This is a genomic window from Exiguobacterium sp. s91, from assembly GCF_018618915.1.
Lineage (GTDB): Bacteria > Bacillota > Bacilli > Exiguobacteriales > Exiguobacteriaceae > Exiguobacterium_A > Exiguobacterium_A abrahamii.
The window spans coordinates 1-112,370 of record NZ_JACSMZ010000001.1 but is presented as its reverse complement, the minus strand read 5'-3'; the positions used below and the strand labels follow the sequence as shown (position 1 = coordinate 112,370).

The window sequence follows — 112,370 nt, the reverse complement described above, 5'->3', positions numbered from 1 at the left end:
TCGTCTTCGCAACGACCATACGGATATCGCCATCATACACTTCGCCATCCGGGGTGACGATATTGACATGAAGTGTGTTCATCTCAAGTCCCCCTTATGCTTTGTCACTTAGACAAGCGCCTTCGCTTTTTCAATCGCATCTTCGATCGGACCAACGAGACGGAATGCTTCTTCCGTTAAGTCATCGTGTTTACCTTCGAGGATTTCTTTGAAGCCGCGGATCGTGTCCTTAACTGGGACGTACGATCCTTTTTGTCCTGTGAACTGCTCAGCTACGTGGAAGTTCTGCGACAAGAAGAACTGGATACGACGCGCACGGTGTACAGTCAATTTGTCGTCTTCTGACAACTCGTCCATACCGAGGATCGCGATGATATCTTGAAGTTCTTTATAACGCTGAAGTGTTTCCTGAACTTGACGTGCAACACCGTAGTGCTCTTCGCCGACGATTTCCGGTGAAAGGGCGCGTGATGTCGAAGCAAGTGGATCCACGGCAGGATAGATCCCCATCTCAGAGAGACGGCGCTCAAGGTTCGTCGTTGCATCTAAGTGAGCAAACGTCGTCGCAGGAGCCGGGTCAGTATAGTCATCGGCTGGTACATAAACCGCTTGGATCGATGTAACCGAACCTTTGTTTGTTGATGTGATTCGCTCTTGGAGCATACCCATCTCTGTTGCGAGTGTCGGCTGGTAACCAACGGCAGATGGCATACGACCGAGAAGGGCCGATACCTCAGAACCTGCTTGTGTGTAACGGAAGATGTTATCAACGAAGAGAAGAACGTCTTGTCCTTGCTCATCACGGAAGTATTCTGCCATTGTCAAACCAGTCAAGGCAACACGAAGACGTGCACCCGGTGGTTCGTTCATCTGACCGAAGACCATCGCTGTTTGTTTGATAACGCCTGAATCCGTCATCTCGTGGAACAAGTCATTTCCTTCACGAGTTCGCTCACCAACACCTGCGAATACCGAGATACCGCTGTGCTCTTGGGCGATGTTGTTGATCAATTCCTGGATGAGGACGGTCTTACCTACACCGGCACCACCGAAGAGACCGATCTTACCACCCTTGATGTAAGGAGCGAGCAAGTCGACGACTTTAATTCCAGTCTCGAGGATTTCAACTTTCGTTGAAAGGTTATCGAAAGTCGGTGCTTTTTTGTGGATCGGAAGACGTTCCACGTCAGCAGCGATTTCTTTTTCATCAATTGGGTTACCGAGTACGTTGAAGACGCGACCAAGTGTCGCTTCTCCGACGGGTACCGAGATTGGAGCATTCGTATCGAGTACTTCCATTCCACGGCGTACTCCATCCGTAGAGTCCATCGCAATGGTACGGACGACGTCGTCACCAAGGTGCAGGGCGACCTCAAGCGTCAAGTCGATAGCCACTTCTTCTACAGTTTGCGGCGTATATTGAATACGAAGCGCGTTGTAGATGTTCGGTAAGTGTCCTTCGAACTTAACGTCGATGACAGGTCCCATGACCGCGACGACGCGGCCTTTTAAACCGAGTTCGTTCATCGTGTTTCCTCCTACCTATCGTTACGCCAGTCGGGATTACTGCTGCGCAGCAGCCCCACTGACGATCTCTGTGATTTCTTGCGTGATCGCAGCTTGTCGAGCTCGGTTGTAGACGAGAGTCAATCGACCGATCAAGTCATCTGCGTTATCTGTCGCACTTTGCATTGCTGTCATACGTGACGCATGTTCTGCTACTTTCGCGTCAAGAAGCGCACCGAAGATCAAGCTCTCCGCATAACGCGGGAGGAGTTCCGCAAGGATTTGTTCCTCGCTTGGCTCGTACTCATAAGTCGTCGAAGACGAAGCTTCGATTTCTCCGAGTGGGAGAAGGGTTTCGACTTTCACTTCTTGGCTGATGACAGATAAGAAGTGGTTGTAGCACAGCTTGAGCTCGTCGATTTCGCCGATCGTGAACGCACTCACTGTGCGCTTCACGATTTCAGCGACGTCGACATACGAAGGAGAATCGTTCAAGCCTGTGATCGCATCCGTGACCGTGATTCCGCGTGAACGGAAGAACTGGACACCGACTTTACCGACCACGAAGAGAACGTAACTGTCCGTAGTATGCTTTTCTTTGATTTCCCGGTAGACTTCACGCAGCACGTTGGCGTTATATGCACCAGCTAAGCCGCGATCCGATGTGATGACGATGTAGCCCGTCTTTTGGACGGGACGTTTCTCGAGCATCGGATGGCTCGCACCTGTCGTGCCATTCGCAATGGTTCCGAGTACCTCTTGCATTTTCAGCATGTAAGGTTGGAACTTCGCGCTATGTGCTTGAGCGCGGTTCAGTTTCGACGCCGAAACCATGTTCATCGCTTTCGTGATCTGTTTCGTACTTTTCGTCGAGTTGATCCGCGTTTGTATCTCGCGCAACGATGCCATTTCGATTCACCACCTTGTTAGTATCAAGAGCGTTCCGCCGGATTAAACCGTCGCTTGGAACGTTTTCTTAAATTCTGAGATTGCTGCTACGAGCTCTTCGTCTGCTGGAAGGTTACCTGTCTTACGGATCTCATCGCAAAGTTGTTTGCTGTTTTGATCGAGCCAGAGGTTGAGTTCCTTTTCAAAACGACGAATATCCGTTACAGCAACATCATCAAGGTGACCACGAGTCAAGGCATAGATGATGATGACTTGCTTATCGACAGTAAGTGGTTGGTTCAAGTCTTGTTTCAAGACTTCAACTGTCCGCTCACCACGGTTAAGCTTCGATTGAGTCGCTTTATCAAGGTCAGATCCGAACTGTGCGAATGCTTCAAGCTCACGGTAAGATGCGAGGTCAAGACGGAGCGTACCCGCTACCTTCTTCATCGCTTTTACTTGAGCCGAACCACCTACACGCGATACCGAGAGACCCGGGTTGATCGCGGGACGGACACCTGAGAAGAAGAGATCCGATTGAAGGAAGATTTGACCATCCGTGATCGAGATAACGTTCGTCGGGATGTAAGCTGAGATATCCGACGCTTGTGTTTCGATGAACGGAAGGGCAGTCAAACTACCTGCGCCAAGCTCGTCGTTCAACTTCGCCGCACGCTCAAGAAGGCGTGAGTGGAGGTAGAAGACATCCCCTGGGTAAGCTTCGCGGCCTGGTGGGCGTTTCAAGAGAAGTGAAAGCTCACGGTAAGCAGCTGCTTGTTTTGAAAGATCATCATAGATGACAAGAACGTGTTTGCCTTGGTCCATGAAGTGTTCACCCATCGCGACACCTGCGAATGGTGCGAGGTAAAGAAGTGGAGCTGGCTGTGAAGCCGCTGCCGAAACGACGATCGTGTAATCGAGGGCACCGTTTTTACGGAGCGTCTCGACGACGCCACGGACTGTTGATTCTTTTTGTCCGATTGCGACGTAGATACAGATCATGTTTTCTTCTTTTTGGTTGATGATCGTATCGATCGCGATCGACGTTTTACCCGTCTGACGGTCACCGATGATCAACTCACGCTGTCCACGACCGATTGGAACGAGGGCATCGATCGCCTTGATTCCCGTCTGAAGTGGTTCGTGTACCGATTTACGCGCCATGACGCCAGACGCCTTACGCTCGATCGGGTTGTAGTGTTCTGTTTCGATTGGACCAAGACCATCGATTGGCATACCGAGTGGGTTAACGACACGTCCGAGGAGTGCGTCTCCTGTTGGTACTTCCATGATGCGACCCGTACGGCGAACAGAGTCGCCTTCTTTGATTTCAAGGTAGTCACCGAGGATGATGATACCGACGTTGCCTTCTTCTAAGTTTTGCGCCAAGCCCATTGTGCCGTTAGCGAATTCTACGAGCTCTCCCGACATGACGTTGTCGAGTCCGTGTGCACGAGCGATACCATCACCGATTTGGATGACCGTACCTGTCTCGTTCACTTCCATCGTAGAACCGTACTGCGCGATACGCGCTTTAAGCAGGGCGCTGATTTCTTCAGCTCTAATGCTCATGCGTTTCACCCCTATTTTCTTACGCTTTTAACAGCTCACGCTCAAGGCGCGTTAGTTTAGTTTCGATCGTACCGTCATATGTCGTGTAACCGATTTGAACGCGAAGTCCTCCGATGACACGCGTGTCGACGACGTTCTCGACTTCAAGCGTTTTACCTGATTTTTGGCCAAACGTCTCTTTCACTTTCGTGAGTTCCTCGTCTGACAATTTGTATGCACTCGTGACGATTGCCGTCGCGACATTGCGGTGTTCATTCAACAATGCAATGAAGTGTTCCGGTAATGTAACGATCTCTGCTGCCCGGTCGTTTTCGACCATGACGAGCAATGTGTTCAAGACGATCGAGTTGAAGCCAGTGAAGCTTGTTTGAAGAACTTGCTTGAGCTCTTCAGCAGAAATCGATGGGTTATCTAAAACCGAAGCGAGCTCTGGTGTTGCGTGGAGCACTTCGCCGAGCGTCCGCACATCAGCTTCTGCTTGCTCGAGCACATGGTGCTCAAGCGCAAGATCGAAGAGCGCTTTTGCGTAGCGTCCCGCTACGTGATCACGCATTAGTTCGTGCCCTTAGTATCAGCAAGGAATTGATCGACGAGTGCTTTTTGAGCCGCTTCGTCCGTCGCAAGCTGTGTTTTCATGACGTGGCGTGCTGCAGCGATTGCTTGAAGAGCGACATCGTTCTTCAAAGCAGCTTGTGCTTCAGCGCGTTCACGTTCGATCGCACGGCGAGCTTCTTCCTTACTCATTTCGGATTCAAGACGTGCCTGCTCCATCGCACGTGCTTGCTCTGCTTCTGCCTGACGGCGTGATGCTTCTAAAAGGTCGCGTGCTTCCGTACGCGCCTTGTTTAATTCTTCGCGTTGTTGTTCTACGTAGACTTCAGCGTCTTTACGGCTCTTTTCAGCCGAGTTGATCTCGCTAGCCACATGCTCTTCCCGCGCTTTCATCATGTTGACGAGCGGGCCCCATGCGAATTTCTTCAAGAGGATGAGGAGCAAGAGGAAAACGACGATCGTGACGATCATGTTGGCTAGTAAGAGTTGGTTGCCTTCGCCGCCAGCCTCTGCCGCAAGATACGTTAGATTCATTCGATTACACTCCCCTCGTGGTTGGTTCGACTTCAATATCTACATAAGGGAGCCTAAGCTCCCGTGACGGTTCACTCAAACGTTGAACGAATAGCGCCCTATGTAGTCCGTTCTCGTTAATCGTGGATTAAGAGTTGAGAAGAAGGAAACCGACCGCTACACCGATGATTGGAAGTGCCTCGACGAGACCGATACCGATGAACATTGTTTGACGAAGTTCGTTTTTGAGTTCTGGCTGACGTGCTTGACCTAATACTGTACCGTTTACGATAAGACCGTTACCGATACCTGCGCCGAGTGCGCCGAGTCCGATGATGATCGCTGTTGCAATAAGATTCATGATAAATTGCCTCCCTAGAGTATGTTCATTGATTTGTCGTGCTGTTATCGGAAAAGCGGATGCTTTACCTTCGAATTAATGGTCGTGCGCTGCCTTATGTCCGATGTAAACCATCGTCAAGATAAGGAAGATATACGCTTGGATACCACCGATGAAGAGTGAGAATCCTTGCCAGATCAACATCGGGATACCCGAGATGATCGCGCCGACTGGTCCGAGGAATTGGAAATCGTTCGTACCAGAGACGATACCGATCGAAAGAATGATTCCGATCATGATTTCACCAGCGAAGATGTTTCCGTAAAGACGAAGACCGAGCGTCAACGTGTTTGCAAACTCCTCGATGATGGTAATGATAAACATCGGCGTCATGAATGTTTTCGCATAAGCGCCGAAGCCTCGCATCTTCACACCGTAGTAATGACTTAAGACTACTACGAGAGATGAAAGTGCCAGTGTCACGTAAGGATCTGCAGTTGGTGAGTTGAACCAAATGTAGTGTCCCGTCACGACGTTGAATGGGAGACCCATGATGTTGGACACAAGGATGAACAGGAATAATGTCATTCCGAACGTAAGGAAGCGACCCCCTGTTTTCCAGTCCATCGTGCTGCTGATGATGCCGCGAACGAATTCGAGGAACATCTCCATCACGTTTTGAGCACCGGTTGGCTTCATCACAAGACGTCGCGTACCGGCCACGGCAATCAAGAAGACGAGAGCAGCAGCAATCAATACTGTGATCAAGTTCGTCCAGCTACCGTACAGAACGAAGTCACCCCAGAGTGGGATTTCGTAAAGTGGCATTTCGTGGTTCATTTGACTATTCACCTCTTTTCCCGCTTGAGTTCGTGAGTCAAGAACTCACAAAATTGTATGACGTGGCCGGCGAGAAGGCCTATTACCACCGCAGTTAATGACAATTCAGTTTGATACTTCAAACCGATCATCACACAAAGTACCGCGACCGCCATGCGTGAAACGGTCCCTCGAGACACTGGCTTGCGCCCCGTCTCGATTACACGATACATCCGATCGACGCTCAGTCGTTGAAGCGTCAAGATCAGAAAGCTGCCAGTTCCACCAAGTGCTAGTCCATAGATGACTGGGTCACTCGGGCGTCCGATGAGCAGCAGGACAGCAAGGATTCCATAAAAGAGTCCAAACCATCGTAAGTACGCACGATACAACGCATCTTGAAGGATGATGTTCATGTCTTCTCCCCTAACAAGTGCCTGATCATGGCGATCATGCAAAGAATGCCGATGAAAATCCCGATGAACACGGCGAATGTCGCACCCATTTTTTCCCACCATTGTTGTTGTTCCCCATAGTTCCCAACCAAAAAGCCAATGACGATCGGTGCAGCCAGTGCCGTCGAAATTTGCGAGGCCATGACCATACTCTTCGCGAGCCCGTTTTGGCGCACTAGAGACGACCCCCTTTTTTCCCAATTGTGAGTTCTTTTTCTTTCCCACAATTTGCGGATTTTCATACTAGTCAAGAATACAATGAAGCAGCTTTCATAGTCAAATGAATTCACAATAAAAACAGAGCCGAAAAACCTATACATATCAACGATTGATAAGGTTTTCACAGATGTCATCCATGCAAGTCATTTCACGAAGATGTGAAGAAAATATGTAGTACTATCAACGGTTAAAGAGATTGTTCATATGGTGAACAAAACCGTTGAATAGTAACGTTATATCGTGCCCGTTAAAGCGAAACAAGACCTTTAAAATTGATTTGTGTCGATTTTGTGAAAAAACATTTTTTGTTCACAATTGAAAACGCTTCCGAATCGGGACATAAAAACAGCTCTGACATCTGTTTGTAACAATACATTTCAGCGATTTCCATTTTTTCAATCGTGCGGTACGTCACAGCTTGAATCGTCATCGTTTCCTTTCCAGTTTCAAGGTCATCTGGTTTTACATTTTCTAAACAAATGAGCTGATTTTAGCGGAAATGACAAAAATAATATAGCTCCTTCGTGTAAGAAGCTACATATACTAGTATTTTATCTTGCTTTGAATTTTCCACGCTTCCTTCACCCGCTTTCCTCAGGCGAGACACAAGCCAGGATTCACGTTCCTTCCGGTCCGTGAATTCGGGTCTTGTTCGTCTCTGACAGCGCGACTTGTCGCGCTTTCTCCTGTAGGAGTCGGGTGATGACGCGTGTTGTCCTACTTCATTGCGTGAGTAACGGTGCCGGAGCTTCCCCTTGACCGAAGTGATGCAAGATCGCTTGGACGATGCGTTCGGACGCATGACCATCGCCATACGGGTTCGAGGCATGCGCCATCTCGTGATAAAGTGTTTCGTTCGTCAAAAGTTCCGTTGCCATCTGATAAATCGTCTCTTCTTCCGTACCGGCAAGTTTCAACGTTCCTGCAGCAATCCCTTCCGGGCGCTCTGTCGTGTCGCGTAAGACAAGCACAGGTACACCAAGTGATGGCGCTTCTTCCTGTACGCCACCCGAGTCAGTCAGGATTAAATGCGCACGGCTCGCGAAGTTGTGGAAGTCGAACACATCGAGTGGGGCGATCAGAGAAATTCGATCATGCCCTTCAAAGACGGTCTTCGCAGCTTCTTGAACGACTGGGTTGAGGTGGACCGGATAGACGACGTGTGTATCCGTGAACGCATCGACGAGACGGCGAATCGCTCGGAACATCTGATGCATCTTCTCGCCTTGGTTCTCACGACGATGTGCCGTCATCAGGATCAGCTTCCGGTCCCCGACCGTCTCAAGCATCGGATGGACATAATCGGTTTGAACGGTCGTCTGCAGAGCATCGATTGCCGTATTCCCCGTGATGTAGACACCAGCGTGACGGTTCTCGGATGCGAGATTCGCTGCAGCTTGTGCTGTCGGAGCAAAGTGTAAGTCCGCGAGCGTCGACGTCAACTGACGATTGACCTCTTCCGGGAACGGCGAGTATTTATTATATGTCCGCAGTCCCGCCTCGACGTGACCGACTGCGATCTGATTGTAATAGGCAGCCAGGCTTCCGACGAACGTCGTCGTCGTATCCCCATGAACGAGGACAAGATCCGGCTTGATCTCCTTCATAATCGCATCGAGTCCCTCGAGACCACGCGTCGTAATATCAACAAGTGTCTGACGTTGCTTCATGATATTTAAATCATGATCGGGTTCAATCTCGAACAGTTCGAGCACTTGATCGAGCATCTCGCGGTGCTGGGCAGTGATCGTAACATGAACATCAAAAGCAGGGTGTTGCTTCAGGGCATTGACGAGCGGTGCCATCTTGATGGCTTCCGGTCGTGTCCCGAAAATCGGCATGACTGTAATCGGCATGGTGACTTCCTCCTTTTTTCCTTTTTTCATTAAAGCATATTTCAGCAGTCTTGCGCAGTTTACGAAATAGCAACGAAAAGACCGCAGATCATCGTCTGCGGTCTTTTTGTGTATCTTGCTGTTTTTTACTTCGTTCCGAAGAGACGGTCTCCTGCATCACCGAGTCCTGGGACGATATATCCGTGGTCGTCCAACTTCTCGTCGAGTGCCGCGAGGTAGATGTCGACATCCGGGTGTTCTTCTTGAACGCGTTTGACGCCTTCAGGTGCTGCACAGAGACATGCGAGCTTGATGCTCTTTGCCCCTTGTTTCTTTAAGGAGGAGATGGCGTCTGCCGCCGAACCACCTGTCGCAAGCATCGGGTCAACGACGACGAAATCACGTTCTGCGACGTCTGTTGGGAGCTTGAGGTAGTATTCCGTTGGCTCGAGTGTCTCTGGGTCACGGTACAAACCGATGTGACCGACTTTGACGTTCGGCATCATGCGGAGCATGCCGTCGACCATACCGAGACCGGCGCGGAGAATCGGGACGATCCCGAGTTTCTTGCCTTCGATCATCTTTTGCGTCGTCTTCGTGACCGGTGTCTCGATCGCGACATCTGTGAGTGGAAGGTCACGTGTGATTTCATATGCCATCAATGAAGCCACCTCGTCGACAAGTTCCCGGAATTGTTTCGTTCCTGTTTCGACTTTACGCATGATCGTCATCTTGTGCTGAATCAATGGGTGATCAAATACATGTACTTTACTCATTGTTTGCATCTCCTCTCCATTCTCTTTTCGCATTGTACTCTAAAAACGTACTGCTTGGGAACTGTTTTTTCGTCAGTTCCCGAGCGTACTCTTCCCTGATAGAATTGCTTTTGCGGCGTAAGACCATTCATTGTCCGGTTGTTTCGCGAGTTCTTGCAGGGTCGCACGATAATCACCTTTTTTATATTTTTGTTCATAGACCGCTTGCATCCAGAGGACGTCACTCATGTATCCGGACTTCGGGAAATCTTTCCGATAGGCAATATAATCCGCCTGTGTCGTCTGCTTGAGCTTTCCGGCAGCGATCAACTTATAGAAGCGTGCCATACCTGCTGTCTCTTTGTTCGTCAAGACGGATCCGGTCAAGACACTGTCTGCTCGTTTGTAGTCTTTCGCCTGAACAGCAGCAACCCCTTGCTCGAGCGCGTCTTTCGCAGACACTTTTGGCTCCTGCGTTTCCGTTTTTGTTTCCTTCTTCTCTGGCTTGATCGCTTTCGCCTTCTCTTGCTCACTTGCCAACTGTTCGTTTTTTTCTTTTAACTGTTCGACTTCCGTTTGCAACGCTGCGAGTTGTTGCTCGACCTCTGTTTGTTTCGTTGCGACCGGTGTTGCGGGTTCGCTATCCAACTGTGTCCAGACGAGAATGAGAGAGACGACAGCAACGGCTCCACCAATCCACCACTGGTTCATTTTTCCGAGTCTCTTCCAGTCTTTCAATTGTGGATGATTCTGAACCGTCATCGGAAACGATGACAGTCGTTTCTGCACAATGCGTTTTCCGCCTGCTTTTCCTGCAATCGCCAGGCGATAACGATAGACTTCTGCTGGCATCGGTAAGGTCTTCCACTGTTCGAAACGAGCATCCGCTTGCTCATAAAATCCTGCCTGTTGCATGATGACGATTGCTTTGAAATCTTCGAGCATCCGTTGATATTCCCGGCGCTCGCGGCTTTTATGTGTAAACCATTCCGTCAATCGTTCGGTCTGGATGGCTTGTAATTCACTTTGAATCAAGGCTGTCAAATTCACATTTATTTCCACCCTTATCTTTTTTTACTATGGTTAAGTATAACAAAGATAACGCTTCCGCAAATGGTCCGTTTCCCCTATCTTGTGGACAAATCATCAAAAAAAACCTTTTGCTTTTACATGCACTGACGCACGAAAGCAAAAGGAAAAGTCGTTCAGCTATGAGAATAGGATCGGGATGCTGTTGCTTCCGTGATCCGCCCATCTTCAATCCGCCAAATCCGGTCACAGACGTCAAGCATCCGTTCGTCATGCGTGATGACGATGACGGTCTTGTTAGAAACATGCGCTTGTTGTTGTAACAACTCCATCACCCGGCGACCATTCGGATAATCGAGACTTGCCGTCGGTTCATCCGCGAGTACAAGTCGTGGTTCATTGACGAAGGCCCGGGCAATCGCGACACGTTGTCGTTCGCCACCTGATAAGGCGTGCGGCAAATGGTCTTTCCGGTGCTCGAGTCCGAACACGGCGAGCGCCGCCGTCGCGTCAACCGTCCGTCCAGCCTCCTTTGCGACCAATTCGAGTTGCTCTCCTGCTGTCAAAAATGGTACGAGATGCGATTCTTGAAAGATGAACCCGACTTCCTCGAGACGCAAACGACGACGTTCTTCGTCCGCTGCTTCACTGACGCACGTATCATCAAAGTAGACGGCACCGTTCGTTGGTGTCTGTAACAATCCAAGCAACTGGAGCAATGTACTTTTCCCGCTACCACTTGGTCCGACGAGGGCAATCAACTCACCCGCTTCTGCTTGTAAGTTGATGTCATGTAGAACCGTCATCTCACCATAACTTTGCTCAATCTGATTTAATCGAATCATCCGTTCATTCCTCCCATCGCATCTGCCGCTTCGAGTTTCTTGACCATCCGTAACGGAACGAGCGCACCGAGGATTGCCGTTACGAGTAAAATGCCGCCGTACATCAGACTAGTCGACCATTCAAAACGGAATGGAAGATCCGCCGGTAAGAAACGACTTGTTAAATAGGTGATGGCGACGCTGACAGCAAAGGCGAGGCTCGTCAAGAGGATGACTTGTACGAGTAGACTCGCACCCATCGTCCGGGTCCGGATGCCGATTGCCTTCAAGACACCGAGCTGTTTCATCTTTTGCATCGTCAAAATATAGAAGAAGGCAGTCAGAATCAATGCCCCGATGACGACGAGTGCGACCCGCATCATCTGGAAGGAGTTTTGCTCCGCTGCATAGCCTGGTACGTTCTCAACGACTGCTTGTTTTGAGAAGACGGCTTGATCCGTTTGCAACGACTGACCGATATACGCTGAGACGTATGATGCCCCCATCTTCGATTGCCATGCTTGCCACGATTCATCCGTCATCCAAAGGACCGGTGCGTGACTATAACGTCCGTCCGTTACTGTACCGGCAATTCGGAACGTCTCTTTCGTCCGAAAATCCGTAATCGTATCGCCAACACGGGTTCCGCGTTGCTCCGCGTACGCAGCATCAACGAGAACTTCACCTTTTTGCAATGATTGCAACTGTTTTGGACCATAATTCGTCGTCTCTGGTAACGCAAAGACCGTCACATCATCCTTCGTTCCATTCTTCTTCTCAAGCACCATGTTCTGGACACCGAGTGCTTCCGCGCCCTTTGGTGTCTCGTCCGCCTGTAAGAACGAACGCGTCAGCTGTCCTTCTGCGTCTTTACTCAGCGCAAACTGCTCGACCGGCAGATTCCGAACGGCAGCCCCATTGTCATAGGCCAGTCCATCCGCAAGACCGGTGATCATCAAAATCAATAAGACGATCAACATCGTCACGATCGTCATCCAACTGAATCGTCCTTTCATCCGGACGAGTTCTTTCCATCCTAATTTCATTGCGTGATCCCTCCTGTATGTTCGCTACAGGATTGATGATACGACTGCAATATGAACGGAACATGAACGCACGTGTCAAATGCGTAAAAAAGTCAATGTCACAGTCAAACCAGATGAATCAGACGACAAGTTCGCGTCCCCACCAAGTTGGCGCATCGTCTCTTTAACGATCGCAAGCCCGAGTCCCGTCCCGCGCGACGTTCGGGATGCATCGCCTTGATAAAAGCGTTCAAAGGCATGTTCCATCTGTTGTTCGGTCATCCCTGGTCCTTCGTCCTTGATTCGGACGATGACCTGATTCACTTGTTCTTCCGCCTGAATATGAATCGTCGCTCCTTCGGCTGAGACTGAGACGGCATTTCGAATGACATTTTGGAAGACATGTTCGAGCGCACTGGCATCTGCTTGAATCTGTAGTGCTGGCGATACATCGAGTGCGACAGCGATGCCTTGCTCATCCAGCTGAAATGCAAGTGTTGTGAGTGTCGTCTCTAGACTCGTTCGTAGATCGAGTGCTTGTCGCTTGAAGCGCCGTCCTTCATCGAGCTTTGCTAAGATCAATAATTGACGCGTCAGCTCCGACATTCGCGCTGCCTCTTGTTGAATGATCGCCCGTCTCCTGACGTCTTCTCCCGTCACGTCGAGTTGTCCCGCGTACCCCGAGATCGTCGTCAGCGGTGACTGGAATTCATGCGAGACGTTTGCGACGAACCGACGTCGTTCCGTATCGGACGCTTCAATCGCCATCGCCATCTCGTCAAAGCGTCGGGACAGTTCACCAATCTCATCGCGCGCCTTCGTTCCGACTCGAATTCCATAGTCGCCGTCTGCCATCTGTTCCGTTGCTTTTGTCAGGCGCCGGATCGGACGCACGAGATACCGGATCGAGAAGACGAGCAAGAGAAAGCTGATCACGACAAGCAGTCCGAGGAACAGACCAACGAACAGGTGTAACTCGCGAATCTGCCGACTCAAGTCCGGACGGACGAAGATTGCATCCGTTCCTTGTGCCGTCTTGACCGACGTCCCGTACGTGTTGATGACTTCGTTATCGAATAGTCCAAGCAGGAAGAGATGAAACGGATACTCACGCATCCCGTAGTACGGTTGACCATTTTTCACTTGCTCGATGACTTGACTCGAGAGCGTTTCATTGCGAAATGTGTTTCCGTAACGCTCCGTTCCGTCATCTGTTCGAACATACAGTTGAAAGCCAGTTGCTTGTAACATCCGGTAAAACGATTCTGTCTTTCCGTCACCATGCGTCTCGTAGTAATCAATCGCTGTCTCGACCGCTTCCTCGACTTTTTGGCTATAGCTGTCCTGCCAAAACGAATAGTAGGCAATGTTACTGATTAAAAGAGCGAGTAGTGCGGACACGAGTAGGACGACACAGACGAGTCCGACGATTTTCGTATAGAGGCTTCTCATGCTTCGACCTCCAACCGGTAGCCGAGTCCGCGGACGGTCTCGATCTTCACGTGATTCGTCTCCTTCAGGCGTCCACGAAGTCGTTTGATGTGGACGTCAATCGTCCGGTCATCCCCCATGAAATCAAGTCCCCAGACGTGTTCGATCAATTCCTCGCGGCTGAAGACCCGTCCCGGGAAACTTGCCAGCTGATGTAATAATTCGAACTCGCGCCGCGGGAGTGTCCACTCGGTCGACTGGATCGTTACGAGCTGACTGCGTTTATCAATCGTGACATCCCCGAGATGTAAGACGGGTTGCGCCGCTTTTTGATAGCGCCGAGCCACGGCGTGAAGCCGAAACACTAATTCTTCCGGATCGAACGGCTTTGTGATGTAATCATCAGCACCTGCTGCAAAGCCGTCTCGCTTATCCGTCAGTTCACCGAGCGCCGTCAGCATCAAGATTGGGATGTCCCCGTTTTGCCGTAATCGCTCACATAGGACGAGACCGGTCTGCCCGGGGAGCAGGACATCGAGCACGGCTGCTTCGAACGTCATCGTCTCAATCCAAGCGAGCGCTTCGTTTCCGTCTGCTGTCGCTCGGACGGAGTGCCCGTCGGCCTGTAACGTCGATACGACAAGTGCTTGAATATGTGGATCATCTTCAACGACTAGAATATACATCGTACGCCTCCTTTTTTAGACAAACAAAAATCCCCTTCCCCTTCTCATAACGAAAAGGACGAAGGGGATGACGGTCATCCGCGCTCTGGGTAGAGTGGGAAACGACCTGTCAAAGCAACGACACGCTCGCGTGCTTGTGCGAGAACGTCTGCTTCTTCTGGGTGGTTCAAGACGAGTTCGATCAACTCGGCGATTTCTTTCATTTCAGCTTCCTTGAAGCCACGTGATGTCATGGCTGCCGTTCCGATCCGGATACCACTCGTGACGAACGGGCTCGCTGGGTCGAACGGAATCGTGTTCTTGTTGACCGTGATGCCGGCTTCGTCAAGTGCATGCTCAGCGAGTTTCCCTGTGATCCCGAGCGGTTGCAAGTCGACGAGGAGCAAGTGATTATCCGTTCCGCCTGAGACGATCCGGAGTCCACGCTTCGTCAATTCCTCACCGAGGACTTTGGCGTTCGTGACGACTTGACCGATATAGTCCTTGAACTCTGGTGCAAGCGCTTCACCGAACGCGACAGCTTTCGCGGCGATGACGTGCATGAGTGGACCACCTTGGATCCCTGGGAAAATCGCTTTATCGATTGCTTTCGCATGCTCTTCTTTACAGAGGATCATCCCACCACGTGGACCACGCAACGTCTTATGCGTCGTCGTCGTGACGAAGTGTGCATGCTCAACCGGGTTCGGGTGCTGACCTGCTGCGACGAGTCCGGCGATGTGTGCCATGTCGACCATCAAGTAAGCGCCGACGCTGTCTGCGATTTCACGGAAACGTTTGAAGTCGATGACGCGCGGATACGCCGATGCGCCCGCGACGATTAATTTTGGTTTATGCTCTTCTGCTAATTTCGCGACGACGTCATAATCAATCATCTCTGTCTCTTGATCGACACCGTATTCCACGAAGTTGTACTGGACACCGGAGAAATTGACGGGGCTACCGTGCGTCAGATGGCCACCGTGCGAGAGGTTCATCCCGAGGACCGTATCGCCTTGCTCGAGAATCGTGAAGTAGACCGCCATGTTCGCTTGTGCGCCCGAGTGTGGTTGCACGTTCGCGTGCTCCGCTCCGAAGATTTCCTTCGCGCGGTCGCGTGCTAAATTCTCAGCGAGATCGACATACTCACAGCCACCATAATAACGACGACCTGGGTAACCTTCTGCGTACTTGTTCGTCAAGACGCTGCCTTGTGCTTCCATGACAGCTTGCGAGACGAAGTTCTCGGATGCGATCAATTCGATGTTATCCCGTTGACGACCTAGTTCCTGGCGCATTGCCGAAAAGAGTGCCTCATCTTGTTGTTTCAGATACGTAAGCGGTGTTTGTTCCATCTGAATTCCCCCATTTCATTTCGATAGACCTATCTTAACACGAATGTTTCGTTCCCGGCATCCCTAAAAACAACATCAAAAAAGCAAGGGGTGCGCAACCCCTTGCATCAATCATTCGTATTTAGCACGTGCTCCACCGATTAATTTCGGTCGTGTCACGGCTGCCGTCACGTGTGCCTCACCGATTTCCTTGTGCGGCAAGCGCACAGGAATCGCAACAGCTTTCAAGTGCATCCCGATGAACGTATCACCGATATCAATCCCGGCGTCTGCCTGAATCGCTTCGACGACGACCGGTGCCGAGAAGCGTTGATAGGCAGCACTCGCCATCGATCCACCGGCTTCCGGAACAGGAACGACTGTTACCGGATCGAGCCCGAGTCGTTCTGCCGTTTGCCGCTCAAGCGTCAGCGCCCGGTTGATATGCTCACAGCCTTGGAAGGCAAGATCGACTTGGTGCGACCGACGAAAGGCATCGAAAACGTCAAACAACGCGTCTGCGACTTCCGGTGAACCGGCCTTGCCGATTTGTTTGCCGATGACTTCACTCGTCGAACAGCCGATCACGAGCAATTTTCCTTTTAAGGAAAATCGTTCATCCAGAGCGTTCAGTGCTTCTTCTAAATCGTGCTGGATGCGTGTCAAGTCCATTACTTCACCTCATAATCTGAGATTTTGCAAACGCGGTTCTCATGACGTCCGCCTTCGAATTCCGTTTCAAGCCAAAGCTGTGCGATCTCACGAGCCAGTCCTGGACCGATGACGCGTTCGCCCATCGTTAAGATGTTCGAATCGTTGTGCTGACGCGTCGCTTTCGCGCTGAACGTATCATGGACGAGTGCTGCTCGGATGCCCTTGACTTTGTTCGCTGCGATTCCGATCCCGATACCTGTTCCACAAATCAAGATGCCACGATCAAACTCTCCGCTTGCGACTGCCTCAGCGACTGGAATCGCGACATCCGGATAATCGATCGAGTCGGCTGAATGCGTACCGAAGTCCGTATAGTCGATGCCGAGCTCTTGTAAGAGGTCGTTGATTTCTGCCTTTAACTTAAAACCGCCATGATCCGCGCCGATTGCTACTTTCATCTTTACTATTCCCCCGTTTGTTTAGGTTGTTTTTTCGGAAGTTTCCGTGTATCCGGAGCTTTTCTTCCGTTTCCGTTCTGCGTCAATTTTAACACAAGACGGTTGACGAGGGGTTCGAGTTCATTACGTACTTGCCGGTAGACGTTCATTGATCCGCCGTACGGATCGTTGATGTCCCGTTCAAGCCCTGTCACATATTCATATAAGGTAAACGTCCGTTCCTTCAGTTCCGGATAGCGTTCACCGACTTCCTGCTTGTGCTGACGCGTCATCGTCAAGATGATGTCAGACCAACGCCCGAGTACATCATCAAAGACTTGCGTATAGTGTTCGAGTTCGATCCCGCGCTCACGTAACACTTGTAAGGCGTTCTCGGACGCATCAAATCCTTGCATCGAACGTAGTCCTGCTGAACGGACGTCGAATTCCTGATCAGCGACTTTCGAGCGTAGTAACGCCATCGCCATCGGGCTACGGCATGTATTTCCTGTACAGATGAATAAAACGCGACGTGTGCTCATCTCCGTATCCTCCTTCTTCAAGGGCGAATGACCCGACCACCTGCTGCTTTATGGAGGCGGTTGCGGACCGCAAGCCCCACCCCTTCTTCTGATAGGTCTCGTACAAAAATCTGATCCACCGTCGTCTGATCAAATCGCCGTAAACAATCGTAAAGACGTTGTGCCGCCGTTTCCATCGAATTACCAAGGGAGCAGCGAACATCTGCGTCGACTTCCTCCCCGTCAAACAGGAGGACGCCCGTCTTGTGTCCGGTTTGTCGTGCATCATCGATGAGTTGCTGTAAGAATGAAAGATCTCCCTCCACTACGGAAAGTGTTGCTTCCGGTGCGTAGTGGGTATATTTCATCCCGGGTGCCTTCGGTGTAACATCTTTCATCGATAAGGCAGGATCGAGTGTGACAGGACCGATGACCGACTCGATTTGTTCGCGTGTCACGCCGCCCGGTCGTAAAATCGCCGGTGGCGTCATCGTACAATCGATGACAGTCGATTCGACCCCGATGCCCGTTTCCCCTCCATCGACGATCGCAGCGATGCGTCCCGAGAGGTCATGTGCGACGTGCGCAGATGACGTCGGTGAAGGTTTTCCGGAACGGTTGGCACTCGGTGCTGCGAGACCCAACCCTGTCGCCTCGATCAATCGAAGCGCGAGCGGATGGTCTGGCATCCGTAATCCGATCGTATCTAGTCCTGCTGTGACGAGTGTGGATGCGGTGCCGTTCGATTCGAGGATGATCGTCAAGGCTCCTGGCCAGAACGCCTCCATCAAACGAGCCGCGACATCTGGGATGTGCGTGACGAACTGATGTGCCTGTTCTACGGATGCGACATGGACAATCAGCGGATTGTCAGAAGGTCGACCCTTCGCGGCGAAGATTCGCCGAACAGCCGCTTCGTTCGTTGCGTCCCCTGCGAGACCATAGACGGTCTCGGTCGGCATCGCCACGACCTCTCCTTCCTGCAATAACCGAACTGCTTCATCCATCGTCTGTAAGTCAATCATTTCCGTCTTCACGCTGTACAATCCTTTCGTTCCGCATACACGATACGGTCTTTACCGTTTATATCTTTTAAAATACCCGTTTCCGCATTTGGATAACGTTCTTTTAACATCATTTGCACTTCTGGTCCTTGATTGTGTCCAATTTCAAACGCAATCAGTCGGAAATCGTCGCGTAGGACCCGTCCACTCTCCTCGACGAGACGTCGGTAAAAGACGAGACCGTCTTTTCCGCCAAACAGGGCGAGATGCGGTTCGTGGTCGAACACGACTTCACTGAGTAATTCCTCTTCCTCGATATAAGGAGGATTCGAAACAAGCACCCGCACGGAATCATCCGCAAGTGGCGCTAGTAAATCTCCTTCAAGGAACGTCACGTCTCCACCAAGCTTCGCTTGATTTTGCTTCGCGACTGCAATCGCGGCCGGTGAAATATCGACGGTCGTGACCGGTTGCTCGAGTTCGAGGGCGAGCGTGATTCCAATCGCTCCGCTACCAGTTCCGATGTCGACGATCTGTCCCGCGGTGAACGACTCACGTTTGAGACGCTCCGTGACGAAGACGATCAACTCTTCCGTTTCCGGTCGTGGAATCAAGACATCCGGTGTGACACGGAAATCCCGTCCATAAAACGGCTGATAGCCGATTAAATGCTGAACGGGTACGCCGTGAACATGAGCAAGCAAGTATTCACTGAATCGTAAATCTTGCTCCGGCGTCAATTCATCGGACAAGCGGACAAGGAGTCCGGTCCGGTCGACATCCAAGACGTGCATGAGTAACCATTCGGCACTTGAACCCTCGCGTCCTGCTTGTTCCATCATCGTTTTTGCATCATTTAGACGTTTTGCGATCCGCATCAGTTCGCCGCCTCCGATGCCCGCGCCTGATATTCCATGACAAGCGTATCGATGACTTCATCCATCTCGCCTTGTAAGATTCGATCAAGCTTCTGGATCGTTAATCCGATCCGGTGATCCGTCACCCGGTTTTGAGCGAAATTATACGTCCGAATCCGCTCTGAACGGTCACCCGTACCGACAGCCGACTTCCGTTTTTCATCATATTCCGCTTGCTGTTCGCGTTGAATCTTATCGTAGACACGCGCACGCAAGACCTTCATCGCTTTTTCCTTATTCTTGATTTGCGACTTCTCATCTTGACAGCTGGCGACGATTCCTGTCGGCACGTGCGTGACACGGACAGCGGACTGTGTCGTATTGACGGACTGGCCACCCGGTCCACTCGACGTGAACGTATCGACTCGGACATCCTTGTCATGGATCTCGACTTCGACGTCTTCTGCTTCCGGTAGCACGGCGACAGTCGCTGTTGATGTATGAATCCGCCCGCCGGATTCCGTTGACGGAACGCGTTGGACGCGGTGTGCCCCGTTCTCGTATTTCAACTTCGAATAAGCACCTGTTCCTTTGACAATGAAGATGATTTCTTTGTAGCCACCGAGTTCCGTGTAGCTCGCATCGATGATCTCAATCTTCCAGTTCTGTTTCTCAGCAAACTTCGAGTACATCTTGAACAGGTCACCCGCAAATAAGGCTGCCTCGTCTCCCCCTGCTGCACCACGAATCTCGACGATGACGTTCTTATCGTCATTCGGATCCTTCGGTAATAATAAAGCCTTCAGCTTCGCTTCGAGCTCTTTGATCTCCGGTTCAAGCATCGCGACTTCTTCCTTCGCAAGGTCGCGCATCTCCGGATCCGTCAACATTTGACGTGCCTCTTGATAAGCTTCCATCTTCTCGCGGTAGACACGGTACGTCTCGACAGTCGGCGCAAGTTGTGACTGCTCTTTTGAGACCTCTCGCAATTGATTCGTATCATTAATGATGGCTGGATCAGCCAACATATCATTCAGTTTTTCATAACGGTCCTCTAACGCACTCAATCGATCCAACATCTCGGTCATCCTTCCTGGCGATTCTTCTGTCGTCAGTATAGCAAATATTGCGATCGATGGCGTCATCGTCTTCTTGAAAAGAAACGTTGACAGACGGGTTTTAAATTCCTATAATTGGTGTATTAATTGAATTAGTACACTTAAGGAGGTGAAGAAATGTTCACCGTTGATCCGAAAAGTCCGTTACCGATCTATGAACAGTTGGTCGCTCAAATCATCCGCTCGATTGCCCGTGGTCTACTCCGCTCCGGCGAACAGATGCCATCCGTCCGTGAACTTGCCGGTACACTCCTTGTCAATCCGAACACTGTCTCCCGCGCCTATCAGGAACTCGAGAGCCGCAACTTCATCGTCACGATGCGCGGTAAAGGCTCCTTCATCTCAGACATCCCACTTCATGAAGTCAAACAAGCAGCCATCCAAGATCCACTCATCCGCCTTTGTGCCATCGCCGACGAATTATCCATCTCAAACGAAGAACTTTATCAACATATCTTACACATAAGGGAGGATTCCTCATGTTGACCGTTTCTCATCTGACGAAACAAATTGACCGTACCATGATTTATGAAAATGCATCCTTCACCCTGCCGGCAGGAACGATTACTGCCTTGATTGGTCGTAATGGTGCCGGAAAAACGACATTACTGAAAACACTCGTTGGAGCGCTCGAGCCGACCCGCGGGAAAGTCGAATGGAATGGTGAGTCGATCCATCACGTTCCGAAGACGCGGGAGCACCTTTTCCTCGTTCCGGATTCTGTCTCCGTCTACCGCCAGATGACGCTCGGTGAACTGATCAACTTCTATCACGTCTTTTATCCAAACTTCGAGAAGACGTATATCGAAAACTACTGCCGCTCGTCGAATCTCGATCGCGGACGTCGCGTCACTTCTTTATCGAAGGGACAAGCGCAATTGTTCCTTCTCCAACTCGCGTTCGCAACGAATGCCCCGGTTCTGTTACTCGATGAACCAACCGATGGACTTGACCGAATCAACAAACGTGATTATCTGAAACAACTCGTCTCATTACTTGCGGAGCGCCAGACAGCCGTTCTGATTGCTTCGCATCAACTCGAAGAACTCGATTCCCTTGCCGACCGTGTCATGACGATCGAAAAACACCTCGTCCGCGAACCGAAGGCACTCGATGATGCCAAAGCTAGCATGCAGAAATGGCAGGTCGTCTATGAAGATGTTCCAGAGCTCAGTCATGCCGATCTCCACGTCTTATCCCAAACGGGTCGAGTCGTGACGTTACTCGTCTTATCCGATGCAGGCGCGCAGTATCTCGAAACGACGCGTCCTCTCTTAAAGGATGCTTTGCCGGTGCAGATGGAAGATTACTTCTTAGGGACATTTGGAGGGAAACGACATGGTTAAGCAATTGATCCGCTATCACATCAAGCAAGGCATCTGGCCACTCGCTTGTTTTATTCTACTGGCGATCTTCAGTTATGGTTTTGGTAGTTATACCATCATCAATGACTTTGAAACATATGAAGTATCTTATCAAACCGAAACGATTCAAGCTGTCCTCGTCAGTCCGTTCTTCGCTGGATTCGCTGCGATTCTCATTGCCGTCTTTGCGATCCTGATGCTCGGTTCAGAGCGCGGAAGTGGTCGTAGTTTGATCTTACATGCGTTGCCGTTCCCGAAGGTCTGGCTGTTTTGGATCAAATGGGCGATCGGCACTGTGACGTTGATCGTATTCCCGATCATCGGTTTTTTCGCCAGTTGGTCATTACTGCAAGCATTCGGTATCAATCCGTTTGATTACGTCACGTGGTCGTCACTCCTTCAAGATTTTGGTCTATTCCTTCTATTTGATGTGACGATTTTGACGATCTTCTTATTCGCCGGAACGATTGCTGGTGATATCATCGGACAACTGTTACTCGGAACGTTCTTCTTGTTCTTGAATTACTTCACGTATTTCAGTATCTATGCTATCGGTCAACTGGGTTTTGGCGTGGGCTACGAAGAGTTAGACAAACCAACAAGCTTCCTGATGACGATCACGACGCCGTTTGCGCTCTTTTTCGAGTACAATACCGATTTCAACATCGCTTATGCTGTATTGTTCAGCTTAGCCTTGACGGTCGTCTTACTGATTTTCGGTAGTCGTCTCTATGTCAAAGGTGCGAACGAACGTCTCGGGAGTTTCACGATTTTCCCGAAATTACATCCAGCACTCATCATCACCTTCTCGATCTATACGACAATCCTACTCGCGGGAATCATCGGTCTGATTTCGTCCGAGAATCAGTTCCTGTACTGGCTCGCAATCGCGATTCTCGCCTGGCCGACGTTCAGCTCTTATCGTCGGATGATTGGGTGGAGTCGCTAATGCAACGAATGGATCTTCTGAAATGACTTTTCAGAAGATCCATTTTTTGTCATCGATTCTTCACAAAGCTTTACAAACGATAAACATGGATTTCACATTCTATCCGTAAGGTGGAGTTTGTAGGTCGTATCGATCATCAAACCCCAGCACCTTTCGAGGAGGAACCCTTATGAAATTAAAACGTATCATTCCGATTTTTGCCTTATCAACCCTTTCCCTTAGTACGATGCTCTCGATGCCTGAAGCAGAAGCAAAGACGAAACCGGTTAAATCACCGGAAATCCGGAACGTCATCTTCTTGATTGGCGACGGGATGGGTGTCTCCTATACATCAGCACATCGTTACTTAAAGAACGATCCATCGACACCGGTTGCTGAAAAAACAGCGTTTGACCAATACCTCGTTGGTCAACAGATGACTTATCCGGAAGATCCGAAGGAAAACGTCACCGATTCCGCTTCCGCAGCAACAGCGATGTCATCCGGCGTCAAGACGTATAATGCAGCGATTGCTGTCGATAACGATAAATCGGAAGTCAAGACCGTCCTTGAAGCAGCGAAAGCACGTGGTAAGTCAACAGGACTCGTTGCGACATCGGAAATCACGCATGCGACACCTGCTTCGTTCGGTGCTCATGATGAGAGCCGAAAGAACATGAACGCGATCGCAGACGATTACTTCAAGGAACGCGTCAATGGGAAACATAAAATTGACGTCATGCTCGGTGGCGGTAAGTCGAACTTCGTCCGTCCGGATGTTGATTTGACGAAAGCATTCAAAAAAGACGGTTACAGTTACGTCACGGATCTGGATCAATTGCAAGGTGATAAAAACAAACAAGTCCTCGGTCTGTTCGCAGATGGTGGATTACCAAAACGGATTGACCGCGAAAACTCGGTCCCATCGCTTGAACAAATGACGAACTCTGCCATTAAGCGACTCGACTCGAATAAAAAAGGATTCTTCCTGATGGTCGAAGGTAGCCAAGTCGACTGGGCCGGTCATGACAATGATATCGTCGGTGCCATGAGTGAGATGGAAGACTTCGAGCGGGCATTCAAAGCCGCGATCGCATTTGCAAAGAAGGATAAACATACACTCGTCGTCGCGACAGCTGACCACTCAACGGGTGGATATTCAATCGGTGCAGATGGCATCTATAACTGGTTCGCTGAACCGATCAAAGCGGCAAAGAAAACACCTGACTTCATGGCGCAAAAAATCGTCGATGGTGCGGACGTCCGCAAGACGTTGACGACGTATATCGATCAGGACAAACTCGCCTTGACGGACAAAGAAATCGATAGCGTCTCCCGCGCTGCTGAATCGAAGAAATTACTCGAGATCGATAATGCGGTTGAAGAAATCTTCAACGAACGCTCGCATACAGGCTGGACGACAGGTGGACATACAGGTGAAGACGTACCGGTCTATGCGTTCGGTCCTGCTAAAGAACGTTTCGCGGGACAAGTCGACAACACGGATCACGCGAAAATCATCTTCGATCTCTTGAAATCGAAGAAATAAGGAGAATGTTCATGAGACAGATACTTGCTACTTTGATGCTCGGGACGGTGCTCGCTGGTTGTGGCACTTCAGCATCACAAGACACACCAAAAGAACCAGCGTCTGCGAAACAGGAGCAGCCGGTATCGCTTGAAAAAACAAGCGCCTACGTTCCAAACCCACAAATTCCAGACGATCGCGATTTGACAAAAATCGATCAGACCGTCACGGATGATAAGGGCGACCTGACGCTTAAACAATTCAAACGAGTGAACGAAACACGGAAGATTGGTCCGATCGAGATGACGATCGAAGAGATCAAAGTATTCCATGCTCGTCCAAGCTATGGCATGATTGATTTCTTCCATGGCTTTACGCACGATGAATCCTTTGATTTGATCAAGACACGGGTCACGATCAAGAACACAAGTAATGAACCGGTCACGTTCAATCCTGTCGCCCACTTCAAACTCGATGCTGCGACAGAAAAGACGCTCGAGGACGACGTCTATTTGGAGTCGCTTGCGAAGACTTACGCCCCGTCCGAGTCACGGAGTGGTAACTTCGGCTTCATCTTGGAACATCCGGTTGACTCGATTGAACTCTTGACGAGTGATGTTCTCGATGAAAAACAAGATGTCCTCAAAAAAGGAACGACGTTTTCGACGTCTCTTCGTTGACTGACATTCACACTTCTATGCTCTATCTATTTTCCGGTCATGTCCGGATCATAGGTGGAGCTATTTTGATGCCTGTAATCGTTCCGTGCTACACTAAAGGCATTATTTGAGTGTAAAGGACGGATCATATGCCGAAGTATTTAAACATCTATCACGAGCTCGCACAGCGGATTCAGGAAGGAACGCTCCCGGCTGAAACGAAATTACCTTCTGAGACGGAATTGATGCACGAATTCGAGGCGAGCCGCGGAACGGTCCGAAAAGCGATCGATGCCCTGCAAGAAAAAGGCTTCGTCCGTAAACACCAAGGGAAAGGTGTCTTCGTCCTGTCGCAAGAAGCGATCGAATTCCAATTCAATGGGATCGTCAGCTTCTCGGAAGCACATCGCCGGATGGGGCGACATGCCGTCGAAACGGATGTAGTGTCTTGCGAAGTCCTCTCCGCCTCTGCTGAGCTCGCTTCGTTATTGCATGTGGCACAAGGAACGAACGTGACACGCGTCGAGCGCATTCGTCAAATTGATGGTGAACGTGTCATCCGTGACATCAATCATTTCGTGACAGCACTCGTGCCTGGACTGACTACTGACATCGCTAAAGGTTCGATCTATCAGTACATCGAAGAGACACTCGGACGTCAGATCAGCTACGCGAAACGTAAAATCGAAGCTCGCCCTGCGACAACTGAAGACCAAGAACGACTCGACCTTCACGATATGACGCATGTCATCGTCGTCACGAACGATACGTATTTCTATGAAGGACAACATTTCGAACGGACGGAATCGCGTCACCGGCTCGATAAGTTTCAGTTCACTGATATTGCCCGTCGTTGAATATACGCTACTAGATGAGGGAATCCGTAGATGACGGATTCTCTCTTTTTTATTCTTCTTAACTTATCTATATAAGTTCTTGACCAACTTATATAGATAAGTTAAGATAAGTGTGCGCAGATAAGAAAACGTTTTCATTTCAAAAGTGGTCGAGTATGTCACTTCCAAAAAGGAGCATCGAGATGAAACCAAACTATCGTCAGATTGCAGAGCAAATCATTGAGAACATCGGAGGTAAGGAGAACGTTGAGCAGGCAGCTCACTGTGTCACCCGTCTTCGTTTAACGCTTAAGAATCAAGAGCTTGTCGATCAAGAAGCCTTACTTGAAGTTCCGCTCGTCAAAGGCGCGTTCTTGAACGCAGGTGTCTATCAAATCGTCATTGGTGCCGGAGACGTCGACCGGGTCTATGCAGAATTCATTCAATTAACCGGTTTACAGGCAACAACGATCGCGGATGTCAAATCGTCTGGCGCTGCTAAGATGAATCCGTTCCAAAAGTTGATCAAAGTCTTTTCTGATGTCTTCATGCCTATCATCCCGGCAATCATCGTTGCTGGTCTCTTAATGGGAATCAATAATCTATTCGGTATCGAGTTCGGTGGCAAGACGATGATCGATCGTTATCCGAACTTACAAGGACTTTGGGATCTCATCAATATGATGGCCAATACGGCCTTCGTCTTCCTCCCGGCACTCGTCGGTTGGTCAGCGACGAAACGCTTTGGTGGTAGTGAGATTCTTGGGATCGTCATGGGTCTGATGCTTGTTCACCCAGATCTCTTAAACGCTTGGAACTACGGACAAAGTGCTCTAAAAGGTGAAATCCCGACGTTCAACATTCTCGGTCTCTTTGAAATTGAAAAAGTCGGCTATCAGGGACAAATCCTCCCTGTACTCGCTGCCGCTTACGTCCTCAGTACGATCGAACGTTGGCTCAAAAAACGAGTACCGAATGCGATTCAATTACTCGTCGTACCGATTACGACGATTACATTGACCGGATTCCTCGCCCTTGCCGTCATCGGACCGGTCACGCGTCAAGTCGGTGACTGGATTACGATCGGTGTCGTCAATACGTTCGAAGCTGTTCCATTACTCGGTGCCCTACTCTTTGGTGCACTCTATGCGCCGCTCGTCATTACCGGCATGCACCACATGTTCATCGCTGTTGATCTACAGTTGATCGGACAAAGTGGAACGACGTTCATCTGGCCGATGATCGCGATTTCGAACATCGCTCAAGGTTCAGCAACACTCGCGATGCTTTTCCTCGCGAAAAACGTTAACGATAAAAACATGGCATCAACGTCCGCTTTATCCGCCTACTTCGGAATCACGGAACCGGCCATGTTCGGGGTCAATCTCCGGTTCAAATATCCGTTTTACGCAGCACTCGTCGGTTCAGCGATCGCGTCAGCTTTCATCGCTGTCAGTGGCGTTCTTGCTCCTGCGATCGGTGTCGGCGGATTACCTGCTTTCATTTCGATCGTACCAGGCTCGATTCTGTCGTTCATCGTCGGCATGGTGATCGCGATCATCGTCCCTGTCGCCTGTACGTTCCTGTTCCACTATGTCTCGACGAAACGCGCAAAAAAAGCTGCCCTGAAAAAAGCAGCGTAATTTTAGAAAGGTGTGTATCTCATGATCACGACAACCGATTGGCGCAAATCCGCCGTTTATCAAATCTATCCGAAGAGTTTTTATAGTCCGGAGGGCAAAGCGACCGGTACGTTACGAGGCGTCACTGCCAAACTCGATTATCTGGCGGATCTTGGTGTCGATTATCTCTGGTTGACGCCGGTCTATGCCTCACCGCAAAACGACAATGGTTATGATGTCAGTGATTATTACGCGATTGATCCATCCTACGGAACAATGGACGATTTCGAGACGTTACTTGCAGAAGCAAAACAACGCGGTCTGTCTGTCATGATGGATATCGTCGTCAACCATTGCTCGACGTCGCACTCTTGGTTCGAAGAAGGACGTCACCCGGACAGCCCGTATCACGACTATTTTATCTGGCGCGATACACCGAACGACTGGGTATCGAAATTCGGCGGTCCCGCTTGGTCATTTGATGAGGTAGCTGGCAAGTATTACTTGCACCTGTTCGACAAGACGCAAGCGGATCTGAACTGGGAAAATCCACGCTTACGAGAAGATGTTTACAACATGATGCGCTTTTGGCGGGATAAAGGGGTCAGCGGCTTCCGACTTGATGTCATCAATTTGATCTCAAAGACGCCAGGTCTTCCGAACGATCCAGCAGGGGACGGACGTGCGTATTATACGGACGGACCGAACGTCCATGACTACTTGCAAGAGATGAACGCAGAAGTCTTTGCTGGACACGATCTCATGACGGTCGGCGAGATGTCGTCGACGTCACTTGAACACTGCCTCCGTTATTCATCGCTTAATGAACAAGAACTGAAGATGACGTTCAATTTTCATCACTTGAAGGTCGATTATCCGAACGGTGAAAAATGGACGGCAGCACCGTTTGATTTCAAGCAACTGAAACAGATTTTCTCCGACTGGCAATCCGGCATGAACGGACAAGCCTGGAACGCTATCTTTTGGTGCAACCATGACCAGCCACGCGTCGTCAGCCGGTTTGGTGACGACGTCACGTATCGCGTCGAAAGTGCGAAGATGCTCGCGACGACGCTTCACGGTTTACAAGGTACACCGTATATCTATCAAGGAGAAGAGATCGGCATGCCGAATCCGGACTTCACGGATCTGTCCGACTACCGCGATGTCGAGACGTTGAACGCCTATCAGGAAGCTCGGGACAACGGCGTAACGGAAGAAGCGATTCTCGCTGCGATTCGTCAAAAGTCGCGTGACAATGCGCGGACGCCGATGCCGTGGTCGGATGCTGTCAACGGTGGCTTTAGTTCAAGCGAGCCGTGGATACCGGTCTCACCAACGTATGATCACATCAATGTCGAGTCGGCTGTCGCAGACACAAACTCGGTCTATCATCATTACAAACAGTTGATTCAACTCCGCAAACAGTATGACGTGCTGACGGACGGTTCGTACCGTCTGTTGACACCAGACGATCCGTCACTCTGGGCGTACGAACGTGCCACAAGCGAGGAAGAGTTGCTTGTCGTTTCGAACTTCTACGGAACAGAGACGACGTTCACGTTACCTCGTGACGGATCGGATTATACGGTGTTGCTTCACAACTATCAGAAGATGCAGACAGAGGGTCAGACTTTGACGTTACGTCCTTATGAATCCCTGATGCTTTATCGTCAAAAGTGATGTATCTCTCGTTTTTCTCTTGATTACCATCTCTAACAACGAATGTTTCATCCTCGCTTTCCACAGGCGGGAGGTAAGCCGCGGCCACCCGCATTCACTGCGGTCTGCCGGGTCTTACCTATCCCTGCCGAAAGCACTGTCTGTGCTTTCTTCTCCTGTAGGAGTCGAGGATGCGCATTCTTAATTTCTTTCGATCAAATAAAAAGGGAGATCACCATCCGAGTTCATGACCCGGAACGTGATCTCCTTTTTTCATACTTCATCATACACGAACTCGTTATTAGAGCATGTATCCTACGAAACCTTCCGATTCGCTTCTTCTCGTTTCAACTGTTCGCGGAACAGTCGTGTCTCGGCAATGACGACGCCGGACAGTCCAATCAAACCGATTAAGTTCGGAATCGCCATCAATCCGTTGAAGACATCAGAAATCGCCCACACCATGTTCAAGTTCGTCGTCATTGCACCTGCTCCAGCGACTAAGACGAACAGGATGCGGTACGGTAGGATTGATTTTTGACCAAACAGATAATAGATCGATTTTTCACCGTAGTACGACCAGCCAAGAACGGTCGAGTACGCGAACATGACGAGACCGATCGTAACGATGTATTTCCCGGCAGGACCGAGGAAGACTTCGAAGCTCGCCGTCGTCAGTTCAACGCCTTGCAAGTCCGTATCGAGTTGTCCCCCCATGACGAGTGTCAGACCCGTGATCGAACAGACGACCAATGTATCGAGGAAGACTTGCGTCATCGAGACGAGCGCTTGACGGCCCGGGAAGTCCGTCTTCGCAGCAGCAGCTGCGATCGGTGCTGAACCGAGTCCTGCTTCATTTGAGAACACACCACGCGCGACACCATAACGAATCGCCGCTCCGATTGCCCCACCCGTGATGGCCTCGTTTGAGAATGTACTACTGAAGATCGTTGAAATCGCACCTGGAATCAGATCATAGTTCATGATGAGAATTAGTAAACCACTTCCGACATAGAAGAAAATCATGAACGGAACGAACAGACTGACGACTTTCCCGATTGACTTGACCCCACCAAGAATGACGACACCCGTCAATACCATCAACGCGATCCCCGTCACGTAAAGTGGCACATCGAACGTCGATTTCATCGCGAGGGCGACCGAGTTCGTCTGGACCCCGTTTCCGATCCCAAACGCAGCGATCGAAGCGAATGCAGCAAACAAGACACCGAGCCATTTTTGCTTCAGTCCCCGCTCAAGGTAATACATCGGTCCTCCTGCCATCTGTCCTTTCTCATCGACGACACGATATTTGACGGCAAGGATCGCTTCCGCGTATTTCGTCGCCATCCCGAACAGACCGGACAGCCACATCCAGACGATCGCGCCTGGTCCCCCGAGGACGACGGCGGTTGCGACACCGACGATATTCCCCGTACCGACGGTCGCAGCCAGTGCCGTCATCAACGCTTGAAAGTGACTGATGTCACCTTCTGACTTATCGTCCTGATGCTTTGAAAACGCAAGCTTCAGCGCATACGGCAGTTTGGTAATTTGAATGAATCCTAAGCGAATCGTCAAGTAAATCCCCGTACCGACCAACAGAATGAGTAACGGTGGTCCCCATACGATATCGGACACCGCACTAATCCACTCACTAAATGAATTTCCCATTCGTCTTACCTCCCTTTATGAGATATGTAGTTCCTTACCATCTTTTCAGAATTTACTGATAATTGTCAAACTATTTTTTCATGGAACTATTTTACGTTTTAATTTTTTTGATAATAAGTAAATTTTTTACTTGTGAAGGTATAATCAAGAAAATAAATAGTTCATCTTGCAAAAAAGGAGCGAATCATATGAAGATTAAAACAAAGCTTATCTTATTGTCCTCCATACTTTTGCTTAGCTTGATCGGTGTCGGTTTATACGGCGCATCTTCTCTCAATCGTGTTGACCAAGAGAGTCAAACGATCACCTCGTCTTGGATTCCTGGTCTGAACTTATCCCATGAAACGAACACGGCACTGTCTGATTTACGACGTGTTGAATTATTACACATTCAAGAAAATGATCCAGAAATTAAAGCCGGTTATGATAAGCGTGTCAAAGACGGTTTAGCGACCGTTGACGCGAATCTCGCGAAATACGAGAAAACGATTTATTTAGAAAGCGATCGCGCACTGTTCAATGATCTCACGAAAAAATGGCAAACTTTCAATGAGACGACTGATCGCCTTCTCGCCCTTAGTACGCCGGAAACCCAAAAAGAAGCGGTCACCTATTATGAAGGTGAGAGTCGTGATTCATACTTCGCCGTTTCTGATCAATTAACGAAAATCGTGAAATACAATAATCAACAAGCGAAAATAAATGGTGATGCCATCACAAGTTCTGCCAATACAGCTCACATCCTTCTCTTCACGATCATCGGTGTCGTCGGATTACTCGGTGTCATCTTCACCGTCTTGATTTTACGCTCGATCTTCGGTCCACTCCGCCAACTACAGGCGAAAACGTATGAACTAGCAACACAAGGTGGCGACTTGACGGCACAACTCGACGTCGTACGTGATGACGAGATTGGACAAATCGCCCAGTCGATGAATCAATTCATCGCCCACTTACGGACGATCATCATTCAAGTCGATGATACAGCAACCCACGTCGTATCGACTTCACGTCACGTCTCCGGTCGAATCAGCGAACTCGATCAGGATATGGCGTCGACTTCCCATACGATTGAAAACTTATCAGCCGGGATGCAGGAGACAGCTGCTTCTGCCGAAGAGATGAACTCGTCTGCTGTCGATATGGAAGCGACGATTCATGATATCGTCGCTGGTGCAGAAGCGAATGGAAAACGGGCACAAGAAGTGGGTGGACGTGCTGAATCGCTTCAAGTCGTCGCAACCGAAGCGAAACAGACCGCGAATCACATTCTCGCTGAAACGAAAAGTAAACTCGAGGACGCAATGGCTCGCGCAAAGGCTGTCAAGGAAATTTCCGTCTTATCGGACGCGATCCTCTCGATCGCGGCGCAAACGAATCTATTGTCCCTTAACGCTTCAATTGAAGCAGCACGCGCTGGTGAAGTCGGTCGCGGCTTTGCCGTCGTCGCCGATGAAATTCGCAAACTTGCTGAAAGTAGCCGGGATACCGTCGAACAAATCCAAGATGTCTCGATTTCTGTCATCGAGTCCGTTGAACACTTGAACGCCGCGTCCGGCGAGATGCTCTCTTTCATTGATACAAAGGTCGCCAAAGACTACGATTTGTTTGAGGATGCCTCCGTCCAGTATCGGAACGACGCACATTTATTCGGTGATGCAGCGGAACACTTCGCTGCCCAAGCCGGTCAACTTCAGGAACTGACAGCGAACATGCTTGGTGTCATCCACGATGTTGCCGTCACCGTCAATGATGGTGCGCAGGGAACACAATCGATGTCGGAGCAAATCAATCATTCCGTCCAAGCGTTCCGAGATGTCCATGAACAGACTTCCGTCAGTCAACAACAGGCGGAAGCACTAAAGGATGTTCTCCGCCAGTTCCAAGTCTAAACGACAAGCCCCTCGTCTTCACATCAGAAGAGAGGGGCTTGTTTTTTCATTTTTTACTGTCCAGCACCTGTGAGCGGTTGTGCGTCTTTTGCTTCCGCCGGTAATGTGATCTCGTCGATCTCATTGAATTTCGAGAACGTCGACTCATTCTTCATGTTGAACTCGGTCTCTTTTTCAATCGCAAACACCATATCCATGTCGAGTGACTTCGGATAGAACGTCTTCGCGTCGTACGTCATTTTGTAGTTCATCTTTTTATAATCGATGCTATCCATCGCATCTTTCATCTGCGCCATCTGTCCTGTCTGTTCGAGTGAATCCTTCATGAAGGCTTTCAGGTCATCACCACTCAGCTTAACGTCGATCTGATAGACATCGCCCTCTTTTTTCGCTGTCCAATTATCTTTGTATTTCTTTAGGAGCTGCAAGTTTTGTTCCGTCGATGCCGATGATTCCATCGCTTCGACCATCTCGCCTAGTTCTGAAACGTCTTGAACGATCCATTGTCCGTTTTGCGAGAGGTACATTTTATCGTCAACGATGTAACTTTCAATCGTCACGTCTTTCCCGTCTTCAGGATTTTTCATCGTCATCGTCTGTTTCATCGCGAGCGGCTTTTGAATGATATCAGCGGAAACCTTCTGATCCATCGCCATCTCACCTGCTTTAGAGCTGACCGTTCCTTCCATGTGGAACGATTTGATGTCCTCTTGAGCGGCTGTCGCTTTCTTTAATAGCTCTGTGTTCGAGAGTTCCCCCGACTTCGTCGAACCAGATCCGCTGCCACTACCTGAATCCGTCTGTCCATCTTGGCATCCGGCTAGTCCAATCGATGCTGCGACAATCCCGGCTGCTACCCACCTTGTTTTCTTCATATTCATTTCCTCCTTTGTACGCGTTACCCTGATTTACGAAAAACATTGGAAAATGTTTCAAACTTTCTTTAGTAGACCATTACCGTTCTACTTCAAAACGAACCCTCAAATTTCAAATCTACTATTCTTTTTTTGAAATTTGGTTCAGTGTTCGTGAGATTCCCGCAAAAAAACAGGCTGATGGAAGCTTCCATCAGCCTGTTTCTGGTTCGTTAGATCGTCCGTAAAAGATTCGCCATCTCAATCGCAGAAACCGCAGCTTCATAGCCTTTGTTCCCAGCTTTCGTACCGGCACGTTCGACTGCTTGCTCGATTGAATCCGTCGTCAGGACACCGAAGATGATCGGTACGCCTGTGTCGCGCGACGCACTCGCGACACCTTTCGCGACTTCGTTACAGACGTAATCATAGTGTGACGTCGCTCCGCGGATGACGGCACCCAGCGTGATGACGGCGTCATATTTGCCGCTTTTCGCTAACTTTTCCGCGACGAGTGGAATTTCGAATGCTCCCGGAACCCACGCTGTATCGACAGCATCCGCTGCAACACCGTGGCGGCGGAAAGCGTCGTTTGCTCCTCCGACGAGTTTTGAAGTGATCAATTCGTTAAAACGTGCAGCGACGATTGCGACGCGTAGTCCTTCTCCTGTTAAGAAACCTTCGTAGATCATGATGTATGTCCTCCTTGGATATCGAGCCAGTGCCCGAGTTTCGTTTGTTTTGTTTTCAGATAACGTTGATTTTCAGGTTCAGCCGGTACTTGATGGGGCACGCGTTCGATGACTTCGATGCCTTCTTGTTCGAGCACCCGTTGTTTGTCCGGATTGTTCGTCATCAAGCGGATCTTCGTCACGCCGAGATCACACAACATGTTCGCTGCGACCGTATAATCACGCATGTCCGTCGGATAACCGAGTGCATGGTTCGCTTCGACCGTATCGAGTCCTTGTTCCTGTAACTCGTACGCTTTTAACTTCGCCATCAGACCGATGCCGCGTCCTTCCTGACGTAAATAGAGGACGGCTCCACCTTCTCGTTCGATCCGCTCGAGTGCCGCATCGAGTTGCGGTCCACAATCGCAACGCTTCGAACCGAAGACGTCCCCTGTCAGGCATTCCGAGTGTAGACGGACGAGCATCCCGTCGTGCGCTTCACCGGATAAGACAGCGACATGTTCTTTCTTATCTTGTGTCGTATAGCCAATCATCCGAAAGGCTCCGAACGTCGTCGGAAGCAACACTTCCGCCTCCCGCTTCAACGGTCGCTCGAGATACGCGACGAGTGCTTCGATCGTAATCAGTTTTAAATCATGTTCTTCCTTATAGAGAAGTAGATCATCGACCCGTGCCATCGTGCCGTCTTCCTTAATGATTTCACAGATGACGGCGATCTCATCGCTACCGGCAAGACGGGCAAGATCGACACCCGCTTCCGTATGTCCACGTCGCTCCCGGACACCACCCTCTTTGGCGATCAACGGAAAGATGTGACCCGGTCGTTTGAAACGTTCCGGTCCATCCGTCAGCATCCGCTGAATCGTTAGCGACCGTTCCTCAGCACTGATGCCGGTCTTTGCCTCTTCATGATCGATGCTGAGCGTGAATGCCGTTCCATGCGGATCTGTATTATTCGCTGTCATCGGAGCAAGTTCGAGTCGCTTTGCGATCCGCGGGCTGACTGGTACACAGACGAGTCCTTTTCCGTATGTGATCATGAAATTGATGTTTTCCGGTGTCGCGTGTTCCGCGAGCATGACGAGATCGCCCTCATTCTCACGATCCTCGTCATCGCAGACGATGATTGGTCGTCCGTTCTTCAAATCTTCTATCGCGTCTTCAATCAAGTCGAATCCGTTCATTACATGTCGCCTCCTAAGAATGCTGCCCAGTCCGTCTGCTTCTCATGCTGCGTGAAATGATAGAGATGTTTCGCCATCATGTCACACTCGATATTGACGACTGCGCCGCTTGCCAATCGATCAAACGTCGTCACTTGACGTGAGTGCGGAATCAATGAAATCGAGATCGTTTCCGGCGTGACGCGTTGCAACGTCAGGCTCGTGCCGTTGATCGCGATCGAGCCTTTCGGAATACAATACTTTTGCCACGATCCGACATCAAACGTATAAACCATCGCTTCTCCATCCGGTCGCCGACTGATCAGCCGCGCTGTTCCGTCGATATGTCCACTGACGAAATGACCGCCGAAACGACCGTCTGCCGGCATCGCCCGTTCGAGTTGCAATGGGCTTCCGACGCGGTACGTGCCGAGTGCCGTCGAACGGATCGTGTCATGGACGGCATCTGCTGTGAAACCGGTCGGACTCATCGACGTGACCGTCAAACAAATCCCGTCGACGGCGATGCTATCCCCGATCTTCGTTCCTTCGAGTACCTGGTGCGCCTCAATTTCAAGCGCTAACCCGTTCGGTCGCGGGATCTTTCGTTTTAAGGTTCCGACTTCTTCAATCAATCCGGTGAACATGTCGTCTCCTCCTTTCGGATGTACGTCAGATGGAGATCCGGTCCAACCGTCTCAACCTGGTCGATTTGAAAACGATCTTCGATATCGTGTTGACTATTCCACGCATCGCCTTCAAAAATCGATGGGGCTTGGTAGACTTCGATTCGGTCAACGAGATCTGCCTCAAGGAAAGCGGCTTGAATCGTCGGTCCACCTTCGATCAAAACACTGCGGATGTCTTGTTCGTATAAGCGTTTCAAAATCGCTTCCGGCGTCTCATACTCACCAACGAGAACCGTCACCTGATCGTGACTAATCCGAGGAACACTCGTCAGCCAGTAGGTTGGATTTTTACCATCACGGAAAACTTGGGCCGTCTCCGGGACCCGACCACGACGATCGACGATTACCCGAATCGGCTCGATGCCTGACGACGCGCGTAACGTTAGTGCCGGATCATCGACGAGGACCGTCTCACTGCCGACGAGGATCGCATCATGGCGACCTCGCAGAGCACGACCGTTCGCGCGTGCTTCTTCTGACGTGATCCAGCGCTGTTCACCTGTCGCCGCGATCCCGTTCATCGTCTGAGCGATTTTGACGGTCACGGTCGGACGTTTTCGTTCGATCGTCTTCCAGAATGCCGTGTAGAGGGCTTCTGCCTCATGTCGTAACAAGCCAACCTCGACTTCGATTCCCGCGTCCTGTAGTCGTTTGATTCCGGAACCAGCGACGATCGCATGTTTGTCTTCCGTTGCGACGAAGACTCGTTTGATTCCTGCTTGTAGAATCGCTTCCGTGCATGGTGGCGTCTTGCCGTGATGGTTGCATGGCTCGAGCGTCACGTAAAGATCGGCACCACGGGCGGCTTCCCCTGCCATCCGTAAGGCTTCGACTTCTGCGTGCGGACCACCGGCAAACCGGTGCGCACCAAAGCCGATGATGCGTCCTTGTTTGACGATGACACAGCCGACACTTGGATTCGGACTTGTTTGTCCGTGTAACATTTGTGCTAATTGCATGGCATAACTCATCATCTGTGACATCGCGTTCACTCCTTTCAAATGAAAAAAGACGCCCCTTGAAAAAGGGGCGTCTGTATAGAAGGGTTCACGAAATACACGGTTCGCTCCCTGCATTTTTTTCATGCAGAAAGAGACCATCTCCTGAAAACATTTTTTCAGAAAACGGCTTGAATCGTGTCGTTTCGTTCTTCTCCCATCCGGACTTTACCGTCGGCCCTGGAATCTCACCAAGTCAGCCATGATGCGTACATCACAGGTCGCGGGCTCGTCGATCAATCGATCGCATCACCGCCGGTTGGGATTTTCACCCTACCCCGAAGAACTGGATTATTGAGTTATACAATTTTAGCCTAGCATATCTTTTTCAAGAAAACAAAGCGCAAATGCTTCTGTCTTGTCTCTTTTTTGATTTCGCTCCAATTCTGTCACCCATCACCAATTCGTGATCGACCGCATCTCAAAAACGACCGGAGCACCTGATAGCAGTGCATCCAGTCGTTGTTTTCCGCTCATAAATATCCGTTCTTCCGATCGTGGAATTCTTGAGCGATCGCCCCGCGCGTCCGTTCATCAGCGAGGACGCGAAGCGCTGTCCGAGCGAGGATTTTCGCACCCGTGATCAAGGCTTCATCTCCAGCTTCTGAACGAGCCGCTTCTTTGAATGCTTCCGTATGCGCGACGAGATCGTCCGGACCTATCTTGATATACGGATGGATCGTCGGAATGACTTGACTGATGTTACCGGCATCCGTCGAGCCAAGACCCGGTCGTTCGTCTAAGTGGACCTTTTCACCAAGCGATTCTGCTTCTTCTTGGAACAGACGGTCGAACGTCCGGTTGAAGACGAGGTTATCGACTTCATTTTGGAAGGCGATGACGTCAAGTGTCGCCCCAGTCGCGAGTGCCGCGCCTTGGGCGACGGCTTTGATTTTTTCCGTGACGGCATTCAATCGTTCCCGTGTCGTCGCCCGGATGAAGAAACGTGCTTTTGCGTATTCCGGGATGATGTTCGGCGCATCACCTCCATGCGTGATGATTCCGTGAATCCGGACATCGTCCGGTAATTGCTGACGTAACGCATTGATTCCATTGAAGAGTTGAATGACAGCGTCAAGGGCGTTGATGCCTTCCTCCGGTGACGCCGCTGCGTGTGCCGGACGACCCGTAAAGGCAAAGTCGAGCGGATCGACCGCAAGGGAAGAACCCGTGATCCGTGTTTGTCCCGACGGATGGACCATCAAGGCTGCATCGATCCCTTCCAGCAACTGATGTTTGACGAAACTGCCTTTCGCACTACCGTTCGGTCCACCTTCCTCGGCTGGTGTTCCAAGGACAACGACACTCCCGCCGACTTCATCGAGCACTTTACTGAGCGCGATTGCCGCTGCGACGCTCGTCGTGCCGATGATATTATGACCGCACGCGTGACCAATACCCGGCAACGCATCGTATTCAGCAAGAAAGGCAATCGTTGCGCCTGGTCGGTCGCTCGATTTCTTCGCGAAGAACGCGGTATCGTGCCCCGCGACGCCGAGTTCTACTGTAAAACCTTCCGCTGTTAGACGCTCCGCATGGAGCCGCGAAGCAAAGAATTCCTCGTTCCCGATTTCCGGCGTTGCATGAATCCGATGACTTGTCTCAAGATACGATTCCCGTTTTTGTTCGATGTCCTGTTCAATCGTCTCTACCCATGTCGTGCGTACTGGTGTCGTCATACTGTCCACTCTCCTTTTGAAATTATTCGCCGATATCGCTCAATGGAACGAACGTCGGGATCGTACTGCCTTTATATTCTTTTTTGATGAAGGCCGCGACATCTTTTTGTTGATACAGCGATGCGATTTTTTTCAGTTCTTTTTTGTTCTTGTCTTCCGTCCGTGTCGCGATGATGTTGATGTATGGTTTTGCTGTCTCGTTCTCATGGACGATCGAGTCCTTGATCGGGTTGAAGCCAGCGTCAACGGCAATGCCATTGTTGATGATTGATGCCGCGACGTCCGGTAAGACGCGTGGCGTTTGCCCGGCGACGATCGGAACGATTTTCAGCTTTTTCGGATTCTCGACGATCTTATCGACCGAACCGTTGCCATCGAAGTCGTCCGGTAGCTTGATCAGACCTGCTTCTTGCAGTAACAAGAGGGCACGTCCCATGTTCGTCGCTTCGTTCGGAACAGCGATTTTTCCGCCATTTGGAATGTCTTTGACATCCTTGTATTTATCTGAGTAGATCCCCATCGGTGCGATGACAGTCGTCGCAATCGGCGATAGCTTCAAGTTATGTTCTTTCTTGAAAGCGTTGAAGTAGGAAATCGTCTGGAAAGCATTGGCGTCGATCTCACCCTCAGCCAGTGCCATGTTCGGCTGGACATAATCGGAGAACTTGACGAGCTCGATTTTGATGCCTTCCTTCTCTGCTTTTTTCGCGACATAATCCCAAACTTGTGTGTCGGAACCGCTGACACCGAGCTTGATCGTCTTTTCGTCTTCTCCTGATGCTGCGCATCCGGCAAATAAAATCGTCGTGAGTGTTGCTCCAATCGCTACTGCTTTTTTCATGGCTGAATCGCTCCCTTGATTAATGTCTTCTAATTTTTCGTGCGACGATGTTGCCTGTCGTCTGTAAGCCTTGGACTAAGATGACGAGAATCCCGACCGTGATGATCATGACTTTCGTGTCGAATCGTTGATAGCCATAAGTGATCGCTAAGTCGCCGAGACCACCGCCTCCAATCGCACCTGCCATCGCTGACGCCCCGATCAAGCCAACCGTCGCGATCGTTAAGTTCAGGATGAGTGAACCGAGTGCTTCCGGTAGGAGGAAGCGGAAAATCGTTTGAAACGGTGTCGCGCCCATCGCTTCTGCTGCTTCAAGAACGCCTTTATCGACTTCGAGTAAAGAACTCTCGATCAGACGCGCCATGTACGGTGCAGCGTAAAAGACGAGCGGGACGATGGCGGCTTCTGTTCCGATCGATGTCTGAACGATCAAGCGCGTCAACGGGATGATCGCGACGAGTAAGATGATGAACGGAATCGAGCGGAAAATATTGACGATACTGTTGAAGAACGTGAACAGCGGGACATTTTCAAGCAATGCTCCTTTTCGCGTGACGACAAGCAGGATCCCGAGTGGTAAGCCGATCAAGGTCGAGAATAAGAGCGAAACGGATACCATCGTCATCGTCTGCAAAAATGCTGTCCAGATATCACTGTAATTAACTAGCATGAGCAAGTACCTCCTCGACCGTCACCTGTGCCTGATCGATGTAGTGTAACGCTCGTTTCACTTCAGCCTGCTCACCAATCAACTCGACGAGTAAGGTGCCGAACGGCGTATCCTGCAACTCCGTGATGCTACCGTGCAAGATGTTGACATCGACGTCAAAGCGTTTCGCAACTTGCGATAAGAGCGGCTGCCCGGTGTGATGTCCGAGGAAATGAATCTTATAGATCGGATTCGCATTCCGGGACTCGATCAACTGGCGAATCGATGCTGGAATCTCGTCGTGCATGACGGAGCGGACGAAGTTCTGTGCTGTCTCGGTCTGCGGGTTTGAAAAGACATCAAAGACCGTTCCTGACTCGATCAGTTTCCCAGCTTCAATGACAGCGACGCGGTCGCAAATCTCCCGAATGACGCCCATCTCGTGGGTGATCAAGAGAATCGTGATCCCGTACTCCGCATTGATACGTTTTAATAACTGGAGAATATGATGTGTCGTTTGGGGATCGAGTGCTGACGTCGCTTCGTCACATAAGAGGACGGAAGGTTGCGTCGCGAGTGCCCGGGCGATACCAACGCGCTGTTTCTGCCCACCCGACAATTGATCCGGATAATGATCCGCCTTGTCCGCGAGATCGACGAATTCGAGTAACTCCGTCACCCGGCGGCGAATTTCGTCTTTCTTGACGCCTGCGAGAACGAGTGGTTTCGCGACATTCGCAAAGACCGTGTTCGCATTCAATAGATTGAAGTGCTGAAAGATCATCCCGATCCGTTGTTTTGCTTGGCGCAATTTTTTCGGAGACAGTTGCGTTAAATCTTCTCCATCGACCGTCACCGTTCCTGACGTCGGTCGTTCTAATAGATTGACACAGCGGAGTAGTGAACTTTTTCCGGCACCGCTAAAGCCGATGACACCAAAGATTTCGCCTTTTTCGATCGTCAGGTCGACACCGTCGAGCGCTGCGATCGTCTGATCTTTCGTGACGTACGTTTTCTTGACTTGATGAAATGCGATCATTCCGTTTTCCCCCTTCATTCAACAAAAAAGGTCCCTTCTTGAGAAACAAGAAGAGACCTGGATCCGCACAGTGGCAGAATCCACTCTACTCATCTCTCAGACATCTGTCTGATGGAATTGGCACAGTGCTCATAATGAGTCTGTTGCCGAGGTTTCGTAGGGCCAGTCCCTCCACCTCTCTGGATAAGTATTGCGGTATGAAATTCGTATGTGTGTTGTTGCGTTGTTGCTTATGTCGTAAAACTAATTTTTACATTACGGGTCGAAACTTTAAAAGTCAACCAACTTTGCAAAAATAATCCATTTGGCGCATATCGATGGATGAACAAGTTATGAGTTAGCTTACTCAACGGATCATGATTCGTCAAGAAAGATTTGACAAGTCATTTTTGGTCGTGCTACCATCGTTTCAATGATTATTCCGACAATTCCAATATGATATTTATCAAGAGTGAACGAGAGACCTGGCTCTATGACTTCACGGCAACCTGCAATCTGTAAGGTGCTCCGACCAGCAAAGCGCGGCTTTGGATGATACGGTGAAAAACTCGTGGGCGTCCAAGCAGTGACGTCGACGAGTTTTTTTCATGAATGGAGGAAAAATAGTAATGATGAACTATCCTGTATTGACTGGTGCTGAAGCGTTTTATTTTCAAGGTGGACCGATCGGTATTCTAATCTGTCATGGTTTTAATGCCACTCCGCAAAGTGTCCGCGACGTCGGTGAGGCATTCGCTGCTGAAGGTTTTACCGTCTATGCCCCGCGCTTACGCGGACATGGAACGAACGTCCGCGAGTTTGAACAATCGACTGCTCGATGTTGGAAGCAAAGCCTGCAAGACGGCTATGAACGTTTACAAGAAACATGCGATCAAGTCTTCGTCATCGGTCAATCGATGGGTGCGACGCTTGCACTGTCACTCGCTGCTGACGGCATTCCGTTTGCCGGCATCATTACGATCAATGCCGCACTTTCCGTTCCATCCTATGAAGCACTTTCGTTCGAGGACGGTCCACAGTACTTACCGGAAGGGGCACCGGACATCAAACGGTCTGCTTTCGAAATCATCTATGACCTCGTTCCAAGTCGTTGTGCGTTCGAACTCGTCCGTCTGATGGATGAAACGAAAGGACGCTTAGGATCAATCCTTCTGCCGACATTAATTCTCTACTCGGCGACCGATCACGTCGTCCCGCCGTCGAGCTCGGATTATCTGCATCAGCACATCGGAACGAATGATAAACGAAGCTACTGTTTACTGAACTCGTACCACGTCGCGACCCTCGATCATGATCAGGATTTGATCGTTCGTGAGACGATCCGCTTTATCGAACGCTCAAGCCGGTTCTCACAGGAAACGGGATAATAAAAAAACAGCTATTCACTTAAAAGCGAATAGCTGTTACATCAAAGGACGACCGCGATCGGTACGTCTTTTTTAATTTTCTTGGTGCTGCACCGATTGGAGCGGCTTCGGCTTTCCAGGCACCTCATGGCAATGGCGGCACCGTGGCTCATACGATTCTGAAGCGCCCACTAGGATGATCGGATCATCGTAGTTCGCTGGTTTTCCATCAATCAACCGTTGTGTCCGGGAAGCCGGATCACCACACGAAAGACAGATGGCTTGCAGCTTCGTCACGAATTCTGCGCGCGCCAGTAATTCCGGCATCTTGCCGAATGGCTCTGCCCGGAAATCTTGATCAAGGCCTGCACAAATGACGCGTTTTCCGTCTTGTGCAAGTGCTTCGATGACTTGTACGATCTCATCATCAAAGAATTGAACTTCATCGATTCCGACGATTTGTGTTTCCTCTGCTACTGCTGCGTAGAGATCGCGACTCGTCGCCATCGGAATCGCCACGACGGAGTTGCCGATATGAGAGACGACATGCTCTTCATGGTACCGGTCGTCGATTGCCGGCTTGAATACTTGAACGGGCAGTTTGCCGTACTGCGCCCGTCTGACACGACGAATCAACTCTTCCGATTTCCCGGAAAACATACTGCCACAAATTACTTCGATCCAGCCGTACTGATTTATTACATGCATCATCGTCCGACACCGTCCTCTAAAAATAGTCACTTTAACGAGTATAGCCCGAAACGGTATCGAGAAAAAGGGTTGACTTCCGGAAATCAAAATTCATTTTTTCTTTACCTAGAATTTTTGTCCTTTCATTCCAACCGTCCCCTATTTCCTGTACACTGAAGAAGAAGACTCTCACGAAAGAAGGTGTCCCCGATTCATCATCTCTTACATGACATCCTGCACCAATACGGTGCCCTTGGTCTCTCCGTCCTTCTCGCAGGTGGTATCGTGGGATTGCCGGTTCCTGATGAGACCCTGCTCGTCCTGTCCGGTTTTTGGATGCATCAAGGCAATCTACCACTCGTCGGTACGATCCTCGCCGCTTACGCCGGCAGTTGTATCGGGATGACGATCAGCTATTTACTCGGATTAAAACTCGGTATGCCACTATTACACCGCGTCGGACCGAAAATGCGTATCTCAGAAAAACATATTCTTTCCGCTGAAGCCGGATTTCGTCGTTACGGAAAATCGGTCTTGATCATCGGTTACTACATACCTGGTCTCCGCCAACTCTCTGCCTTTTTTGCAGGTGTCTCGAAAATGCCGTTTCGCGTGTTTGCGAGTTATGCGTATACAGGTGCGTTGATTTGGATCAGCGTGTTCTTAGGCGCCGGCTACTTCGTCGGTCGTCACCTCTCGTTCCACAAAGTCATGGACTATATCTTGGCACATCCGGAAGTCATGCCGTATTTAATCGGAATTGCCGGTGGAATCGCCTTCTCCTTCGTCTTGAAGACGTATCTCGCGTATCGTTCACAATTCAGTCTATACAAAAACAGCCTGCTTCCATAATGGAGGCAGGCTGTTTTTTTAAGAACCGGCAAGTGATTACTTGCGGCCGTATTTTTTGTTGAAGCGATCGACACGACCATCTGCCGCATTGAACTTTTGACGACCTGTGTAGAATGGGTGCGAGTCTGAAGACACATCCACACGGATGAGTGGGTACTCGTTACCATCTTCCCAAGTGATCGTTTCGTTCGAAGAACGAGTAGAACCGCTTAAGAATTTGTACTCAGTCGTTGAATCCATAAATACTACTTTGTTGTAGTTAGGGTGAATTCCTTGTTTCATGGTTGATTTCTCTCCTTCCGCCCTGGTTCATTTGCTGAGCCAGAGTAAGTTACCTTCCTATACTAAACGATTTTTTTGCGCGTCGCAATAGTTATTTTTCCGTCGTCGTTTCCTTCTTGACGGTACGTGGTTTAGCCGGTGCGCGTCGGACCGCCTTCTTCTTTTCCTTCTCGAGTTCGACGAAAAATTCCTCATTATTTTTCGTATCGCGAATCTTCCGTAGGAACGTATCGACGAATTCGTTCGACTCGTTCATCGTCCGGCGAATCGTCCAAAGTGCATCGAGTTGCTCTTTCGGAAGCAAGAGTTCTTCCTTCCGTGTACCGGACTTCCGAATGTCGATCGCTGGGAAGATCCGACGCTCTGACAGCTTACGATCGAGATGCAACTCCATGTTGCCCGTCCCTTTGAATTCCTCATAGATGACGTCATCCATGCGCGATCCTGTCTCAACGAGAGCTGTCGCAAGAATCGTCAAACTACCACCGTGTTCGATGTTTCGCGCTGCCCCAAAGAAGCGTTTTGGTTTATGGAACGCAGCCGGGTCAATCCCCCCTGAGAGCGTCCGACCGCTTTGCGGTACCGTTAAGTTATAGGCCCGTGTTAGACGTGTGATCGAATCCATCAGGATGACGACATCCTTCTTGTGTTCGACGAGTCGCATCGCCCGCTCGAGGACAAGCTCAGAAATCCGGACGTGGTTGTCTGGTGTTTCGTCAAACGTCGAGCTGACAACGTCTGCTCCCGGAACCGAGCGCTCAATATCTGTTACTTCCTCAGGACGCTCATCAATCAAGAGAATGATCAGTTCGACATCCGGATGATTCTCCTGAATCGAGTTTGCGATTTCTTTGAGGAGTGATGTCTTCCCTGCTTTTGGCGGTGCGACGATCAAACCACGTTGACCAAACCCAACCGGTGCGATCATATCCATGACACGCACAGATAGATGGCGTGGTTCTGTCTCAAGTCGCATTAGACGATCCGGATAGATCGGTGTCAGTGCCGGGAAAAATAAACGGTTACGGGCAGTATCTGGTGCTTCACCGTTGACGGCTTCCACGCTAAGTAATCCTTGGAACCGTTCGTTTTCCTTCGGTGGACGGACTTTACCTGTGACGACATCACCATTACGTAGATTAAAGCGTCGGATTTGAGATGCTGCGATATAAATATCTTCAGAGGATTGGGAATAATTGATAGGACGAAGGAAGCCAAAGCCACCATCGTTTTGCATTTGTGGGTTGCCAGGGATGACTTCGAGTACCCCTTCGAGGAAATAAAGACCAGTCGATTCAGCCTGTGCTTTTAAAATCTTGAACATCAACTCGCGTTTACGGGCTTCCCGGTATTGTGGGACATTCTTCGTCTTTGCGATTTCATAGAGTTCTTTTAATGTCAGTTGGCTCAATTGAGCCAGTGTATAGGAACGTTCTGGTTTATCTTTTTTATCAGTTGTTGGCATGTTCTTCACCTATTCTTTATAAATTCAACTGCATTCAGCATACTTCCATACATACATCAGGAGGTATGTAATTTTATTCGTGAACTAAAGGTATCATATTTTTTTGAATTCGTCGTTAACAATCCTCTGCGTTTCTTACTTTGTAATATTCAAGGATATTATTTCAGTTATGTTACAAAAGCATCTGTTTTGTCTTCTAACTGAAAAAACGTTTTCAAGTGTGCTCGTGCTAAGATATTCCTGCAGACAAAATTCTTACACAGTTGTAAGGTAGACTGCTTAATCACACACTTAATGATTTCATCATATAACTTACGGACGCAACACACTACATTTAAACGGAGGAATTCTTAACATGAAACGTTTTCTAGCATCGATCGCGACGGCAGCCTTAGTGGTTTCAGGTTTTACATCAGTGGGTACAGGTAAAGTTGAAGCAGCGACAGTCACGAAAGTCAAGATCACGGACAACGGTCTTCGTGTTCGGACAGCACCTTCTACGAAAGCAAGCATCGTCGGGAAAGTCAACGCTGGTCAAGTCTTTACATACAAAGGCAAATCAGGCAGCTGGACAAAAATCTCATACGGCGGTAAAACACGCTATGTCTACTCACAGTACACAAAGACATACAAATCATCTTCTAGCGCTAAAAAATCAACAAGCTCTTCTTCTAAACGGACGAAAATCCTGAACGAAGCAGCAAAACATAAAGGTACACCTTATGTATGGGGTGGAACAACGACTCGTGGATTCGACTGCTCTGGTTTCACAAGCTACGTGTACAAGAAAGCGGCTGGTAAAACATTGCCACGTACGTCTTCTTCACAATATTCTTCTTCTAAGAAAGTCAGCGTTTCAAAAGTACAACCAGGAGATCTTGTCTTCTTCTCACACGGTAGCGGCATTCAGCACGTTGGGATCGCAACAAGCAAGTCAAGCATGGTCAACTCAGAAACAGGTGGCGTTAAATACTCAAGCTTCAAATCAGGGTACTGGGGTTCACGCCTTGTCGGCGCAGGATCTTACCTATAATTCATCATCTCAAAGCGGTTGAGCATTGGCTCGATCGCTTTTTTTCATCTCATTCATAAGGAGGAAATAGGATGCATGTCTTAATTACAGGTGCTTCAAGAGGTCTCGGTCGTGAATTCGCTTATCTCCATGCTCGTCAAGGGGATCACGTTCTGCTCGTCGGACGTGATGCTACGGCACTCTTCGAAACGAAATTCCATGTCGAGCGACTCGGTGGAACAGCAACCGTCTTCCCTTACGATTTAACGCAGTATACGCATCGATTGGCACTGTTTCGGGCAACGGAACAGATTCCGGTCGATTGCGTCATCAATAACGCTGGAATTGGTGTCTTCGGTTCTTTCCTTGAGACCTCGTTTGAAGACGAGTCTCGAATGATTGCTTTAAACATCGAAGCGTTGACACACGTGACGAAGATCTATGCCTCACGGATGAAAGAACAGGGAATCAAAGGACGTATCGTCCATCTCGCGTCAACGGCTGCATTCGAAGGTGGACCATGGCTGAGTGTCTATTACGCGACAAAAGCCTATGTCCTTCATTTCTCGGAAGGCTTGACGGAAGAGCTCGCAGTAGACGGGATTCAAGTGAGCGTTGTCTGTCCGGGTGCGACACATACCGGATTTGAATCGGCAGCAAATCTTGAACAGTCACGCTTGTTCTTGCGACCTGGTGTCATGGATGCTCCGACGGTTGCGCGTATCGCCTACCGTGGCTATATGAAGGGAAAAACGTTCATCGTGCCTGGCTTCGGGAATGCCTGGTATATCTTTTCGACGCGTTTTCTACCGCGTCGGTACGTCACCCGACAAGCAGGAGAAGTCCAGCGTCCGCGGTAATCGTCAAATAATGATTTATTTATCACTCAACGTTCATATCCTCCCTTTCCTCAGGCGGGAGGTAAGCCGCGACATCTCGCAACTTGTGCGAAATGCCAGGTCTTCCCTTACCCTGACGGAAACGTTAGCACGTTTCCTTTTCCTGTAGGAGTTGAGGATGAACGTCTTGATTCCTAGAAACATATCAAAAAAGAGTTGGCGCTCCGGAGATCATCCGCAACGCCAACTCTTTTTGTGTGGATTCAGACGTCCTGTTTGAGGAGTCGTCCTGTTTTACTTAATGACAAGCTTCGGTTTCTTCTTGAACGAGTGAATACCCTCGACAAAACGAACCGTTCCTGATTTCGCACGCATGACGACAGAGTGTGTCTGACCGCCTTGCGCCGTGAACTGGACACCTTTCATCAACTCGCTGTCCGTGACGCCTGTCGCAGCAAAGATACAGTCATCTCCTGCAACGAGATCATCCATCATGAGGATCTTCGACGGATCTTCGATGCCCATCTTCTTACAACGCTCGATCTCAGCTTCGTCTGCTGGTAACAAGCGTCCTTGGAGTTCACCACCGAGACATTTCAAGGCAACGGCAGCAAGAACGCCTTCCGGTGCACCGCCTGAACCGAGCAAGATATCAATACCTGTATGCGGGAACGCCGTGTTGATCGCACCAGCAACGTCACCGTCACCGATCAAGCGAATCCGTGCCCCTGTTGCCCGAATCCGTTGAATGATTTCTTCATGACGTTCACGATCCAGGATCGAGACGACGACGTCTTCGATTTCTTTGTTCTTCGCCTTCGCGACGGCTGCGATGTTTTCTTCGATCGTCGCATCCAGACTGATATGACCCGCCGCTTCCGGACCAACTGCGATCTTATCCATGTACATGTCCGGTGCATGGAGTAAATCTCCTGCATCCGCGACCGCGAGGACAGCAAGTGCGCCCCATGTTCCTTTTGCGACGATGTTCGTTCCTTCAAGCGGATCGACAGCGACGTCGAGTCGTGGTCCATACCCATTTCCTAGCTTTTCCCCAATGTAAAGCATCGGTGCTTCATCCATCTCGCCTTCCCCGATGACGACGGTTCCTTTCATCGGAATCGTATCGAAGACGTCACGCATTGCGCTTGTTGCCGCATCATCCGCTTCGTTCTTCAATCCTTTTCCCATCCAACGCGCAGAGGCAAGCGCTGCTGCCTCCGTGACGCGTACAAGTTCCATTGATAGACTTCTCTCCATGTGTATGTCCCCTCTCCCTTGTTACAAATCGGTCAAATCGTTTCACGCCATACGAGGGCGCCTAGCTCCTTCAACTTCTGATCAAATCGTTCGTAACTCTGGTCAAGCACTTCTGCGTGGTGCAACGTCGTCTCCCCTGAAGCGAGAAGTCCCGCCAAGACAAGTGCTGCGCCACCGCGTGGGTCCGGTGCCTCGATTTCCGTACCAAGTAAGGTTTCTCCACCACGAATGATGATTGAGGCGTCTTCATGCGTGATTCGAGCGTTCAAGCGTCGTAACTCCTGCACGTGCCGGAAACGTTGCGGGTACAACTTATCGACGACGATACTCGCTCCCTTCGCTTGCAACAACGCTGCCGAGATGACAGGCTGTAAGTCGCTCGGGAATCCACCGTAGTGGAAGACACGAATATCGACCGGCTTCGCCTCCTGAAACGTCGCCGTGACGGAATCATCCGTTGCTTCGATCAACGCACCGTACCGTTCGAGTTTTTGGATGACGCTCTCGAGATGAAGCGGAATGACGTTATCGACGGTGACGCGTCCAAGTGCCGCTCCCATCGTCAAGAACGTTCCTGCCTCCATGCGGTCTGGAATCAAGGTATGCCGGCAACCACTTAGTTGCGATACGCCCTTGATTCGAATCTCGTCCGTTCCTGCCCCTTTGACGCTTGCCCCCATGTTCGTCAACATCGTACTGACGTCGATGACTTCCGGGTCATAGGCAGCGTTTTCGATGACAGTCGTTCCTTCAGCGAAGACAGCGACGAGTAACGCACTGATCGTTGCACCGAATGACGGGAGATCGAGGTAAATCCGGTTGCCGACGAGACGATCGACGCGCATGTAATGGACGCCTTGCTCGTTACGTACAGAAACACCGAGACGCTCTAGTGCTTTGATGTGTAAATCAATCGGTCGTGGTCCGATGGCATAACCTCCAGGCAGACCGACGACTCCTTGTTTGAATCTGGCTGCCAGAACGCTCATGAGGTAGATCGATCCGCGTAACTTGCGCGTCTCCGCACCAGTCAACGGCATCGATTCGACCCGACTTGGATCAATCGTCACCATATCGCCTTGACGTGTCACGACCGCGCCGAGCGTCTCCAAAATCTCGATCATCGTCGCGACGTCGCCAATCTCCGGCACGCCTTCAAGAACGACCGTCTGATCCGTCAGGAGGGCTGCAGCAAGACACGGGATGGCGCTTTGCTTCGAACCACTGATTGATACGGTTCCTTCTAGGCGTTGTTGCCCTACGATATGCAAAATGTCCACGTTCCATCAACCTTTCTCTTCGCTACGATTATTGCTGCGTTTTTTCCCAGTCGGCGAGGAACTTTTCAATTCCTTGCGTCGTGAGTGGGTGGTGTGTGAGTGACTCGATGACCGAGAATGGAATCGTCGCGATGTCTGCGCCCGCAAGAGCAGCGTTCGTCACGTGAACTGGATTCCGGACCGACGCCGCGATGATTTGTGTTGGAATATCATGTACGACGAAAATTTGAGCAATCGTCTCGACGAGCCCCATTCCATCTTGTCCGATATCATCTAGACGACCGAGGAATGGTGATACGTATGTCGCACCAGCACGGGCTGCGAGTAATGCTTGGTTCGGGTTGAAGATCAATGTGACGTTCGTCGTGATCTTCTCTTTTGAAAGTGCTGCGACCGCCTCGAGTCCGGCCGGAGTCATTGGAACCTTAACCGTAATGTTCGGTGCGATCTGGGCAAGTTCCTTCCCTTCGCGAATCATTCCTTCTGCATCAAGCGCGATGACTTCAGCGCTGACAGAGACGTCCCCGACGATTTCACAGATTTCACGAAGTCGTGTATGGAAATCGACGCCTTCCTTAGCGACGAGCGACGGATTCGTCGTGACACCATCTAAAATCCCCATTTTATGTGCTTTCTTGATATCCTCTACGTTTGCTGTGTCAATGAAAAATCTCATCTTTCTCGTTCCCCTTTCATCCCTTGAAATCGCTTACGACTCTATTATAGGTTTTTTTCACGAGAAGTCCTACTGTTTTCCATTGAAGAGACTTTGACATGATATGAAAAAAGCACGGTAGACCGAAGTCTACCGCACTTTAAAGAGGAGTCGATTAAGCTTTGTTGCTTGAACCGAACTCACGCATCTTACCGATGACAGTTTGTTTGATTGCTTCACGACCTGGTGCGATGAATACGCGTGGGTCATATGCTTCTGGTTTCTCAGCTAACACTTCACGAACGACTTTCGCGAATGAGATTTGGTTCTCTGTGTTAACGTTGATTTTTGAAGTTCCGAGTGAGATCGCTTTTTCGATGTCGTGTGTCGGAATTCCAGTTCCACCGTGAAGAACGAGTGGGAGGTTTGTAGCGTCACGGATTTCTTCCATCTCTTTGAATCCGAGGTTTGGTTCACCTTTGTATGGTCCGTGAACAGAACCGAGTGCAGGAGCAAGCGTGTCGATTCCAGTTTCTTTGACGATGCGTACACACTCGTCAAGTTTCGCGTACATGACATCACCGATGACGTCGTCTTCTTGTCCGCCAACTGTACCAACTTCCGCTTCTACTGAAACGCCTTTAGAGTGAGCGTATTCAACAACTGCTTTTGTTGTTTCGATGTTTGTGTCGATCGGGCTGTGCGAATCATCGATCATGACAGATGTAAATCCAGCGTCGATCGCTTCTTTACATTTCTCAACGCTCGAACCGTGGTCGAGGTGGATTGCAACTGGAACTGTGATTTTCATGTCGTGTACGAGACCTTCAACCATTTTCACGACAGTGTAGAATCCGCCCATGTGGCGTGCTGCACCTTCAGATACTCCAAGGATGACTGGTGACTGCTCTTCTTGAGCCGCACCGAGAATCGCTTGTGTCCACTCGAGGTTGTTGATGTTGAATTGACCTACTGCATACTTACCTTCGAGAGCTTTGTTTAACATGTCTGTCATAGATACTAATGGCATAATGACATCCTCCTCTGTTTTGATCGCTGCTTACACGAACTCGTGCAATTTCAGACTGATTATAACATACTGATTCATCGGAACGTACAGCATTTCGCTCGGTTTTTTGGTTTGTGACGGCGACGTGAAGGATTAACCGCTTACATCGTGAGAAATTTGCACAGTCACTTCTTTTTTTAATTCAAAGATGTCAAATGGTTTTCCGAAGAAGGCGACGACCCCTAATCGTTTCGCTTCTTCCATCGCTTCTTTTTCACCGAGTGCCGTCATTAAGATCGTCCGGACACGTCGTCCGATCCGGTCCTGATGACGCAATACCTCGATCCCGGTCCGTCCCGGCATGTTGACATCCATCAACAATAGATCGTATGCCGCTTCCTGTAAGTAGACGATCGCTTCCTCTCCATCGACGGCGACGTCCGTTTCATACCCTTCTGCCCGGAACAATTGTGCAAGTAAGTTCCGGATTCCCGGCTCATCCTCGACGATCAACAATCTGCCTTTCATCTCTGCCACTCCCCCTCTAGTTATTTCCATTCTACACTAAAGCAAAACTTGCTTTATACTGTCCTTGAGAGAAACATAGAAAGGATGAAGAAAAATGATGAAAATCTTAGCTACACAATTCAACGGAAAATTGCAAACGCTCGCAAAACAGGAAGACGAACTATTCGATGTCGTCCGTCTACTCGCACAGGCGCTCGTCGGGGAAGGCACGGTCTACGTCGACGCCTATGGTGAATGTGAAGGACTCTATCCAATGCTCTCAGAAGGACCAGACCAGATGAAACGCGTTACGAAGATCAAGGATCGAAAGACCTTGCACGCTGTCGATCGCGTCTTGATCTTCACGCCGGATACGGAACGCTCGGATCTCCTGGCTTCTCTTGCCCGTTACGACGCATGGCATACACCTTATGCGATCGTCACACTCAGTGACGTGACGGAAACGCTCGAACGTTCGATTGCTCCGCTCGCATTGAAATTCAATAAAGGACTGCTTCCGGCAGAGGACGGTTCACGCCACGGACTGCCGAGTCTTGCCCTTTGCGCGTTTCTCCTGACACATATCTTGACGCAACTACAAGAGATGACGGAAGAGTGGGATTGACGTTTTTCTTCTATAATATAAATATAAAGTTCACTGGATACGTGTCCGTGTCTGACTAAGCTTACGATCTTCATTGAATCAAAGCGAAACCGTCAATGACCGTTATACAAAAAGGAAGCGCTGTTTGCGCTTCCTTTCAGATTGTAGACAAATGAGCTGACTCAAAAAAGAATGACTTGTCTTTTCACGCCCTTTCCTCAGGCGAGACACAAGCCCGTTTCCCCGCCCCATTCGAGCAGGAAAACGGGTCTTGTTTGTCTCTGACAGCGCAAAATTGCGCTTTTTCCTGTAGGAGTTGCGTGTAACGCGTCATTCTTTTTATACCGAAGGATCACAGAAGCGTTTTGTTCACTCGACATCGCTTCCTAGGGAAAAACAAGCAAGAGCGACCCTGCAGCGAAGCGAAGCAGCGCGATACTTGTCCCAGGAAAACGATTCGAAACGAACAAAAAAGCGCAATCCTTCTCGTTAGAGAAAAATTGCACTTTGTCTTCAGTCTCAAAGGAAGCGCCATTCGCGCTTCCTTTTTTTGATCATGCCGAAGCATGTTCTTCTTGTGCTTTTAGTTCTTCACCGTAAGACAGCTGATCCTGCATGCGGACGAACGGTAGATAGATTGCGACCGACATCGCAATCGTCGCCAGCTGGAGCAAGGCACCCTGCCAGCCGCTGATCAAGAAGCCAGAGATGACGGGTGGTGTCGTCCATGGTACTTGAAGCGCATTAAATGGCTCGACCCAACCCCAGAGGATCGAGAAGTAGACCATGAAGGATGCAATCGCTGGTACGATGACGAACGGAACGAACATGATCGGGTTGAAGACGATTGGCATCCCGAAGATGACCGGTTCGTTGATGTTGAACAAACTTGGCGCAAGTGACAGCTTCCCGAGCTGCTTCAAGTGAGCCGAGCGGGCGACGATCAACGTCGCGATGATGAAGCCGACCGTAATTCCTGTTCCGCCGAGTTTCGTAAAGACATCGAGGAACTGAATCGTAACGATCTTCGCGTTGTCACCGACGACAAGTTCTTTCCCGGAGTCGATGATCGCTTGGTTTTGTAAAGCGTTCGCTGTCAGCAACGGTCCCATGATTCCCATGATGATCGCTGCGCCGTGAATCCCGCACCACCACATGACAGACATCAAGATCATGATCAAGACTGCTCCTGCGAGCGTATCCGTCAAGTTTTGAATCGGTGCTTGCAAGACGTCGTAGACGACTTCCGTGAACGTCCGGTCAGCGAATGCTTGGAAGACAGCAAACGTGACGACAGACAACGTGATGATTGCAAGTCCCGGAATAAGTGCCGAGAACGAGTTCGAAACGCCCGGTGGTACACCGTCTGGCATCTTGATCCGGATGCCTCGCTTGATGAATTGCGAGTAGATGAAACCGACGACGAGTCCGACGACGATCGAGGCAAGGACCCCTTGTCCGCCCGTCCATACTTTCGGTACGACACCCGTGACGACTTCCCCTGACTTCGACAGAACAGATGATTGTGTGATGATTAAGAAGGCGATGATTCCGAGAATCCCGGCTGGAACCCCTTCGATCTTCTCGTTTTTAACGTACGAGTAGGCAATACCGAAGACACCAATCAATGCGAGAATATCAAACGTCGCACCGACGACCTGAGTCAGCGGTAATGTCCAGTCGGCACCGAATAGGCCCGTCATGAACTTCTCCCAGCCTGGGATTGGTAACGCGAGAATCAGTAGGAATAACGAGCCGATGATCGTCATCGGCATCGTTAAGATGAAGCCGTCCTTGATCGCAAGGACAGGCTTGGCGTTCGCGAATCGTGCGAAGGCAGGAGTGACTTTTTCAAATACGGTTTCTAATCGGTTCATTCCGACTCCTCCTTATAGTTCAGCAGCACGTGTCGCGATGATTTCCTGGTACCAATGGAACGACTGTTTCTTCTTCCGTGCCAAACCATTCGTATGATCGACATAGATGAATCCGTACTGCTTTTTATATCCGTTCAACCAGCTGAGTAGGTCGATGACGGACCATGCATAATAACCAGAGACATTGATGCCCTCTTCGACAGCACGCTTGACGGCGCGAAGATGACTTTCGATGTACTCGATTCGTGGTGTATCCATGATTTCTTCGCCGACGATCGGATCCTCGTCACCGAGACCGTTCTCTGTGATGTAGATTTTGATATCGCCGTATCGTGCTTGGAGCATCCGCATTCCTTCAAGGAAGGCATCCGGTGCGATTTCCCAGCCCCACTTCGTGTAGACTTTATCGTCCATCAAGACTGTCTTATAGACGCCATCGAACGATGGGTTCCCAGGACGTCCGGTTGAGTTTTCGCGGCCACCTGCCATGACGAGCGCCGAATCATTCTTCATGACACGTTGTGGACAATAGTAGTTCAGTCCGATGAAGTCGTTCAGCGGTGCTGTCCGTTTCAAGAGATTGAGCTCTTCTTCTGTCCATTCCGGTAACAAGCCCTGCTTTTCTAAATCCTTCACGACATACGCTGGGTACTCACCTTTTAGAATCGGATCATAGAACCAGTGTGTCGCGTATTCATTCGCATGTACTTCGGCTTGTTTGTTCTCTGGCGCTTCATCGATGCTGAACGCTGGGTTGAAGACGTGCGTGATGCCGATTTCTCCTTCATATCCCGCTTCCTTGAACGCTTCGACTGCGCGAGCGTGAGCGACGAAAACGTTGTGCGTCGTTTGGAAGTACGCTTTTGCATCGCCTGTGATGCCGGGTGGGTGTGCGCCCGTCAAGTAGCCGAGCGAACAGAAGATGACCGTCTCGTTGAAGGTGATCCAGTTGCGGACACGATCGCCGAACGCTTCGAAACAGGTCTTCGCAAAACGCACGAAGGCATCTGCTGTTTCAGGACTACGCCAGCCACCCTGTTCTTCAAGGACTTGTGGTAAATCCCAGTGATAGAGTGTCACGAACGGGACGATCCCGTGCTTAAGGCACTCATCGATCACGTTGTTATAGAACTCAAGTCCTTTTTCATTCACTTCACCTGTGCCGTTCGGGAAGATGCGTGGCCATGAGATCGAGAAGCGATACGATTCAAGACCCATCTCTGCCATCAGACCGATATCTTCTTTGTAACGGTGGTAATGATCGATTGCGACATCCCCGTTCGTCGCTTCAAACGTCTTTCCAGGAATCTTCGAGAAGACATCCCAGTTCGAGACGCCTTTTCCGTCTACGTTCCAAGCACCCTCTACTTGATAAGAAGCAGAAGCAGCGCCGAATAGAAAATCTTTTGGCATTTTCATCATCTTCACCTCTTATTTGTTTGCGAGTTTGATTGCTTGGTCGAGTACTTTCGTTCCGTTCATCATGCCGTAATCGATCGTGTTGATGACATCGATTGGCACACCTTTTGGTTCACAGATCTGTTTTCCTTTCGAAAGAAGGTACTTCACCTGTGGTCCGAGGAGAGCGACATCGAGTTCGTTGACGTACGTTTCCATCTCTGATTCCGGATATGCTGCGATGTCTGCTTCTAAGCCACGCTCCGAGGCAACCGCTTTCATTTTTTCTACTAACATACTCGTCGACATACCTGCCGCACAAAAGAGTCCGATTTTCATCATTATTGATCCATTCCCTTCAATTGGTTGATTTCGTTTTGCATGTTCATCATATATCCGAGCATTTCCTTGACGAGGATCGTGTTCATGAGGTGATCCTGCGCGTGTACCATCAGGACGCCAACCGTCGCTGTCTTGCCTTGTGCTTCGAGTGTGACGAATTTCGTCTGAATGCTATGGGCATCCTTGAGTGTCGCGTCACCTTCTGTAACGGCAACTTGTGCCTCTTCAACTTTGCCTTCTTGCATCAGTAACATTGCTTGGTGGTAGCTTGCTTTGGCGTCGCCCGACAAGGCAATCAATCCAAAAATATCTTCCGGGGTAATTTCAATTGTTTCAGAAGTCATGCTGTCTCTCCTTTGTTGTATGGATAACTTAAATTCATAGGTACAAATTCTACAGTTCGATAATAGCATGCGCTTTCATAACGTGTAAACCCTTTCTTTTTAAAAAATTTAAATAAAAAAACACACGAAATTTGCTTCGTGTGTTTCCTTCTTATTTAATATTCGAGACCTTCAGCATCTTCACGTGGCGGAAATGATGCGTCGCCCGCGAGACGTCGAAGATTTTCCCATTCGTCAAATAGACCGTATTATCGACGAGTAAGGATGGATCGTTCTCTTTTAATCCAAGTAACTCGGCGTCACTGCTATTCAAGTAATCGGCATAGATGACGCGATCCGCAAATCCGATCGACAGATTTTGATCGTTGCGTAAATACGTATAGATCGATTTTTGAACGATGTTCTCATCGAGATACATGACGAGATTTTTCCGGAAATAGGACGCTTCGATCGAAAACGGATGATCATCGACGAGACGCAGTCGTTTGACGTAATAGACCGGTGTACCGACTGGACATTTCATGCGTTCCGCGACTTCTTCGTCTGCCTTCGTCTGTTCGAAAGCGAGAACGCGCGTCTCGACCTTCCGTCCACTGAAGTCGCTCGTCAATCCTTGTAGCTTTTCGAGATTAACGTAATCACTCTTATAATGATCGCGGACGAAGACACCGCTCCCTTGTACTTGGTAAACGTATCCTTTATTGACGAGAATCTCGATCGCCTTCCGGATCGTGTTCCGGCTGACATCGAATTTTTGGGCGTATTCGTCTTCCGTCAACAGTTTGTTCGTATGTTGATAGACGTGCTCATTGATCTCGATCTCGATTTGTTCAGCGACATGTTTATACTTCGGAATCAATGATATTCCCCCCCTCTATCTAAAATTTGTAGGAATGAATCCGCTACCATTATAGCAGATATGTATTTTGACGATAGGAATAAATGAAAATAAACCCGTCTTCTTGAAGAAGACAGGTTTATTTGGATACAACTTACTCTCCGAGTGATGCTTGGATGAAGTCATGGAAGAGCGCTTGTGGGCGTTCTGGACGTGAGATCAATTCTGGGTGGAATTGACACGCGACGAACCATTTGTGTTCTGGAATTTCGATGATCTCAACGAGACGACCGTCTGGGCTCGTACCTGAGAAGACCATGCCGTTTGCTTCGAACTGCTCGCGGAATTCGTTACCGAACTCATAACGGTGACGGTGACGTTCGTAGACGAGCTCGCTTGAATACGCAGCACGTGCTTTCGTTCCGTCTTCGAGTTTACATGGGTAAAGTCCGAGACGGAGCGTACCACCGAGATCCTCGATGTCTTTTTGTTCTGGCAACAAGTCGATGATCGGGTATGGTGTCGCTGGGTCGATTTCCGCTGAGTGTGCGCCTTCAAGGTTGAGGACGTTACGTGCGAATTCGACTGTCGCGAGTTGCATCCCGAGACAGATACCGAAGAACGGTACGTTGTTTTCACGGGCGAAACGTGTCGCTTCGATTTTTCCTTCGATGCCGCGTTCTCCGAATCCACCAGGAACGAGGATACCGTCTGCCGAACCAAGCAATTCGTTGACGTTTTCACGCGTCACGTCTTCTGCGTTGATCCAGTCGATTTCGATGTCACTGTTGAAGGCAAACCCAGCATGTTTCAATGCTTCTGCGACCGAGATGTACGCATCACGCAATTCGACGTATTTCCCGACGAGTGCGATCTTCGTCGTCTTCTCGAGGTGCGTCACTGTGTGAACGAGTTGTTTCCAAGCTGTCATGTCAGCAACTGGTGTATCGAACTTGAAGTAGTCACAGACGAGTTGGTCCATGCCTTGACGTTGCAAGTTGAGTGGTACTTCATAGAGTGTCGATGCATCTTGTGCTTCGATGACTGCTTCCGGACGTGTGTCACAGAAGAGAGCAATTTTATCTTTCATCTCTTGTGGGACTGGGTGCTCCGCACGTAAGACGATGATATCTGGTTGAATACCGTAGCTACGGAGTTCTTTGACACTGTGTTGTGTCGGTTTCGTCTTAAGCTCACCTGCCGCTGCAAGATACGGAACGAGCGTACAGTGAACGTACATGACGTTTTCTTTCCCGATATCGTTTTTCACCTGACGAATGGCTTCGATGAACGGAAGCGATTCGATATCCCCTACTGTTCCACCAATCTCTGTAATGACGACGTCAGCGCCCGTTTCTTTTCCAGCACGGAAGACGCGATCCTTGATTTCGTTCGTGATGTGCGGAATGACTTGAACCGTTCCACCGTTGTAGTCGCCACGGCGTTCCTTCTTGAGGATCGTCGAGTAGATACGTCCAGACGTGACGTTCGCGTTCTGGCTCAAGTTGATGTCGATGAAACGCTCGTAGTGACCAAGGTCAAGGTCTGTCTCTGCGCCATCATCCGTGACGAATACTTCCCCGTGTTGATACGGGCTCATCGTACCCGGATCGATGTTGATGTACGGGTCGAATTTTTGGATCGTGACGTTGAGGCCACGGTTTTTCAAGAGACGAGCGAGCGATGCAGCGGTGATCCCTTTACCGAGTGACGATACGACGCCACCTGTTACGAAAATATACTTTGTCATGTTAAATATTGCTCCCTTCCCTAATTCACATCTCAACAATAAAGAGGTGGTAAAAACAAAAAAGCAAAAGTGCCCCCATTGGAATAGGAGACACTTTTGCTGAAATAAGCACGTTGCTTAAAGAAGCCCATGACTAACTTACGTCATTCGGAAAACTTCGTCAAGCCTAATTTTTCAAAGAAAAATTTCCGTGCTCGTTCGTCAGCCGTCAACGAAAAAACTGCCATTTCTATAGGGAAATAGCAGCTGTACAGTTGTGGTTGATCGTGCTTAGACTTCCTCTTCTTCTTCGAAGTCTTCTAAGTCTTCTTCGTCGAGATCGTCATCGAGATCATCGATGGCTGCGACTTTTTTGAACGTATCGTCGTCTTCGCTGTCGTCAGCTGAATCATAGTCCGCTGTCTTCGCGAATGTATCGAGATCGTCTTCGATCGTCTCGAACTCGTCTTCTTCTGCATCATAGTTGAACTCTTCTTCAAACTCATCGAGTTCTCCACGTTGACGCGCTTCGATGACGAGATCCTCATCCGACTTATCGAACGGATACCAAGCGCGGAGTGACCAACGGTTTGCTCCGACGTTGACGAAGTTTCCGTCGATGTTCATGTCTGTATAGAGTTGAGCAAGTTTCTCGAACTTGTCTTCTTCATCTGTAAACGTATGGTACTTTTCGATTTCTGACGTGATGTCATCGAACGTGATTGGCTGTTCGCCAGCTTCTTGCAACATTTCGTTGACGAATTCGATCAGCGAAAGATCAGTAATCTCTTCTTTACTTAAACGGCTGAGGCTCATTGTGACGGCCACTTCCTTTCATTTGCGTTCAATCCATTACTTCTCATTATACGCAAAACGTCTTTTAAAAATCCAGTCTCTATTTAAAAAAAGCTCGAATTGATTCTCGATTCGTGTTTTTCCCACTCCTGAAAAAGGAATATCCAAGGGAGAAGAAGGAGGAATGACAGATGGAGATGACAATCGAACGGGTCAACGATTTTGATGACTTCAACTGGTTACCAATCTTATCAAAGAGTACACAGGAAGGCTATCCCTTCATCGAACGGATGCTACGTGAACGCCGAAATGAAACGTATCGAGAAGACGGAGAAGCAATGTTCGTCGTTTTGTCGCTTTCCGGTCACGTAATTGCGTGCGGAGGTTATATGAAACAAACCGACGCGATCGACGTCGGTCGGATTCGTCATGTCTATGTCTTGCCAGAAATGCGACATCACGGTGTCGGTACGCAACTGCTTGAGAAAATCATACCGGAAGCGCTGTTGACGTATTCCGAGCTCTGGCTCTATACGAATGATGCCAGTACGTTTTATGAACGATTCGGTTTTGAGCCGTATACGGCAACCAAAGTGACACATCGACTTTTAAAGCATGCATTCGTCCAACCTTAAGTGTCTTGGATTGACATATCGAGAATCATCGATTAGTTTAAGCGTATGACAAATCAAGTGGATCTATTCAAGGCATTATCGAACGAGGTACGTCTTGATATCTTACGCTGGCTCAAGGATCCCGAGACTCATTTCAATAAGCCGACGGCCCATCTCGCGACGAATCTGTCGGACAAGGGAGGCATTTGCGTCGGAGATATCCAAGAGAAGGCGAACTTATCTCAATCGACCGTCTCCCAATATCTTGCGATGTTGCAAAAAGTCGGATTGCTCGAATCCGAACGTCACGGCAAATGGACGTATTACCGGCGAAATGAAGAAAAAATCCAGGAGCTCGCAGCGTACCTCAAAGGAGAACTTTGATCCGTTCTCCTTGCCTTACATATCGACATTTCTCGATATTTAGATTCGTGAAAGGATGAATTCTGTTGAAAATCGTGTATTACGTACTCGCGTTACTTGCGGGTATCGCTTTAAGTGTCGAAGGAGCCATCTACGGTGAACTCGGGAACTTCGTCGGAAAACTCGAAAGTAGCTTTTATAATTTCTTCGCCGGTACGATCATCATCGGACTGATCGTCCTCTTCTTCGGAAAAGGTTCACTCGGCTATACATTCCGCGCACCGAAATGGACCTTGCTCGGTGGTCTACTCGGTAGTATCTACTTGACGATCTTGATCATTAGCATCCCGCTCGTCGGTGTCGGTCTCGCCATGATTAGTGTCATCATCGGACAGATGATTGCCAGCATGGTCATTGAACATTACGGCTGGCTCGGTAGTCCGAAACGTCCAATCAATCGTGACAAGCTGACAGCTTCTGCTTTGATGCTCGTCGCTCTGTTTCTTATCTTTTAAGGAGGTTCGCTCGTGAATATTCTATTACTCGGTTTTACATTACTCGGCGGCGTGATGCTGAGTGCGCAGTCATCGATCAACGGTGCCTTCAGTCAAAAGGCAGGGGCTCTAGAAAGCACGTTCCTGACATTCTTCACCGGGATGCTGATTCTCGCACTCGCCATCCTGTTCTTTGGTCAAGGAAATGTCTTGCTCTTGCTCGAAGCACCACGTTGGCAACTCAGTGCCGTCCTGTTTGGGGTCAGTTATCTATTCCTGACGATTCTTGCTGTTCCGCAAATCGGTGTCACGGCAGCTAGTATCGCGACTGTCATCGGTCAACTCGCAGCAGGGATGGTCATCGACCACATCGGTGCATTCGGTGGCGTCGTCGTGCCGCTCGACGGAAAACGTCTGCTCGGTCTGCTTGCGATGCTTGCTGCGCTTTATTTCGTCTATCGCGGGAACACACGCAAAGACGTGTCGGCTTCATCTGATTCGATGGCATCGTAACGATTGTCCTCACGATTCGTTCACGCGCTTTCCTCAGGCGAGACACAAGCCAGTCTCGACTGTCACAGACAGCCGACCCGGGTCTTGTTTATCTCTGACAGCGCAAAATCTTGCGCTTTTTCCTGTAGGAGTCGCGTGAACAACGTGAGTCCTGCTGTTTCTCATGATCTATCAAAATAGAACATAAAAAACCGAAATGCTGAAGTATATTCACTTCAGCATTTCGGTTTTTTCGTGTCGAACGATTCGTTGATGAACGTGCAAGACGAAGACTCCTGCGGGAAAAGCGGAATGGGTGAGACCCCGTAGGCGCGAATGCGGCGAGGAGGCTCGCCTTCCGCCCGCGGAAAGCGAAGTCTTGCACGAGAATCAACACTTGTGTTTTATAAATACCTTATTGCCCCAGCTGTTGTCTCTTAAGTAAGCGCAACGCTTCCGTCGCAAGACGATGATCTGCTTCCTGCGATAGACCGGAAACGGTAATCGTACCAACGACACCGACTCCTTCGATCCGGATCGGGAACGATCCGCCGGCATCGGCATAATCAGCTGGCGAGACCGCATACATCGAGTGGTACGAGCGATGTTTACTCTCATTATACCGACGCATGTAGAGCGAGCTATAGCCATGCCGTAAGACGACGTTCGATTTCCGGCGGATCCACTCTTCCTGATCCGGTGCCGTACCGTCGAGCGCCGCGTAATATAAACGCTGTCCATTCCGTTTGATTTCAACCGCGATCGATAAGTTCTCCTTCATCGCCCGTCCGATCAATTCATGTCCCATCCCAATCGCTTCCGTATTCGTCAGGGACGTCAAGACGAGTTCGTCCTCTTCCGCTAGCAACACCTTCAATTCTTCCATGCATCCCATTCCTTTCGTAAGAGGCGTCGTCCTTCATCACTGCTGATGCGCACTGCTTCAATCAAACGCATCGTTTTTTCCGCATCGCGTAAATCGACAGGTACTCGTCCCCCGCGAAGTCCTTCTGCCAACTGTTCATAAAACGTCGCATAACTGCCTGGAAGTGTCGCGAGACGCTCGACGGGCTGATCGGCGATTTGAAGGTAACCGTAGGAATCTACTTCATCTTCACCGAGCTGTTCGTTCACCGAATGACCTTTCGCAAGCCGTCCTTCTTGCGGGTCCATTCCATATTTGACGTAACTACCTCGTGTCGCATGAAACTCGAAACGTGGCGTTGGTCCTTGAATGAAGGACGTCGAACGAAGGATGACACGACGTGTACCATAATGTAGCGTGATATGGAACCCGTCATCAACGACCGCTCCGTCACGTTGCAGGTAGACGTCGCCCGTCAGTGCATCCGGTTCTCCGAACAAGGCGAGTGCTTGATCGAGTAAGTGTGAGCCGAGATCAAACAGAATGCCGGCGCCACTTCCCGCTTGTTCCCGCCAGCGTTCCCGAACGACCGGGCGATAGCGATCAAAGCGTGATTCGATGACTTGCCAGTCGCCGATCTCGTTCATTTCCATCAATTGTTCAAGTGTCAGGAAGTCACCGTCAAAACGACGGTTTTGATAGACGGCGACTTGAACGCCGTGTTGTTTCGCTAACGTTTGCAGCGCCAGTGCTTCTTCGATCGTCACGACGGCCGGCTTTTCGAGTAGAACGTGCTTCTTTGCTTCGATCGCTTGTTTTGCCATTTCGAAATGGAGTGCCGTTGGTGTCGTGATGATGACGAGTTCCGTGTTCTCATCCTGCAAGGCTTCAGCAAGTGTCGCGACGACCGTCGCCTTACTGAAATGTTGTGCTACCTGTTCCGGTCGACTCGAGACGACTTGCGTCACTTCAAATGCCGGTAATGCCTGTAAGAACGGAACGTGGAACGTCACCGCTGAAAAGCCGAATCCGACGAGCGTCGTTTGAATCGGGTTCATGTTGTTTCCTCCTCTGTCACGTCGAGATCGACATGATAATGATCTAGTCGTTCTTGCCACGTTGCGTCTGGTACTTGATCCGTAACGAGTACATCGATTTGCTCCCAGTCACAGACCTTATGCAAAAACCGCTTATTGAATTTCGTATGGTCTGCGAGGACGATGACACGGGTCGCACTTCGAATCATCGCTTTCTTTACGACCGCTTCTTCGAGTTGTTCCGCAAAAAGTCCTTCTTCCGTCAATCCACATGCTCCAAGAAAAACACAATCAACTTGATAATTCAGGATGTCGTCTGCCGTCTTGATCCCACTCAAGCTACGCGCATGCCGGTCGAAACGTCCTCCCGTGACGTACAGCTCAATATCCGTGCGAGCTCCGACATAGTCTGCGATATCAAGGGAGTTCGTGATGACTTGTAGTGGATATGGCGGAAGTGCTCGTGCCATCTCAGATACCGTCGTTGCAGCATCGAGCAATAAGCGATCGTTCGCTTGGACGTGACGCGCTGCACGCTGTCCGATCCGCCGTTTTTCCGGTTTCTCTGTCCGCTGTTCATATGCAAGCGTTCCGCCAGCACGAACTAATCCATTCTTAACGCGAATGATCTCCCCTTCTTGTTCGAGGACGATGACGTCACGACGTGCGGTATCTCGTGAAATCTGATACTCCTGCATCAGTTGATCCAGCGAAATTTCAGGACTCGTCTTGATCCATTCCCGCATCTGTTGCAACCGTTCGATTTGCCCCATCGATTCCCGCCTCCTTTTTCTTTATATTAAGTTTTTTCATTACAATATGCAATTTTAATGCAAATAGTTCAACGGTAATTCGGGTAAATAATAGAAGACAACTACTTTCAGAACGGAGGAATTGATATGCAAACGATCTTGATCACGGGTGCTTCTTCCGGTATCGGTCTTGCGACGGCGCGGCGATTCGCAGACGCCGGATGGTTCGTCTACGCTGGTGTCCGGAGTCCAGACGAAATGACCGTGTCATTACCGACGCTTACCTTCTTGCCGCTCGATGTGACGGATGAAACAAGCGTGAAAGCAGCCGTTCGTCAAATTGAACAAGAAGTCGATCATCTCGACGTCGTGTTCTGTAATGCCGGTCATGGTTTGCTGCGCGCACTCGGTCAAGCGACGAGTTATGAAATCAAGCAACTCTTCGAAACGAACGTCTTCGGTGTCATCCGAACGATTGAAGCTTGTCTCCCCTTACTCAAACAAGCACCGGACGGTAGTCACTTACTTGCGACTTCAAGCGTCAGTGGTCTCGTCGGTCAACCGATGAATGAACTGTATTGTGCCAGTAAGTTTGCGATCGAAGGGCTGTTCGAAAGTCTTGCGACCTACTATAAACCGTACTTCAACATCGACGTCACCCTGATTGAACCAGCCGCCGTCGAGACGAACTTTACCGCAACTGTTCTCGATCAACTTGAACGGACGGGTGGCTTACACGAAGACGACTTCAAACCGATCATCACAGCTTATTTGCAGACGTATCGGACGCGACATGCCGATCGCCAATCGGCAGAAGCTCTGGCTGAGGTGATCTTCGAGGTCGTCCATCGTGACGAACGTCCGTTACGAATCCGGACGACGGAAGCCGATGAACATTTCGTCGCCCATAAGACGCATCATGATCCGTCAGGTCTCGAAGGGATCGCCAAAATACGACGACTAACATTAAATCTCGACTGATTTCCCTTTTTTTGAAATTTCAATCCGCCTAAGCAATCTTCGCCCACTATACTGAGACTATCTACCTAAAAATTATCTAGAAGGGCGGAACGCCATGCCATCCTTGTTTCTTTTTACGATTGTCTATCTGATTCCGACCTTCATCATGTTCTACATGTCGATTGATATATTTTTACGCAACCCATCACGTCCGCAACACCGACTGCTTAGCTTATTCACGTTCGCTTACGGGATGTTGTTCCTTGGTGAATTTTTCCGGAATGCCTCCCCGATCGAGTTTAGTCCGGCATTCGTGACCTACTGGTTCGGAAATGCTGGTCTGATCGTCTTCAGTACATCGCTTCACTTCATCTTTCGCGTCTCGAATTTGTGGAAACGAATGCCACGCTTACTGTACCCATGGATCTTCTATCTTCCGATGGGCGTCGTGCTGACGACATACGTCTTCCAGACGAACGTCATCAACAGTCAGCAATTCACACAGGTCGGACAGTTCATCTACCCTGAATTCAACACACAATATCTAGTGACGATGACGGTCGGGAACATCTTCCATCTCCTTGTCATCGGTCTGCTCGTGTACGCACGGACACACTTGAAAGATGCACGTCGTGGCATCATCAGTGTCTTATTGAGTGTCGCGATTCTCGTTCTCGTATGGGATATCGTCTTCGGCTACTGGTCGTTCTACGGCATCATGCCACCGTATGCCTATATGTATGGCGGTTTGTTCTGGGCAGGAGCACTGGCGATCGCAATGCGCCGATTCGATTATCTCGCGTCCTATCAAAAGCGTTTCGCGACGCTCTACAATTTGAATCCTTCGGCAATCCTGCTGCTCGACCGGGACGGACGAATTGAGAGTGCCAACCCAGCTGCTCATCGTCTGTTCGAGACCGGTGACTTAACGGCATGTACGTTTTCGACCTACTTACCGGATAAAAAACAAGCCGATTGGTCGCTGCATTATATGACACACTTTTTATCGCAACGTAAGTTCAACGAATTCGAAACGAAGATTTTGACAGCGCGACAGCAAGAACGCTACGTCGTCATGGATGCCGATTTCGTCTTCATCGAACAAGAGCTGCACGGGATGTTGTTGATTCGTGATATCCAGTCCTTCAAGGAAGCGGAGCAGACGATTCGTTTCTTCGCCTACCACGATCCGTTGACGAAGATTGCGAATCGCCGAAGCTTTTACGAACGTGCGGCACAAGAGTTACTCGAGCTTGATCATATCGCGATCATCGTCGTCGATCTCGACGGTTTCAAAGCCATCAACGATACGTATGGACATCAAATCGGTGACGCCTTCTTGATTCATATCGCTCGCCTTCTAGAACACCATGCGGAACAGAATGGGTTCGCTGCCCGTGTCGGTGGCGACGAATTCTTCTTACTCTATCGTCATCCGTCTGTCGCTACGCTCCATGCCTATGCTGCGAATCTGTTGACGTACTTGCAAGACAACCCTTACCGGTTCGCTGAAGAAACCATTGAAATCCGAACGAGCATCGGACTTAGTTACTCACCCAATCATGGCGTCGATCTCGACACGCTGATTCAGCATGCTGACCAAGCGATGTACCGCGTCAAACATGCCGGAAAGAACGATTATTTCATTCATGATACGATGGACTCGACGCAACGATCCTAAAGGAGAGATTCCATGATTTCTGTACTGACGATTTTTTCACGTTTATTCAAGGGATTGCGCCGCGCCTTTCACTTATCTTACTTTCGTGGTCTATTGATTCTCTGCCTGTTGACGCTCGTCTCCGGGACGATTTTCTATAGCACGGAAGAAAATCTATCGCTGGTGGATGCACTTTACTTTTGTATCACGACACTAAGTACGGTTGGGCATCCAACATTCGTTCCGACGACGACGCTCGGTAAGGTCTTTACGATGGCATACATCACGATTGGCTGCGGGTTGTTCTTAACACTGATTGCCACGTTATCGTATGTCCTGATTAAACAACCGGAGGATGAATAAGGGGGAATGATCCATGCGCCAAGCTGCCATCCAAAATAATTTCGATTGGTGTCGCCTCGTCTGTGAGTCAGCCGGTTGCCGGGTGACGGAAACTGATTCGACCTGGCACGCTCAAGGAAGCGTACCGAGCTATTATCCGGAACTGATGGTCCGGCTTCCCCATCAGCGAATTGGTGTCACGGATGTCTATAGCATCAAGGACTGCACGGCAAGCTATGATTTCTCGAGTGCCGGTCTCAGTCATTTATTTACAGCAGAATGGATGACCCGCCCTGCCATACTCGATCGCCGTGCCCTTCCCGTCGATTGGTCCGTCGTGACGGATCTCGATCAGTTCGCTCGCTTCCAGGCTATCCAGGCAACACCGGAGTTGCCCACAACGTTATGGCAACATCCCGCTGTCCGCTTCTTCTATTCGGAGGCGCAACAAGCAAGTTGCATCGCCTACTCGAATCAAGTGACGACCGGACTGACGTACGTCAATTCCGATTACCTCGACGAACGCTTATGGGATGATATCGCACGTTTGAGTTCAGCACATTTTCCCGGTCAATCGCTCGTCGGTTACGAGTATGGCGATCACCTGATCACAGCGCTTGAAGCCGGCTTTGACGACGTTGGTCCACTCGCGATCTGGATTCGCACGACGAATGATCACACATGAAAAAACCGAACCGATTCCCTTCCTCTTGACGAAGATGAATCGGTTCGGTTTTTTTACATCAAGCGGCTAATGAATGCCGTTGCAATCCCGAAGTAGACGAGGAGCGATAAGATATCGTTCAACGTCGTGATCAATGGTCCGGATGCGATTGCTGGGTCAATCTTTAGGCGATGTAAGATGAGCGGAATGATCGTTCCAGCAAGTGTCCCGAAGATCAACGTGATGACGAGCGAACTGCCGACGACAAGACCCAAGACGGCACTCCCTTGCCAGACGTAGGCAATGATGGCGATCAAGATACCACAAATGACACCAATGATTAAACCAACCCAGAGCTCCCGTAGGATCAACCGAGTCGCGACCCGCTTATCGACTTCACGCGTGATCAATCCGCGGACGACGACCGCGAGCGATTGGGTACCGGTATTTCCGGTCATACCAGCAATCATCGGCATGAAGAAGGCGAGCGCGACGACTTTTGAGAGCGTCTCTTCGAACTGACTGATGATTGATCCAGAGACGAGCCCGATGAACAGTAGCAAGACGAGCCACGGTAAACGACGGGTCGCAGCAATCCACGGCTTCGTCTCAAAATCAATTGATTTACCGGACGCCGAGAGTTTCTCGATGTCTTCGTTCGCTTCTTCCCGTAAGACGTCAAGCGCATCATCGACCGTGATCAGTCCGACAAGAATGTCGCCCTCGACGACGGGTAACGAGACGAGATCATAGCGTTCGAACAGTTGCGCGACTTCTTCCTGATCGGTCTCTGCCGCGACCCGGATCACCTTCGTCTCCATGACGTCACTGATCCGTTCCGTATTTTCAGCTAAGATGACATCCCGGTATGAGATGACCCCAACGAGTTCACTGAGTTGATTGACGACGTAGACATAGTTGATCGTCTCCGAGTATTCGATGTAGTCGCGCATCTTCTCGACCGTCTCACCGACCGTGAAATCCTCGCCGACCCAGATGAACCGGTTTGTCATCAAGCGCCCAGCCGTTTCCGGTGGATACGTCAAGAGATTGCGGACGATCAGTGCCTCGTCCGTCCGCATGCTACCAAGCAAACGGTCAGTCTCTTCCGGTCCCAGTTCCTCAAGTAAATCCGCGACATCATCGTTCTCCATTAAATCGAGGACGTGCCCGGCACGCTCGACGTCTAAACGACGTAAGACGGCGAGACGTTGCTCCCCTTCGAGCTCCTCGAGGACATCTGCCAATCGCTCGTGATCGAGATAGTCGAGGAGTCGTGCCTGATCGTCTTCGCCCAACTCTTCATACACTTGCGCGATATCATACGGATAGACCTCTTCGATGACTTGCTGTGCTTGCTCTCGTTTTTCTTTCGCGAGCGCATCGAGCAATAGCCACTTCCATTGTTGTTCTGCTGTCTGACGCAATCTCCTCACCCCCTGTATTCTGCCTTTTCATCTTAGCACGAGTTGATTCGCGATCGATATCGAAAAACAGTTGACATCTGTTTCCTATGGCTTTAAAGTTTGCCTTAAGGAAACATTATTTGTAGACCGAATCTTTTTCCAGTGATTGGAGTTAAAATTTTTATCCTATTTTTTGCCCTAAGGAAACTTTCCTTCTATATACCACAAAACCAAAGGAGTGATCATTCATGTACGCCCTTGACGTTGATCGTCTCACTGTCTCTTATTTTGATACCCATGCACTCGACGGAGTGTCCGTTCGTCTCCCGGTCGCTTCGTTGATTGGCATCATCGGACCGAACGGCGCTGGTAAATCCACATTCTTAAAAGCCGTCCTCGGTTTGATCCCGGCTCGCATCGAGCAGTTACGCGTGCTCGACCAATCACTCGAAGACGTCCGGTCACGCGTCGCATACGTCCCGCAACGAAGTGCAATTGATTGGGACTTTCCGGTTCGTGTGCAGGACGTCGTGTTGATGGGCTGTTATCCGAAGCTCGGCTTATTCAAACGACCATCGAAAGCACAAAAAGCGTTCGCCATGGAATGTCTCGAACGGGTCGGTATGTCTGATCACGCCGAACGCCAAATCGGTGAGCTGTCAGGTGGACAGCAACAACGGGTCTTTCTGGCGCGTGCCCTTGCCCAAGAAGCAGAGCTACTATTGCTGGACGAACCGTTCGTCGGCATCGATGTTGCGAGTGAGCAGATGATCATCGAACTTTTACGGACCCTCCGAGCCGAAGGACGGACGATCGTCGTCGTCCACCATGATTTGCATAAAGCAGAGGACTACTTCGACACATTGATGCTGTTGAACAAACAATTGATCGCTGTCGGTCCACCGTCTGATATCTTGACGCCGGAATGGCTCGAACCAGCGTATGGCTTACCCCTATTCGAACGACGCAAGGAGGGACAAGGATGACGTTCATCGAGGCATTACTTCAATATGAGTTCTTACAAAAAGCGATGATCACCGCCATCATGGTCGGCATCATCTGTGGTGTGATCGGCTGTTTCATCATCCTTCGCGGGATGTCGTTGATGGGGGATGCAATCTCGCACGCCGTTTTACCCGGTGTTGCGATTTCCTACCTACTCGGGATCAACTTCCTGATCGGTGCTGTCGCGACGGGTCTCGTGACAGCGCTCGGAATCGGTTTCGTTAGCCAGAACAGTCGCATCAAGAACGATACGGCAATCGGAATCATGTTCACATCCGCCTTCGCCCTTGGGATCATCCTGATTTCGTTCTTACGTAGCAGTAGCGATCTCTATCACATTCTGTTCGGCAACGTCCTCGCGGTCCGTCCGAGCGACATGTGGATGACCGTCATCATCGGATTGATTGTCCTCGGCGGGATTTTCTTGTTCTACAAAGAGTTGCTGATCAGCTCGTTTGACCCAACGATGGCGCAAGCCTATGGACTATCGACGCGCTGGATTCATTACGGACTGATGACGTTACTGACACTCGTCACGGTCGCTTCACTCCAGACCGTCGGCATCATTCTCGTCGTCGCGATGTTGATCACACCGGCAGCGACCGCGTATTTACTGACGAACCGCCTCTCACGGATGCTGTTCCTAGCGGGAGGCTTCGGTACGTTGTCCGCCATCGTCGGACTGTATTTCAGCTTCACCTATAATCTATCTTCCGGTGCATCGATCGTCCTCGTCGCGACGACGCTGTTCGCCCTCGTCTTCGTCTTCTCACCACGTCACGGTCTGATGCGTCACCGGAAACGAAAGGAGTCTACTGTATGAAATTAAAACTCATTCTGTTCGTCCTCCTCAGCATGGTCTTACTTGCTGCTTGTTCGACACCAGCAGAAGATAACGGGAAGCTGAAGGTCGTCGCGACATATTCGATTCTCGCTGACCTCGCACGTGAGGTCGGTGGTGAACATGTCGATGTCCACAGCATGGTCAAGATCGGGGCAAACCCGCACGAGTATGATCCACTTCCGGCAGACGTACAGGCGATGGCAGATGCTGACGTCGTCTTCTACAACGGGTTGAACCTGGAAGCCGGCGGTGCGTGGTTCGATAAACTCCGGGCAACGACTGGCAAAGACGCGTCTGACGCACCAGTCTATCGTTTAAGCAAAGGCGTCGAACCGAAATACCTGACGACGAAGGGCAAAGAATCGGAGACTGATCCACATGCGTGGCTCGACGTAAGCAATGGCATCCGCTACGTCGAAAACGTCAAGCAGGCATTAATCAAGGAAGATCCGAAGCACAAAGCCGACTACGAAAAAAATGCCGATGCCTATATCAAAAAATTGCAGACGCTTGATCAGGAAGCGAAAAAGCAGTTTGCCGCTATTCCGAAAGCAGAACGTCATCTCGTCACGAGCGAAGGAGCCTTCAAATACTTCGGAACTGCCTATGACGTCAAAGCGGATTATATTTGGGAGATCAACTCAGATAATCAAGGAACTCCGGCTCAAGTCCGCCGGATCGTCGATACGATCAAGGAGCAAGATATCCCTGTCCTGTTCGTCGAAACGAGCGTCGATCGGCGGAGCATGGAAACCGTCTCAAGGGAGACTAGTGTTCCGATCGGTGGTACTCTCTTCACCGACTCACTCGGTGCACCGGGTAAAGATGGCGACACTTACTACAGCATGATGCAAGCAAACATCGAGACGATCACGGAAGCACTCGCCAAGTAAGCGTCAACAAATCGTCACGCCTTCTCGATACGTCTTTCCTTATAATGAAGGCAAGACGATGAAAGAGAGGCACATTATGCAAACACGACTATATCGTTACGCCTTTCCCCTCAGTATCAGCCTGTTGCTCGCTGCATGCGGAACAGCTGATCAAACGGGTGCTCCAAAAACAGAACAGACGAATCACGGAGATCATGCTGATCATGCCAGCCACGGTGCTGGTGATCAACTCGAGAAGACCGCGGGACCAGACACGTTACCCGCTTTTCTGAACGAACAGGATGAGTCGATCCAGACGATTTACCGCTCCGTCGCTAAACATCCTGATCTCTTGAAGAAGATGCCTTGTTATTGCGGTTGCGGTGAGTCTGCTGGTCATACAAGCAACTATGACTGCTTCATCGAAGAGCAGACTGCTAGTTCCACGACCTGGACGACGCACGGCATCACGTGCGGCACGTGTCTCGATATCGCAGCACAGTCGATCGTTGCTTATCAAAAAGGTAGCTCCGTCAAGGAAATCCGGACTGCCATCGATCAAGCTTATAAAAAGACCGGTGTCACACCGACGCCAACGCCAGCACTTTAATAAACAGTCCGCCCTCCTCGCGATGAACGTAAGGAAAGGCGGACTGCTTTTTCATGTTCCGTTTTTCTGTCTCATGTGGAGCGCTCTTGACTTCTAGCTCGCAAGACAAGCGGTCGACCCGACAACAGCTCATCCAGTTGATAGTACGTATGCGCCCGAATCGGTCGATCCGTTCGTGGCAGATGACGGAGCTCGTATGCCACTTCGAGTAAGTAAAATTTGTATTCCTCCCCTTCATCAAAACCGAAGCTCGCACGACGTTCTTCGATATACGCAAGGACACGCTCCTGTTGCGAGAACGAGAGCCGCTGGACTTGTGGGGCGAGTGCCTCGTGCGGAGAGAGCACGATTTCCCGCTCCGTGCGATACAGTCGATGCATGACGCCACCACTTTGACGTAAGGCAATCAAACGCGCGGGTCGATACGAACGGGGGTGCGGGTGGGCATGGACGAGGTAACGTTCTATCGTGACTTGAGTCGGTCCTGCCGGTAGAGAGATGACGTCATACATACAAAATCGCTCCTTCTCGAAATTGATAGCTACTCTCATATGCTACCATATCTATCCAGCATTCTTTCGTTGACGACAGAAGGGGAATCCGTTTTCAAAGTTTCGCAACTGGTTTTAAGACTGAATAGGCGTGGAACAGATGGAGAGAAACGATTCCTATCTGGAAAGGATGATTGTCGATGTCGAATATGTCCGCCGTCGGTTTCCACCGACACTTACCACTGACGGAACACGAAAGTCTGATTGACCTGGAACTACCACGCCCGGAAGCAACGGGACACGATCTCTTAGTTGAGATTAAAGCCGTCTCCGTCAACCCGGTCGATACGAAAGTCCGTGCTCACGGGAAAGATGAAGACGCGCCGAAGGTCATCGGTTACGATGCAGCCGGAGTCGTCGTTGAAGTCGGCGATGATGCCTCCCTCTTCCAAGTCGGTGATGAAGTCTATTACGCCGGTGCGATTCAGCGCCCAGGGTCAAACAGTGACTTCCAACTCGTCGATGAACGGATCGTCGCCAAAAAGCCGGAACGGTTGACCTTTAGCGAAGCCGCTGCTCTCCCGTTGACGACGCTGACAGCTTACGAAGCATTGACCGATCGTCTCGGATTGACGTTTGACGCTAAGTCGAATCTCGAGAAGACGATCCTCATCATCGGAGCTGCTGGTGGTGTCGGTTCAATTGCAACACAACTCGCGAATCACGCTGGACTGACCGTCATCGGAACGGCGTCACGCGACGAGACGATTGAGTGGGCGAAGGAACACGGTGCACATCATACGATCAATCACCACGAGGCATTCCGTCCTCAGCTGGAAGCCCTCGGCTACAAATACGTCGACTATATCTTCTGTCTCAATGCGACGGACCAACATTTTGAGACGATGGTCGATGTAATTGCACCACAAGGGAAAATCTGTAGCATCGTCGAGACGTATCAAAAACTCGACTTAAGTGCGCTCCAACAAAAGAGTGCGACGTTCGTCTGGGAGTTCATGTTCACGCGTCCGCTGTTCGAGACAGAGGACATGATCCGCCAACATGAGATTCTGACGCAAGTCGCAGCATGGATCGAAGAACATACACTTGAGACGACGGTGACACAGACGTTAATCGGCATGAACGCTGACAATCTGAAAGAAGCACACCGTCTCGTCGAGAGCGGAAAAACGATTGGGAAGATTGTCGTCGAACATCATTAATGGGCATCGGAGCAGGTTGGGAGTAAAATCCCGTCCTGCTTTTTTGTCGTTCTAAGTTTTCTTTGTGAACCTGTATCTCTTACTTTGAAGATATTTTAAGCATTATGACTATATTTATTCGTCTAAAAAATGTACGATTACGGTAACAAATATTCCAACGTAATACATCTAATCGACGCTTGACTCACATAGACAAAGGAGCATCCATAATCCATATGCGAAAATGGTTCAATCAAAAGATCAGCCGACAGATCATGTCGTCGTTTTATCTCATTCTTATTACACTATCGATCTCTTCCCTGGCTGCTTATTTTTATACGAACCACCAAGTCACGGATGCGAAACAAGAGCTCGATGCGATCAGCTTGCGCGAAGATCGAGCGACAAAACTCTGGGACGATTGGCAGTCCCTTCAATACGAGATGCGCGGCTATATCGTCTTCGGTGACGATGCCGTGCTCGACGTGATTGATGAAAAGAAGGCATCACTCGAACAACAGACGGCTTGGTTTGAAAAGAATCGCTTATATAAAGCGGATCAAATCTATGCGTCTGATATCCGGTCGCTCTATAATTCTTATACCAATTTCGTCATGCCCAGCTTGATTAAATACGTCCAAGCAAAGCAATCGGGCACGATTGACGAGCGTTTCCTGCAGATGCCGAGTCTAAAAGCGATGATGCCACAAGTACCACGGGACCCGAATCGGAAATTCAAGATGAATGCCTCGAACAGTGAGACGATGCGTAAAAGTGTCAACACGATGGAGAGTACGTTCACGAACTATCGGAGTAGTCTTCGTGCGAAAGAACTCGGTGCAAAAGAACAACTTGTCACTCAGACGAAGTATGCCGAGTGGATCTGGCTCGTCAATCTGCTCGTCCTATTCCTCGTCATCTTGCTCATCGTCCGCCCGTTCATCGAACGGACGACGCGACAAATCCATCTTCTTAGCAAGGAGAGTAAACTTCTTGCAAGCGGTGAGCATACGTTACCACTCATTCCACTCAACCGTGCTGACGAGATTGGTGAATTGAGTAAATCGTTCCATCAGATGGCGACAGCTTTGATTGAAAACAAACATCAATTGATGTCAACGAACGTCAATCTCGAAGATGCCTTAAAACTGACGCAACGGAACGAGTCCCACTTGCGCCTGCGAAACCAATTGACGGAGACACTGGCATCGCGCGATAGCATCAGTGCTTATCCTTCTGTCATCCAAAAGATGGTTGAGATCACGCAGTCTGATCAAGGCGCACTGATCTTTAAAGAAGGAACAAAAGTCATCGATATCGTCTTTTATCCACAGACACCGCTCACAGTCGAGGATTGGATGCCAACGATTGAGCCGTTATTGCGTGAGTCGCGACAAGATCGACGACCGCATACACAGTTCGAGGACGAAGTCGCACGCGCTGTCACACCGGTTCTTGATCCGAGTCAAAATGAGATCATCGCCTATATCTTCTTGTCCCGCGATCAGGATCGGTTTGATCGTTACGAACAGGAAGAACTAGCCGCCTTCGCGCGCCAGCTGGCATTGTCACTCTTGCGGATGCGGACGTTCGACGAGATTGAACGTGAGCGGGAAAAAACGGCGCGACTATTGAACTCTATTCGTGAATCGATCGTCTATATCGAACCCGAAGGCGATATTCAATTGATCAACCGACCGTTGCTCGATCTGTTTGACCATCCGGTTGATGACAGTCTCGATGAGAACGGACTGATGAACATCACTCCGTCTGTCGTTCAACTCAAGCATCGCGTCGACCAACTACCGGAATTCGAACGTTACTTGAAAAAGACGTTCGTTCAGCGTGAAATCGGTGAAGGAATCACCTTCTCGATTGATCACGAGCGACGCTTCATCAAGACGTACTCCGAGAGCATTCATTATGGTGGACAGTTCCGCGGGATTCTACTCGTCTTACGTGACGTGACGAATGAAGTCGAGATTGACCGGATCAAAAACGAACTCGTCTCGACAATCTCGCACGAACTGCGGACACCACTCTCGTCGATCTATGGCTTCACTGAGCTGATGATTCAGCGCGACCTGCCACCGAAGCGACAGAAGAAGTATCTCGAAGCGGTCCATTCGGAAACAGAACGCCTCTCGCTGTTGATCAATGACTTCCTTGACCTGCAACGGATGGAAGCAAACCGTCAGGAATACGAAATGGCACCGTTTGATATCGTCGCGATGATTCGTGATTTGAAACAGTTGCATAGCCTGTCGTCGTCTTCCCACGCGATTGAAATATTCCGAAACGTCGAACCGCTGATCGTCGAGGGGGATGCGAAGAAGATTCGCCAATTGTTCAGTAACCTGATCAACAATGCGATCAAATACTCACCAGCGGGTGGAACGATCGATATCCAACTAACGCGACACGCGTCACGTGTCACCGTCGCGATTCAAGATGAGGGTATCGGGATTCCTGCTTCTGCGATGAGTAACTTGTTCCAAAAATTCTATCGTGTCGACAATTCGGACACCCGTCAAATCGGCGGTACTGGTCTTGGGCTCTCAATCTGTCGCGAAATTGCGCGTGGGCATGATGGAGAAATCCATGTCGAGTCGATCGAAGGACAAGGTTCGACGTTCACAGTCGAACTTCCGTTGACACAAAACACATGATGCATATGAAAAAGCGCCAGAATGCGAATCAGCATTCCGGCGCTTTTTGAATTAGGTAATGTTATGAGTTGAGACGGCTTGCCACTTCAACCGTCCGTTTCGCTTGATGGCGCACGGCTGGTTCGACGGATTCGACCATGTTGCCGTCTTGGTCGACAGTGACCGATGTACCATATGGATTTCCACCCGCTGCGAACAAGACCGGATCCGAATAACCCGGTGCCGCAACGATCGCACCCCAGTGGAACATCGTCGTATAGACCGCGAGAACAGTCGCTTCCTGACCGCCATGCGGATTCTGTGCCGACGACATCGCACTGACGACTTTATTGACGAGTTTGCCTTGTGCCCACAGTCCGCCTGTCGTGTCGAGGAACTGTTGGAATTGTCCTGGGACATGACCGTAACGTGTCGGGACGCTAAAGATAATCGCATCTGCCCAGTCGAGTAGATCCGGTGTCGCTTCTTCGATATCACGTGTGGCTTCCGCATGCTTTTGCCACAATGGGTTCGAAGCAATCGCTTCTGCTGGGGCTGTCTCCTTGATTTTCGCAAGGCGGACTTCCGCCCCCGCTGCTTCTCCCGCTTCTTTTGCCCATGAGGCAAGTTGATGGTTCGTTCCGGTTGCGCTGTAATAGATGACCGCTAGTTTCACGTTTGACATGACTTCGCTCCTTTTTTAAAAGACAGTGACGGACGATGGACGTACACGCTTTCTATTCCCGCTTTCTGCGCAAATTAACGTCAATTGTTTGAATTCAAGAGGAAATATAGACCAATTCTTCAACCAAACGTTTGAGCCAAAGACCATTTTAAAACAAAACAGGAATTCTATAAGACATCGTCTGCCTCGAAGGATTCCTGTCCGCTCACTTATTTAACCGTTAAACTAAAGGTCTTACTCTTACGCAGCTTGATCGACTCCGCGTGTACCGTGACCCGAGTGCCTCGTTTTTGTTTCGGGAACGTCATCGTTTGTGTCTTACCGGTTGCGAGTTTCGTGTACCGCTTCTTATTGATTGTGACGACGATTGTCTTTCCTTTCGTCGCTTTGACTTTCCATGATGTACTCGTCGGACTGAGTGACGTCGTATACGACTTGAGTGTTGGATTGGCTGCTGCCACGACTTTCTGCCCGGAGACTTGAAGTTGTGTTCCTTTACGGGCAACGAACGTCACGACTTGTCCAACCTTCAATGGTTTTGTCTTAATCGCAAAACTCTGCGTTTTCTTACGATCGATATATGCCGTATATTTCCCATCAATATACAGCTTTCCGTAATCGGCATCTCCATCAAGAATCCCTTCGATCGTCGTGTGTTCATCCGTTAGGGGTGCGGATAGATTACTGTAAATCATCACGCTATCTTTCAAAGAGAGTGATTTCGTAGGATACTCACCACTTCGTGTAATACGATATGACGCAAAGTCATTCGTATACGGAATCGTAATCTCTGTCTTTTTCGTTGCTGGAACAGATTGAATTTGTCGTTTTCCTGCATAGATTTTATAGATACCGCCTTCTTTGGCACTTTCTAAGCGGTATGTAATGAATTTAAAATTATCGTTTTTCGACTGGGTAATGCGTGGCACTTCGTAACCTGCGACGGTCCGGTTCACGGATGCTTCTTGATTGAAGTCTCGTGTATTTCCGAACGTCCAACGCGTCACCTGACCGACAAGATTTTTCGTCGACACGTTGATTTGGACACGTCCTGTCTCATCGGAGGCAGCTCTTCCGATGAGGACGCCATCTTTTCCATAGACCGTCACCGGAACATCGCTTTGATTGATGTTAAAGCTATAGGATGTTGTACCTTCCTTAATGGTTGGAATCGCTGAACCCTGAGCTGTTAAATAACGCTGGTATTGATAACGTGTCAGGTCCTCCAAGACCTTACCGGTTTCAGTCGTGTATATCGTCCGATACTCACTATACGGTAAACGTTTCGGAATCGTCGTGATCGTGAACAGCTCGTTTTTCAGTTCGACATTCCCAGTGAACGATAATTTACTGGGCTCAACGATACCTGTCGTTCCATCTATACGCGTCAGCTCAACGCTAGGAGCTAGAACCGTTCCTTCGAGCAACGTCGTATCATCCTTCGTCAAGTCATTGATTGCGATCGGTTGGCGCAAATAAGACGCAAACGATAACATCGTCGCTTGATCCTTGCTCCGGTAGATGGCTTTTCCATCCGCTAACAGTTCATTCGCTAATTGCTCTGAGTGGTCAACGAGTGTCGTCAGTTGCCCACTCGCCGTATCTAAGTAGAATAACGATGACTCGTTTGACGAACTAGCATCGACCAGTTGAACGTACAATCCGTCTTTCGTTTCGTATGCTCCCTCAACGTAATATCCTCGTGAGACTTTCGGTAAGGTGATTTGTTGATTGGTGACGACGTGACGCAACGTATCTTGCTCACCATCTAAGATCCAGTCATTCGTTAAAGGCGAGAACCGCTTCACGTCAACGGAACGGACTTTTGAGAATGTACCGTCCGGATTCACATCATACCAATCAGCACTATCTTCTCGTTGGATCGAGAAGCGATTCGCACTAATCCACTGCACCCAGTTTTGAGAAGTCACTTCTAACGTATCACGCGTAACGAATTGATCCCCTTCGCGAATAAAGACTGATAACTTATCAAATGAGGTATACCCTATCACCATATCGTGATTCAAGACACGCAGGTACTCCTTGCCTTCTGGAAGCGTCAGCAGTTCCGAAGTTCCCGTCTTCGCATCAATCAAATAATAAGGATGCTCGGTTTCGTCTCCATAATAATCTTCATACAAGAATAACGTTTTATCGGCTGACGTCGCCCGCATCACCATATACGGTGAGACGTCTTTCGGATAAGGTGTCGTCTCTTTTGTCTCTAAATCGTAAAATCCAACGATTGCTTGATCTTTCGTTTTAACATCATACGGTGCAGCATCTGCACTTACAGTGAGCGTCATCCATGTACCGTAAATCAGCGCGGCACTTCCCATCCAATGTTTCCAGTTCATCTATGTAGAACATCCTTTCAAAAATAAGTGATTACTTCTATTTTATTCCATATTCAGTAATTCTTCTAATGTTTTTTGCAGAAAACACTCAAGCGTTCGACACGTTTCGATTCAGGGTAAAGACTGTGTGACGACACACGTAAGGAGTACTGACCATGGCGATTCGCTACACCCTTTATCTATTACTCGGCATGCTGAAGTTCATGCTGTTTAGTTACTTTACAAAGACCGACCTTTCGCTCTATTTAACACTGATGAACCTGGCCGGTATGCTGATCCTGTCGAGCTGGACGTTACTGATTCCGTGGAATAAACGCCGCTGGGTCTGGCTCGGTCTATTGCTGGCACACAGTTTTCTACTTGCTTCCGACATGTGGTACTATCGTTACTTCGAGGACTTCCTCTCCATCTCGCTCCTCTCACAGATGACGCAGATGAGTGACGTCAGTAGCGGCTTCACCGCCTTGATCGTACCGCAAGACTTCCTCTTGTTCGCCGATAGTTTGATTTTCGTACTGCTGCTCTTCGTTTTCCGCAAACGACCGGAAGTGACGACGGCGCAAACACGACGCCGGACAGCCGGACTACTCGCAATCAGTGGCATCGTCTTGTCTGCCTCACTGCTGACGTACCGGACGCTAACGGAAGATCGTCAACCGACGGCAACGATCTCCGATATGCGTGACTACTACCTGTTCGGCTTTTGGGGCTATCACGGGTGGGATGTGTTCAAAGGCGTGACCGGACGACCGAGCGACGGACTAACGGCACAGGAACAACAGCGCATCAATCAAAAGGAACAGACGAATCCGACCGGTCCGAAGCAGACGCCGAATATCATTTTGGTACAGCTCGAATCGTTCCAGGCTTCAGTCATCGACCAAACCATTAATGGTGAGGAAGTGACACCGAACCTGAATCAATTGAAGAAGGAATCGCTCTACTTCTCGTCGCTCTACCACCAGACGCATGAAGGACGAACTTCGGACGCCGAGTTCATCACGAACACGTCACTTTATCCATTAAAATCAGGCTCTGTTTATACACAATACCCGACGAATGAATTCGAGCCGCTCCCTGCATTACTTGAGAAGAACGGATACGATACGGCAGCGATGCATGCTTACGAAAAAGGCTTCTGGAACCGTGACGATGTCTACCAGAACATCGGTTTTAAGCACTTCTTCAGCCAAAAGGATTATTCAAAAGAGAAGAAAATCGGCATGGCACTGAACGATCAACAGTTCTTCCTCGAATCGATTGATCACATGGAGACACTGCAAGAACCGTTCTTCTCGTTTTTAGTCGCGCTGACGAGTCATACGCCGTATGAGATCGACAAGGAAGATCAGACGCTTGATCTGTCTGGATATAAGGATCCGATGTTGAAACGGTATTACGAGACCGTGCATTACGTCGATACCGGTGTCGGAAAGATGATCGACGAGTTGAAACAACGGGATCTTTGGGATCAGTCCCTCGTCATCTTTTATGGCGATCACGATAGTGGACTCGTCAATGAAGGAAGCGAGATGCGTAAAAAGGCGGATGTCTCGTCTCCGGTTGCTGCGTTCGAGCTCGAGCGCCGCATCCCGCTCTTCATCAAAAAACCCGACCAGCAAACCGGTCGGGTCATGAAAGAGAATGGCGGACAGATTGATATCGCACCAACGATCATTGATCTATTGAATCTCAAAACGTCCTATATGATGGGACAATCCCTCGTCGACGACAAACCAAATCTGACGGGCTTCCACGATGGTTCGTTCCGCTACAAGGACTATTATTATGAAGCGGATTTGACGAAAGTATCAGGCGAAGGCACCTGTTATGACGTATCGACCGAGAAAAAAGTTGAGATGAAGTTCTGTCGCGATCAGGTGAAGGATGTGAGTGAGCAGTTAAAGCTGTCGGATAAGATTATTGAGGAGAATGAACTGGAGTAATCAAAAAGCAGCTAATTTTATTGAAATAAACAAGCCTGACTTCTCACTAGACGTGAAGAAGGTCAGGCTTGTTTATTGATTGTTATCTCCACCTATCCTCGAGCCCATCAATAGCAAGTAAAATGGTCTTCGATCCATTGCCATTCTTCGTCAAACAAGACTTTTCTTTTTGTTTGAATGATCCAATGAAATAGTTTAGGAATCGCTTGATAGGAATGCTGGTATCGATGTAAAAATCGAAAAGCGATTAGGACTTCATCTGTTTGTATTTGTCGCGTTCGCTTCACTAATGTTTGTAAACGTTTAATCACCGGCTCAATCGCTACTTCATCACCATGTCGCTCAATTTCGACTAACGCACACTCTCTCACATTGCTAGATCGATCTTTTAATCCGTGCAAAAATATTGAAAGATCTAATCCATTTCCAAGTTCACTCAGTGCAGCTAAAGCCGAATGCCTCACGTCTCCTCGAGAATGATCCAACAAAGGAGTCAAATAAGGAACGGCTCGCTCTGTTCCAATCTTGGCTAAAACAAAATTAGCACTCATGATATCAAAAGAGTTATTTGATGTCGTAATCAAACGAATTAATGCATCTTCTGCTGCCTCATCTCGACAGGCTCGCAATGTTTGAATCGCAGCTTCTCGAACAGACGACCGAGAATCGTCTATGTATTTTACAATTCGTTCTGTATCAGGAATGCATTGTTGTTTTGCTAGTTCTTCCAGAATACTTTCAAGAAGACTCGGCTTTGTCTCTTGCTCCAGTTTTTCAAGCAATAACATTCCTGCACGAACATCTCCTGAATTCACACCAATCGTTCCAATCATAAAATAAAGATGTTGTTTTTGTTCTGCTTGTTTCACTTTATCGAGTAAAGTGTTTAATATCAGAAGCATATTCACGTCCCTAAATTGACGGACTTTTACATAAGCTAAGTCGGATGGTGATCCTTCGTTCGTATAGCACTTCATTTCTTCATGATAGAGGTATTCTTCATCAGACATCTGTTCAACTAAATATAAAATCTCATCGTCCTTCATATTTGGTAGTTGCTCCTTAACCCTTTAAATATCTATTTAACTTTGTTCTAAAGCAAACTGAATCAATTGATACGATAGCCAGAACATTAAGCATCCGATTCCAAAATCTAATACTTTCCACGCTTTTGGTTGTTTAAATACAGGAATGAGCCATCTCGATCCATATCCTAATCCAAAAAACCAGACAAATGAGGCAATCAAAGCTCCGATTAAAAAATTGATTTTTTGATCAAATGTCAAAGTTCCAGCAATACCACCGATGACGACGACCGTATCTAGGTATACATGTGGATTTAAAAGTGTAATTGCTAATGTAAGTAAGATCGTTTTGTGAATGGGCATGATTTTAGAATCTGTTGAAACATCCATTGTATGTGATGAAGAAAATGCACTACGAAAAGATTTAAATCCATACAAGAGAAGGAATAGTCCTCCAACAATCGCAAGACCAACATTTGCAAACGTATTATTCTTGATGACGGTACCAACTCCCATTACGCCCGTACACATCAACAACACATCGCACAAGAAACATACTAGCGCCACCCAGAAAATATTGTTTTTCATTAAACCTTGTTTAAGGACGAACGCATTTTGAGCGCCGATTGCGACGATGAGTGTACCCGAGGTTACTATGCCTTTTAAAATTTCATTCATTTAATTAATGACCCCTATCTCTCTTTGATCTCTGAACGTAAGTCGACGATTAAATATTAAATCTCCTTTCATTCCAAGTTAATTCTATATATGTATACCGTTTAAACATTAAGTATAATATTACAAATAAAAGAATAATTATGCAACTTATTCCGAAATTTGAAGTATAAAAAAGTACCGAACCCTATTTACTAGGATTCAGTACTTTTAGATGAAATGTCTTACATCATTCCGCCCATTCCACCCATGCCGCCCATATCAGGCATTGCAGGAGCAGATCCGGCTGGTTCTGGTTTATCGGCGATGACGGCTTCTGTTGTTAAGAACATCGCTGAAACCGACGCTGCGTTTTGAAGTGCTGAACGCGTTACTTTCGCTGGATCGACGATTCCTGTCTCGATCATGTCGACATACTCATCTGTTGCCGCATTGTAGCCCATTCCTGGCGCTTCATGCTTGAGACGTTCGACGATGACTGAACCTTCTTGACCCGCGTTTTCCGCGATTTGACGAAGTGGTGCTTCGAGTGCGCGAAGAACGATGTTGACACCTGTTGCTTCGTCGCCTGTTGAGACCGACAAAATCGATTCGACGGCTTTCGTGACGTGAATGAGGGCTGTTCCCCCTCCTGCTACGATTCCTTCTTCGACCGCTGCGCGTGTCGCGTTGAGTGCATCTTCAATCCGGAGCTTGCGTTCTTTCAGTTCTGTCTCAGTTGCTGCCCCGACTTTGACGACTGCTACGCCACCTGCGAGTTTCGCCAGACGCTCTTGTAATTTTTCACGATCGAAGTCGCTTGTCGTTTCTTCGATTTGCGCACGGATCGTACCGACACGTGCTTCGATCGAATCCCCGTGTCCGTGGCCTTCGACGATTGTCGTGTTGTCTTTTGAGACGACGACTTTCGACGCGCGACCGAGTTGCGTGATTTGTGTTTCCTTCAGATCAAGACCGAGGTCTTCTGTGATCAATTCTGCACCTGTAACGATCGAGATATCCTCAAGCATCGCTTTCCGGCGGTCACCGAAGCCTGGTGCTTTGACCGCTACCGCGTTGAATGTACCACGGAGTTTGTTGACGACGAGTGTCGCAAGTGCTTCGCCTTCGACGTCTTCTGCGATGATGAGAAGTGGTTTGTTTTGTTGGACGACTTGCTCGAGGACTGGAAGAATCTCTTGGATGTTCGAGATCTTTTTGTCCGTGACGAGGATATACGGGTTCTCAAGAACCGCTTCCATCTTGTCTGAATCCGTGATCATGTATGGTGACGCGTAACCACGGTCGAACTGCATCCCTTCGACGACGTCGAGTTCTGTCGTGAAGCCACGTGATTCTTCGATCGTGATGACACCATCTTGACCAACACGTTCCATCGCTTCCGCGATCAATTGACCGACTTCTTCGTCTGCTGCTGAGATCGCTGCGACTTGGGCGATTGCTTCTTTACCTTCGATTGGTTTAGCGATCGTGTGCAATTCTTCGACGGCACGACGGACCGCTTTTTCGATTCCTTTACGGATGACCATCGGGTTTGCGCCCGCTGTGACGTTTTTGAGACCTTCGCGAATCATCGCTTGTGCGAGGACTGTCGCTGTTGTCGTACCATCCCCTGCGATCTCATTCGTTTTTGAGGCAACTTCTGCGACGAGTTTTGCACCCATGTTCTCGAAGTGATCTTCGAGTTCGATTTCTTTTGCGATCGTTACACCATCATTCGTGATGAGTGGTGAACCGAACTTCCGCTCGAGAACGACGTTGCGTCCTTTTGGTCCGATCGTGACTTTGACTGCATCCGCTAATGCATCGACCCCGCGGAGCATTGCCCGACGTGCTTCTTCACTGAATAAAATCTCTTTTGCCATGACTGAAATCCCCCTTTAGATGATTGACTGAATTACTCGGCTACTGCCAAAATATCGCTTTCGCGTAAAATTAAGTATTCATTGCCGTCGACTTTGACTTCCGAACCGGCATATTGTGCATAGATGACGTGATCTCCGACACTCACTTCAAGTGGTACACGTACGCCTTGTTCTGTCACACGGCCTGTACCGACAGCGACGACTTTACCCTCTTGTGGTTTTTCTTTCGCTGACCCAGGAAGAACGATTCCTCCGAGTGTTGTTTCTTCTTTTTTAACGACTTCGATCACGATGCGATCACCAAGTGGTTTTAACATGCGAAACATCCTCCTTGAAAATGACTGTTTTTTAGCACTCGCTTTCATTGAGTGCTAACATATTTTTATCTTATACGCTTTCTCTTCTGAATTCAAGCCTGAACCTTTATCCGTTTTCCCGAAATCGACACCTTTGAATCATCGTCAATCGTGCGCCAAGACCGTTTGTTTGTTACAATCGGGACAGTACCTTCATTACAAAGGAGTTGTGTCCTGTACGATGAAAAATCCAATCAGTCTGCCTTTCGTGATGGCGGAGAAGTGGCAAAAGCGTCACGTCATCCCGATCATCATCTATCTGATCGTCCAATTGGTTCCGGGTTCGTTCCAGTTTTTCCTTCCGAAGAACGTCATTGCTGACGTCGCCGGTTGGTGGCTCGCGATCGGCTTCACGGTCGCCGTCATCGTCTCCTACTACTGTCTGCGCCCCGATTGGCAGAAGTGGAAGGCAGAGGGACGTCAAACCGATCCGATGGATACGTTGAAATGGATCGGAATCGGGATCGTGCTCTTGTATGCGCTCTTGATCGGTGTCAACTTGATCGATGCCTGGATGGCAGGTGGGATCGAGAATGTCGCGAAATCGCAAAATACGGATCAGATCATCCAAGCGATCCAAGTCATCCCACTCCTGCAAGTCATGGTCGTCTTGCTCGGACCGATCATGGAAGAGTTCTTGTTCCGGCATATCATGTTCGGCAATCTCTCCTCGAAGCTCGGTTTCTTCTTCAGCTTCATCTTGACGGGTGCCTTGTTCGGACTGATTCACCAAGACAACAAATTTTTAATCTATGTCGCGATGAGTTTTGTCTTCTCGCTCGTCTTCGTCAAGACGCGCCGGATCATTGCTCCGATCGCCATCCATGTCTTTAACAACGGAATCGTCGTACTCGCCATCTACGCGATGTCTTAATTTACGAAAGGTCGTGTTTTCATGCGTCAAAGCTCGAACTTCATGGCAGTGTTCTATGCCATCTTCGGTATTCTCTTCATGTTCCTCGCCTACAACAACTCGGTCGAAGCAGGAACGGTCTTTAACTTCTGGACGATCCTGCTGACGTTGTTCGCTGCGATCGACTTCTACCGTCTCTACTTGATCTTCCGCTTCCGCGCAGCAGCAAAGAAGATGATCAAGAAGGAACAGGACAAAAAGAACGACAAGCAATAAAAAAACGAGATTTCCGTCAGGCGGAAATCTCGTTTTTTGGTTTATTCTTTCGCTTGACCCTTGCGGTAGGAATCGATGATCGTCTTCGCCACATCGAGACTCAACCGTTCATCTAAGACCAAGTTCTTGATCATATTGACGAATTCGACATCTTCCTGCTGCACCGAATCAATCCGCTCGATCAACTGGTTCAACTTCGCCCGGACGGTCGGGTAGGATACTTGATAGGCAGTTGCCATATCCTTTAATGAACCAGAGCTCAAGACGAACTTGCGGATGAACTCGAGATGCTCCTGTTCGAGTGCCAGTACCCAAGCGGGCACGTCTTGTCGTTCCATCGTGTTCCCTCACTTCTCTTACAAATCTTGAATCTCCATTCGTTCTTTTTCACGCTTTAGTTGCTTGCGGCGCGAGTCGACACCCATCTCAGCCATTGAGATCATCATGGACAACCCCACACACGTACCGATTCGGATCAATGACTCCCGATCCGCTGAGTGTGGTCCTGTTCCGAAATACCAGTAAATTCCGAGACCGATGATGATGGCTGGAATGATGAAACTCCAGACTCTTCCTCGCCGTGCTAAGTAAAATTGTACGATACAGACTGTGACAATACCAATGACGATTCCTACCGTTTCCATCCTATCGCCTCTCCCCTATGATTATATCAATAATATTAAATTTATAATTAATAATATTCAACATAATTTTAACTATAATCAAAAATAAGGGATTTTATTTAAAAACAATCGACTTTAATCTATTTTCAAGGACGAAAAAAAGAAGGACTGACGATTCAGTCCTTCCTTGTATTTACGATAGTCACGCACTGCGGACGTCGTCTTTTTTACCTTCTGTCGACATGAAGGTCTCGAGTTGGTCTTCGTCAAGGACACCTTCCCACTTCGCGATGACGAGTGAAGCGAGCGTGTTTCCTGTGACGTTGACGACCGAGCGCATCATATCCATGATTCGGTCAATCCCCGCGATGAAGGCAAGTCCTTCTGCCGGGATACCGACCGTACCGAGTGTTGCGAGTAAAACGACGAAGGAGACGCCAGGAACGGCAGCCATCCCTTTTGATGTCAGCATTAAGACGAAGACAAGCGTCAGCTGTGTTCCGATCGAGAGATCAATCCCGTACATCTGTGCGATGAACAAGGCTGCGAGCGCTTGATAAAGCGCAGATCCATCAAGGTTAAACGAATAACCCGTCGGTACGACGAAGCTAACGATTGATTTCGGAACGCCCATCCGTTCGAGTTTTTCCATGACGCGCGGCAGTACCGTCTCAGACGACGCCGTCGAATACGTCAGCAATAACTCGTCCTTGAAGATGCGCGTGAAATCAGAAACGCGAATCCCGACCCATTTCATGATGGCACCGAAGACGATCACCATGAAGAGAAGCGCTGTGACGTATAACGTCGCAATCAGTTTAAACAATGAACCGAGCGATTCAATCCCGAACGTCGAGACCGTGACACCGATCAAGGCGAAGACACCGATCGGCGCGAATTTCATGACGATATTGACGAGATTGAACATCGCTGCTGCGACGCCTTCAAAGAAACGAACGACCGGTTGGCCCTTCTCTCCTGCAAAACCGACACCGAGTCCGAATAAGACCGAGAAGAAAATGATTGCAAGCATGTCACCGCGGACCATCGCGTCCAAGATATTCGTCGGGACGATGTTGACGATCTTGTCGACGAGTCCTGCATCTTGTGTCGTCTCTTCTGTTTCGACATACGTCGAGATGTCCGTTTTATCAAGTGTCGACATGTTAATACCAGCACCCGGTTCAACGAGATTGGCTGCGAACAGCCCCGTGAAGATCGCGATCATCGTCACGATCGTGAAGTAACCGAGCGTCTTGACGCCGAGACGTCCGAGACTTTTCGGACTACCGACTGATGAGACACCGAGTACGATTGTCGTGAAGACGATCGGAACGACGATCATTTTCATCATCCGAATAAAGATGTCACCGATTGGCTTAAGCCACTCCGCGACATGGGGATTCCCATAAAATACACCACCGACTGTGATCCCGAGAATCAAGCCGATTAAAATTTGCCAGGCAAGGCCAATTGGCTTACGTTTCGTAGTTGTCATACCCTTCCTCCTTATACATCCGTCTTACTTGTATCCTACATGTAGTGGAACATAAGTAGAATTTTGTCCTAAATACAGTACATTGTCAAATCGTTCTGTTATAGTACAAAAATGAAATTCATACAAAAAAACGTCCAAAATCCGCTTGTTTCCAAGCATTTTGGACGTTTAAACATTATTCAAGATTGTTGATTAACGCGTTCCTCAATCAACGCCCGATTGCGTTTTTTGAAGACTTCGTTGTGTGACGAGACCATCGCCACTTTTGCCGCTTCCGGCTCGATGAAGCGTTTCGCCCGGTTGACGGCGTTCGCTGCATCTTGGAAGGCACCTGAGATCAAGTGGACCTTTCCGTCATGCGAAAGAATATCTCCGGCAGCATATAGACCCGGTACACTCGATTCGCTCGCCGCGTTCCCTGCGATATAGAAGTCATCGACCCGTGCGATATCGAGATCACAGGCGTCAAGCAGTGCCGCATCCTGTTCATACCCATGATTGATGATGACTTCATCAATTGGAATCTCGACGATTTCCTCTGTTTGACAGTCGATCAATTCGACCGATGCGATCCGTTGATGATCGGGACTTGCGATCAGCTTGTGAATCGTCGTATTAAGGAGACAGACAGCAGAACTTTTGACGAGCTGGTCGACTTGCGCCTCGTGCCCCGAGAAACAATCCCGGCGATACGTGACGTAGACTTTTTTCGCGACCGGTTCGAGCTCATTCGCCCAGTCGATCGCAGAGTTCCCACCACCTGAGACGATGACGGTCTTTCCTTTAAAGCGTTCAATCGATTTGACCGTATAGTTCAAGTTCGACACTTCAAAGCGCTCCGCGCCCTCGACTTTTAATTTTTGTGGATTGAGGATGCCGCCGCCGACCGCGACGATGACCGTCTTCGAATAATGGATCCGACCCGATTCTGCTTCTAAGACGAAGTTGCCGAAGACGTCTTTTGCGATCGAGATGATCTTTTCATTCAATTGAACAGTCGGTTGGAACGTCAGTCCTTGTTCGACGAGTTGAGCCATGAGTTTTTCACCAGTGATCGGTGGCTGTCCGCCGACGTCCCAGATCATCTTTTCCGGATAGACGTGCAATTTTCCTCCGAGTTCTGCTTGATACTCGATCAATTTCGTCTTCATGCCCCGAAGACCACTATAGAACGTCGAATATAACCCTGCAGGTCCTCCGCCGATGATCGTTACGTCGAACAACTCCTGTTCCCTCATCTCACTCACTCCTCGTCTTTGATTACGATTGATTATCATTCTCACTCCCCCATGATAACGTGAACATCTCTTGAACACAAGAAAAAATGTTGACAGCGTTTTTATAGGACTGGTATGGTTAATGAGACGATAGTGATAATCATTATCATTGAAAACGGAGAGAACAACGAAGGAGTCGTCGCGTATGGTACGTCTAGCAACAGAAGAAATCAATATCGGCTACGGTGATCGTCCCATCGTCAAAGACTTGTCCGTCCAAATTCCCGATCGACAAATCACGACAATCATTGGGGCGAACGGATGTGGCAAATCGACTTTATTGAAAGCGATGACACGGATCATTCCTCATCAATCAGGACGTGCATTGCTCGATGGTCTCGATATCGCCAAGGAAAGTACGAAGCTACTTGCCCGGAAAATGGCTATTCTGCCACAAACTCCAGAGAGTGCAAGTGGTCTGACGGTCGCAGAGCTCGTCTCATACGGTCGTTTCCCGTACCAAAAAGGATTCGGACGCTTGACGAAACACGATTACGAGATCATCGATTGGGCACTCGAAGCAACGGATACGATGGCATTCAAACACCGTCCGGTCGATGCGCTGTCGGGTGGTCAACGTCAACGGGTCTGGATTGCGATGGCACTCGCCCAAGAGACGGACATCATCTTCCTCGATGAACCGACGACTTATCTTGATCTCGCCCACCAACTCGAGGTGCTTGAACTGCTCGAGCATCTCAACCGGACCGAAGGACGGACGATCGTCATGGTCCTGCATGATTTGAATCAAGCGGCACGGTTCGCCGACTATATCATCGCCATGAAAAACGGCGAAGTCGTCAAAGCCGGGACGTGTGAGGAAGTCATCGCAAAAGACGTCTTACAAGAAGTATTCCATATCGATGCTGAAATCGGACGCGATCCGCGGACGAACAAGCCGATGTGTATCACCTACAACTTAATCAAGGGAGATTGAATCATGAAGAAACTACTTTTACCGGTTCTACTCATTCTCACGCTCGTCATCGCAGCGTGTGGCAATACGGAGAAAAAAGACGACGCAGCGTCTGGGTCGAAAAACGAGACGATCACGTACAAATCGGAGAATGGTGACATTAAAGTTCCAGCTAATCCAAAACGTGTCGTCGTCCTCGCTGGGTTCGCTGGTAACGTCATGGCACTAGACGTTCCTGTCGTTGGTGTCGATTCGTGGTCAAAAGCGAATCCGAAGTTCGACAAACTCAAAGATGTCACGGAAGTATCGGAAGAGAACGTTGAAAAAATCATCGAACTCGAACCCGATTTGATCATCGGCTACTCAACAACGAAAAACCTCGATAAAATCAAAAAGATTGCTCCGACAGTTACGTACACATACGGAAAAGTCGACTACTTGACGCAACACATCGAAATCGGTAAATTGCTCAACAAAGAGCAAGAAGCACGCGACTGGGTCAAAGACTTCAAAACACGTGCTGCTGCTGCCGGTAAAGACATCAAAGCAAAAATCGGTGAAGATGCTACTGTTTCTGTCATCGAAAGCTTCGATAAACAACTCTACGTCTTCGGCGATAACTGGGGTCGTGGAACAGAGATTCTCTATCAGGAAATGAAATTGAAAATGCCGGATAAAGTCACGAAGATGGCATTAAAAGACGGATACTACGCGTTGTCACCAGAAGTCCTTCCTGAATACGCAGGCGACTACCTCGTCTTCAGTAAGAGTGCGGAAGCGGACAACTCATTCACGAAAACGGATACGTTCAAGAACATTCCAGCCGTTAAAAACGATCGTGTCTTCGAAGTCGATTCAAAAGAGTTCTACTTCAACGATCCGCTCACACTCGAACGTCAACTCGAGTTCTTCAAGAAAAGTTTCCTTGGTGCATAATGAATAAGGGAGGGAACCTGCGGGATCCCTTCCTTTTTTTGTGGCTCACTCACTGAATCAGAAATGGAGGCGACATTCATGTCAGCTGGTCGAATTCCGTTCGGCATTAAAATCACACTCGGTCTCGTCCTCTTTTTCGGGATGTTCTGGATCGCGATGACGTTCGGTGCCGCCGATACGACAACGCGCGAAGTCTGGAACGCTTTGACGTTCGGACCGTTGAATGAAAAAGCAAAAATCGTCCAGGAAATCCGCTTGCCACGGGAACTGGCAGCGATCCTTGTTGGAGCGGCACTCGGTGTCTCAGGTGCCATCATGCAAGCGATGACACGCAATCCCCTCGCCGATCCTGGTCTACTCGGTCTGACAGCGGGTGCAAATGCGGCACTCGCGCTCGTCATCGTCCTGTTCCCGAAAATTGACTACTTCGGCATCATGATCGCGTGTTTCGTCGGAGCAGCACTCGGGGCAGCACTTGTCTTTGGAATCGGCGCTTCGAAAAAAGGCGGCTTTTCCCCGCTCCGGATCGTCCTTGCCGGTTCCGCGATCTCAGCGTTTCTGTATGCGATTGCGGAAGGCATCGGGATTTACTTCAAGATTGCTCAAGATGTTTCACAATGGACGTCCGGGGGACTCGTCGGGTCGACATGGGGACAACTGCAAGTCATCGCGCCAGTCATCGCCATTGGAATCGTGATTGCGTTCATTTTCTCACGACAATTGACGATTCTCAGTCTATCGGAAGAAGTCGCACTCGGTCTCGGACAGAACATCCAGCGGATCAAAGCGGTCCTCTACGTCGTCGTCATCCTGCTTGCTGGCGCTGCCGTAGCACTCGTCGGTAACATGGCATTCATCGGGCTGATGATTCCGCATATCGTCCGTGCGATCGTCGGAACGGACTATCGATTCATCCTGCCGATGACTGCGATCTTTGGTGCGACGTTCATGTTGCTTGCCGATACGATCGGACGGACGCTGTACGCGCCCTATGAAACGCCAGTCATCGCAATCGTCTCGATGCTCGGGCTACCATTCTTCCTCTTAATCGTTCGGAAAGGAGGGCGTGCTTTCTCATGATGGAATCTCGTTTACGCCGTCGCCAGCAACTGACGTTTTGGACGTTACTGGCACTATTGATCGCAACACTCGTCGTCAGCATCGGTCTTGGACCTGCTTCTCTCTCGTACGATCGTTTACTGCCGACGTTACTTGGAAACGGATCGTTCAAAGAGGAGTTCGTCCTCTATTCGCTCCGCTTACCCCGACTGCTCATCACCGTCATGGCAGGAATGGCGCTCGCCTTATCGGGTGCAATCTTACAAGGCATCACCCGCAATGAACTCGCTGATCCTGGTATCATCGGCATCAATACGGGAGCTGGCGTCGCCGTCGCCTTGTTCTTCCTGTACTTCCCGACCGATGTCGGGTCATTCATCTATCTGTTACCGATTGCTGCCTTCTTCGGTGCACTCGTCACCGCGACAGCGATCTACCTGTTCTCGTACGACCGCGTCCAAGGACTCCAGCCGATCCGCTTGATCTTAACGGGTGTCGGCTTCTCGATGGCACTGTCTGGAATCATGGTCATCCTGATTTCATCGACGCGTCGTGAAAAGGTCGACTTCATCGCCAAATGGCTCGCTGGTAACATTTGGGGAACAGACTGGATCTTCGTCTACTCGCTGTTACCGTGGTTACTCGTCTTGATTCCGCTGACGTTCTATAAAGCGAATAAGCTCAATCTGCTTGCCTTGAATGAACCGGTCGCGATCGGTGTCGGTGTCGCGATTGAAAAAGAACGGATCCAACTCTTGTTGACAGCTGTTGCGCTCGCCGCTGCTGCCGTCTCTGTCACCGGTGGGATTTCCTTCATCGGTTTAATGGCGCCGCATATCGCCCGCGCGCTCGTCGGACCACGGCATCAATTCTTCCTGCCAATTGCCCTCTTGCTCGGCGGCTGGTTGCTTGCGTTCGCTGATACGATCGGGCGCAACATCGCGGGACCAGACGGTGTACCGGCTGGGATCGTCGTCGCCTTGATTGGAGCACCGTACTTCATCTATCTACTGTTGAAGAAATAATCAAAAATCCGCATCAATCAGCGTCTTTTGCCGAATGGATGCGGATTTTTTGCTTTACCGTTTCCACCACGCACGTTCGATTTCTCCCATCGAGACGTACGCGGGATCGATTTGTTTGGCTAACCGGTTTAGTCGAGTGACACCTAGACTGACTCCACCAACCCAAAAGAGGAAGATGCCAAATAAATAACCAGAGGCACTTGGAGTCGACTGCATAACAAAGTAAATCAGCCCCGCTACGACATAACCAATGATTGTCAGACGAGCGACCTTTTGAACAGTTTGTTGATAGATAGTCGGTGTTAAATACGACTTCATGAGCCGTAGCCGAACAATTTCTCGAGCGACTGCCGTCGCGCAAAAACAAGAGAGCATGATTGGGAGAAAGACAGATGCAATTGACGTCATAAACCAAGCAAATACTGCACAAATTAATCCAGGAATCAAAAAGAAATAGGCGACGACACGCACCGGACGTTTCATTACATTCAGACGTGCTTGTCGCTCGAATAGGTGTTCCATTTCGATGTTCCTTTCTGTCTGACGAAGCGGGCTACTTCTCCGTCACTGATATAATCGGGATCACGCGCTCCGTCGCGTCGGATGATCCATTCGCTGATGAAATAGAGCGGTGTTAAAATCGTAAAAATTGCCACAAGCATCTGCCAGAACGGTCCCTCGATCGTCTGGGTGATGACGATCGTTAAGATCGCATACAGCAGGACGTGACTACCAATGCGTAGTAAAAATTGGCGACGGACCTGCGCTTTTGAGATATATCCGTCTAAAATTTTTCGTTTTTTTAGTTGGTAGCGAAAATCAGAGCCGAGAAAAAGGGCTGGAATCGTCAAAATCAACAAGGGGATATCGGTCCACTCGATCAGGATACCAACTGTTATGAATAAGAGCACGTTCCAGTACCAGCGTGTGCCGAGCCACTCGACATCCCGGTACGCGAGCGCAAGTTTTTGTAGACGTTCTTCACGAGCCGTTTGCATAGTACCTTCTCCTTTAGCGCGCTTTGTGAATTTCTTTTTCCGTGATATACGTTGGATCAATCTTTCGTGAGATGAACTCTAACGTTTTTCGACAGATCCAGTAGAACGGAATGACGATGATGATCAGACCGAGCAAAAAAGACGTGTTCGGGCGATCGGCTGCCCAGACAATTAGACCGGCAAGCGCTCCGTATTGTAAGATACCGATCAACACATGCACGTGATAAAGCCGTCTTGCAGAAGTCTCTGATGTATATTCCGCAACAAGCGCGAACCGCTTGCGTTGTACGAACATATCGTAACCAAAATACAATAACGGGACGATCATCGCGTAGATCGGTTTCTCGAGTGTGTTACTGAGCGCTAAGAATGCCGCAAGCATGACCCACATGCCGGTCTGTGTCTTTTGGTGCATCTCTTTGTATAGCGCCGCTAAGGCATCCGTTTGTGTATGTACGTGTTCCATGATCATCCACCTCTCTATACTGTTATATACTTACATTTTACTGGATCGGTTTCATCTGTAGTACGAATTTCAAAAAAAAAGATGTCCTACCGCTTAGGGTAAGACATCTTCCATGAAGACTACGCACTGACCTGGATGATCAGATAGATGACGCTATAGGCAACGATCGCGAGCGGTATCATCGCGACACCGATCAGCCAGCCGTTTTTGTCGCGGATACCGAGATATAAGACGAGACACCCTACAATGAAGGCGATTAAGGTCGTGAACGGATTCATGGTTGTTCCCCCTCTGACTTGTTTCTGTTCTTAAAATTCCCCCTCTTCTCGTCTCATAAACCCTTCAAGGCGCTTCGGCACGCAAGAAAAGCCAGACGGATTTCCGCCTGGCTTCATCTTTTGTTTCTTATTTTTTCGTGATGACGACTGTTTTCGTAACAACGTGTCCACCGAGGTCCTTCAGTTTCAAGTTGTACGTGTTTTTCCCCTTCTTGAGCGTCACTTTTTTCGTGATTGTCTTTTTGAAGGCTTTCATCTCGTACGGCTCTTTGAACGTCCGGCGGTATTCCGCGCTACCGTTGAAGTCAAAGCGTAATTCGCTGTAGTTATCGCGAAGAACGATCTTCATCTCAGCTGTTTTTGTTTTGCTTGAAACGGTTTTTGGTGCTGTGACGCGAATCGTCGGTAATTCTGTGTCGATGATGACTTGACGACTGAACGCCACACGGTTTCCTTTACCATCGTACGCTTCGACCTTGAATGACTTGACGCCATCCGTCGTATACGTCACGTCGTGGCTGAACGCATAGTTTTGTTGGGCCGCATCGAAGCGAAGTTTGACAGATTTACCATTGATTTTGAACGATTTGATGCCTGATTCATCAGAGACGTGACCTGCGATGTTGATGACTTTTGATGTCGCAAGACCAAGTGCGACTGGTGTATCGATTTGAACGTTCGGTACCGCTTTATCGACACCTGTCGTGTTGACGTCTTTTTTCACACTGTTTCCTGCATAATCCTTCACGACGAAGGCAATCTTCGCGCGCTCTGGAAGATCCGTCAACGTGTACGCTTTTTCTGTTGCAGCAAGCGGTTGTTTCAAGACACTCTTACCATTGACGAGAATATCGTATGACGCGACACCTGTTCCTTGGTCACCTGCTGTCCACGAGAGCGTTGATTTCGACGCATCCCACTTCACAGTTGCAGCTGGTTTTTTCGTATCGATATAGACTGGGAAGAGATTCGACTGCCATTTTGCATTCGGATAATCGATCACGGATTTGACTTTGTAGTAGTAAAGACCATCCTTGACCGGTTTCCCGTTGATCGTTCCGTCCCAAGCAGCGCTTGTGACTGGTGTGTATCCGTCCTCTGAACCGCTATCGTAGTAGTTCTTGACGACGTCCGTTTGCGTATCGAGCTTCTGAAGCGTTGCTTTATTCCGGTCAAGAATCGAGTACTCGACTTTTTTCGCATTACGGAGGAACGAGATGATCGGGAAGGCTTCATCTGCGCTACCATCGTTGTTTGGTGAGAACGAAACTTTGTTCGCGACGACATCTCCAGCAGCGTTTGCGCCAAGGAATTCGAAGTTATCCTTCACTTCTGTCGCTAGACCTGTCAAACCATAGAACGTGTTGTCTTCATCGTACAATGGTGCGTCTAGAATCGGAGCTTGATCCCATTTTCCTTTAAAGCCAACGTAAGGAACCGTCAATTCTGGATTCTTACTCTTCGTATCGATCAGACGGACGAATCCTTCGACGAAGTAGCCGTTCTCAAAGACTTGTTCGAGCGGAAGTTCGTTTGCCCAGTCCGTTGTATCCTTCAGATCGACCGATACACTGACTTTCGTTGAGCTCTTCGGATTAATCGAGACCGAACTTGCTTTCTTCGAGCCAACTGCGAATGAGATCGGATATGTGCCTTTGTTTGCATCCACTGTACCGATCGTTCCCTTTTTAAAGATGCCGTTTGCTTCGAGGAAGTTCGATCCTTCTGCACCGAGATCCGATTGAACCGTTCCGGCTAACTTATATGTCACTTTTTCACTGCTGTAGTTTTTCAAATCAAGCGTGAACGTGAACTTCTCGCCGACTTCCTTCAAGGATGCCTTACCTTCACCCGACTTCGTCTCTGTGACGACGACTGGTGTCTTCATGGCAGCACGAAGATCCATCAATCCAGCTCCCTCACGACGTGGGGAGTAGAAGTTGCCTGTTTTTAGCTGCGCATTGTATTTTCCTTGATCGAGTTGCGGACGCGACGTGTTCATCAAGATGTTCTTCGCGAGCTTAACGCGTGTCGCACCATCGACTTTAAAGTCCTTCGCGATCCGTTGCATGACGAGTGCCGTTCCACCAGCAACGTGTGGTGCCGCCATCGATGTTCCACTCATGACACCATACTCATTATCGTTGAGCGTTGAGTAGATTTTTCCACCTGGTGCCGTGATTTCTGGCTTGAAGTCAAGGCTTGGTGTGACACCCCAAGACGTGAAGTCAGACATTTGTCCTGCGACCGGGTTATCGGCTGAGACTGCTTTTCCGTCGAACGTGACAGCGATTGCCTTGCCCTCTTTTGCTTTTGCTTCAAGATCGTTTCCGTCTGCGATGCTAAGCGTGACGAGTGGAATCGTCGGATTGTTGAGCGCCATGCTGACGTAATCCCCATGATCGACTCGACCGCGGACGATGACACCTGCTGCCCCTTGCTTCTCAGCTTCTGCTTGGATCATACCGTAGTTGAAACCACCGTTACGCACGACGAAGACGACTTTCCCTTTGACGTCTTTGCCTTCGTAGTTCGAAGCTTGACCGTCACCGACATAGACGACATCCTTCTTCTCTTTATCGAAGACAGCAATCGGATTCGGTGAATCTTGTTTTTGGTATGCCAAATAACCAGCATCCTGACCGTCAATCGTCAGCGCCATGCCTTCGAGTGTCAATTTCGTATTTTCGAGTGATGCGACTTGGAGTGCTTGGCTCGTTAAACCTGGGGCACCGACGACACCGATATCCGGGTTCGCTGTGTACGGGTTACCTGCACCATGACCTGCGAATGCCGAGTTACCAGCAGAAATCGCACACAAGATACCGTTGTTCATCGCGTTGACGATTGCACGTTGTTCTGGATCATCTGCATTGACGAACGATGCCGTCGATCCGAGACTCATGTTGATGACATCGGCTCCGAGTGCAATCGCATCATCGATCGCTTTAATGTAGATATCGCTGAATGTCGATGGCATTCCTGGATCGTTTCCGAAGACTTTCATCGCGAGGAGTTGTGTTTCCGGAGCGACCCCTTTGATGCCGCCGTTTGCTTCATCGCCGTTTGCTCCGACCGTACCCGCGACGTGCATCCCGTGCATCGATGCGCCCGCACCTAAATCACGGATTTCGCTATCGTGATCGGCATAGTTATAGCCGTACGGTACTTTTTCCGTGAAGTATTTTCCTTTTAAACCTTTTGTTTCTTTCGCACTATCGACTTTCGAAGAAGTCAAATCGATCTTCGTCTCAGGGCTCAAGACCATGTCCTTATGCGATGGATCGATTCCCGTATCGATGACGGCAACGATTGTTCCTTCCCCTTTAAAACCATAGTCCTGCCATGTTTCCTTCGCATTGACCATGTCCTTGCTGTACAGCATGTCTGGCTTTGCACCTTTAGCAACTTCCGGACGCGCGTATTCATGGGCGATATGTACGCTCTTGACTCCGTTGAGTTTTTTAATGTCTTCGATGTCGCCGAACTTAACTTCACCACTGAATCCGTTGATGACGGTCGTGAAGCTCTCCTTATATGTAACGGGAATTGATTTTTTAGCGATGGCTGACTTGACCGATTTTTGGACGCTGACGAGGCGATCTTTGATCGACTCTTTTTCGGCATTGCTCAATGTGCTATACCGCTTGTTTTGAGCCTGGGCGATTTGAATCGCCGGCTTCTCTTCCATCTCGATGACGACACGGACTTTATCCGATTGTTTGTAGTTCTTCTCTTGCCCCGATTTCTTCAGCGAGAGCGCTTGCGGTTTTTGACCCGTTGCTTTGTCTTGCGACGACAGTGCACCTTGCGCACTGACTAGATTGGAAGACGTCATTAAGACGGCTGCCATAAGTGCAATCTTCTTCTTCATGCGTTCGTTTTCCCCTTTTCTGTAAAACCATAGTAGTACTACTGATAAAACAGTTAAACGAAAATTCTGTATATTTAGTTTAATGAATTTAATGGAAATAAACAATTTATATTTGTCTATTTTTTTAATTTATTTGTTTTACATGACATTTTATATTTGTAAGGAATTTAACTGGGAGTAAAATAAAAACTCCTCGACGCTTCGAGGAGTTAGATATTTGGTATTGGTGGAGACTATCGGGATCGAACCGACGACCTTTTGGCTGCCAGCCAAACGCTCTCCCAGCTGAGCTAAGCCCCCATGAATTATCTTTAGTATACGCATCACTAACTGCTTTATCAATATAAAAAGAACGCTTTCATAAAAAAGAATCCCTTCCAAAATCGTCGGAAGGAATTCACGATTCATTTATTCAATTCACGCATCAAGTCCGCCTGTCGTTCAAGCTCTGCCTGTTGCTCGAGGATCAAGACCTTTTTGTACGTCCGCGCAGAAATCAAGATGCTGATCTCATAGAGAACGAACAATGGCACCGAGATCATCAAGTGTGACGTCACATCCGGCGGTGCGATCAATGCCGCAACGACGAACAGCACAAAGTACGCATATTTCCGATTCTTTCGCATGAAATATGGCGTCACGAGACCAAGACGCGTCAGGAACATCGTCACGACCGGCAATTGGAACAGAAGACCGAACGGCATCGTCAATCGGATTAAGAAACTGAAGTAGTTCTCGACTCCAATGACTTGTTCGATTCCGAGCTCTTTCCCGAGATCTGTTGAGACTTCAAGCAAGAAGGGAAGCAACCAGAAATACGAGAAGGCTACGCCAGCCAAAAATAGAAAGAAGATGACCGGAATATACGTCAATGTCGCTTTTTGCTCCTTGTCATAAAGTCCTGGTCGGACGAATGCCCAGAGTTGATACATCCAGAACGGTGACGCTAAAATCAGCGCAATGATGAACGCAAGATTCAAATACAACATTAAAGGATCGGCGACGTTGAAGGCATTCAAACCGATGCCGAGCTCTTTTAAGTCCGCTTGCAAGAAGCGAACGAGCGGTCGGACGAGCGGAAATGCGACAGCGAACAGGACGACGACGATGATAAGCGACCAGACGATCCGCTTGCGCAGTTCGTCAAGGTGCGACGTCATGCTTTGCTCTTGATCAACCGTCATGATTCAATCACTTCTCTTTCGGTTCGTCCTTTTTATCGTCGTCCATGATGCCGTTCGTGGCATTCTTGAACTCTTTCAATGTCTGACCCGCAGCGCGTCCGAATTCTGGTAACTTCTTCGGTCCGAAGATGATCAACGCGACGACCGCGATTAATCCGATGCTCGCTGGTCCGATACCTAGTGTGAGCGGGATAAGGTTTTCCATTATGATTTCACTCCTTCAGCTGATTGCGAATAATGCTTCATGAAATAAACTAACGACTGCAACTCGATCGATAAATCGATGTGATGGACCCGGACGCTCGCTGGCACGTTCAACCGCGCTGGCGTAAAGTTCAGGATGCCTGTCACACCATACTCGACTAACTCATCCGCTACTGACTGTGCGAACTGCGATGGAACCGTCAAGATGGCAACATCGACCTGATTCGCTTCGATTTGTTCTTTCATGTCCGAAACATGATAGATTGGAACGTCATGCGTCGTTGTTCCGACCTTCTCTTCGTCCGCATCAAACGCAACGACTATCCGAGTACTATTATTCTTTAAAAAGTTATAATTTGCAAACGCTGTTCCGAGATGACCGACCCCGATTAAGGCAACATTCGTCACCTCATCTTGATTCAAGGTTTTGCGGAAAAACGTTAAGAGATGTTGAACGTTATACCCATACCCCTTCTTCCCTAATGCCCCAAAGTAGGAAAAATCGCGACGAATCGTTGCTGAATCAACCTTCACCGCCTCGCTTAACTCAGCAGAAGAGACGCGGAGCTTGCCTGAATTGTATAAACTTTGGATGAAGCGATAATATAGCGGCAACCGTTTTGCTGTCGCTTGTGGAATTTTTGTGTCTGGTCCATTCATCCTGCAGTTCCCCCTTCGGCCACATCCATCGTGGCACCCAAATCTTTGCAAAAAGCTTTCTACTCTCCTTGATTGTAAACCACTTCACATAGAGTCACAAATAATATATTCCGCAGGACCTTGCGCTTTTGTTCGTGATAGACTAAAGGGTGGAAGGATGGATGGAAATGATACTCTTACAAGTCAATCAACTCTCGAAATCATTCGGCGTCGAGCCGATTTTAGAAAATATCAAACTGGAAGTACAAGAGCGAGATCGGATTGCGCTCGTCGGACGAAACGGTGCCGGTAAATCGACCTTGCTCAAAATCATCGCTGGTGAACTCAGTCATGACTCGGGCGACATCATGAAAGGCAAGGATGTCAAAATCGGTTATCTCGCGCAAGACAGTGGTCTCGAATCGAATGAGACGATCTGGAACGAGATGCTGACCGTCTTCGAACATCTCCAGGAACAAGAACGAACACTGCGCCGGATGGAAATCGAAATGGGCATGGAGCATATCTTGAACGACCCGGTCGCTTACGATCGTCTCTTGAAGACGTACGATCAAGCGCAACACGACTTCTCAGAAGCCGGTGGTTATCAGTTCGAAGCGAATATCCGCTCCGTTTTGCACGGCATGCGCTTTTATCCGGATGATTACTCGCGCCGGATTCAGACATTATCCGGTGGTCAACGGACACGGCTTGCCTTAGCAAAGATGCTCCTGCAAGCACCAGAGCTCCTCATTCTCGATGAGCCGACCAACCACCTCGATATCGATACGCTTGCTTGGCTTGAAAGCTACCTCGGTGGTTATCGTGGTGCCGTCCTGATCGTCTCGCACGACCGGTACTTCCTCGACCAAGTCGTCAATGTCGTCTACGAACTGTCGCGCAATGTCTGTCGTAAGTTCACGGGGAACTATACGAAGTACTTGGAGCAAAAAGCGGCCTTATACGATCAGGAAATGAAGCAGTTTGAACAGCAGCAAGAAGAGATCGCGAAGATGCAGGACTTCATTCAACGGAACATCGCCCGGGCGACGACGACAAAACGTGCCCAAAGTGTCCGGAAGCGGCTCGAGAAGGTCGACCGGCTCGACCGACCAGATGGGGATGAGCGTAGCACGGTCCTGTCCTTCCCGATTGAAAAACAGAGCGGGAATGACGTTCTTCAAGTCAATCAATTGGCGATCGGTTACGAAGAAGCTGTCTCAAAAGACATCACCTTCCGCTTGCAACGCGGTGAATCACTGGCACTCGTCGGACCGAATGGAATCGGGAAGTCGACGCTCTTAAAAGTCCTCGTCGGTCGCTTACGCCCCCTCTTCGGTGATTTCCGTTTCGGAACCGGCGTCTCGATCGGATATTACGATCAAGAGCAGGCGGAACTCAATGATCGGAACCGTGTCATTGATGAGATTTGGAACGAATGGCCACTGATGCGTGAACAAGAAGTCCGGTCTGTCCTCGGGCAATTCTTGTTTAGCGGTGACGATGTTTTCAAGATCGTCCATGAGTTATCCGGTGGCGAACGCGGACGTCTCGCGCTCGCGAAACTGAAACTCCGGAAGACGAACGTCCTTGTCCTCGATGAGCCGACGAACCACTTGGATCTGGATTCGAAGATGGTCCTTGAAAACGCCCTCGTCGACTACGAAGGGACATTGCTATTCGTCTCCCACGACCGTTACTTCATTGACCGGATCGCGACCCGCGTCATCGAGATGAGTGAAGCCGGCGTGACGGAATACCTCGGTGATTATTCGTACTACACGGAGAAAAAGGCGGAGCAAGAAGAGATTGCGCGTCTTGAAGCAGAGGAAGCAAAAGCCGCAAAGGTCACTGCGTCGAAGACGATCGACAAGGAAGCACAGAAAGAAGAACGCAAGCGCCGTCAGCAGATTGAGCAACTTGAACAAGACATCGAGCGGCTCGAACAGCGTTCGGCAGAAATTGAACAATTACTCTGTGAACCGGAAGTCTTCAATGATATTCCGAAAGCGACAGCTCTTTCAGCAGAACGTGACCAGATTGATGTCGATCTGCTCGAATTGATGGAACGATGGGAGAACCAACACTGATGCGGACGAAAAGTTTTTTCATTAACTTGATTCAAGGACTGCTATCCGGCATCCTTTATTTCGTACCGATGTATGCGGACTACGTGTCCACCTTCATCCGGCCGGATGCTTTTAATGCCGCGCTTCCTTTGTTCCTCCTGATTTCTTGTATGATCGGTCTCGTCATCCAGACATGGAGCGGTCTTTTCGTCAGTTTACTTTCGGGATTATGCTGTACGCTCCTGACGACACAGCTATTCGTCGAACTCACTGACCCGTTGATCTTATCGTATTACGGTAGTGTCTCACCGCTCACCGCTTTCTTGATCAGCTGTGTCGGCATTTGGGCACTCGCGATCGTCTTTTATTTGCTCGATGGCTATCAGTACAGTAAACGTCATGGTCTTGAAGCCTCTTCAAACGAAATCGATCCGCAACCTTGAAGTCCGATCGCTTAATCAGATGAACGACATGAGAAAAAGGAGTGGAGATTCCGGTAGCTAGACCGGTCTCTCCACTCCTTTTCGTTTGAATCGAAACGTTCCTCGTCAAAATAGATCGTACGATGAATCAAGCATTCACACTACTATCATTTTGTCGGTCGGGCAATCGTAAACGTCTTCCCGATCGTCGCATAATCATTCCCTGCTAAACGAGCGACAGCCTTCAATCCTGCTGCGTCAATCCGGAACGACTCGACGAGTTCATCCGCGACGTGATAACGCAGTACTTCCCCAATCAAAAGATCGGCACCTTCTAGCTCGACATGTTGCGTCAAGCGCATCTCGAAGCGGATTTTCGCTTCGGCGATTCCAGGTACTTCGATCGCGTCACTATCGACGAGCGTCAAATCCGTCCGTTCGAGCTCACTTTCACCATAAGCAAGTGGCGCTGCTGTCTCATTGACTGCGTCGACGATCTCTTCGCTGACGATATGGATGACATAACTTTGTTTCGCCAAGATGTTACGTGCCGTATCCTTCTGACCCTGATCCGTCCGTTGTACGGCAATCACCAGTTGTGGCGGACTGCTTGATGCGACCGTAAAGAAGGAAAACGGTGCGGCGTTGACCGTCCCGTCTTCTCCTTGCGTTGTTACGAAAGCAATCGGACGCGGAATGATGCTTCCGATCAGTAATTTATAATTGTCTTTTGCGCTAAGCGTTGATGCCTCGAACTTCATGAATGACCCACCTTTTTCCTCACCCGATGAGTGCAGCGAGTGAATAGTCTCCAGCACCGATCATCGCTACACCAAGGGCGATGACGATCAATGCCATGTTGTATTCGTACCCGTTCTGCGTCACCCAGTAACCATTCGCACCGTGTACTTTAACGATCGCGACAAGCATCGATCCAATGATGAGGAGCGCTGCGATCCAGAGGAATACGCCTCCTGCGAACAATAAGCCGCCGATCAATTCAGCAAGACCCGCTGTAATCGCGAGTGCCTTCCCTGGCTTCATGCCGATCGATTCGAACCAACCGCCTGTTCCAGCGATTCCGTGTCCGCCGAACCAACCAAATAATTTTTGTGTCCCGTGTGCAGCGAATGTTAAGCCGATGATTAAACGAATAATTAAAAGTCCTGTATCCATCATTTCTCTCTTCTCCTTTTACCTAATGTATTTTAGTTACTTTAAGTAACTCAATAAACAGACTATATCTTATCACTTACTAAAAGTAAATAGATTTGTTTTAGTTCAAGACGTTACATTAAGTAAAATGATTCGATTTTTTTAGCAGAAGCGGGTATACTACAACTATAGAAAGGATGAGTGCTGATGGAAGAAGTCGCAATCCAACCGGCTCTTTGTCCCAAAGTCGAACATGCCTTTGAAATCTTAGGTAAGAAATGGACGGGTCTGATTTTGCGTCACTTGTTGACGAAGACATGTCGTTTCAATGAGATTCAAGATGCCATTCCCGAATTATCAGGTCGTATGCTCACGGAACGTATGAAGGAGCTCGAAGCGGAAGGCATCGTCATCCGGACTGTCATTCCCGATCGTCCGATTAAGATTCAATACAGTTTGACCGACAAAGGGCGCCAACTCGAACCGGTCATTCGTTCCATTGAGGAATGGGCCGAACTACAAGACTAATGTATAGAAAAGCATCTTCTTTGGAAGGTGCTTTTTTATATGTCCTTTGACATTGATAATCATTATCAATTAAAGTAGAGAAGTACAGTGAAAGGAGGAAGATGCATGCATATCGCGATTGGATTCGTCAGCATGTCCGGTAATACGGAAGATATCGTCTCGCTCATTCAACATGAACTCGAGCAACACGATGTCGACGTGACGATCACGGAACTAGATCAATTCGTCGGGGAGGACTTATCACGTTTTGATGGTCTATTACTCGGCTCATATACATGGGGAGACGGTGATTTACCGTATGAAGCAGAAGACTTCGTCGAGGAGCTACGGGAACAATCCTTAGACGGGATACCGGCTGCTGCTTTTGGTTCGGGGGATCTTGATTATCCGAAGTACTGCGCAGCGGTTGATTTGATTGAAGACGCGTTAAAAGAAGCTGGGGCGACCCTCGTCACGGATGGCTTGAAGATTGAGTTTGATCCGAATACCCCGGAGAAACAGGCCGCTTGCCGCGCATTCGCACAGACGTTTCATCGCTTTTTACGACAGGTTCATTCTTGAGTGTCGTTTGAATCCGTACTGTAAGGGAATCGTTAAAACAGACTCTATGAAAGTGAGATGAATGTTTTATGACGATTCAAGCACTTGTCTTTGACGTCTACGGTACATTATTCGATGTCCATTCCGTCAAAGAAAAAGCCGAAGAACTTTACCCGGGTCACGGAGAAGCGATCAGCAAACGCTGGCGGGAGAAACAACTGGAGTACTCTTTCCTCCGACAATTGAACGGACAGTATGTGCCGTTCAGCCAAGTGACACAAGATGCTCTCCGCTATACGTTACTCGAACTGAAGCTCCATGTGACCGAGGAACAAATCACGACCTTAATGGAGACGTACCTGACGCTTAATGTATATCCCGAAGTTAGCTCCGTTCTCGAGACGATGGCGGACAAGCGCCTAGTCGTCTTCTCGAATGGTTCCCATGATATGCTCGATCCGCTGATTGAGCAGTCAGGCTTAGCCGATCGGTTCGAACATCTCGTCAGTGTCGATGATATCAAACAGTATAAGCCAGCACCTGCATCCTATATGCATGCCTTAAACACGCTCGGTCTAAAACGCGAGGAAATCCTCTTCATGTCCTCGAACGGTTGGGACATCACCGGGGCGAAGAGTTTCGGCTTCAAAACGGCATGGATCAATCGAAATGGACTTCCGGTCGAGGAATTGAATCTCGATCCCGATCGTATCTATGATGACTTGACGGGTATCACTGAATGGCAATGAACGAACAACAGCGGACTCCTATTTAGGAATCCGCTGTTTTCATGGATTTAGTAATTAGACAAACGTGAGTAACCCTTCTTGAATAGATCGAGTTTCAGACCGCCTTCTTTTTCGATGAAGAAGAGGTATTCGTTTTGATCCGTATCCTTATAGAAGACCTTAAATAACGTCAACGTCCGTTTTTTATTGTTCTCGACAGCCGTCACCTCATGCTTTGAGATGACCTCGGCTTGGACTTGTTCTGCATCCATCTTTTGAATCATTGGTTCGAATGACTTCTTTTCTTGATCCGTCACTGGTGTTCCGGAAGCAATCATGAAATAATCATCACTCGCCTTGTTCGTTAAACCATACTTCCGATCGACGATGACGACGTTACTGAGCTTACCATTGACTGTCTGATCAAAAGCATATAACTTTTGAATCCGGGTCTTTTCCCCTTCTGCTCGTCCGATTTCGTAAAGTGGACGTTGTTTCGTATTCGTCTCGACCGCTTTTTTATCGGGTACGAGTTCTTCCTTATAGGCGACTTGGTATGCGTTGACGATTTCTCGGATCTGAAGTCCGATCGCGACGATGACCAGTACCGCTAACAATGCGATGATGACTTTTTTCATTCCATTTCCCCCAAGTTGTTCGGATTCCTTACTTTAAATCTAGCCCAGGTTCTGCGTTCATGGCAAGTGTCGAATAGCGTAACGCGCGATACGGATGAATCGCAGCCGCTCCGATCATCGCTGCATTGTCTCCACACAGGTGCATCGGCGGAATGACGAGATCGATTCCTTCCTTCGCACACGCTGCTTCGAGACCTTGGCGTAATCCTTTGTTGGCAGCGACGCCACCAGCAAGCAGTAATTGACGTCCCCCTTTATCCTTCACGGCACGGACCGCCTTCGTCACGAGTACCTCGACGACGCTCGCTTGGAAACTCGCAGCTAAATCTTCCGGGATGATCGTTTCTCCCCGTTGTTCGGCGTTATGCACAGCATTGATGACTGCTGACTTCAAACCGCTGAAGCTAAAGTCATACGAATCCTTTTCGAGCCAGACACGTGGAAAATGGAACGTATCCTGACCAGTCTGTGCCAACTGGTCGATTCGTGGACCACCTGGATACGGTAACTTCAACGTCCGAGCAACTTTATCATATGCTTCCCCGGCGGCGTCATCCCGTGTTTCACCAATGACTTCATATACACCGTCTTCCGGCATGTAGATCAGTTCCGTGTGCCCACCTGATGCAATCAAACAGACGAGCGGAAACTCAAGCTCTTGCACGAGACGATTCGCATAGATATGACCTGCGATATGATGAACACCGATCAATGGTTTATTGTGAGCAAAGGCGAGTGCCTTCGCTGCGCTGACACCAACGAGCAGTGCTCCAACGAGTCCAGGTCCTTCCGTGACGGCGATCGCATCGATATCGTCGATCGTGACGTTTGCTTCCGTCAAAGCATCATCGATGACGTATGTGATCCGTTCAACGTGATGGCGTGAAGCCACTTCAGGCACGACGCCACCGAATCGTTTATGACTTTCGATTTGAGACGAGACGACGTTCGATAAGACGTCGATTCCTCCACGGACGACGGCAGCTGCCGTTTCGTCGCAACTCGATTCAATTGCTAGAATCAATGGTTGTGTCATAGGTCTTCTCCCTCCAGCTCCAGCCAGTAGATGGCAGCATCTTCATTGTTATCTTGATAATATCGTTTTCGGACACCGACATACTGAAATCCGAGTTTTTCATATAAAGTCCGCGCTGGTGTGTTCGAGACACGTACTTCGAGTGTCATCGCCCGCAAACTAAGCGCACGACCGACGGCGATCAATGCCGTTAGCAGATCTTCCCCGAACCCTTGTCCGCGATGCGACTGCTTGACGGCAATATTCGTAATATGTCCTTCATCCGCGATATGCCACAGACCAGCAAACCCAACGATACCATCTTGATCGGCAACGACATAATAGGCATTCGGATTTTGTGTCATTTCCGCTTCGAAGGCATCTAGCGTCCACGGTGTCGCAAACGATTCGAGTTCAACCGCATGAACACCTGCAGCGTCCTGTACGGTCATCCGACGAATGCCCTTACTCATGACGCTGTGCCTCAATCCATTTCGCCTCTGCTTCAGCTAGACGCAGGTATCGTGGTTCGAACGCATGCGCTTCGACCGTCTGGCGTGTTGCACCGAGTAAAGCGAGTACACCGGCACGTGGAGTCCGGAAAGCAGGAGCCGCCTTTTCAAATGGCTGAAGAATCTCTTCGAACGCATCGACGTCTCCTGTGACGAGCGTATCTGGCGGTAACGTCTTCACAAAAGAAGCGATCTCGACATGCTGTTCTTCACCGATTCGTTTCCCGGCGTCGTACACTCCGACAAACCCTGCTCCACGCCGCGCATCTTGAATTGCTGCGACACGTCCCGTATGACCTGTCGAAGCCGCCATCAGTTCAAGTGTCGAGATGGCAACGAGCTCGATGCCCAGTGTATAGGCGAGCGTCTTCGCTGTCGTCGCTCCAATCCGTAATCCGGTATAAGAACCAGGACCGTCAGCAACGACGACACGTGTCAGTTGAGCCGGTGTCCATTTTGCTTCCACCATCAAGCGCTCAAGCAACGGCATGAGTTTCGTCGCATGATTCAAGAACGTGACATAAGAAGCTTCTGCTACGATCTGTTTCCCGTCTGAAAGAGCAACCGATAATTGTTTCGTCGATGTATCAATAGCTACGATTTTCATGATTTCAATCCCTCACATAATGTAATGTATCGTTCTCCGATCGGCGTCAGCTCAAAACGTCGACTATCATCACCCGTTCGCGTGATCGTGATTGCCAAACGTTCAGGTGGGAGGCTGTCCGCGATCAATTCAGACCACTCGACGACGGCGACGCCTTCACCGTTCAAATATTCTTCAAGTCCGATATCATCACCGGAACCTTCCAAGCGATAGACATCCATGTGATAAAGAGGAAGACGTCCCGTATAGACTTTCATGATCGTAAAGGTAGGGCTGTTGACGTGACGCGTCACACCTAACCCTTTCGCAAAGCTTTGCGTAAAGGTCGTTTTCCCAGCACCTAAATCCCCATCGAGCGTAATGACCATTCCCGCTTCAGCACGTCGTCCGAGTTCAAGGGCCAAGGCAGTCGTTTCTTCCAAGCTGTTCATTTCCAGTTCTATCATACGATGTCTCCTCCTTTAATACGTACTGTTCGTCCTTCTCTATTGTACCGAACGAAAAAGGCAAAAAAAAATACGAAACGCTGAACGTTTCGTAGTAAAGTTGAAGTTAAGTTTAAAATTGGTTGCGGGGGCCGGATTTGAACCGACGACCTTTGGGTTATGAGCCCAACGAGCTACCAGACTGCTCCACCCCGCGACGATAAACGTTTCGGATTTGATTATTTAAAAATTGGTTGCGGGGGCCGGATTTGAACCGACGACCTTTGGGTTATGAGCCCAACGAGCTACCAGACTGCTCCACCCCGCGATGATATAACGTTTCGACAGATATTAATATAACATGCGTCTTTTAAATTGGCAAGTCTTTTTGCCTTATTTCTTTTTACTAACTGTCATAATGAATATTCTTCTATACTGATACGAAAGGAGTGAGCAGATGGGATACTTATTAGATTTACGAAAGATCGTAGGCAACCGACCGTTGATCAGCGTGGGTGCGACCGTACTCGTCATGAATTCACAACATGAACTGCTATTTCAATATCGTTCGGATACACACAGTTGGGGACTCCCCGGTGGTTCGATGGAACCAGGTGAGACACTTGAAGAAGTTGCGATGCGCGAGTTGCAGGAAGAAACCGGACTTCAAGCACGCAGCGTTCAGCTGCTAGACGTCTTCTCGGGTCCTGATTACTTCTTCCGTTATCCAAATGGCGATCAAACCTACAGTGTGATCCATCTCTTTCAAGCAAAAGACGTATCGGGTACCTTACAAATGACGGACGGAGAGAGTCTCGACTTACAGTATTTCTCCCTGAATCAATTACCAACACCTCTTGAAGCACGTGCTGCAGCGCTCTTACGCCAAGTCACGCCTCGTCTTCTTAGCACAACCCCTTCTTTTTAATCTAGATGCTTCGCTTAAACTGACGTGATGGCGGATTGACATCCATTCGTCAGTTTTTTTCTTTCTTATCTAAAAGGACTACACAAAAAGACCGACCTGCAATCTGCAGATCGGTCAAGTGCCTGGCAACGTCCTATCCTCACAGGGGGAAGCCCCCAACTACTTTCGGCGTTCAAGTGCTTAACTTCCGTGTTCGGCATGGGAACGGGTGTGACCAC

120 protein-coding genes, 3 tRNA genes, 1 rRNA gene and 3 riboswitches (1 of these 127 running past the window's edge) are annotated in these 112,370 nt (G+C 49.2%); of the genes, 41 read left to right on the top strand and 83 right to left on the bottom strand.

The annotated features are described in order from the left end of the window. The 24 genes from KNQ06_RS00620 to prfA form a co-directional block, all read right to left on the bottom strand. A protein-coding gene (locus tag KNQ06_RS00620; RefSeq protein WP_023469493.1) for a F0F1 ATP synthase subunit epsilon crosses the window boundary here: on the bottom strand, window positions 1–82 show its 5' end (the start). It extends 332 nt beyond the left edge of the window; the window shows 82 of its 414 coding nt (coding positions 1–82); the start codon lies at window positions 80–82; its stop codon lies off the left edge, out of view. Between the two features lie 26 nt (window positions 83–108). Then, window positions 109–1,527, bottom strand: coding sequence for a F0F1 ATP synthase subunit beta (gene atpD, locus KNQ06_RS00615; protein WP_023469494.1), 1,419 nt, complete (start codon window positions 1,525–1,527; stop codon window positions 109–111). A 36-nt stretch (window positions 1,528–1,563) separates the two neighbouring features. Next, window positions 1,564–2,415 carry an ATP synthase F1 subunit gamma gene (atpG, locus tag KNQ06_RS00610; RefSeq protein WP_214747105.1) on the bottom strand — a complete coding sequence of 284 codons (852 nt, stop codon included), beginning with the start codon at window positions 2,413–2,415 and terminating at the stop codon, window positions 1,564–1,566. Between the two features lie 42 nt (window positions 2,416–2,457). Next, on the bottom strand, window positions 2,458–3,966 hold the full coding sequence (gene atpA / locus KNQ06_RS00605; protein WP_215147018.1) for a F0F1 ATP synthase subunit alpha: 1,509 nt from the start codon (window positions 3,964–3,966) through the stop codon (window positions 2,458–2,460). A 19-nt stretch (window positions 3,967–3,985) separates the two neighbouring features. Next, window positions 3,986–4,519, bottom strand: a complete 534-nt coding sequence (locus tag KNQ06_RS00600) for a F0F1 ATP synthase subunit delta (RefSeq protein WP_050676947.1) — start codon at window positions 4,517–4,519, stop codon at window positions 3,986–3,988. Further along, window positions 4,519–5,052: a F0F1 ATP synthase subunit B gene (gene atpF / locus KNQ06_RS00595; RefSeq protein ID WP_023469498.1), complete on the bottom strand. Its 534-nt coding sequence runs from the start codon at window positions 5,050–5,052 to the stop codon at window positions 4,519–4,521. Before atpF ends, KNQ06_RS00600 begins: the two co-directional genes overlap by 1 nt. Window positions 5,053–5,179: 127 nt before the next feature. Then, the gene (atpE, locus tag KNQ06_RS00590) at window positions 5,180–5,392 is read right to left on the bottom strand and encodes a F0F1 ATP synthase subunit C (protein ID WP_023469499.1); all 213 of its coding nucleotides are present in this window, start codon (window positions 5,390–5,392) and stop codon (window positions 5,180–5,182) included. Window positions 5,393–5,467: 75 nt separating this feature from the next. Next, on the bottom strand, window positions 5,468–6,211 hold the full coding sequence (gene atpB, locus KNQ06_RS00585; protein ID WP_023469500.1) for a F0F1 ATP synthase subunit A: 744 nt from the start codon (window positions 6,209–6,211) through the stop codon (window positions 5,468–5,470). Window positions 6,212–6,219: 8 nt separating this feature from the next. Beyond that, complete coding sequence (locus KNQ06_RS00580) at window positions 6,220–6,606, bottom strand: ATP synthase subunit I (protein ID WP_023469501.1); 387 nt, start codon at window positions 6,604–6,606, stop codon at window positions 6,220–6,222. Then, window positions 6,603–6,821 (bottom strand): AtpZ/AtpI family protein, encoded by a 219-nt coding sequence (locus KNQ06_RS00575; RefSeq protein ID WP_214858432.1) that lies wholly within the window; start codon window positions 6,819–6,821, stop codon window positions 6,603–6,605. Before KNQ06_RS00575 ends, KNQ06_RS00580 begins: the two co-directional genes overlap by 4 nt. 765 nt (window positions 6,822–7,586) lie before the next feature. Beyond that, complete coding sequence (wecB, locus tag KNQ06_RS00570) at window positions 7,587–8,720, bottom strand: non-hydrolyzing UDP-N-acetylglucosamine 2-epimerase (protein WP_215147016.1); 1,134 nt, start codon at window positions 8,718–8,720, stop codon at window positions 7,587–7,589. Window positions 8,721–8,845: 125 nt separating this feature from the next. Then, window positions 8,846–9,475 (bottom strand): uracil phosphoribosyltransferase, encoded by a 630-nt coding sequence (gene upp, locus KNQ06_RS00565; protein ID WP_029342745.1) that lies wholly within the window; start codon window positions 9,473–9,475, stop codon window positions 8,846–8,848. 72 nt (window positions 9,476–9,547) lie between these two features. After that, window positions 9,548–10,504, bottom strand: a complete 957-nt coding sequence (locus tag KNQ06_RS00560; protein WP_215147014.1) for a plant Invertase/pectin methylesterase inhibitor family protein — start codon at window positions 10,502–10,504, stop codon at window positions 9,548–9,550. A 155-nt stretch (window positions 10,505–10,659) separates the two neighbouring features. Beyond that, the gene (locus KNQ06_RS00555) at window positions 10,660–11,328 is read right to left on the bottom strand and encodes an ABC transporter ATP-binding protein (protein WP_215147012.1); all 669 of its coding nucleotides are present in this window, start codon (window positions 11,326–11,328) and stop codon (window positions 10,660–10,662) included. After that, window positions 11,325–12,353 carry an ABC transporter permease gene (locus KNQ06_RS00550; protein WP_214805617.1) on the bottom strand — a complete coding sequence of 343 codons (1,029 nt, stop codon included), beginning with the start codon at window positions 12,351–12,353 and terminating at the stop codon, window positions 11,325–11,327. Before KNQ06_RS00550 ends, KNQ06_RS00555 begins: the two co-directional genes overlap by 4 nt. Before the next feature lie 75 nt (window positions 12,354–12,428). Continuing rightward, the gene (locus KNQ06_RS00545) at window positions 12,429–13,784 is read right to left on the bottom strand and encodes a HAMP domain-containing sensor histidine kinase (protein WP_214858438.1); all 1,356 of its coding nucleotides are present in this window, start codon (window positions 13,782–13,784) and stop codon (window positions 12,429–12,431) included. Next, complete coding sequence (locus tag KNQ06_RS00540; RefSeq protein ID WP_064299236.1) at window positions 13,781–14,449, bottom strand: response regulator transcription factor; 669 nt, start codon at window positions 14,447–14,449, stop codon at window positions 13,781–13,783. The genes KNQ06_RS00545 and KNQ06_RS00540 overlap by 4 nt, the downstream gene beginning before the upstream one ends. A gap of 74 nt (window positions 14,450–14,523) precedes the next feature. Further along, window positions 14,524–15,783, bottom strand: coding sequence for a serine hydroxymethyltransferase (gene glyA, locus KNQ06_RS00535; protein ID WP_029342751.1), 1,260 nt, complete (start codon window positions 15,781–15,783; stop codon window positions 14,524–14,526). 111 nt (window positions 15,784–15,894) lie between these two features. Further along, entirely contained in the window at window positions 15,895–16,434 is a 540-nt protein-coding gene (locus KNQ06_RS00530; protein WP_023469511.1) for a TIGR01440 family protein, read from the bottom strand. Continuing rightward, complete coding sequence (gene rpiB / locus KNQ06_RS00525; RefSeq protein WP_023469512.1) at window positions 16,434–16,874, bottom strand: ribose 5-phosphate isomerase B; 441 nt, start codon at window positions 16,872–16,874, stop codon at window positions 16,434–16,436. Before rpiB ends, KNQ06_RS00530 begins: the two co-directional genes overlap by 1 nt. Window positions 16,875–16,879: 5 nt before the next feature. After that, on the bottom strand, window positions 16,880–17,395 hold the full coding sequence (locus KNQ06_RS00520; RefSeq protein ID WP_023469513.1) for a low molecular weight protein arginine phosphatase: 516 nt from the start codon (window positions 17,393–17,395) through the stop codon (window positions 16,880–16,882). 17 nt (window positions 17,396–17,412) lie between these two features. After that, window positions 17,413–18,411, bottom strand: coding sequence for an L-threonylcarbamoyladenylate synthase (locus tag KNQ06_RS00515; RefSeq protein ID WP_064299235.1), 999 nt, complete (start codon window positions 18,409–18,411; stop codon window positions 17,413–17,415). Further along, window positions 18,408–19,256 (bottom strand): peptide chain release factor N(5)-glutamine methyltransferase, encoded by an 849-nt coding sequence (gene prmC, locus KNQ06_RS00510; protein ID WP_214771716.1) that lies wholly within the window; start codon window positions 19,254–19,256, stop codon window positions 18,408–18,410. Before prmC ends, KNQ06_RS00515 begins: the two co-directional genes overlap by 4 nt. Further along, a complete protein-coding gene (prfA, locus tag KNQ06_RS00505) occupies window positions 19,256–20,314 on the bottom strand; it encodes a peptide chain release factor 1 (protein WP_056064179.1) in 1,059 nt (352 codons plus the stop codon). The genes prmC and prfA overlap by 1 nt, the downstream gene beginning before the upstream one ends. A 156-nt stretch (window positions 20,315–20,470) precedes the next feature. On the opposite strand from prfA, the gene KNQ06_RS00500 reads away from it, so the two are divergent. The 8 genes from KNQ06_RS00500 to treC all read left to right on the top strand — a co-directional run bounded on the left by KNQ06_RS00500 (window position 20,471) and on the right by treC (window position 28,973). Then, the gene (locus KNQ06_RS00500; protein WP_029342757.1) at window positions 20,471–20,839 is read left to right on the top strand and encodes a GntR family transcriptional regulator; all 369 of its coding nucleotides are present in this window, start codon (window positions 20,471–20,473) and stop codon (window positions 20,837–20,839) included. Next, complete coding sequence (locus KNQ06_RS00495) at window positions 20,833–21,699, top strand: ATP-binding cassette domain-containing protein (RefSeq protein WP_029342758.1); 867 nt, start codon at window positions 20,833–20,835, stop codon at window positions 21,697–21,699. The genes KNQ06_RS00500 and KNQ06_RS00495 overlap by 7 nt, the downstream gene beginning before the upstream one ends. Next, entirely contained in the window at window positions 21,692–22,666 is a 975-nt protein-coding gene (locus tag KNQ06_RS00490; RefSeq protein WP_215147009.1) for a hypothetical protein, read from the top strand. Before KNQ06_RS00495 ends, KNQ06_RS00490 begins: the two co-directional genes overlap by 8 nt. Before the next feature lie 169 nt (window positions 22,667–22,835). After that, window positions 22,836–24,194 (top strand): alkaline phosphatase, encoded by a 1,359-nt coding sequence (locus tag KNQ06_RS00485; protein ID WP_215147007.1) that lies wholly within the window; start codon window positions 22,836–22,838, stop codon window positions 24,192–24,194. Between the two features lie 11 nt (window positions 24,195–24,205). Then, window positions 24,206–24,853: a DUF4352 domain-containing protein gene (locus KNQ06_RS00480; RefSeq protein WP_055969310.1), complete on the top strand. Its 648-nt coding sequence runs from the start codon at window positions 24,206–24,208 to the stop codon at window positions 24,851–24,853. A 128-nt stretch (window positions 24,854–24,981) separates the two neighbouring features. Beyond that, complete coding sequence (gene treR / locus KNQ06_RS00475) at window positions 24,982–25,689, top strand: trehalose operon repressor (RefSeq protein WP_215147005.1); 708 nt, start codon at window positions 24,982–24,984, stop codon at window positions 25,687–25,689. Between the two features lie 182 nt (window positions 25,690–25,871). Continuing rightward, window positions 25,872–27,311: a PTS system trehalose-specific EIIBC component gene (gene treP, locus KNQ06_RS00470; protein ID WP_047394480.1), complete on the top strand. Its 1,440-nt coding sequence runs from the start codon at window positions 25,872–25,874 to the stop codon at window positions 27,309–27,311. 21 nt (window positions 27,312–27,332) lie between these two features. Next, the gene (treC, locus tag KNQ06_RS00465) at window positions 27,333–28,973 is read left to right on the top strand and encodes an alpha,alpha-phosphotrehalase (RefSeq protein WP_215147003.1); all 1,641 of its coding nucleotides are present in this window, start codon (window positions 27,333–27,335) and stop codon (window positions 28,971–28,973) included. Between the two features lie 294 nt (window positions 28,974–29,267). Here treC and KNQ06_RS00460 read toward each other — a convergent pair whose 3' ends face one another. Beyond that, window positions 29,268–30,626 carry an alanine/glycine:cation symporter family protein gene (locus KNQ06_RS00460; protein WP_215147001.1) on the bottom strand — a complete coding sequence of 453 codons (1,359 nt, stop codon included), beginning with the start codon at window positions 30,624–30,626 and terminating at the stop codon, window positions 29,268–29,270. A 188-nt stretch (window positions 30,627–30,814) separates the two neighbouring features. Here KNQ06_RS00460 and KNQ06_RS00455 point away from each other — a divergent pair, with 188 nt between their 5' ends. Then, the gene (locus tag KNQ06_RS00455; protein WP_215146999.1) at window positions 30,815–32,518 is read left to right on the top strand and encodes a methyl-accepting chemotaxis protein; all 1,704 of its coding nucleotides are present in this window, start codon (window positions 30,815–30,817) and stop codon (window positions 32,516–32,518) included. A 53-nt stretch (window positions 32,519–32,571) separates the two neighbouring features. Here the strand turns inward: KNQ06_RS00455 and KNQ06_RS00450 are convergent, their stop codons facing one another. The 9 genes from KNQ06_RS00450 to KNQ06_RS00410 form a co-directional block, all read right to left on the bottom strand. Further along, window positions 32,572–33,393: a DUF6612 family protein gene (locus KNQ06_RS00450; RefSeq protein ID WP_064299228.1), complete on the bottom strand. Its 822-nt coding sequence runs from the start codon at window positions 33,391–33,393 to the stop codon at window positions 32,572–32,574. A gap of 212 nt (window positions 33,394–33,605) precedes the next feature. After that, window positions 33,606–34,064: a 6,7-dimethyl-8-ribityllumazine synthase gene (gene ribH, locus KNQ06_RS00445; protein ID WP_035395821.1), complete on the bottom strand. Its 459-nt coding sequence runs from the start codon at window positions 34,062–34,064 to the stop codon at window positions 33,606–33,608. Next, entirely contained in the window at window positions 34,061–35,251 is a 1,191-nt protein-coding gene (gene ribA, locus KNQ06_RS00440; protein ID WP_214858459.1) for a GTP cyclohydrolase II, read from the bottom strand. The genes ribH and ribA overlap by 4 nt, the downstream gene beginning before the upstream one ends. Continuing rightward, window positions 35,251–35,877: a riboflavin synthase gene (ribE, locus tag KNQ06_RS00435; RefSeq protein ID WP_064299226.1), complete on the bottom strand. Its 627-nt coding sequence runs from the start codon at window positions 35,875–35,877 to the stop codon at window positions 35,251–35,253. Before ribE ends, ribA begins: the two co-directional genes overlap by 1 nt. Further along, on the bottom strand, window positions 35,862–36,902 hold the full coding sequence (ribD, locus tag KNQ06_RS00430; RefSeq protein ID WP_214858461.1) for a bifunctional diaminohydroxyphosphoribosylaminopyrimidine deaminase/5-amino-6-(5-phosphoribosylamino)uracil reductase RibD: 1,041 nt from the start codon (window positions 36,900–36,902) through the stop codon (window positions 35,862–35,864). The genes ribE and ribD overlap by 16 nt, the downstream gene beginning before the upstream one ends. A 160-nt stretch (window positions 36,903–37,062) precedes the next feature. After that, a riboswitch (FMN riboswitch) is annotated at window positions 37,063–37,207 on the bottom strand. 183 nt (window positions 37,208–37,390) lie between these two features. Then, on the bottom strand, window positions 37,391–38,596 hold the full coding sequence (locus KNQ06_RS00425) for a M20 family metallopeptidase (RefSeq protein ID WP_214858463.1): 1,206 nt from the start codon (window positions 38,594–38,596) through the stop codon (window positions 37,391–37,393). A 22-nt stretch (window positions 38,597–38,618) separates the two neighbouring features. Further along, window positions 38,619–39,437, bottom strand: a complete 819-nt coding sequence (locus KNQ06_RS00420; RefSeq protein ID WP_023469540.1) for a MetQ/NlpA family ABC transporter substrate-binding protein — start codon at window positions 39,435–39,437, stop codon at window positions 38,619–38,621. Window positions 39,438–39,456: 19 nt separating this feature from the next. Then, window positions 39,457–40,107: a methionine ABC transporter permease gene (locus tag KNQ06_RS00415; RefSeq protein ID WP_023469541.1), complete on the bottom strand. Its 651-nt coding sequence runs from the start codon at window positions 40,105–40,107 to the stop codon at window positions 39,457–39,459. After that, complete coding sequence (locus tag KNQ06_RS00410; protein WP_215146997.1) at window positions 40,097–41,125, bottom strand: methionine ABC transporter ATP-binding protein; 1,029 nt, start codon at window positions 41,123–41,125, stop codon at window positions 40,097–40,099. The genes KNQ06_RS00415 and KNQ06_RS00410 overlap by 11 nt, the downstream gene beginning before the upstream one ends. A gap of 86 nt (window positions 41,126–41,211) precedes the next feature. After that, a riboswitch (SAM riboswitch) is annotated at window positions 41,212–41,315 on the bottom strand. 249 nt (window positions 41,316–41,564) lie between these two features. After that, window positions 41,565–41,666, top strand: a riboswitch (SAM riboswitch). A 67-nt stretch (window positions 41,667–41,733) separates the two neighbouring features. On the opposite strand from KNQ06_RS00410, the gene KNQ06_RS00405 reads away from it, so the two are divergent. Continuing rightward, the gene (locus KNQ06_RS00405) at window positions 41,734–42,492 is read left to right on the top strand and encodes an alpha/beta hydrolase (protein WP_251133456.1); all 759 of its coding nucleotides are present in this window, start codon (window positions 41,734–41,736) and stop codon (window positions 42,490–42,492) included. A gap of 72 nt (window positions 42,493–42,564) precedes the next feature. Here the strand turns inward: KNQ06_RS00405 and KNQ06_RS00400 are convergent, their stop codons facing one another. Further along, window positions 42,565–43,179, bottom strand: a complete 615-nt coding sequence (locus KNQ06_RS00400) for a thymidine kinase (protein WP_029342777.1) — start codon at window positions 43,177–43,179, stop codon at window positions 42,565–42,567. A 183-nt stretch (window positions 43,180–43,362) separates the two neighbouring features. Between KNQ06_RS00400 and KNQ06_RS00395 the strand changes: the two genes are divergently transcribed. Beyond that, a complete protein-coding gene (locus KNQ06_RS00395; RefSeq protein WP_050676976.1) occupies window positions 43,363–44,013 on the top strand; it encodes a DedA family protein in 651 nt (216 codons plus the stop codon). 36 nt (window positions 44,014–44,049) lie between these two features. Here the strand turns inward: KNQ06_RS00395 and KNQ06_RS00390 are convergent, their stop codons facing one another. Continuing rightward, entirely contained in the window at window positions 44,050–44,295 is a 246-nt protein-coding gene (locus KNQ06_RS00390) for a type B 50S ribosomal protein L31 (protein ID WP_023469546.1), read from the bottom strand. 91 nt (window positions 44,296–44,386) lie between these two features. Continuing rightward, entirely contained in the window at window positions 44,387–45,760 is a 1,374-nt protein-coding gene (gene rho, locus KNQ06_RS00385; protein WP_050676977.1) for a transcription termination factor Rho, read from the bottom strand. A gap of 355 nt (window positions 45,761–46,115) precedes the next feature. Here rho and KNQ06_RS00380 point away from each other — a divergent pair, with 355 nt between their 5' ends. Next, the gene (locus tag KNQ06_RS00380; protein WP_058704154.1) at window positions 46,116–46,793 is read left to right on the top strand and encodes a C40 family peptidase; all 678 of its coding nucleotides are present in this window, start codon (window positions 46,116–46,118) and stop codon (window positions 46,791–46,793) included. 71 nt (window positions 46,794–46,864) lie between these two features. Continuing rightward, on the top strand, window positions 46,865–47,632 hold the full coding sequence (locus tag KNQ06_RS00375; protein WP_064299221.1) for an SDR family NAD(P)-dependent oxidoreductase: 768 nt from the start codon (window positions 46,865–46,867) through the stop codon (window positions 47,630–47,632). A 273-nt stretch (window positions 47,633–47,905) separates the two neighbouring features. Here KNQ06_RS00375 and glpX read toward each other — a convergent pair whose 3' ends face one another. From glpX to KNQ06_RS00350, 5 genes are all read right to left on the bottom strand, one after another. Next, window positions 47,906–48,871: a class II fructose-bisphosphatase gene (gene glpX / locus KNQ06_RS00370; RefSeq protein ID WP_064299220.1), complete on the bottom strand. Its 966-nt coding sequence runs from the start codon at window positions 48,869–48,871 to the stop codon at window positions 47,906–47,908. Window positions 48,872–48,903: 32 nt separating this feature from the next. Continuing rightward, on the bottom strand, window positions 48,904–50,151 hold the full coding sequence (gene murA, locus KNQ06_RS00365) for a UDP-N-acetylglucosamine 1-carboxyvinyltransferase (protein ID WP_047394432.1): 1,248 nt from the start codon (window positions 50,149–50,151) through the stop codon (window positions 48,904–48,906). A 28-nt stretch (window positions 50,152–50,179) separates the two neighbouring features. After that, the gene (gene fsa, locus KNQ06_RS00360; protein WP_023469552.1) at window positions 50,180–50,827 is read right to left on the bottom strand and encodes a fructose-6-phosphate aldolase; all 648 of its coding nucleotides are present in this window, start codon (window positions 50,825–50,827) and stop codon (window positions 50,180–50,182) included. A gap of 154 nt (window positions 50,828–50,981) precedes the next feature. Further along, entirely contained in the window at window positions 50,982–51,836 is an 855-nt protein-coding gene (gene fba, locus KNQ06_RS00355; RefSeq protein ID WP_023469553.1) for a class II fructose-1,6-bisphosphate aldolase, read from the bottom strand. A gap of 132 nt (window positions 51,837–51,968) precedes the next feature. Beyond that, window positions 51,969–52,343, bottom strand: coding sequence for a response regulator (locus KNQ06_RS00350; protein ID WP_029342784.1), 375 nt, complete (start codon window positions 52,341–52,343; stop codon window positions 51,969–51,971). A 94-nt stretch (window positions 52,344–52,437) separates the two neighbouring features. Between KNQ06_RS00350 and KNQ06_RS00345 the strand changes: the two genes are divergently transcribed. Further along, the gene (locus KNQ06_RS00345) at window positions 52,438–52,947 is read left to right on the top strand and encodes a DUF2529 family protein (RefSeq protein ID WP_035395788.1); all 510 of its coding nucleotides are present in this window, start codon (window positions 52,438–52,440) and stop codon (window positions 52,945–52,947) included. Window positions 52,948–53,480: 533 nt separating this feature from the next. On the opposite strand, the gene KNQ06_RS00340 is transcribed toward KNQ06_RS00345, so the two are convergent. From KNQ06_RS00340 to rpoE, 7 genes are all read right to left on the bottom strand, one after another. Further along, window positions 53,481–54,803, bottom strand: a complete 1,323-nt coding sequence (locus KNQ06_RS00340; RefSeq protein WP_023469556.1) for a PTS sugar transporter subunit IIC — start codon at window positions 54,801–54,803, stop codon at window positions 53,481–53,483. A 12-nt stretch (window positions 54,804–54,815) separates the two neighbouring features. After that, complete coding sequence (locus KNQ06_RS00335) at window positions 54,816–56,222, bottom strand: GH1 family beta-glucosidase (RefSeq protein ID WP_149428165.1); 1,407 nt, start codon at window positions 56,220–56,222, stop codon at window positions 54,816–54,818. A gap of 12 nt (window positions 56,223–56,234) precedes the next feature. Further along, window positions 56,235–56,543 carry a PTS sugar transporter subunit IIB gene (locus KNQ06_RS00330; protein WP_055969344.1) on the bottom strand — a complete coding sequence of 103 codons (309 nt, stop codon included), beginning with the start codon at window positions 56,541–56,543 and terminating at the stop codon, window positions 56,235–56,237. Further along, a complete protein-coding gene (locus tag KNQ06_RS00325; RefSeq protein WP_149427944.1) occupies window positions 56,543–56,887 on the bottom strand; it encodes a PTS lactose/cellobiose transporter subunit IIA in 345 nt (114 codons plus the stop codon). The genes KNQ06_RS00330 and KNQ06_RS00325 overlap by 1 nt, the downstream gene beginning before the upstream one ends. Window positions 56,888–57,038: 151 nt before the next feature. Continuing rightward, on the bottom strand, window positions 57,039–57,746 hold the full coding sequence (locus KNQ06_RS00320; protein WP_023469560.1) for a GntR family transcriptional regulator: 708 nt from the start codon (window positions 57,744–57,746) through the stop codon (window positions 57,039–57,041). Window positions 57,747–57,879: 133 nt separating this feature from the next. Beyond that, window positions 57,880–59,475, bottom strand: coding sequence for a CTP synthase (locus KNQ06_RS00315; protein WP_047394418.1), 1,596 nt, complete (start codon window positions 59,473–59,475; stop codon window positions 57,880–57,882). A 270-nt stretch (window positions 59,476–59,745) separates the two neighbouring features. Continuing rightward, a complete protein-coding gene (gene rpoE, locus KNQ06_RS00310) occupies window positions 59,746–60,270 on the bottom strand; it encodes a DNA-directed RNA polymerase subunit delta (RefSeq protein WP_023469562.1) in 525 nt (174 codons plus the stop codon). A 170-nt stretch (window positions 60,271–60,440) separates the two neighbouring features. On the opposite strand from rpoE, the gene KNQ06_RS00305 reads away from it, so the two are divergent. The 4 genes from KNQ06_RS00305 to KNQ06_RS00290 all read left to right on the top strand — a co-directional run bounded on the left by KNQ06_RS00305 (window position 60,441) and on the right by KNQ06_RS00290 (window position 62,233). Then, entirely contained in the window at window positions 60,441–60,884 is a 444-nt protein-coding gene (locus KNQ06_RS00305) for a GNAT family N-acetyltransferase (RefSeq protein ID WP_047394413.1), read from the top strand. Between the two features lie 45 nt (window positions 60,885–60,929). Next, on the top strand, window positions 60,930–61,247 hold the full coding sequence (locus KNQ06_RS00300; RefSeq protein WP_023469564.1) for an ArsR/SmtB family transcription factor: 318 nt from the start codon (window positions 60,930–60,932) through the stop codon (window positions 61,245–61,247). Between the two features lie 65 nt (window positions 61,248–61,312). Continuing rightward, window positions 61,313–61,741 carry a DMT family transporter gene (locus tag KNQ06_RS00295; protein ID WP_023469565.1) on the top strand — a complete coding sequence of 143 codons (429 nt, stop codon included), beginning with the start codon at window positions 61,313–61,315 and terminating at the stop codon, window positions 61,739–61,741. 12 nt (window positions 61,742–61,753) lie between these two features. Beyond that, window positions 61,754–62,233, top strand: a complete 480-nt coding sequence (locus KNQ06_RS00290; RefSeq protein ID WP_035395771.1) for a DMT family transporter — start codon at window positions 61,754–61,756, stop codon at window positions 62,231–62,233. Window positions 62,234–62,627: 394 nt separating this feature from the next. Here KNQ06_RS00290 and KNQ06_RS00285 read toward each other — a convergent pair whose 3' ends face one another. From KNQ06_RS00285 to KNQ06_RS00275, 3 genes are read right to left on the bottom strand one after another with little or no spacing between them, the layout of a single operon-like run. Further along, window positions 62,628–63,098 (bottom strand): heme-degrading domain-containing protein, encoded by a 471-nt coding sequence (locus KNQ06_RS00285; protein ID WP_023469567.1) that lies wholly within the window; start codon window positions 63,096–63,098, stop codon window positions 62,628–62,630. Then, window positions 63,086–64,135: a Gfo/Idh/MocA family oxidoreductase gene (locus tag KNQ06_RS00280; protein WP_214771755.1), complete on the bottom strand. Its 1,050-nt coding sequence runs from the start codon at window positions 64,133–64,135 to the stop codon at window positions 63,086–63,088. The genes KNQ06_RS00285 and KNQ06_RS00280 overlap by 13 nt, the downstream gene beginning before the upstream one ends. Then, window positions 64,132–64,887, bottom strand: a complete 756-nt coding sequence (locus KNQ06_RS00275; protein WP_069940057.1) for a DeoR/GlpR family DNA-binding transcription regulator — start codon at window positions 64,885–64,887, stop codon at window positions 64,132–64,134. Before KNQ06_RS00275 ends, KNQ06_RS00280 begins: the two co-directional genes overlap by 4 nt. 126 nt (window positions 64,888–65,013) lie before the next feature. On the opposite strand from KNQ06_RS00275, the gene KNQ06_RS00270 reads away from it, so the two are divergent. The 4 genes from KNQ06_RS00270 (at window position 65,014) to KNQ06_RS00255 (ending at window position 68,513) form a co-directional block, all read left to right on the top strand. Further along, entirely contained in the window at window positions 65,014–65,847 is an 834-nt protein-coding gene (locus tag KNQ06_RS00270; RefSeq protein WP_214771758.1) for an SDR family oxidoreductase, read from the top strand. Window positions 65,848–65,941: 94 nt separating this feature from the next. After that, window positions 65,942–67,507: a sensor domain-containing diguanylate cyclase gene (locus KNQ06_RS00265; RefSeq protein WP_214771772.1), complete on the top strand. Its 1,566-nt coding sequence runs from the start codon at window positions 65,942–65,944 to the stop codon at window positions 67,505–67,507. A 12-nt stretch (window positions 67,508–67,519) separates the two neighbouring features. After that, complete coding sequence (locus tag KNQ06_RS00260; protein ID WP_214771774.1) at window positions 67,520–67,849, top strand: potassium channel family protein; 330 nt, start codon at window positions 67,520–67,522, stop codon at window positions 67,847–67,849. Between the two features lie 13 nt (window positions 67,850–67,862). Next, a complete protein-coding gene (locus KNQ06_RS00255; RefSeq protein ID WP_214771777.1) occupies window positions 67,863–68,513 on the top strand; it encodes a hypothetical protein in 651 nt (216 codons plus the stop codon). Between the two features lie 53 nt (window positions 68,514–68,566). Here KNQ06_RS00255 and mgtE read toward each other — a convergent pair whose 3' ends face one another. Continuing rightward, a complete protein-coding gene (gene mgtE / locus KNQ06_RS00250; RefSeq protein ID WP_023469574.1) occupies window positions 68,567–69,919 on the bottom strand; it encodes a magnesium transporter in 1,353 nt (450 codons plus the stop codon). A 227-nt stretch (window positions 69,920–70,146) separates the two neighbouring features. Between mgtE and KNQ06_RS00245 the strand changes: the two genes are divergently transcribed. From KNQ06_RS00245 to KNQ06_RS00230, 4 genes are all read left to right on the top strand, one after another. Further along, window positions 70,147–70,884, top strand: coding sequence for a metal ABC transporter ATP-binding protein (locus tag KNQ06_RS00245; protein ID WP_214771780.1), 738 nt, complete (start codon window positions 70,147–70,149; stop codon window positions 70,882–70,884). Next, window positions 70,881–71,726 (top strand): metal ABC transporter permease, encoded by an 846-nt coding sequence (locus tag KNQ06_RS00240; protein WP_214771783.1) that lies wholly within the window; start codon window positions 70,881–70,883, stop codon window positions 71,724–71,726. The genes KNQ06_RS00245 and KNQ06_RS00240 overlap by 4 nt, the downstream gene beginning before the upstream one ends. Then, the gene (locus KNQ06_RS00235; protein ID WP_214771786.1) at window positions 71,723–72,640 is read left to right on the top strand and encodes a metal ABC transporter substrate-binding protein; all 918 of its coding nucleotides are present in this window, start codon (window positions 71,723–71,725) and stop codon (window positions 72,638–72,640) included. The genes KNQ06_RS00240 and KNQ06_RS00235 overlap by 4 nt, the downstream gene beginning before the upstream one ends. A gap of 76 nt (window positions 72,641–72,716) precedes the next feature. Continuing rightward, a complete protein-coding gene (locus tag KNQ06_RS00230) occupies window positions 72,717–73,229 on the top strand; it encodes a PCYCGC motif-containing (lipo)protein (RefSeq protein WP_035395745.1) in 513 nt (170 codons plus the stop codon). A 71-nt stretch (window positions 73,230–73,300) separates the two neighbouring features. On the opposite strand, the gene KNQ06_RS00225 is transcribed toward KNQ06_RS00230, so the two are convergent. After that, a complete protein-coding gene (locus KNQ06_RS00225) occupies window positions 73,301–73,741 on the bottom strand; it encodes a hypothetical protein (protein ID WP_215146995.1) in 441 nt (146 codons plus the stop codon). 188 nt (window positions 73,742–73,929) lie between these two features. On the opposite strand from KNQ06_RS00225, the gene KNQ06_RS00220 reads away from it, so the two are divergent. Both KNQ06_RS00220 and KNQ06_RS00215 read left to right on the top strand, forming a co-directional pair. After that, window positions 73,930–74,943 carry a zinc-binding alcohol dehydrogenase family protein gene (locus KNQ06_RS00220; RefSeq protein WP_285800511.1) on the top strand — a complete coding sequence of 338 codons (1,014 nt, stop codon included), beginning with the start codon at window positions 73,930–73,932 and terminating at the stop codon, window positions 74,941–74,943. Between the two features lie 215 nt (window positions 74,944–75,158). Further along, window positions 75,159–77,591: a HAMP domain-containing sensor histidine kinase gene (locus KNQ06_RS00215; protein WP_149427955.1), complete on the top strand. Its 2,433-nt coding sequence runs from the start codon at window positions 75,159–75,161 to the stop codon at window positions 77,589–77,591. A 61-nt stretch (window positions 77,592–77,652) separates the two neighbouring features. On the opposite strand, the gene wrbA is transcribed toward KNQ06_RS00215, so the two are convergent. Both wrbA and KNQ06_RS00205 read right to left on the bottom strand, forming a co-directional pair. Continuing rightward, window positions 77,653–78,255, bottom strand: coding sequence for an NAD(P)H:quinone oxidoreductase (gene wrbA / locus KNQ06_RS00210; RefSeq protein WP_035410786.1), 603 nt, complete (start codon window positions 78,253–78,255; stop codon window positions 77,653–77,655). 209 nt (window positions 78,256–78,464) lie between these two features. After that, window positions 78,465–80,612, bottom strand: a complete 2,148-nt coding sequence (locus tag KNQ06_RS00205; protein WP_215146993.1) for a hypothetical protein — start codon at window positions 80,610–80,612, stop codon at window positions 78,465–78,467. Between the two features lie 155 nt (window positions 80,613–80,767). Here KNQ06_RS00205 and KNQ06_RS00200 point away from each other — a divergent pair, with 155 nt between their 5' ends. Next, window positions 80,768–82,558, top strand: coding sequence for an LTA synthase family protein (locus tag KNQ06_RS00200; RefSeq protein ID WP_215146991.1), 1,791 nt, complete (start codon window positions 80,768–80,770; stop codon window positions 82,556–82,558). A 107-nt stretch (window positions 82,559–82,665) separates the two neighbouring features. Here KNQ06_RS00200 and KNQ06_RS00195 read toward each other — a convergent pair whose 3' ends face one another. The 4 genes from KNQ06_RS00195 to groES form a co-directional block, all read right to left on the bottom strand. Further along, a complete protein-coding gene (locus KNQ06_RS00195; protein ID WP_149427958.1) occupies window positions 82,666–83,604 on the bottom strand; it encodes a HEAT repeat domain-containing protein in 939 nt (312 codons plus the stop codon). A gap of 36 nt (window positions 83,605–83,640) precedes the next feature. Next, window positions 83,641–84,261, bottom strand: a complete 621-nt coding sequence (locus KNQ06_RS00190) for a LysE/ArgO family amino acid transporter (protein ID WP_149427959.1) — start codon at window positions 84,259–84,261, stop codon at window positions 83,641–83,643. A 221-nt stretch (window positions 84,262–84,482) separates the two neighbouring features. Continuing rightward, window positions 84,483–86,123, bottom strand: a complete 1,641-nt coding sequence (gene groL / locus KNQ06_RS00185; protein ID WP_029342811.1) for a chaperonin GroEL — start codon at window positions 86,121–86,123, stop codon at window positions 84,483–84,485. 32 nt (window positions 86,124–86,155) lie between these two features. Further along, window positions 86,156–86,440, bottom strand: a complete 285-nt coding sequence (groES, locus tag KNQ06_RS00180; RefSeq protein WP_023469587.1) for a co-chaperone GroES — start codon at window positions 86,438–86,440, stop codon at window positions 86,156–86,158. 220 nt (window positions 86,441–86,660) lie between these two features. Here groES and KNQ06_RS00175 point away from each other — a divergent pair, with 220 nt between their 5' ends. After that, entirely contained in the window at window positions 86,661–87,353 is a 693-nt protein-coding gene (locus KNQ06_RS00175) for a CPBP family intramembrane glutamic endopeptidase (protein ID WP_215146989.1), read from the top strand. Window positions 87,354–87,374: 21 nt separating this feature from the next. Continuing rightward, window positions 87,375–87,608: a DUF4305 domain-containing protein gene (locus tag KNQ06_RS00170; protein ID WP_023469589.1), complete on the top strand. Its 234-nt coding sequence runs from the start codon at window positions 87,375–87,377 to the stop codon at window positions 87,606–87,608. Between the two features lie 41 nt (window positions 87,609–87,649). Here KNQ06_RS00170 and KNQ06_RS00165 read toward each other — a convergent pair whose 3' ends face one another. The 4 genes from KNQ06_RS00165 to KNQ06_RS00150 all read right to left on the bottom strand — a co-directional run bounded on the left by KNQ06_RS00165 (window position 87,650) and on the right by KNQ06_RS00150 (window position 90,967). Next, window positions 87,650–87,946 (bottom strand): DUF2089 family protein, encoded by a 297-nt coding sequence (locus KNQ06_RS00165; RefSeq protein WP_023469590.1) that lies wholly within the window; start codon window positions 87,944–87,946, stop codon window positions 87,650–87,652. Window positions 87,947–87,964: 18 nt separating this feature from the next. Continuing rightward, complete coding sequence (locus KNQ06_RS00160) at window positions 87,965–88,252, bottom strand: hypothetical protein (RefSeq protein ID WP_215146987.1); 288 nt, start codon at window positions 88,250–88,252, stop codon at window positions 87,965–87,967. Window positions 88,253–88,433: 181 nt separating this feature from the next. Continuing rightward, on the bottom strand, window positions 88,434–89,729 hold the full coding sequence (locus KNQ06_RS00155; RefSeq protein WP_050678866.1) for a cation:dicarboxylate symporter family transporter: 1,296 nt from the start codon (window positions 89,727–89,729) through the stop codon (window positions 88,434–88,436). Window positions 89,730–89,908: 179 nt separating this feature from the next. Further along, a complete protein-coding gene (locus KNQ06_RS00150) occupies window positions 89,909–90,967 on the bottom strand; it encodes an NAD(P)/FAD-dependent oxidoreductase (RefSeq protein ID WP_215146986.1) in 1,059 nt (352 codons plus the stop codon). A gap of 184 nt (window positions 90,968–91,151) precedes the next feature. On the opposite strand from KNQ06_RS00150, the gene KNQ06_RS00145 reads away from it, so the two are divergent. The 4 genes from KNQ06_RS00145 (at window position 91,152) to KNQ06_RS00130 (ending at window position 94,942) form a co-directional block, all read left to right on the top strand. Continuing rightward, a complete protein-coding gene (locus KNQ06_RS00145) occupies window positions 91,152–91,943 on the top strand; it encodes an ABC transporter ATP-binding protein (RefSeq protein ID WP_023469594.1) in 792 nt (263 codons plus the stop codon). 3 nt (window positions 91,944–91,946) lie between these two features. Then, a complete protein-coding gene (locus KNQ06_RS00140; protein ID WP_055969400.1) occupies window positions 91,947–92,858 on the top strand; it encodes an iron-hydroxamate ABC transporter substrate-binding protein in 912 nt (303 codons plus the stop codon). 78 nt (window positions 92,859–92,936) lie between these two features. Beyond that, window positions 92,937–93,938: a FecCD family ABC transporter permease gene (locus tag KNQ06_RS00135; protein WP_055969403.1), complete on the top strand. Its 1,002-nt coding sequence runs from the start codon at window positions 92,937–92,939 to the stop codon at window positions 93,936–93,938. Next, entirely contained in the window at window positions 93,935–94,942 is a 1,008-nt protein-coding gene (locus KNQ06_RS00130) for a FecCD family ABC transporter permease (RefSeq protein WP_023469597.1), read from the top strand. The genes KNQ06_RS00135 and KNQ06_RS00130 overlap by 4 nt, the downstream gene beginning before the upstream one ends. Window positions 94,943–94,996: 54 nt before the next feature. Here the strand turns inward: KNQ06_RS00130 and KNQ06_RS00125 are convergent, their stop codons facing one another. The 9 genes from KNQ06_RS00125 to KNQ06_RS00085 form a co-directional block, all read right to left on the bottom strand. Next, window positions 94,997–95,464 carry a hypothetical protein gene (locus tag KNQ06_RS00125; protein WP_149427962.1) on the bottom strand — a complete coding sequence of 156 codons (468 nt, stop codon included), beginning with the start codon at window positions 95,462–95,464 and terminating at the stop codon, window positions 94,997–94,999. Next, on the bottom strand, window positions 95,431–95,940 hold the full coding sequence (locus KNQ06_RS00120) for a hypothetical protein (RefSeq protein ID WP_214724232.1): 510 nt from the start codon (window positions 95,938–95,940) through the stop codon (window positions 95,431–95,433). The genes KNQ06_RS00125 and KNQ06_RS00120 overlap by 34 nt, the downstream gene beginning before the upstream one ends. A gap of 13 nt (window positions 95,941–95,953) precedes the next feature. Next, complete coding sequence (locus tag KNQ06_RS00115) at window positions 95,954–96,406, bottom strand: hypothetical protein (RefSeq protein WP_149427964.1); 453 nt, start codon at window positions 96,404–96,406, stop codon at window positions 95,954–95,956. Window positions 96,407–96,525: 119 nt separating this feature from the next. Beyond that, complete coding sequence (locus KNQ06_RS00110) at window positions 96,526–96,684, bottom strand: hypothetical protein (protein WP_014971497.1); 159 nt, start codon at window positions 96,682–96,684, stop codon at window positions 96,526–96,528. Between the two features lie 127 nt (window positions 96,685–96,811). Next, the gene (locus KNQ06_RS00105) at window positions 96,812–100,558 is read right to left on the bottom strand and encodes a S8 family serine peptidase (protein ID WP_149427965.1); all 3,747 of its coding nucleotides are present in this window, start codon (window positions 100,556–100,558) and stop codon (window positions 96,812–96,814) included. A gap of 224 nt (window positions 100,559–100,782) precedes the next feature. After that, window positions 100,783–100,858: transfer RNA gene (locus KNQ06_RS00100), tRNA-Ala, on the bottom strand. A gap of 104 nt (window positions 100,859–100,962) precedes the next feature. After that, the gene (tatC, locus tag KNQ06_RS00095) at window positions 100,963–101,742 is read right to left on the bottom strand and encodes a twin-arginine translocase subunit TatC (RefSeq protein WP_149427966.1); all 780 of its coding nucleotides are present in this window, start codon (window positions 101,740–101,742) and stop codon (window positions 100,963–100,965) included. Window positions 101,743–101,749: 7 nt separating this feature from the next. Further along, entirely contained in the window at window positions 101,750–101,947 is a 198-nt protein-coding gene (locus tag KNQ06_RS00090; RefSeq protein ID WP_029342825.1) for a twin-arginine translocase TatA/TatE family subunit, read from the bottom strand. Then, entirely contained in the window at window positions 101,947–102,606 is a 660-nt protein-coding gene (locus KNQ06_RS00085) for a redox-sensing transcriptional repressor Rex (protein WP_023469604.1), read from the bottom strand. Before KNQ06_RS00085 ends, KNQ06_RS00090 begins: the two co-directional genes overlap by 1 nt. Window positions 102,607–102,773: 167 nt before the next feature. Between KNQ06_RS00085 and KNQ06_RS00080 the strand changes: the two genes are divergently transcribed. Then, a complete protein-coding gene (locus KNQ06_RS00080) occupies window positions 102,774–104,675 on the top strand; it encodes an ATP-binding cassette domain-containing protein (RefSeq protein ID WP_029342826.1) in 1,902 nt (633 codons plus the stop codon). Next, window positions 104,675–105,097, top strand: coding sequence for a hypothetical protein (locus KNQ06_RS00075; RefSeq protein WP_029342827.1), 423 nt, complete (start codon window positions 104,675–104,677; stop codon window positions 105,095–105,097). The genes KNQ06_RS00080 and KNQ06_RS00075 overlap by 1 nt, the downstream gene beginning before the upstream one ends. Before the next feature lie 146 nt (window positions 105,098–105,243). On the opposite strand, the gene KNQ06_RS00070 is transcribed toward KNQ06_RS00075, so the two are convergent. Together KNQ06_RS00070 and KNQ06_RS00065 are read right to left on the bottom strand one after the other, a co-directional pair. Continuing rightward, a complete protein-coding gene (locus tag KNQ06_RS00070) occupies window positions 105,244–105,837 on the bottom strand; it encodes a flavin reductase family protein (RefSeq protein ID WP_058704188.1) in 594 nt (197 codons plus the stop codon). 19 nt (window positions 105,838–105,856) lie between these two features. Continuing rightward, window positions 105,857–106,255, bottom strand: a complete 399-nt coding sequence (locus KNQ06_RS00065) for a DoxX family protein (RefSeq protein ID WP_023469608.1) — start codon at window positions 106,253–106,255, stop codon at window positions 105,857–105,859. A gap of 183 nt (window positions 106,256–106,438) precedes the next feature. Here KNQ06_RS00065 and KNQ06_RS00060 point away from each other — a divergent pair, with 183 nt between their 5' ends. The 3 genes from KNQ06_RS00060 (at window position 106,439) to KNQ06_RS00050 (ending at window position 108,048) form a co-directional block, all read left to right on the top strand. Further along, window positions 106,439–106,759, top strand: coding sequence for a winged helix-turn-helix transcriptional regulator (locus KNQ06_RS00060; RefSeq protein ID WP_023469609.1), 321 nt, complete (start codon window positions 106,439–106,441; stop codon window positions 106,757–106,759). A gap of 105 nt (window positions 106,760–106,864) precedes the next feature. After that, window positions 106,865–107,320 carry a flavodoxin gene (locus tag KNQ06_RS00055; RefSeq protein ID WP_214771801.1) on the top strand — a complete coding sequence of 152 codons (456 nt, stop codon included), beginning with the start codon at window positions 106,865–106,867 and terminating at the stop codon, window positions 107,318–107,320. 68 nt (window positions 107,321–107,388) lie between these two features. Further along, window positions 107,389–108,048, top strand: a complete 660-nt coding sequence (locus KNQ06_RS00050; RefSeq protein WP_149427970.1) for a haloacid dehalogenase type II — start codon at window positions 107,389–107,391, stop codon at window positions 108,046–108,048. A gap of 47 nt (window positions 108,049–108,095) precedes the next feature. On the opposite strand, the gene KNQ06_RS00045 is transcribed toward KNQ06_RS00050, so the two are convergent. The 7 genes from KNQ06_RS00045 to KNQ06_RS00015 form a co-directional block, all read right to left on the bottom strand. After that, on the bottom strand, window positions 108,096–108,665 hold the full coding sequence (locus tag KNQ06_RS00045; protein ID WP_058704191.1) for a hypothetical protein: 570 nt from the start codon (window positions 108,663–108,665) through the stop codon (window positions 108,096–108,098). Between the two features lie 28 nt (window positions 108,666–108,693). Further along, window positions 108,694–109,701, bottom strand: a complete 1,008-nt coding sequence (gene tsaD / locus KNQ06_RS00040) for a tRNA (adenosine(37)-N6)-threonylcarbamoyltransferase complex transferase subunit TsaD (protein WP_214724240.1) — start codon at window positions 109,699–109,701, stop codon at window positions 108,694–108,696. Next, the gene (gene rimI / locus KNQ06_RS00035) at window positions 109,698–110,153 is read right to left on the bottom strand and encodes a ribosomal protein S18-alanine N-acetyltransferase (RefSeq protein WP_214724242.1); all 456 of its coding nucleotides are present in this window, start codon (window positions 110,151–110,153) and stop codon (window positions 109,698–109,700) included. Before rimI ends, tsaD begins: the two co-directional genes overlap by 4 nt. Next, on the bottom strand, window positions 110,146–110,799 hold the full coding sequence (tsaB, locus tag KNQ06_RS00030) for a tRNA (adenosine(37)-N6)-threonylcarbamoyltransferase complex dimerization subunit type 1 TsaB (RefSeq protein ID WP_214724244.1): 654 nt from the start codon (window positions 110,797–110,799) through the stop codon (window positions 110,146–110,148). The genes rimI and tsaB overlap by 8 nt, the downstream gene beginning before the upstream one ends. Continuing rightward, entirely contained in the window at window positions 110,796–111,245 is a 450-nt protein-coding gene (gene tsaE / locus KNQ06_RS00025; protein WP_023469616.1) for a tRNA (adenosine(37)-N6)-threonylcarbamoyltransferase complex ATPase subunit type 1 TsaE, read from the bottom strand. Before tsaE ends, tsaB begins: the two co-directional genes overlap by 4 nt. A gap of 119 nt (window positions 111,246–111,364) precedes the next feature. Further along, window positions 111,365–111,441: transfer RNA gene (locus tag KNQ06_RS00020), tRNA-Met, on the bottom strand. A gap of 34 nt (window positions 111,442–111,475) precedes the next feature. Beyond that, a tRNA-Met gene (locus tag KNQ06_RS00015) sits at window positions 111,476–111,552 on the bottom strand. 129 nt (window positions 111,553–111,681) lie between these two features. On the opposite strand from KNQ06_RS00015, the gene KNQ06_RS00010 reads away from it, so the two are divergent. Continuing rightward, window positions 111,682–112,152 (top strand): NUDIX hydrolase, encoded by a 471-nt coding sequence (locus tag KNQ06_RS00010; RefSeq protein WP_214724246.1) that lies wholly within the window; start codon window positions 111,682–111,684, stop codon window positions 112,150–112,152. Window positions 112,153–112,272: 120 nt separating this feature from the next. On the opposite strand, the gene rrf is transcribed toward KNQ06_RS00010, so the two are convergent. Then, window positions 112,273–112,370 (bottom strand): 5S ribosomal RNA (rrf, locus tag KNQ06_RS00005); the annotation flags it as partial.

What these genes read in the sequence shown, in the direction of transcription:
- tsaE (WP_023469616.1), bottom strand. Translation starts at nt 111,245, where the DNA reads ATGATAGAACTGGAAATGAACAGCTTGGAAGAAACGACTGCCTTGGCC.
- KNQ06_RS00080 (WP_029342826.1), top strand. Translation starts at nt 102,774, where the DNA reads ATGATACTCTTACAAGTCAATCAACTCTCGAAATCATTCGGCGTCGAG.
- KNQ06_RS00010 (WP_214724246.1), top strand. Translation starts at nt 111,682, where the DNA reads ATGGGATACTTATTAGATTTACGAAAGATCGTAGGCAACCGACCGTTG.
- prfA (WP_056064179.1), bottom strand. Translation starts at nt 20,314, where the DNA reads ATGTTGGATCGATTGAGTGCGTTAGAGGACCGTTATGAAAAACTGAAT.
- fba (WP_023469553.1), bottom strand. Translation starts at nt 51,836, where the DNA reads ATGCCATTAGTATCTATGACAGACATGTTAAACAAAGCTCTCGAAGGT.
- KNQ06_RS00545 (WP_214858438.1), bottom strand. Translation starts at nt 13,784, where the DNA reads ATGAGAAGCCTCTATACGAAAATCGTCGGACTCGTCTGTGTCGTCCTA.
- KNQ06_RS00425 (WP_214858463.1), bottom strand. Translation starts at nt 38,596, where the DNA reads ATGACGACACCAGTACGCACGACATGGGTAGAGACGATTGAACAGGAC.
- KNQ06_RS00550 (WP_214805617.1), bottom strand. Translation starts at nt 12,353, where the DNA reads ATGAAATTAGGATGGAAAGAACTCGTCCGGATGAAAGGACGATTCAGT.
- KNQ06_RS00190 (WP_149427959.1), bottom strand. Translation starts at nt 84,261, where the DNA reads ATGAATGAAATTTTAAAAGGCATAGTAACCTCGGGTACACTCATCGTC.
- rpoE (WP_023469562.1), bottom strand. Translation starts at nt 60,270, where the DNA reads ATGAGCCTCAGCCGTTTAAGTAAAGAAGAGATTACTGATCTTTCGCTG.
- groES (WP_023469587.1), bottom strand. Translation starts at nt 86,440, where the DNA reads ATGTTAAAACCACTTGGTGATCGCATCGTGATCGAAGTCGTTAAAAAA.
- treR (WP_215147005.1), top strand. Translation starts at nt 24,982, where the DNA reads ATGCCGAAGTATTTAAACATCTATCACGAGCTCGCACAGCGGATTCAG.
- KNQ06_RS00140 (WP_055969400.1), top strand. Translation starts at nt 91,947, where the DNA reads ATGAAGAAACTACTTTTACCGGTTCTACTCATTCTCACGCTCGTCATC.
- KNQ06_RS00215 (WP_149427955.1), top strand. Translation starts at nt 75,159, where the DNA reads ATGCGAAAATGGTTCAATCAAAAGATCAGCCGACAGATCATGTCGTCG.
- KNQ06_RS00130 (WP_023469597.1), top strand. Translation starts at nt 93,935, where the DNA reads ATGATGGAATCTCGTTTACGCCGTCGCCAGCAACTGACGTTTTGGACG.
- KNQ06_RS00285 (WP_023469567.1), bottom strand. Translation starts at nt 63,098, where the DNA reads ATGGAAGAATTGAAGGTGTTGCTAGCGGAAGAGGACGAACTCGTCTTG.
- KNQ06_RS00050 (WP_149427970.1), top strand. Translation starts at nt 107,389, where the DNA reads ATGACGATTCAAGCACTTGTCTTTGACGTCTACGGTACATTATTCGAT.
- KNQ06_RS00520 (WP_023469513.1), bottom strand. Translation starts at nt 17,395, where the DNA reads ATGAGCACACGTCGCGTTTTATTCATCTGTACAGGAAATACATGCCGT.
- glpX (WP_064299220.1), bottom strand. Translation starts at nt 48,871, where the DNA reads ATGGAGAGAAGTCTATCAATGGAACTTGTACGCGTCACGGAGGCAGCA.
- KNQ06_RS00345 (WP_035395788.1), top strand. Translation starts at nt 52,438, where the DNA reads ATGATGAAAATCTTAGCTACACAATTCAACGGAAAATTGCAAACGCTC.
- KNQ06_RS00340 (WP_023469556.1), bottom strand. Translation starts at nt 54,803, where the DNA reads ATGAACCGATTAGAAACCGTATTTGAAAAAGTCACTCCTGCCTTCGCA.
- KNQ06_RS00600 (WP_050676947.1), bottom strand. Translation starts at nt 4,519, where the DNA reads ATGCGTGATCACGTAGCGGGACGCTACGCAAAAGCGCTCTTCGATCTT.
- KNQ06_RS00230 (WP_035395745.1), top strand. Translation starts at nt 72,717, where the DNA reads ATGCAAACACGACTATATCGTTACGCCTTTCCCCTCAGTATCAGCCTG.
- ribD (WP_214858461.1), bottom strand. Translation starts at nt 36,902, where the DNA reads ATGTCACAGATGATGAGTTATGCCATGCAATTAGCACAAATGTTACAC.
- KNQ06_RS00380 (WP_058704154.1), top strand. Translation starts at nt 46,116, where the DNA reads ATGAAACGTTTTCTAGCATCGATCGCGACGGCAGCCTTAGTGGTTTCA.
- KNQ06_RS00165 (WP_023469590.1), bottom strand. Translation starts at nt 87,946, where the DNA reads ATGGAACGACAAGACGTGCCCGCTTGGGTACTGGCACTCGAACAGGAG.
- KNQ06_RS00135 (WP_055969403.1), top strand. Translation starts at nt 92,937, where the DNA reads ATGTCAGCTGGTCGAATTCCGTTCGGCATTAAAATCACACTCGGTCTC.
- KNQ06_RS00225 (WP_215146995.1), bottom strand. Translation starts at nt 73,741, where the DNA reads ATGTATGACGTCATCTCTCTACCGGCAGGACCGACTCAAGTCACGATA.
- KNQ06_RS00335 (WP_149428165.1), bottom strand. Translation starts at nt 56,222, where the DNA reads ATGAAAATGCCAAAAGATTTTCTATTCGGCGCTGCTTCTGCTTCTTAT.
- KNQ06_RS00170 (WP_023469589.1), top strand. Translation starts at nt 87,375, where the DNA reads ATGCGTCAAAGCTCGAACTTCATGGCAGTGTTCTATGCCATCTTCGGT.
- KNQ06_RS00160 (WP_215146987.1), bottom strand. Translation starts at nt 88,252, where the DNA reads ATGGAAACGGTAGGAATCGTCATTGGTATTGTCACAGTCTGTATCGTA.
- atpE (WP_023469499.1), bottom strand. Translation starts at nt 5,392, where the DNA reads ATGAATCTTATTGCAACAGCGATCATCATCGGACTCGGCGCACTCGGC.
- KNQ06_RS00205 (WP_215146993.1), bottom strand. Translation starts at nt 80,612, where the DNA reads ATGAACTGGAAACATTGGATGGGAAGTGCCGCGCTGATTTACGGTACA.
- KNQ06_RS00305 (WP_047394413.1), top strand. Translation starts at nt 60,441, where the DNA reads ATGGAGATGACAATCGAACGGGTCAACGATTTTGATGACTTCAACTGG.
- KNQ06_RS00085 (WP_023469604.1), bottom strand. Translation starts at nt 102,606, where the DNA reads ATGAATGGACCAGACACAAAAATTCCACAAGCGACAGCAAAACGGTTG.
- KNQ06_RS00460 (WP_215147001.1), bottom strand. Translation starts at nt 30,626, where the DNA reads ATGGGAAATTCATTTAGTGAGTGGATTAGTGCGGTGTCCGATATCGTA.
- KNQ06_RS00235 (WP_214771786.1), top strand. Translation starts at nt 71,723, where the DNA reads ATGAAATTAAAACTCATTCTGTTCGTCCTCCTCAGCATGGTCTTACTT.
- wecB (WP_215147016.1), bottom strand. Translation starts at nt 8,720, where the DNA reads ATGCCGATTACAGTCATGCCGATTTTCGGGACACGACCGGAAGCCATC.
- tsaB (WP_214724244.1), bottom strand. Translation starts at nt 110,799, where the DNA reads ATGAAAATCGTAGCTATTGATACATCGACGAAACAATTATCGGTTGCT.
- atpA (WP_215147018.1), bottom strand. Translation starts at nt 3,966, where the DNA reads ATGAGCATTAGAGCTGAAGAAATCAGCGCCCTGCTTAAAGCGCGTATC.
- KNQ06_RS00220 (WP_285800511.1), top strand. Translation starts at nt 73,930, where the DNA reads ATGTCCGCCGTCGGTTTCCACCGACACTTACCACTGACGGAACACGAA.
- KNQ06_RS00110 (WP_014971497.1), bottom strand. Translation starts at nt 96,684, where the DNA reads ATGAATCCGTTCACGACCTTAATCGCCTTCATTGTAGGGTGTCTCGTC.
- KNQ06_RS00060 (WP_023469609.1), top strand. Translation starts at nt 106,439, where the DNA reads ATGGAAGAAGTCGCAATCCAACCGGCTCTTTGTCCCAAAGTCGAACAT.
- KNQ06_RS00055 (WP_214771801.1), top strand. Translation starts at nt 106,865, where the DNA reads ATGCATATCGCGATTGGATTCGTCAGCATGTCCGGTAATACGGAAGAT.
- ribH (WP_035395821.1), bottom strand. Translation starts at nt 34,064, where the DNA reads ATGATCTACGAAGGTTTCTTAACAGGAGAAGGACTACGCGTCGCAATC.
- KNQ06_RS00315 (WP_047394418.1), bottom strand. Translation starts at nt 59,475, where the DNA reads ATGACAAAGTATATTTTCGTAACAGGTGGCGTCGTATCGTCACTCGGT.
- KNQ06_RS00580 (WP_023469501.1), bottom strand. Translation starts at nt 6,606, where the DNA reads ATGAACATCATCCTTCAAGATGCGTTGTATCGTGCGTACTTACGATGG.
- treP (WP_047394480.1), top strand. Translation starts at nt 25,872, where the DNA reads ATGAAACCAAACTATCGTCAGATTGCAGAGCAAATCATTGAGAACATC.
- KNQ06_RS00325 (WP_149427944.1), bottom strand. Translation starts at nt 56,887, where the DNA reads ATGACTTCTGAAACAATTGAAATTACCCCGGAAGATATTTTTGGATTG.
- groL (WP_029342811.1), bottom strand. Translation starts at nt 86,123, where the DNA reads ATGGCAAAAGAGATTTTATTCAGTGAAGAAGCACGTCGGGCAATGCTC.
- KNQ06_RS00105 (WP_149427965.1), bottom strand. Translation starts at nt 100,558, where the DNA reads ATGAAGAAGAAGATTGCACTTATGGCAGCCGTCTTAATGACGTCTTCC.
- KNQ06_RS00090 (WP_029342825.1), bottom strand. Translation starts at nt 101,947, where the DNA reads ATGGAAAACCTTATCCCGCTCACACTAGGTATCGGACCAGCGAGCATC.
- rpiB (WP_023469512.1), bottom strand. Translation starts at nt 16,874, where the DNA reads ATGAAAGTAGCAATCGGCGCGGATCATGGCGGTTTTAAGTTAAAGGCA.
- KNQ06_RS00350 (WP_029342784.1), bottom strand. Translation starts at nt 52,343, where the DNA reads ATGAAAGGCAGATTGTTGATCGTCGAGGATGAGCCGGGAATCCGGAAC.
- tsaD (WP_214724240.1), bottom strand. Translation starts at nt 109,701, where the DNA reads ATGACACAACCATTGATTCTAGCAATTGAATCGAGTTGCGACGAAACG.
- KNQ06_RS00400 (WP_029342777.1), bottom strand. Translation starts at nt 43,179, where the DNA reads ATGCATGTAATAAATCAGTACGGCTGGATCGAAGTAATTTGTGGCAGT.
- rimI (WP_214724242.1), bottom strand. Translation starts at nt 110,153, where the DNA reads ATGAGTAAGGGCATTCGTCGGATGACCGTACAGGACGCTGCAGGTGTT.
- KNQ06_RS00045 (WP_058704191.1), bottom strand. Translation starts at nt 108,665, where the DNA reads ATGAAAAAAGTCATCATCGCATTGTTAGCGGTACTGGTCATCGTCGCG.
- KNQ06_RS00070 (WP_058704188.1), bottom strand. Translation starts at nt 105,837, where the DNA reads ATGAAGTTCGAGGCATCAACGCTTAGCGCAAAAGACAATTATAAATTA.
- atpD (WP_023469494.1), bottom strand. Translation starts at nt 1,527, where the DNA reads ATGAACGAACTCGGTTTAAAAGGCCGCGTCGTCGCGGTCATGGGACCT.
- upp (WP_029342745.1), bottom strand. Translation starts at nt 9,475, where the DNA reads ATGAGTAAAGTACATGTATTTGATCACCCATTGATTCAGCACAAGATG.
- glyA (WP_029342751.1), bottom strand. Translation starts at nt 15,783, where the DNA reads ATGGAACAAACACCGCTTACGTATCTGAAACAACAAGATGAGGCACTC.
- KNQ06_RS00375 (WP_064299221.1), top strand. Translation starts at nt 46,865, where the DNA reads ATGCATGTCTTAATTACAGGTGCTTCAAGAGGTCTCGGTCGTGAATTC.
- KNQ06_RS00255 (WP_214771777.1), top strand. Translation starts at nt 67,863, where the DNA reads ATGCGCCAAGCTGCCATCCAAAATAATTTCGATTGGTGTCGCCTCGTC.
- KNQ06_RS00405 (WP_251133456.1), top strand. Translation starts at nt 41,734, where the DNA reads ATGATGAACTATCCTGTATTGACTGGTGCTGAAGCGTTTTATTTTCAA.
- rho (WP_050676977.1), bottom strand. Translation starts at nt 45,760, where the DNA reads ATGCCAACAACTGATAAAAAAGATAAACCAGAACGTTCCTATACACTG.
- KNQ06_RS00490 (WP_215147009.1), top strand. Translation starts at nt 21,692, where the DNA reads ATGGTTAAGCAATTGATCCGCTATCACATCAAGCAAGGCATCTGGCCA.
- KNQ06_RS00275 (WP_069940057.1), bottom strand. Translation starts at nt 64,887, where the DNA reads ATGGGGCAAATCGAACGGTTGCAACAGATGCGGGAATGGATCAAGACG.
- KNQ06_RS00540 (WP_064299236.1), bottom strand. Translation starts at nt 14,449, where the DNA reads ATGTATATTCTAGTCGTTGAAGATGATCCACATATTCAAGCACTTGTC.
- KNQ06_RS00555 (WP_215147012.1), bottom strand. Translation starts at nt 11,328, where the DNA reads ATGATTCGATTAAATCAGATTGAGCAAAGTTATGGTGAGATGACGGTT.
- KNQ06_RS00150 (WP_215146986.1), bottom strand. Translation starts at nt 90,967, where the DNA reads ATGAGGGAACAGGAGTTGTTCGACGTAACGATCATCGGCGGAGGACCT.
- KNQ06_RS00420 (WP_023469540.1), bottom strand. Translation starts at nt 39,437, where the DNA reads ATGAAAAAAGCAGTAGCGATTGGAGCAACACTCACGACGATTTTATTT.
- KNQ06_RS00410 (WP_215146997.1), bottom strand. Translation starts at nt 41,125, where the DNA reads ATGATCGCATTTCATCAAGTCAAGAAAACGTACGTCACGAAAGATCAG.
- KNQ06_RS00455 (WP_215146999.1), top strand. Translation starts at nt 30,815, where the DNA reads ATGAAGATTAAAACAAAGCTTATCTTATTGTCCTCCATACTTTTGCTT.
- KNQ06_RS00500 (WP_029342757.1), top strand. Translation starts at nt 20,471, where the DNA reads ATGTTCACCGTTGATCCGAAAAGTCCGTTACCGATCTATGAACAGTTG.
- wrbA (WP_035410786.1), bottom strand. Translation starts at nt 78,255, where the DNA reads ATGTCAAACGTGAAACTAGCGGTCATCTATTACAGCGCAACCGGAACG.
- KNQ06_RS00075 (WP_029342827.1), top strand. Translation starts at nt 104,675, where the DNA reads ATGCGGACGAAAAGTTTTTTCATTAACTTGATTCAAGGACTGCTATCC.
- ribA (WP_214858459.1), bottom strand. Translation starts at nt 35,251, where the DNA reads ATGAACGGATTCGACTTGATTGAAGACGCGATAGAAGATTTGAAGAAC.
- KNQ06_RS00145 (WP_023469594.1), top strand. Translation starts at nt 91,152, where the DNA reads ATGGTACGTCTAGCAACAGAAGAAATCAATATCGGCTACGGTGATCGT.
- KNQ06_RS00480 (WP_055969310.1), top strand. Translation starts at nt 24,206, where the DNA reads ATGAGACAGATACTTGCTACTTTGATGCTCGGGACGGTGCTCGCTGGT.
- KNQ06_RS00390 (WP_023469546.1), bottom strand. Translation starts at nt 44,295, where the DNA reads ATGAAACAAGGAATTCACCCTAACTACAACAAAGTAGTATTTATGGAT.
- tatC (WP_149427966.1), bottom strand. Translation starts at nt 101,742, where the DNA reads ATGACGGTTGATCAAGAGCAAAGCATGACGTCGCACCTTGACGAACTG.
- KNQ06_RS00530 (WP_023469511.1), bottom strand. Translation starts at nt 16,434, where the DNA reads ATGGACTTGACACGCATCCAGCACGATTTAGAAGAAGCACTGAACGCT.
- KNQ06_RS00155 (WP_050678866.1), bottom strand. Translation starts at nt 89,729, where the DNA reads ATGACAACTACGAAACGTAAGCCAATTGGCCTTGCCTGGCAAATTTTA.
- KNQ06_RS00240 (WP_214771783.1), top strand. Translation starts at nt 70,881, where the DNA reads ATGACGTTCATCGAGGCATTACTTCAATATGAGTTCTTACAAAAAGCG.
- KNQ06_RS00115 (WP_149427964.1), bottom strand. Translation starts at nt 96,406, where the DNA reads ATGGAACACGTACATACACAAACGGATGCCTTAGCGGCGCTATACAAA.
- KNQ06_RS00330 (WP_055969344.1), bottom strand. Translation starts at nt 56,543, where the DNA reads ATGATGAAAATCGGACTCTTTTGTGCGGCAGGTATGTCGACGAGTATG.
- KNQ06_RS00300 (WP_023469564.1), top strand. Translation starts at nt 60,930, where the DNA reads ATGACAAATCAAGTGGATCTATTCAAGGCATTATCGAACGAGGTACGT.
- treC (WP_215147003.1), top strand. Translation starts at nt 27,333, where the DNA reads ATGATCACGACAACCGATTGGCGCAAATCCGCCGTTTATCAAATCTAT.
- KNQ06_RS00415 (WP_023469541.1), bottom strand. Translation starts at nt 40,107, where the DNA reads ATGCTAGTTAATTACAGTGATATCTGGACAGCATTTTTGCAGACGATG.
- KNQ06_RS00495 (WP_029342758.1), top strand. Translation starts at nt 20,833, where the DNA reads ATGTTGACCGTTTCTCATCTGACGAAACAAATTGACCGTACCATGATT.
- KNQ06_RS00175 (WP_215146989.1), top strand. Translation starts at nt 86,661, where the DNA reads ATGAAAAATCCAATCAGTCTGCCTTTCGTGATGGCGGAGAAGTGGCAA.
- KNQ06_RS00065 (WP_023469608.1), bottom strand. Translation starts at nt 106,255, where the DNA reads ATGATGGATACAGGACTTTTAATTATTCGTTTAATCATCGGCTTAACA.
- KNQ06_RS00450 (WP_064299228.1), bottom strand. Translation starts at nt 33,393, where the DNA reads ATGAAGAAAACAAGGTGGGTAGCAGCCGGGATTGTCGCAGCATCGATT.
- KNQ06_RS00280 (WP_214771755.1), bottom strand. Translation starts at nt 64,135, where the DNA reads ATGAACCCGATTCAAACGACGCTCGTCGGATTCGGCTTTTCAGCGGTG.
- KNQ06_RS00245 (WP_214771780.1), top strand. Translation starts at nt 70,147, where the DNA reads ATGTACGCCCTTGACGTTGATCGTCTCACTGTCTCTTATTTTGATACC.
- KNQ06_RS00485 (WP_215147007.1), top strand. Translation starts at nt 22,836, where the DNA reads ATGAAATTAAAACGTATCATTCCGATTTTTGCCTTATCAACCCTTTCC.
- atpG (WP_214747105.1), bottom strand. Translation starts at nt 2,415, where the DNA reads ATGGCATCGTTGCGCGAGATACAAACGCGGATCAACTCGACGAAAAGT.
- KNQ06_RS00265 (WP_214771772.1), top strand. Translation starts at nt 65,942, where the DNA reads ATGCCATCCTTGTTTCTTTTTACGATTGTCTATCTGATTCCGACCTTC.
- KNQ06_RS00270 (WP_214771758.1), top strand. Translation starts at nt 65,014, where the DNA reads ATGCAAACGATCTTGATCACGGGTGCTTCTTCCGGTATCGGTCTTGCG.
- KNQ06_RS00200 (WP_215146991.1), top strand. Translation starts at nt 80,768, where the DNA reads ATGGCGATTCGCTACACCCTTTATCTATTACTCGGCATGCTGAAGTTC.
- KNQ06_RS00125 (WP_149427962.1), bottom strand. Translation starts at nt 95,464, where the DNA reads ATGGAACACCTATTCGAGCGACAAGCACGTCTGAATGTAATGAAACGT.
- atpF (WP_023469498.1), bottom strand. Translation starts at nt 5,052, where the DNA reads ATGAATCTAACGTATCTTGCGGCAGAGGCTGGCGGCGAAGGCAACCAA.
- ribE (WP_064299226.1), bottom strand. Translation starts at nt 35,877, where the DNA reads ATGTTCACCGGATTGATTGAAGAAGTCGGAACCTTAAAACGAAAGATC.
- KNQ06_RS00120 (WP_214724232.1), bottom strand. Translation starts at nt 95,940, where the DNA reads ATGCAAACGGCTCGTGAAGAACGTCTACAAAAACTTGCGCTCGCGTAC.
- KNQ06_RS00260 (WP_214771774.1), top strand. Translation starts at nt 67,520, where the DNA reads ATGATTTCTGTACTGACGATTTTTTCACGTTTATTCAAGGGATTGCGC.
- KNQ06_RS00195 (WP_149427958.1), bottom strand. Translation starts at nt 83,604, where the DNA reads ATGAAGGACGATGAGATTTTATATTTAGTTGAACAGATGTCTGATGAA.
- prmC (WP_214771716.1), bottom strand. Translation starts at nt 19,256, where the DNA reads ATGCGGATCGCAAAACGTCTAAATGATGCAAAAACGATGATGGAACAA.
- fsa (WP_023469552.1), bottom strand. Translation starts at nt 50,827, where the DNA reads ATGAGATTTTTCATTGACACAGCAAACGTAGAGGATATCAAGAAAGCA.
- atpB (WP_023469500.1), bottom strand. Translation starts at nt 6,211, where the DNA reads ATGAACCACGAAATGCCACTTTACGAAATCCCACTCTGGGGTGACTTC.